Below are 109,092 nucleotides of genomic sequence, written 5' to 3' on the forward strand. Positions count from 1 at the left end.
TGCTCGGCGTCATCGTCCAGTTCGGCGGGCAGACCCCGCTAAAGCTGGCGGGCGCGCTGGAGAAGGCCGGGATCCCGATCCTCGGCACAAGCCCCGACGCGATCGACCTCGCCGAAGACCGGGAGCGCTTCGCCAAGCTGGTCAACAAGCTCAAGCTCAAGCAGCCCGACAACGGCATCGCCTACAGCCGCGACGAGGCCGCCGCGGTGGCCCATCGTATCGGCTACCCCGTGCTGCTGCGCCCGAGCTACGTGCTCGGCGGGCGGGCCATGGAAATCGTCGATTCCGAAGCCCAGCTCGACGATTACATCGCCACCGCGGTCAACGTTTCGGGTGAAAGCCCGGTGCTGGTCGACCAGTACCTGCGCGACGCCATCGAGTGCGACGTCGACGCGCTGTGCGACGGCGAGCAGGTGGTGATCGCCGGGGTCATGCAGCACATCGAGGAAGCGGGCGTGCACTCGGGCGATTCCGCCTGCACGATCCCGCCCTACAGCCTGCCGCAGGAGATCATCGCCGAGATGGAGCGCCAGGCGACGGCGCTCGCCGAAGCGCTCGAAGTGCGGGGGCTGATGAACGTGCAGTTCGCGGTCAAGGACGGCGAAGTCTACCTGATCGAGGTGAATCCGCGCGCCAGCCGCACCGTGCCCTTCGTCGCAAAGGCGATCGGCCAGCCGGTCGCGAAGATCGCCAGCCGCGTCATGGCCGGGGAGAAACTCGCCGACCTCGAACAGATCAACCGGCACATTCCCTACATGGCGGTGAAGGAGGCGGTGTTCCCGTTCGCTCGCTTCCCCGGTTCGGACCCGGTGTTGACGCCGGAAATGAAGTCGACCGGCGAGGTGATGGGCATCGATCGCGATTTCCCCACGGCCTACATCAAGTCGCAACTGGGCGAGGGCACGCGCCTGCCGAAATCGGGCGTGCTGTTCGTTTCGGTCAAGGACAGCGACAAGCCGCAGATCGTAGAACCGGTGAAGTCGCTGATCGATCTCGGCTTCAAGGTCATTGCCACAGGCGGGACCGAGACGTACCTCGCCGAGCAGGGTATCCCGGTCGAGCGGGTCAACAAGGTGGCCGAAGGGCGCCCGCACATCGTCGACAAGATCATCGACGGCGAAGTGGGGCTGATCTTCAACACCACAGAGGGCTGGCAGAGCCACAAGGACAGCCAGTCGATCCGCGCCGGCGCGCTCAATGCCAAGGTTCCGTACTATACGACCGCGGCGGCATCGGCGGCGGTGGCGCAAGCAATTACCTCGGTCGAAGCGAGCGAACTTGAAGTACGTTCGTTGCAAGACTATTATAGCGGCAACTAATCACTCCTCCCGAAATTCCGCTGCAGGGTCCGCTCCATTCTGAGCGGTGAGGGCGGTTTTGACGGGTCACGTTGGGAAGACAGGGATGATAATGGAAAAAGTTCCAATGCTGGCGGAGGGCTACGAAAAGCTGACCGCCGATCTCAAGGTCCTCCGCGCAGAGCGGCCGAAGATCGTCGACGCGATCGAGGAAGCGCGCGCTCATGGCGATCTCTCGGAAAACGCCGAGTACCACGCCGCCAAGGAACGCCAGGGCCAGGTCGAAGCGCAAATCGCCGACCTCGAGGACAAGGTCAGCCGCGCGCAGATCATCGACCCCACCACGCTTTCCGGCAATCGCATCGTTTTCGGCGCCACCGTCACCGTGCTCGACGACGACGACAAGCCCAACCGCTACCAGATCGTCGGCCAGGCCGAGAGCGACGCCAAGAAGGGCCGGATCTCCTACGATTCCCCGCTTGGCCGCGCGCTGATCGGCAAGTCTGTGGGCGACGAAATCGAAGTCACGGTGCCGAGCGGCGACCGCTTCTACCTCGTCGAAAAGATCGAGTTTATCTGAATAGTGGCCCCCGCGAAGCCGCGGGAGGCGCGAGCCAACCAATCCGTTCGCCTAGAGCGTAGACGAGAGGCGCAGGCGCAGCATGTCTGGACGCAGTTTATCCAGAGCGCCTGCAAGGCAGCCGAAGGGCTCGACACGAACGGAAGTTGATACGAACTTTGCGTGATCAGGTGGCCGGCAACTCGGGTTCGAGCAGCCGATGCAAGTGAACAATAACGTATTTCATCTCCGCATCGTCGACTGTGCGCTGGGCCCAGCTTCGCCAGGCTTCCTCGGCCTGGGCATAGCTGGGGTAGAAGCCGACGACGTGGATGTCCTTCAGGTCCTGGAACTCGGTGCCCATGGGGTCGACCACGCGACCGCCCATGACGAGGTGGAGGAGCTGCTTGCCGGACATTTGCTGATTCCTTGGGGAGCGAGTTTCGAGTTACCCGCTCCTTAGGCGATCAGGCGATTGCTGCAAGTGCGAGATGGTCAGTTGAGGCGCTCGCGGATCGCCTCACCCACCGACTTGCCGCCCTCGATCACGGCGTCGCGCGCCTCGCCGGCATATTCGGCGGCTTCACCGCCGAGCTCGCGGGCATTGCGACCGACGAGGCGGCTGGCTTCGCTGAGCCAGTCGAGCCCATCCTTGCCGCCTTCCTCCGCCGCTTCGAGCGCTTTCACCGCATAGGCGAGGGCAAGTTCGGCACCGACCGTAGCGAGGCTGGCGATCTTGCCGCCGCCCTTGACTGCCGCCTGGCGCGGACCGCGGAACAGCCCGGCGATGAGAATACCAACGACAATGCCGCCGGCCACGGTGGCGACGGGGTGTTCCTTGGCGAAGGCCGTCACCTTGTCCTTGGCATCGATCGCGGCTTCGCCCGCGCGGTCGATGAAGTTGCCCGCGCGCTCCTCGTTGCGCGCCCAGGCGGCATCGACCCGTTCCTTCAGGCTCTGCGGATTGGCATCGGTCATGGAAATTCTCCGGAGAAGATCAATCGTCGTCCGAACGCTCGGAATCGTCCTCCAGTTCCGAGGTATCGTCGTCGAGCCCGAACAGGTGTGAGATGCCGTGGAGGATCGGGGTGCGCGCGATCCAGACGATCGCTGCCGCGACAGCCGCGGCAACCCGACCCTTGTTGTGTTCGGCGTAGTCGACGGCCTCGTCTACCATGTCGAGCGCGCTGTCGCCAAGACGGTCGGTAATTCGCCCGGCGACGCTGCGTGCGGAGAGGTCCTCGCGGATGAACCGCAGGTCGGCCTGGAAAACCGACAGCGCGGTATCGCGCAGCGCCTTGTCTTCGGCCAGTTTCTGCTCGGCGCTGTTCACCGCTATTCGGTCCTGTCCTTGTCGAGTGCATCCATGATGCGATTCCAGCGCTTCTCGGCCATGCGGCCAAAGGCGACGGCGAGGAAGAATTCCGCCCCGACCACCAGCGCGCTCGAACCCCACACCGTCAGGTGCGGCATGAGGGCGATGATCAATCCGACGGTGAGGCCGATCAGGGCAATGAAGCCAAAAGCTCCGGCGATGGCCCCGAAGATGACGGTCGAGCGGACCCCGTCGATGACGAAGATCGCACGGCTCTTCTGGAACCGCGCTTCCGCCTCGAGGTAGGTCTTGCCGTCCTCGACCAGCGTCTCGATGTCGTCGAGCAGCGAGCGCGCGGCGGCGCGCTCTTCCGCATCCGCTATTGCGTCATGCGACTCTGCTCCGCCGGGAAGCGGGCTGAGGCGATCGTCCTCCCCTGAATCCACCGGCGACTACTTGCCGCGGAACAGGCGGGCGATGATGAAGCCTGCGAGCGCAGCGAGACCGATAGCCTTGCCGGGATTGCGGCGGACCGCCTCGCGGGCATCCTCGCCGAGTTCTTCGACGCTCTTGGAGTCGAGCTTGGCGGCCGTTTCCTGCAAGGAACGCGACGCGCTGCGAGCATAATCGCCGTACTTCGCGCCGAATTTCTCGTCGATCGTCGCGGCATTGTCCGCAACGGCCTTGCCGAGCGTGGAAAGGGCGTCGCTGGTCTTGGCCTTGCCGTCGCGAGCCAACTCGCCGGCCTTGACCTTGGCCTGCTCGTAATAGTCCTCGCCCTTGGCCTGGATGTCGCCCTTGTAACCGACACCGCGTTCCTTCGCCTCGGCGGTCAGCGCGGCAGCGCCGGCCTTGGCTTCCTCGAGCGCGGCGTTGAAGCGCGATTTGGCGACTTCGGTGTTGCTCGTGGCGGCGACGGCTTTCTTGGCCGAGCGCGCCTTGGTCGTCTTGGGGGTGTTGGTAGCTGCTCCTGCCATGTGCTTGCCCTTTCCTTGTGCCCTCATCGGGCTCGATACTCTTGCTTTGCCGTCGGGAAAACCCCACGCGGCGCTCGTATTTTCGAACGCGGCTTGCACCGCATTGTTCCGCGGTATAGGCGGCGCCCGTCGCCCCCGACATGGGAAGTGTCGTACCCGAATACAACACCTGACCGGAGCCTGCCAGCCATGACCGCGATCATCGACATCCACGGCCGCGAAATCCTCGACAGCCGGGGCAACCCTACGGTGGAAGTCGACGTATTGCTCGAAGACGGCAGCTTCGGCCGCGCCGCGGTTCCCTCGGGCGCATCGACCGGCGCGCACGAAGCCGTGGAACTGCGAGACGGCGACAAGGGCCGCTACCTTGGCAAAGGCGTGCTCAAGGCGGTCGACGCGGTCAACGGCACAATTTCCGACACGCTGCTCGGTCTCGATGCCGAAGACCAGCGCGACATCGACGTGGCCATGCTCGCGCTCGACGGGACCGACAACAAGGGCAACCTCGGCGCCAATGCGATCCTCGGCACCAGCCTGGCGGTGGCTAAGGCGGCGGCGAATGCGCGCGGCCTTCCGCTCTACAGCTACATCGGCGGTGTCTCCGCCCATGTCCTGCCGGTGCCGATGATGAACATCATCAATGGCGGCGAACACGCCGACAACCCGATCGACGTGCAGGAATTCATGATCATGCCGGTCGGCGCGCCGACCCTGGCCGAAGCGGTGCGCTGGGGCGCGGAAGTGTTCCACACGCTCAAGAAGGGCCTGTCGGAGAAGGGCCTCGCAACCGCGGTTGGCGACGAGGGCGGTTTCGCCCCGAACCTCGCCAGCACCCGCGCCGCGCTCGACTTCGTCATGGCCTCGATCGAGAAAGCCGGGTTCAAGCCGGGCGAGGAAATCGCCCTCGCGCTCGACTGCGCCTCGACCGAATACTTCAAGGGCGGCAAGTACGAAATGGTGGGCGAGGGCATCTCGCTCAGTCCCGAAGAGAACGCCGCCTACCTCGCCGACCTCTGCGCCGCCTATCCGATCCGCTCGATCGAAGACGGCATGAGCGAGGACGACTTCGAAGGCTGGAAGGCGTTGACCGACAAGCTCGGCGGATCGGTCCAGCTGGTCGGCGACGATCTGTTCGTGACCAACCCGAAGCGCCTTGCGATGGGCATCGGCAAGGGCCTCGCCAACTCGCTGCTGGTGAAGGTCAACCAGATCGGCACGCTGTCGGAAACGCTCGAGGCGGTCAGCATGGCCAACCGCGCCGGCTACACCGCGGTGATGAGCCACCGCTCAGGCGAGACCGAGGATTCGACCATCGCCGACCTCGCCGTCGCCACCAACTGCGGGCAGATCAAGACCGGCTCACTCGCCCGTTCCGACCGGCTCGCCAAGTACAACCAGCTGATCCGCATCGAGGAAGAGCTGGGCGACGCGGCGGTCTATGCCGGCAAGGGCTGCTTCGGCCGCATTGGCGCCTGACCCTCTCGCCTTCGCCCCGCGCCATGCTATGCCGTGGCGCTGAGGAGAGGCTGGGAATGGTTCATCGACTGAGGTTTCTGACGCTGGCGGCGGCCGTCGTGGCAGCGCCACTTGCCGCGCATCATTCCTTCGCGATGTTCGACACCGCGAAGGAAGTGACGTTGAGCGGCACGGTGCGCGAGTTCCAGTGGACCAACCCGCATTCTTGGCTGCAGCTCGAAGCCGACGGCAAGGAATACTCGATCGAGCTCGGCAGCCCCAACACCATGGTGCGCAAGGGATGGCGCAAGACCACCTTCAAGCCGGGCGACAAGGTCACCGTGACGATCAACCCGATGCGCGACGGTTCGCCCGGCGGGGCCTTCGTCACCGGCATCGACGCCGGCGGGACCAAGCTGAGCGCGCGATGAGGGCGGCTTTCGCGATTGCCGCGGCGCTGTTCGCCGCTCCCGCCGCTGCGCAGGACCTGCCCGACTGGAGCGGAGTGTGGGAGTTGGTCGGTTCCACCGTCTGGGACACCGCAACCGTCGAACCCAAAGGGGGCAGGGCAGGCGTCCCGGGCACGCGCGAGCATCCGCCTTACAACGCGGAATGGGAAGCCAAGTACCTCGCCAACATCGAGAAGGTGAAGCGCGACCAGTTTCCCGATCCCGTCACCACTTGCGGCACCCCGGCCGGCTTCCCGCGTGTGATGCAGGTGCCCGACGGCTACGAGTTCGTCGTCACCGCGAAGCAGACCTGGATCCTGACCGAGAACGGCCCGAACATCGTGCGCATCTACACCGATGGGCGCGGGCACATGGACGAGGACGTCAGCTGGCCGACCTACACCGGCGATTCCGTCGGCCGCTGGGAAGGCGACACGCTGGTCTTCGAGACCGTGAACCTGCGCGGCGAGGATGGCACCATCATCGACCGCACCGGCATCGTCGTCTCGGGCCAGGCACACGGCACCACCCGCATGCGCAAGCGCGAGGACGGGATGATCGAGGCGACGATCACGCTGGAAGACCCGGTCGCCTTCACCGCGCCGTGGACGGTGGCCAAGACCTACCGCAGGATCGAGGGCGACGCCCGGATCATGGATTACGCCTGCGCCGAGAACAACCGCAACCCGGTCGATCCGGACACCGGCAGGACGCTCACGCTCGACGCCGTGGGCAAGCCGATCGACCGCGAATACTCGGGCGAGTAGATCACCCCGGAAACACGACCTCCCAATCATCCTTCATGCTGACGAGCGTCAGGCCGTAATTGTCCGCGTTATCGAGCGCATCGGCGAGCGGGCTGAGAATGAATTCGCGGTCGTAGGCGAACTCCCGCTCGGCATCGTCGTGGTGCAGCAGCAAGCCCAATGCGGGTCCGCCCCCCGTCAGGGTGTAGCGCAGCATGGCAAGATCGCCGTCGGAGTTGCCGAAGGCGAGGATCGGCCGGCGTCCGATGTGCAGGTAGATGTTCTGTGGTTTCACTTCCCGGTCGTCGAACGATCCGAGCTGGGCCTGCTTGACGATCTCGAACCGCCCGTACCGTTCCTCCAAGGTGGTCTTTCCGCTCGATCCGATCACGTTTTCCCGCGGGATTCCGTAAGCTTCCTCGCTGAACCCACGGATTACGTCCATCCCGCCCCCGGAAACGATGAAGCAGCGAAATTCGTTGTCGCGCAGCAGGTCGAGCAGTTCGAGCTGGGGCTTGTAGACCAGATCGACGAAGCGCTTGCCCAGCTTCGGGTTGGTCGCCTCGCGCAGCCATTTCCCGGCAATGGCATCGAACTTGTCGGCGGTGACCCCGGCATGGACGGCGACCACGACCTCGAGCACGCCCTGCTTGCCGAGTTCCTTTATCTTGTCGATGTCATGGTCGAAGAAGGCCTTGAACGGATAGCGCGCCTGCAACGCGGGGTCGGCGTGTCCGAACGCTTCAAGTCGCTGCTTGGCGAAATAGAACTGGGGCTGCAGCGGCCGTTCGCACCACAGCGTCCCGTCATTGTCGAATGTCGCGATCCTGTCCTCCGGCGGCACGAAATCCGGTCCGCGTTTCCTGGTCACTCGATCCACGAAATCGAGGATCGCCGATTTTGCATTGCTTGCTCGCCAGGACGGTAACCTCTCGTCCACGCCAGCCTCCGTTGCTGCCTGAGTAGGCAGTGACGATGGACGGCGTTCGCCGGTCACACCATCAGGTGAAGTCCCGGTTTCCGCTTGCGACCGGCGTCACTTTCCGGGGGCAACAGCGTCCATGATCGTCAGGCGTTCGAGCGGGCCTTCCGTGACCCTGCTGTTGGTGGTGAGGATGGTATCGCCCGGCTTCAATTCCGTGCGCAGCAGTTCGAGGAACTGCCGCGGCATCTGCACCCGCTTCATGATCGAGTCCTCGAGCAGCCGGCCCTCTTCCTCCTCGTGACCGGGAAGGCCGACGTAGTACCAGCGGTTCTGGCCGCCTTCCTGCGACAGGGTCATCACGTGCGAACCGTCGTCGATCGGATCGATGGCCGCGACCGAGCGCCCGATCTCCACCCCGGCGCGCAGGACCACGATGCGCTGGTCGAGCTTGGCGACGATGATCGTCATCGGCCCTTCGGTCGCAAGCTCGGGCTGCCAGCGAAATTCCTCTCCGCTTTCGAGCCGCGTGTGCTCGACCTTGTTGCCCTCGTCGTCGAACGGCGAAAGCAGGCTGTTCTCGCTGGTCTCGGGCTTGCGTTGGGCATCGCCTTCAACAACCACCGTCACGCCCAGTTTGGTGATCTCGAACAGCTCGCGGGCGAATTCGTAGGGCAGGTGCACGCAGCCGTGGCTCTCGGGGTAGCCGGGCAGGCCGCCAGCATGGAGCGCGACGCCGTCCCAGGTCAGCCGCTGCTGATACGGCATCGGCGCGTTGTTGTAGGTGCTGGATCTGTGGTCGGCATCCTTCTGCAGGATCGTGAACACGCCGGTCGGAGTCGAATGCCCCGCCTTGCCGGTCGAGACCGTCGTCGCGGCGATACGCACGCCGTTGCGGTAGACCACCCCGATCTGCTTGGTGAGATCGACGTAGACCATCACCGGGCCCGAAGGAGCGACTTGCGGCGCCCACACCCATTCGCCGGGCTTCAACGCATCGATCTTGCGGGCAAATTCCGGCGGGGAGCTGGACTTGAAACCCTGCGCGGAACTCGCCGTGGGGATCGAGAGAAGGCAGGCAGCAACAATAGGGGCGAACAACTTTCGCATAACGATCTCCGGCCCTGTCCCTGCCCGCGGGCTAGCACCCGCTGCCGAATGCCAGTAGCGCAATCGGGTGCAATTCGTTCGAATATCGGAATTCGATGCGCGCGAACTATTGGCGCAGGATCTTCTCCATCGCCTTGCCCTTGGCCATTTTGCCGACGAACTATTGGAGCTGGCGAACCTTCCCGTCGCCTTCCCCCGGGAGTTCGGGGCCTAGTCATTGAGCCAGTCGAAGTCCACGAGCAGACCGACTGGTTACGACCCAATTGCAGTGATTGGTTTGTCACGCGATTATCTCAAAATCGTCCTCGCCCATGGGCCGTGCAAAATCGCCCCATTTGCCGGTGGTTCGCCAGTATTTGTTGATGCCGAGGTCGCGGATTAGTTGCTTGAACCTATCGGTCTTGCGAACTTCGGCTAAAAGGGGGTGCCAAAGGTAACTCAGTGCAACGCTTCCCAGCTCGACGAACGCGGCGTGCATGCAATCGACGGCCAATTCGAAATCTTCGGCATAGGCCGCCAACAGCCCAAGATTGGCCATGTGGCTGGTGTTGCGGAATTTGGGATCGACGACGATGGACGAGAGCATCGACCTGAGTCCGGGCTTGTCCGCCAAGACGGCACGCAAGTCTTTGGCAAAAGGAAGGAGCTGGTCGTCGGTTTCCATGTAGCTTTCAAGGCGTCGCCTCGCTTCCTCTAGGTCGTCGCCCGACAGAGCCTTGAAGAAGCGCAGCATCCTGACAACCGGGGGATGACTCTGCAGATTTGCCTGGCGGTCGTATTCGGCCTGCGCCTCTTCGTTGCTCCGCGTCGAATCTAACAGGACGAGGACGAACTGCGCCGCCATGAGCGGATCGAGGCGCAGCGCGCTCCTGGCCGTTTCGATCGCCTCTTCGAGTTGACCGGTGTGAGTAAGGAACGCGGCTTTGCGCATGATCGAGTCGGCATCTGATTTGGCCGAGAGTTCGAGAGCTTGCACAAATTCCTGTTCGGCCCCGAGCCAATCGTGCTCGATCGTCGTCAGCCGGTGTGCCCTCATCGTGTGCTGGCGAACCCGGTCTTTCGTCAGCTTGGCCGCCCTGTCGAAGGCCTTCCTGCTGAGCTCGACCGCGTCGCCGGCGATTTCGGGACTTGCAAAACTTGAATCCATGTAGGCGTAGGCAAGGAACTCCCATGCGCGGGAGTATGCCGGGTCCAGTTCGACGGCTCTCTTGGCAAGTTTGATGGCTTCGACGAATGCCGCTCTGGTATGAAAGGTGGTCGTTGCCTGCAAGTAGTAGTCGAACGCCTCGATGTTACTCGTGCCGCGATCCTCGATCGCCTTCTTTTCGCGCGGCAGGAGGGTGAGCTTGAGCGCCGATACGATTTCCTCGGTCAGCTTGTCCTGCAATTCGAAGATATCGTCGAGTTCGCCATCGTAGCGCTCGGCCCACACATGCCCGCCGGTCGAGCCGTCGATCAGTTGGGCGTTGACCCGAACCTTGTTGCCGGCCTTGCGAATACTGCCCTCTAGGACGTGCGTGACGTTGAGCTGGCGCGCGAGATCCACCACATCGACGTTCTTGCCCTTGAACTTGAATGCAGTGTTGCGCGCGATGACCATCAGCGCCGAGACTTTGCTGAGATCGGTGATAATGTCGTCGGTGATTCCATCGGCGAAGTAGTCCTGGTCCTCGTCGCGACTCATGTTGGCGAAGGGAAGGACCACGACCGATATCTCGTCGAGGCTGGGAAGGAATTTCTGTTTTCTCGTGCCCGACGCTTGAGGCTTCGCATCCTTGCCGACGAATTCGAGCACCTGCAGGGCAAATTCGCGCCATGCCTTGTCCGAAGGATCGCCCTCCCAATCCGACAATTCGGCGGTCTGCACGAGCTCGAACATGATCGGGCGCTCGCAAGGCTCGATCATAGCCGGCATCAGGGTTTTGTTACGGTCGGCTAACGTTGCTTCGGCGCGACACCAGCGGCTCTCGACCGAACGCGGCGACCATAACACGACGACGGCCTTCGCATTGCGCAACGCCGTCTCGGTGACCTTATCATAAGCCTCGCCAGAGCGAAGGGCCACATCCCACCAGACATCAAGCCCTTCCGCCGAAAATGCGTCAGCGAATTGCTTCGCCCGGTTCGCATCTTCGCGATTATAGGACAGGAAGATGTCAGGCGCGGACACGCAGCTACCCCATGCATGCCATTCATTCGGAATGGGTGTGGCTATATTCAGCAGCCCCGGGCCAATGACAAGGTGAGTCTGGCGAATGACCGTTAACCACCCAGGAGCAGACCTTCACTTCAGGCGTCGATCAAATCCCGGTCCAACTCCCCGGCGCGGTTTTGGATGAAGTTGAAGCGGTGTTCCGGGTTGCGGCCCATCAACTGGTCAACCAGTTCGGCGATGGCGAAGCGCTGTTCGTGCTCGGCGGGCAGGGTGATGCGGATCAGGCTGCGGCTCTTCGGGTCCATCGTCGTCTCGCGCAGCTGCCCCGGGTTCATTTCGCCGAGGCCCTTGAAGCGTGAGACCTCGACCTTCTTGCCCTTGAACACCGTCTCTTCCAGTTCGCGGCGGTGTTCCTCGTCCTTGGCGTAGTGGCTCTCCTTGCCATTGGTCAGGCGGTAGAGCGGGGGCTGGGCGAGGAACAGGTGCCCGCGGCGCACCAGTTCGGGCATTTCTTGGAAGAAGAACGTCATCAGCAGCGTGGCGATGTGCGCTCCGTCGACGTCGGCGTCGGTCATGATGACGACGCGGTCGTAGCGCAGGTTCTCCGGGTCACAGTCCTTGCGGGTGCCGCAGCCGAGGGCGAGGCCTAGATCGGCGATTTCGCTATTGGCGCGAATCTTGTCGGCGGTGGCACTGGCGACGTTGAGGATCTTGCCGCGGATCGGCAGGATCGCCTGCGTCTTGCGGTCGCGCGCCTGCTTGGCGCTGCCGCCGGCGCTGTCGCCTTCGACGATGAACAGCTCAGTTTCGCCGTCGCCTTCGCCCGAACAGTCGGTGAGCTTGCCGGGGAGGCGCAGCTTCTTGGCGTTGGTCGCGGTCTTGCGCTTGACCTCGCGCTCGGCCTTGCGGCGTAAGCGCTCGTCCATCTTCTCCATGACCGCGCCGAGCAGCGCGCGGCCGCGCTCCATGTTGTCGGAGAGGAAGTGGTCGAAGTGGTCGCGCACCGCGTTTTCGACGAGGCGAGCGGCCTCTGGCGAGGTCAGGCGGTCCTTGGTCTGGCTCTGAAACTGCGGGTCGCGGATGAAGACAGAGAGCATGATTTCGGCGCCGGTGACGATGTCGTCGGCGGAAATGTCCTTGGCTTTCTTCTGCCCGACGAGCTCGCCGAAGGCGCGGATGCCCTTGGTCAGCGCGGCGCGTACGCCCTGCTCATGTGTCCCGCCGTCGGGCGTCGGCACGGTGTTGCAGTACCAGGAGTAAGACCCGTCGGACCATAGCGGCCAGGCGATTGCCCATTCGACGCGGCCCTGTTCTTCCGGGAAATCCTGCCGCCCGGCGAAGAACTGGCTGGTGACGCATTCGCGTCCCTCGACCTGCTCGGCGAGATGGTCGGCGAGGCCGCCGGGGAACTGGAACACCCCCTCCTGAGGCACATCGTTCGAAGCGAGCGAGGGCGCGCACTTCCAGCGAATTTCGACCCCGGCGTAGAGATAGGCCTTCGAGCGGGCGAGCTTGAACAGCCGCTTGGGGCTGAACTGGCGGTCGCCGAAAATCTCGGTGTCGGGCGTGAAGCTGACGGTGGTGCCGCGGCGGTTGGGGGTATCGCCGACCTTGACCAGCTTGCCCTGCGGAACGCCGCGCGAGAAGGTCTGGGCGAAGACTTCCTTGTTCTTCGCCACCTCGACCCGAGTGTCTGAGGACAGCGCGTTGACCACCGAGACGCCGACGCCGTGCAGGCCGCCGCTCGTGGCGTAGGCCTTGCCCGAAAACTTCCCGCCCGAGTGCAGCGTGGTCATTATGACCTCGAGCGCCGACTTGCCGGGGAACTTGGGGTGCTCGTCGATCGGCATGCCGCGGCCGTTGTCGCTGATGGTCAGGCGATTGCCTTCCTCCAGCGTGACCTCGATGCGGCTCGCATGGCCGGCGACCGCCTCGTCCATCGAGTTGTCGAGCACTTCGGCGGCGAGGTGGTGCAGGGCGCGCTCGTCGGTTCCGCCGATGTACATGCCGGGGCGCCGCCGGACCGGCTCGAGCCCTTCCAGCACCTCGATGGAGGATGCGTCGTAATCGCCGCCGCCCGCGGGCAGCTTGTCGAACAGGTCATCGGACATGGCGATGCTATAGGGGCCGGATTCTCGCCCGTTCAAGCGGTGTCAGAAGAATATCCTCAAACGCATTGTCATTGCGAGCGCAGCGAAGCAATCTAGGGCGGTTCAGCGCCACTCCGGATTGCCGCGCGACCTTCGGTTGCTCGCAATGACGAAATGCCTTGGGCTAGAACCGCGTCGGCGCCGGATCGACCACCGAGACGCTGCCGTTGCCGACCTGCCGGACCTCCATTGCCCGCTCAGCTACCCCGCCACGGCGGAACCGGAACGGACCGTCGATGCCGAGGAAACCGCCGTCGTCGAGCAGTTGCGAGGTCGGGAAGGCGCGTCCCGGCTGCCAGTCGCGGGCGATGCGCAGCGTGAGCAGGACCGAATCGTAGCCGAGCGTGGCGATGCGATAGGGCTTGTTGCCGAAGCGGGCCTCGTAGCTGGTCACGAACTGGCGATAGCGTCCGTCCGATACAGCCGAGTACCACGAGCCGCGCAACGACGCGGCGCGCGCGAGGTCGTCGTCGCCGCTCCACAGTTCGGTGCCGACCAGCCGCGGCAGGGCAGTGCCGGCATCCTTGAGCGCCCCGGCTGCCATTGCCGAGAGACGCACGCCGTCGGCTATCAGCACGGTGTCGAACCCGCCGCGCGCCTTGAGCCGTTCGGCGGCGCTGATGATCGAGGTGTTGCCGCGGTCATAGCGTTCGGTTGCGACGAGCGTGCCTCCCATCGCCGAAATCCTGCCGGACAGGGCGATTTCGGCGCGGCGGCCGTATTCGCCGTTCGGGACGATGGCGGCGAACCGCTTCGAGCCGTGGCCCATGGCGTAGTCGACGGTACGGGTGATCGACTGTTCGGGCATCACGCCCATCACGAACACGTCCTGCGCGGCGACCGAGGTGTCGTTCGAGAAGCTGATCAGCGGCACCGAGGCCGGGCGCGCCTGGGCCAGCACGGCGGTGACGTCGGTGCCGAGCAGCGGCCCGAGGATCAGCTTGTTGCCGTCACGGATCGCCTGCGCCGCGGCGGTGCCGGCGCCGGTCGCGGTGTCGTAGGTGGTGATGCGCAGGTTCGATGCATTGGTATCGAGCAGCGCCATGGTGGTGGCGTTGGCGATCGACTGCCCGGCTTCGCCATTGCTGCCCGAGAGCGGCACCAGCAGCGCCACGCGGTGGCGGCCGTCGTCGGTCGGCAGGACATTTTCCTCGGGACCCTGCGATGGCCCCGGCGTCACGACCGGGGGCTGGCCTCCGCCCGGGATGATCTTGCACCCCGCAAGGGCCAGCGAGAGCAAGCCCACCGTAAGAAGGCGTTTCCAGTTACCGAACATGCTTGCCGCTCCTGCTGCGGATAGTCCACAAGGCTCGTCGTGAGCGAAGAATGCGACCCTCCTCCCGAACCTCTCAATGCCGGTCTCTATATTGTCGCTACGCCTATTGGCAATCTCGGCGACGTGACTCGTCGCGCCGCCGATGTGCTCCGCCGCTGCGATGCAATCGCCTGCGAGGATACGCGTGTCACCGCCAAGTTGCTGAGACACCTCGGGCTTTCGAAGCCACTGTGGCGTTATGACGACCATGCCGGGGAAAAGGACCGCGCGCGCTTGATCGATTCGATGCGCGAGCGAGCGGTGGTGCTGGTCAGCGACGCCGGGACGCCGCTTGTCTCGGATCCCGGATACCGCCTCGTCCGCGATGCCCGCGCGGCAGGTGTCCCGGTGACCAGCCTGCCGGGGCCGAGCGCGCCGGTCATGGCACTGACGTTGTCTGGCCTGCCCAACGACCGCTTCCTCTTCGCCGGGTTCCTGCCAGCGAAGGACAAGGCGCGGCACGAGGTTCTCGCCGAGCTGGCAGGTGTGCGCGCGACGCTGGTGTTCTTCGAAACCGCGCCGCGTCTGGCGAAGTCGCTCGCCGCCATCGGCGAGATCCTGCCGGGCCGCGAGGTCGCCGTCGCGCGGGAACTGACCAAGCTCTACGAGGAATGCCGCACGGGCAGCGCGTCAGAACTGGCCGAACATTACGAGGCGAATCCGCCGCGGGGCGAAATCGTCCTGCTGGTCGGTCCGCCGGAAGAGCAGGCGGCCAGCGCCGAGGATGCCGATACGCTGCTGCGCGAGGCGCTGCAGACCCAGAAGGCGTCACAGGCGGCGGCGGCGGTGGCCAGGGCCACCGGGCTCGACCGCAAGACCCTTTACGCCCGCGCGCTCAAACTCAAGTGAACCGCCAGGTTGCCGAAGCGCGCGGCCGCAAGGGCGAGGGGCTGGCCGCCTGGTGGCTGCGGTTGCAGGGTTGGAGGATCGTCGCCCAGAGGGTGAAGACCCCGCCGCGGCGAGATCGACCTTATCGCCCGGCGCGGCCGCACCGTCGCCTTCGTCGAGGTGAAATGGCGTGCTACCTCCGCCGAGCTCGATCTCGCCATAGACGAATACCGCCTGCGCCGCGTCGCGGCAGCGGTCGAGGCGGCGGCGCACAGGTACCTGAAAGACGCCGATTCCCCGCGCATCGACGTGCTGCTCCTTGCGCCCGGGCGCTGGCCGCGCCACATCGTCAACGCCTGGCAGCCGTGAGGTTGCATTCGTCATTGCGAGAAGCGAAGCGACGAAGCAATCCAGGGCGATTGAGCAGTCCGCCCTGGATTGCTTCGCTACGCTCGCAATGACGAAGGGAGAAACGGTTTGGCATTGCAGGTAGCCGTCCAGATGGACCCCATCGAGACCATCGGCATTGCCGGCGACAGCTCGTTCGCGCTGATGCTCGCCGCGCAGGAGCGGGCGCACACCGTGTTCCACTACGACGTGCGCACCCTGAGCTGGGAGAACGGCCGGATCACCGCCTGGGCCCGCCCGCTCCACGTTCGCCGGGTCGAGGGTGACCATTTCGAGTGGCAGGGCGAGGCACGGCGCATCGATCTCGGCAAGGACATCGACGTTGTCCTGATGCGGCAGGATCCGCCGTTCCACCTCGGCTACATCAGCGCCGCCATGCTGCTCGACCGGCTCAAGGGCGAAACGCTGGTGGTCAACGATCCGCACTGGGTCATCAATTCGCCCGAAAAGATGTTCGTGCTCGATTTCGCGCGCTTCATGCCGCCGACGCTGGTGACGCGGAACATCGCCGACGTACGGCCCTTCATGGAGCAGCATGGCGCGGTGGTGGTGAAGCCGCTGCACGGCAACGGCGGCAAGGCGATCTTCAAGATCGAGGCCGACGGCACCAACCTCTCGGCGCTGTTCGAGGTCTTCAACCAGACCTGGCCCGAACCGCACATGGTCCAGCCTTTCCTTCCCGAGGTGGCCGAGGGCGACAAGCGCATCGTGCTGGTCGACGGCGTTGTCACCGGGGCGATCAACCGCAAGCCGGGCAAGGGCGAATTCCGCTCCAACCTCGCGCAGGGCGGTTTTGCCGAAAAGGCCGACCTGACCCCTCGCGAGGAGGAAATCTGCGCCGCGCTGGGCCCGGAGCTCAAGAAGCGCGGCCTCGTCTTCGTCGGCATCGACGTGATCGGCGGCAAGTGGCTGACCGAAATCAACGTCACCAGCCCGACCGGCATCGTCGCCATCGACACGTTCAACGGCACCGATACTCCGGCGCTGATCTGGGATGCCATCGAGGCGAAGCTGTGAGTCTTCCCTCACAGTCACCCCGGACTTGTTCCGGGGCAGTGCTTTCTCCTTTGTCTCGATTCGACTAATAGCCCGACCCCGGAACAAGTCCGGGGTGACAAAATGAGGCAATGACGCGCCGGAACGAACCCGCGCCATTGAACACATCGTACTCCTGCCCGTTGCCATTACGACTATGCATGACCTCATCATCACTGCCATCGCGAAAGGGGGATACCTCGGCATCTTCCTGCTGATGGCGATCGAAAACATTATTCCGCCGATCCCGTCCGAAGTGATCATGGGGCTGGGCGGGGTGCTGGTCGCGCGCGGGCAGATGGATTTCGTCACGCTGCTCGTCGTCGGCACCGCCGGGTCCACGGCAGGCAACTACTTCTGGTTCTGGATCGGCGACAAATACGGCTACCGGCGGCTCGGCGAGTTCGTCGAGAAACGCGGGCGCTGGTTCACGATCGATTTCGAAGATGTCGAAAAGGCAGCGCGCTTCTTCAAGCGGCACGGCCAGTGGGTCGTCTTCGTGCTGCGCTTTTCGCCCTTCCTGCGAACCATTGTCTCGCTGCCGGCGGGCCTTGCGCACATGAGCCTGTGGCGGTTCATGCTCTTCACCTTTGCCGGATCGGCGATCTGGAACGCCCTGCTGATCGAAGGCGGCCGGCGGATCGCGCCGCTGTACGAACGCTACCAGGCGCTGGCGGGCTGGTTGATCGCGGGTCTCGTTGCGGCGATTGTGGCGTGGTACGTCTATCGCGTGATCACGTGGAAACCGCGAGAGACGCCTCCGGACGCTTCCGAGGATTGAGACGGCTCAATCCTGCTCGCGCGGGTGGGCCTTGCGGTAAGTGTCGAGCAGCACGGCGGCATCGACCTTGGTGTAGATTTGGGTCGAGCCAAGGCTGGCGTGGCCGAGAAGTTCCTGCAGGCTCCTGAGGTCCGCTCCGGCGCCGAGCAGGTGGGTGGCGAAGCTGTGCCGCAAGGCGTGCGGGGTGGCGGTGGCGGGCAGGCCAAGAGCGATCCGCGCCTTGGCCATCGCCTTCTGCACCATTCCTTGCCCGAGCGGGCCGCCCTTGGCGCCGCGGAATAGCGCCTCGCCCGGCGCGAGCGGCCAGGGGCAACGCCGGGCGTAGTCGGCCACGGCCTCACGCACAATGGGCAGGACCGGTACGACGCGCTGCTTGCCGCCCTTGCCGGTGACAGTCAGCGTTTCGCCCAGCGGCAGGGCGGCGGCGGTCAGCGAGAGCGCCTCGGCGATGCGCAGCCCGCTGCCGTACATCAGCAGCAGCACCGCGCGATCGCGGGCGCCAATCCAGTCGTCGGCGGCGAGCGAGCGGACGCCGTCGGCGAGGTTCTCGGCATCGTCGGGCGTGACCGGGCGGGGCAGGCCCTTCTTGATGCGCGGACCGCGCAGGCGGGGGGCGCTTGAGTCGGCTTCGCCGGTCCGTTCGCGAGCGAAGGCGACGAAGCCCTTGAGCGCGGAGAGCTCGCGCGCGGTCGAGGCGTTGCCGATGCCTTCAGCGCGGCGGGCGGCGAGCTGGCCGCGCAGCGCGCGCCCGTCGAGTCTGGCGACGTCGCGCCATTCCTCGGCCCCGATGGCGGTGACGAGCCGGGCAGCGGCGGCGGAGTAGGCGCGCACCGTGTGCGGCGAGCGGCGGCGTCCCTTGGCGAGGTGCTCGTGCCAGGCTTCGAGCAGGTCGGCCCCGCTCATTCCGCGACCAGCGCCGCCGGGACAAGTTCGCCGAGCAGGGCATCGAGCAGCGGCATGCCCTGTGGGGTGACGCCGACGCGCGAACCCTCGCTCCACGCGAGGCCGAGACTTTGGTGGAGCGCGAGCCGGTTTCGGTCGATGAGGTCGGCTTCGGGAATGGCGAAGCGTTGCGAGAGGTCGGAAAGGTCCACGCCCTCGGCCAACCGTAGCCCCATCAGCAGGGCCTCGCTCGCCTGTTCGCGCGTTGCGAGGTTGCGCTCTTCCTTGATGCCCTCGCCGCGTTCGGCGGCCGCGGCGAGCCAGTTTTCCGGTTTCTTGTGCCGCAGGGTCGCGACACCGCCGCGACGCCCATGCGCTCCCGGTCCGATCCCGACGTAATCGCGATACCGCCAGTAGGTGAGGTTGTGGCGGCTCTCCTCACCCGACCGGGCGTGGTTGCTGACTTCGTAGGCGGGAAGGCCCGCAGCCCCGGCAATTTCGCACGTCAGAGCGAAGAGATCGGCGGCAGGATCGTCGTCGAGCGGAGTGAAGGCGCCCTGCCGGACATCGGTGGCAAACCGCGTGCCCGGCTCAATCGTCAGCTGATAGAGCGAGAGGTGCCCGGTGCCGAAACCGAGCGCACGCTGGAGTTCCGCTTCCCATTGCTCGGCAGTCTGGCCGGGGCGGGCGTAGATCAGGTCGAAACTGACGCGGTTGAACCATTCCTGCGCCGTTCCCAGCGCCTCGATGCCCTCCTGCGCGCCGTGCAGGCGGCCGAGGAAACGCAGTGTCTCGTCGTCGAGCGCCTGCAGGCCGAGCGAAACGCGGTTCACCCCGGCCGCGGCGAGATCGCGGAAATTGGCGGCCTCGACCGACGAGGGGTTGGCTTCCAGCGTGATTTCGACGCCCGGAGCGAAGCCCCACAGCCGTTCCGCCTTGGTCAGAAGGTCCGAAACAAGCGCTGGAGGCATGAGCGAAGGTGTTCCGCCCCCGAAAAACACCGAATCAAGCGGTTCATTCGCAGCTTTTTCGGCCTCGTGGCGCAGGTCCGCGAGCATCGCCTCGCGCCATGCGGACACGTCGATCCCGTCCCGGACATGCGAATTGAAGTCGCAATACGGGCACTTCGACAGGCAGAACGGCCAGTGAATGTAGAGCGCGCGGGCCATGGCCCGAACCTACCCTTCGAACTGGTCCGCGACCAGCTTGGCGAACGCATCGGCACGATGGCTGATGGCGTGTTTCTCCGCCGGGTCGAGCTCTGCGAACGTCAATTCACGCCCAGCGGGCACGAAGACCGGGTCGTATCCGAAACCCATCGTGCCCCGCGGCGGCCATGTCAGCGTGCCGTCGACGCGACCCTCGTAAATTGCATATTCGCCGTCGGGCCAGGCGAGGGCGAGAACGCTGGTGAACCAGGCATCGCGCGGCGTGTCCGCACCCTTGGCCTGGAGCATGCCCTCGACCTTGCCCATTGCCATGTACCAATCACGGCCCGGATCGCCCTCGAACCACTGCCGCTCGGCCCAGTCCGCTGTGTAGACCCCGGGCCGATTGTCGAGCGCAGCCACCGACAACCCGCTATCGTCGGCCAGCGCGACCATGCCCGAAGCCTCGGCGGCGGCGCGGGCCTTGATGAGGGCGTTCTCGACGAAGGTCCGGCCGGTTTCCGCCGGCTCGGGCAGGCCAAGCGAACCGGCGGATATGCAATCGACCCCGTGCGGCGCCATCAGCGCAGCGATTTCCTTCAGCTTGCCCGCGTTGTGCGTGGCAATGACCACCTTTCCGGAGCCGATGCGGCGGGTCACTTGGCGACCGCCTCCCCCTGCGCCTTGTAGATCTGCGCGCACCCGATCTGGGCGAGGCGAAGCAGGCGCAGCAGGCCTTCCTCGTCGTAGGTCGCGCCCTCGGCGGTGGCCTGCGCCTCGGCGATCTGGCCCCCTTCGATCAGCACGAAGTTGGCGTCGGCGTCGGCGTTCGAATCCTCGGCGTAGTCGAGATCGAGCACCGGGGTGCCCTGGTGGATGCCGCAAGAAATCGCCGCCACCTTGGCGGTAATCGGGTCCTCGCTGAGCTTGCCGTCCTTGAGCAGCTTGTCCACCGCGATACGCAGTGCGACCCAGGCGCCGGTGATCGAGGCGGTGCGAGTGCCGCCGTCGGCCTGGATCACGTCGCAATCGAGCGTGATCTGGCGTTCGCCAAGCTTTTCCAGATCTGTCACAGCACGCAAGGAGCGCCCGATAAGGCGCTGGATTTCCTGCGTTCGTCCGCTTTGCTTGCCCTTCGCCGCTTCACGCTGTCCACGCGTGTGCGTGGCGCGGGGCAGCATCGAGTATTCGGCGGTGACCCAGCCCGAGCCCTTGCCGCGCAACCACGGCGGAACCCGTTCCTCGACGCTGGCGGTCACGAGGACCTTGGTCTCTCCGAAGCTGATCAGGCACGAACCCTCGGCATGCTTGGTGAAGCCGGTTTCGATGGTGATGACGCGCATTTCGTCGGGCGCGCGACCGGATGGACGCATGGGGTTCTCCTTTTCGCGTGCCCGCCTAGCGACTAGATAGGCCTCTGTCATGTCGTCGCCACCCGTTTCCGAACTAAACGAACGAACCCGAGAGATTTTCCGCCTCGTGGTGGAGAACTACATCGCCAGTGGGCAGCCGGTGGGCTCGAAGACGCTGTCGGGGGAGGAGGCGCTCAACCTTTCGCCGGCATCGATCCGTTCGGTGTTGGCCGAGCTCGAATCGCTGGGCCTGCTCGCCGCGCCGCATACCAGCGCAGGGCGTATGCCGACCGAGACGGGGCTGCGGCTTTTCGTTGACGGGATGATGCAGGTCGCCGAGCCGAGTGCGGAGGAGCGTGCGGCCATCGAACGCCGCCTTTCCGCGCCCGGACCAATCGAACAGGCGCTCGAGCAGGTCAGCGCGATGCTCTCCGACCTCTCGGGCGCTGCGGGGATGGTCATGGTTCCGCGCCGCGAGCCGCGGCTGATGCAGATGACTTTGGTGCCGCTTTCTCCCGTGCGGGCGCTCGCGATTCTCGTGGCCGAGGACGGGCAAGTCGAGAACCGCGTCGTCCCGCTCGATGCGCCGCTCTCACCTTCGTCGCTTGAAATGGCCAGCAACTACCTTTCCTCGCGCCTGTCGGGTCGGACGCTGGCAGAGGCGGCCAGCCTGATGGGAGAGGAAATCGCCTCGGGCCGCAGCCAGCTCGACGAGGCTAGTCGCACGCTGGTCGAACGCGGGCTAGCGGTGTGGAGCGAGGACGCGGCGCGGCGCCCGGTGCTGATCGTGCGCGGTCAGGCCAACCTCCTCGACGAGACGGCACTGGGCGATATCGAACGCGTCCGTTCGCTGATCGACGACCTCGAAAACAAGCAGTCGATCGCCGGTCTGCTCGATTCGGCGCGCGAGGCGCAGGCGACTCGGATATTCATTGGCAGCGAGAACCGGTTGTTTGCGCTTTCCGGCTCGTCGGTCATCGCGTCTCCCTATCGCGATCGCGAGGGGAACGTGGTCGGCGTACTCGGTGTAATAGGTCCTACGCGGTTGAATTACGCGCGAGTCGTTCCCATGGTGGATTTCACAGCCCGCTCACTGGGCAAATTGATCGGATAACAGGACTTCGATGAGCAACGACAAGAAGCCGCGCGACGCTGCGGTCGAGGAGGAATTGAAGGGCGTTCCCGAGGAGCTGGTCGATACGGCCATGCTCGACGAGGAGGATGCGCCTTCGGAAAGCGATGCGCTGGCGCTGTTGCGCGACGATCTCGCCGCCGCCAAGCAGGAGGTTCTCTACGCCAAGGCCGAGGCGCAGAACGTGCGCCGCCGGGCGGAGAAGGACATTTCCGATGCGCGCGCCTATGCCGCGACCGGGTTCGCGCGCGACATTCTCTCGGTCTATGACAACCTCGTCCGCGCGATCGACGCGATCCCGGCCGACCTGCACGACGATCCGCGTCTCAAGGCGCTCGTCACCGGCGTCGAGGCGACCCAGCGCGAGGTGGAGAAGGTCTTCGCCCAGCATGGCATCAGCCGCATCGCCGCGGTGGGCCTGCCGCTCGATCCGAACCAGCACCAGGCGATGATGGAAATCCCCTCCGCCGAGGCCGAACCGGGCACCGTCGTGAACGAGATGCAATCGGGCTGGATGATCAAGGACCGCCTGCTGCGCCCGGCGATGGTCGGGGTGGCCAAGAAGCCGGACTAGGCGGGCTCCGCCTCGGCTGCGGCCGTCGCCAGCATTGCCTCCAACTCCTCCACCGAACGCAAGTCGGCGAAGATCAGCGCCATCGAATCCAGCGTCCCGGCGTGGGCCTCGTCGGTCAGCGCGGCGCAGGCGTCGGTGGCCATGATGACCTTGTAGTTGAGTTGCATCGCGTCGCGGGCGGTGCTCTCGCAGCAGCAGTTGGTCAGGGTGCCGGAGATGATCAGCGTGTCGATCCCGCGCGCCTCGAGGTGAGCGTCGAGTTCGCTGGTGCCCGGGGTAAAGCCGCTGAAGCGGTGCTTGTCGACCACCGCGTCCTCGGCCGCGACGTCGAGGCCGTCCCACAGCTGCCAGTATTGCGCGCCGGGCTGGAAGGCGTCGCGGTGCGCGCCGATCCCGGCGCCCATGCGCTCGTTGAATACCGGCCAGGCCATCGGTCCGGCCGCCGGGGTGGTGAAGCGGAGGAAGACGTTGTGCCCGCCCGCCGCTCGAATGGCCCGGCTCAGGCGGTTGATCTCGTCGACGACATTGCGCGCTTCCGGCACCTCGACCGGCGCGCCGATCTCCATGAAGCCGTTCTGCATGTCGACCACGACATGCGCGGTGCGCGCCGGGTCGATGCTGTCCCAGATGTTGCGGTCGCGCCCCCGTGCATCGAGGTATCGCGCGAGGATGGCGTGGTGATCGACGGCATGGGGCATCGGCGGCTCTCCTTGGGCGGGATTATCCGCCGCAAGAGCCGCCGATGCAATCCCGCTCAGGCGATGACCTGGGCGCGGTTTTCGTCGCGGTGCTTCTTCAGGTACTTCATGAAGGGCGTGCCGCCGGTGCCGACGTCGGGATCGTTGCCGGCGATCGAGCCCATCTGCTTGTTGATGTAGCTCGCTGCGTATTCGAGGTGCCGGGTGCGGAAGCGCGCGGCCTGCTCGACGCAGGCGTTGAACGCCGCTGTCAGGCTCGGCGAATTGATCGAAGCGACGAAGTCGCGCAGCGTCGATTTCGCCGCGAGATCCTCGATGAAGCGGCGATGCGGCACCGGGCGGTATTGGTGCAGTTCGGTCAGGAAGTGCTTCAGCGGGTCGTCGCTGTGGCCGACCTGGAACAGCGCATCCATCGCCGGGACGATGCTCGACTGTGAACCGGTCTGGCCGCGGAACGCCTGCGGCTGCCCGCCGAACTTCTCGACGCCCTGGTAGACCAGGCCGCCGTCCAGCGCCGGGTTGTTGGCCCATCCGTGGATGTAGGGGCGCACGCGGTGGAAATACATGTACGGGTCGCAGCGCTCGGGCATGCGGGCGAAGTGGCCGTAGATCCGCTCCCACGCGGCGTCCATTTCTACCAGCAGTCGTTCGGCCTCGGCAGCGTCTCCCTGCTTGGCGATTTCGACCAGCTTGGTAGCGTTGTCGAGCAGCACGCCGGCTTCGGCTTCGATGGCGACGTGGACGAGCACGAACCAGTTCTCGTCCTCACCGCCGAGGAAGTTCTGGTGCATGATGATGTTCGACAGGTCGATCGGGCCGCTCTTGTCGGCGCGGTACCAGTTGTCGAGCACGTAGCCCGAGTAGGGCAGCAGCGGGGCCTGGCCGAGCCGGTCGGCGACTGCGACCATTGGGCGGGCGAGGTTGGCGGGAAGGAACTCGGGTGCGGCGGGTTCGCCCCAGACATAGGCTTGGACCAGGAACGAGTAGTGCACCATCGCGGTGCGAACTTCTTCTTCGGCTGCTTCGCGCGCCCATTGCTCGAGACCGGGATCGGCGAGCTGGCCGAGCCAGTGGCGCACGCGTCCGGTGGTGAGGAGGCCGGACAGGGTTCCGGCGGCCTGTACAACGCCGTCGAACAGCGAGGGCAGGGTGACTTCGTCGATTTCGTAATGCGACAGGTAGCCGCGCTCGCGCGACATACCGTAATCGGAGAGATGCATGTGAGAACCATCGCGCCGGGCGCGGGTTGGGCCGCCCGGATCAACGACAGCCCCGGTAACAATTGAAACCGGTTAACTCAAGTCCCGAGCGTCAGCTTGCCCCCGGAAAGTTCACCAGCAGGTCGTAAGCGGCTCCGTCCGCGGCTCCTGCCAATTTGACCCCGTTGCGCAGCAAGAACGCATGCCGAACTATTTCGGCCTGCTGCTCGATGCCGTACTTCTCCAGCCGCCATCCCGGCTTGAGGCTGTAGTCGTAGCGGCAGAACGGATGGCGATGCAGCAAGAGGTACCATTCGCCGAGCGTCTGCGTTTGCCAGACGTGGGTCATTTCGTGAATGAACAGCCCCTGCCGGAGGAGCGGCACCTGCGCGAAATCGTCGCAATAGGCCTCGCCGAGCGGGTGGAAGTGCAGGTGGCCACGCGGGGCCAACGTCACGCGCCGTGGCTGGAACGGAAAGAACTTCCGCCGTCGGATGGTCACGCTGGCATAGTCGATCGCGCTGCCGAACACGCGGCGCGCCAGCGCGACCTCGCCATCGGTCAGGCGGCGCTCCCCGCCGGCGGGGCAGGAGGCGCCGCTATCGCCTATCGCTCCGAACCCGCAGCCTTGACCTCGGCCGGGAAGGTCGCGGTGCGACCGCCGACGAAGGTGAGCGTGACGTTTGTCGTGCCGCCAGCGGCAAGGCTGTCATCAAGCTTGAACGCCATGACGTGATTGCCACCCGGCGCGAAGGCGGTTTCAGTGCCCTTGGGTACCGGGATCGATGTCGCCTCGCCCATCTCGTTGACGCCATTGGCCATGGTCATCTGGTGCAGTTGGGTGCTTTCCGCGCCCTCGACAGATGCCGCGCGGATGAAAACGTCGCGGTCGCCGTCGTTTTGCGCCGTGAAGTACACCGCCGCCGGATTGCCCTTTACTGCGGGTAGCACCAGGCTGGCGCCTGTCACCGAAATCCCCGCCTGCGATCCGTCATCGACCTTGGCTTCGGTCGAGTCTCCGCCGCCGCATGCCGTCAGGCCCAGTGTGCCGACCGCCAGCGCGAAACTGGCCAAAAGTGCAGATTTCATTGTCATTCCTCCCCCATATCCATGGCGATTTTCTAGGCGTCTGCATCCCTTGTGCCAAGGGAAACCGCACCTATATCCGCCGCGTAATCGAAGTTCTCAACGAGCTGCCGAGTGGTCTTGCCAGGGACGGGGGACCGACCGAGCGGCGTCCAACTTGAAGAGGAATTGGGGAAACCATGGCCAAAGTTATCGGTATCGACCTCGGCACCACCAACTCGTGCGTCGCCGTGATGGATGGGGGCAAACCCAAAGTCATCGAAAACTCCGAAGGCGCGCGCACCACGCCTTCGATCGTCGCCTTCACCAAGGACGGCGAACGCCTGATTGGCCAGCCGGCCAAGCGCCAGGCGGTCACCAACGGCGACAACACCATCTTCGCGGTAAAGCGCCTGATCGGCCGCCGCTTCGACGACCCGGTGACCAAGAAGGACACCGAGCTGGTCCCGTACCACATCGTCAAGGGCAAGAATGGCGACGCCTGGGTCCAGGCCGGCGGCGAGGACTATTCGCCCAGTCAGATTTCCGCCTTCATCCTGCAGAAGATGAAGGAAACCGCCGAGAGCTATCTTGGTGAGACCGTCACGCAGGCCGTCATCACGGTTCCGGCCTACTTCAACGACGCGCAGCGCCAGGCGACCAAGGACGCCGGCCAGATCGCGGGCCTCGAAGTGCTGCGCATCATCAACGAACCGACCGCGGCCGCTCTCGCTTACGGGCTCGAGAAGGACGACGGCAAGACGATCGCGGTCTACGACCTCGGCGGCGGCACCTTCGACGTTTCGATCCTCGAGATCGGCGACGGCGTGTTCGAAGTAAAGTCGACCAACGGCGACACCTTCCTCGGCGGTGAAGACTTCGACAGCGCAATCGTCGAGTATCTCGCCGACCAGTTCAAGAAGAAGGAGAACATGGATCTCCGCACCGACAAGCTTGCCCTGCAGCGGCTCAAGGAAGCAGCGGAGAAGGCCAAGATCGAGCTGTCGAGCGCACAGACCACCGAGGTCAACCTCCCCTTCATCACCGCGCGCATGGAAGGCGGCAACACCACGCCGCTTCACCTGGTCGAAACGATCACACGCTCGGATCTCGAAAAGATGGTCGCCAAGCTGATCGAGCGCACCAAGGAACCGATGAAGAAGGCGCTGGCCGACGCCGGCATCTCCGCCAAGGACATCGACGAGGTGGTCCTGGTCGGCGGCATGACCCGCATGCCCAAGGTGCGCGAGGCCGTGAAGGAATTCTTCGGCAAGGAACCGCACACCGGCGTGAACCCGGACGAAGTCGTCGCCATGGGCGCGGCGATCCAGGCCGGCGTCCTGCAGGGTGACGTCAAGGACGTGCTGCTGCTCGACGTGACCCCGCTGTCGCTCGGCATCGAGACGCTCGGCGGTGTGTTCACCCGCATGATCGACCGCAACACCACGATCCCGACCAAGAAGAGCCAGGTCTACTCGACCGCCGAGGACAACCAGCAGGCGGTGACGATCCGCGTGTTCCAGGGCGAGCGCGAAATGGCAGCGGACAACAAGCTGCTCGGCCAGTTCGACCTCGTCGGCATCCCCCCGGCGCCGCGCGGCGTGCCGCAGATCGAGGTCGTGTTCGACATCGACGCGAACGGCATCGTCAACGTCAGCGCCAAGGACAAGGGCACCGGCAAGGAACAGCAGATCCGCATTCAGGCCTCGGGCGGCTTGTCCGACGCCGACATCGACCAGATGGTGCAGGACGCCGAGAAGTTCGCCGAAGAGGACAAGAAGCGCCGTGAAGGTGCCGAGGCGAAGAACAACGCCGACAGCCTCGTCCACGCGACCGAGAAGCAGCTCGAAGAGCACGGCGACAAGATCGACGCCGGCCTCAAGGGCGAGATCGAAAGCGCGATCGCAGAGGCCAAGACCGCCATTGAAGGTGGCGAGGTCGAGCTGATCAAGGCCAAGAGCCAGGCGTTGACCGACCTTGCCATGAAGATGGGCCAGCAGATCTACCAGCAGGAACAGGCCTCCGCGGCCGAGGCACCTGCGGGCGAGGGCGGTTCGGAGCAGGGTGCCGACGACGAGGAAGTCGTCGACGCCGAATTCTCCGAAGTCGACGAAGACAACAAGGGCTGAAACGCCTCATGGAAACCTCGACCGCCATCGGTGCTCTCGCGCCGGTGGCGGTAAGAGGTTCAGGGCGGGGTCGTTACCATGTCAGTTGAAATAGACTTTTACGAATTGCTCGGCGTTTCGCGCACCGCCGACGACAAGGAAATCAAGGCTGCCTATCGCAAGCTTGCGATGGAGCACCACCCGGACCGCAATCCGGGCTGCGGCGATAGCGAGGCCAAGTTCAAGGCGATCAGCGTCGCATACGATTGCCTCAAGGATCCGCAGAAACGCGCTGCCTACGACCGCTTCGGCCATGCCGCGTTCCAGAACGGCGGACCGGGCGGCGGCCAAGGCTTCGGCGGGGCCGACTTCGGCGATCTCGGCGATATCTTCGAGACCATCTTCGGCGGCGCTTTCGGCGGCGGCGGCAGTGCCCGCCAGCGCCCGCGCCGCGGCGCCGACCTGCGCTACGACATGCACGTCAGCCTCGAAGAGGCGTTTCATGGCAAGGACACCGAGATCGAGGTCGAGGTGTCCGTGGCCTGCGAGCCGTGCGGCGGCAGCGGGGCCAGCGCTGGCACCAGCAAGCGAACCTGCAACCTGTGTCGCGGCCAAGGCAAGATCCGTGCACAGCAAGGCTTCTTCGTCATCGAAAAGGCGTGCCACAACTGCAACGGCACCGGCGAGATCATCGAGAGCCCGTGCCGCGAATGCCGCGGCGAGGGCCGGGTCGACAAGCTCCAGCGGCTGACCGTCGAAGTTCCGCCGGGCGTCGATACCGGAACGCGCATTCGCCTCGCCGGCAAGGGCGAGGCAGGGCCGCAGGGCGCGCCGGCCGGGGACCTCTACATCTTCATGCACGTCAAACCGCACGCCGTTTTCGAGCGTGAGGGCACGACGCTGTTCACCCGTGTACCGGTCAGCTTCACCATGGCCGCGCTCGGCGACACTATCGACATCCCCGGGCTCGACGGCGAAGTCAGCGAAATCGACATCCCCGCCGGAATCCAGTCGGGCAAGCAGCTGCGCAAGCGCGGCGTCGGCATGCCGGTGCTGCAGGGCCGCGGCCGCGGCGACCTTGTGATCGAAATCGTGGTCGAGACGCCGACCAAGCTCAGCAAGGAGCAGAAGGCGATCCTCGAACAATTCCGCGAAACCGAGACCGGCGAGGAATGCCCGGAGAACCGAAGCTTCTTCGATAAGATTCGCAACACCTTCGGCGGGTGATGCGGTGAGAAGGCGGCCGGCAGTCCTGTTCGTCTGCCTCGGCAACATCTGCCGGTCCCCGCTGGCCGAAGCGGCGCTTCGCAGCGCGGCGAGCAGGGCCGGGCTCGACATCGCCGTCGATTCCGCCGGGACCGGCAACTGGCACGTCGGCAACCCGCCCGACCGCCGCGCGCAGGCTACCGCCTTGCGGCACGGCATCGACATCTCGCGCCTGCGGGCGCGGCAGGTCGAGTCCGCGGACTACACCCGCTTCAGCCACATCTTCGCGCTCGATCATGACAACCTGCGCACCTTGCGCATGCGCGCGCCCCCCAATGCGACCGCAGAAGTTGCCCTGCTGCTCGACTGGGTCGCGGGCCGCGTCGGCATGTCCGTGGCCGATCCCTATCACGGCGGCAGCGCGGATTTCGAGAAGACCTGGCAGGACGTGTCGGCCGCCGCCGAGGCGCTGGTTGCGCGGTTCAGCTCGCGGGCCTGATCGCCAGCACTTCCTTGCGCACTTGCGTTACGAGGCCGGGATCGGCGATGAGCCGGCCTTCTTCCTCATCGAGGATGGCGAGGAAGGCTCGCCGCTTGAACTCGCCGCACCGGGCGTGGTCGAATTCGGGGACCGTCGAACAGATCAGGTCGATCATCCGTTCGGCCCCGTGCAAGCGGCCCCACAGGTAATCGTTCTCGCGATAGCCGCGGCTGAAGAAGGCGCCGAAGTTGTAGAACTCTGTGCCGCGCAGCGTCGCTCGGGTTCCGCCTTCACGAATGGCGCGGGCATCGTCGGGGCTGATACGGTCGACCTTCACTCCCTCGAACTCGGTAAAGCCCTCGTTCTGGAGCAGCGGCAGGGTGGCGACGTCGTAGAAGGGGAAGCCGAGATAGGTCAGCAGCGTCTTGCGGCGCAGGTCCTTGGGCATCGCTTCCAGCGCCGCGGTCAGCAGGACTTCGGCTTCGACATCGGCAGAGGTGAGCGAGCGGTGCCCGGCAAGCGCATCGATCACCGCGCCGGGGTTCGAAAGCACGTCGGCGGCGAGAGCGGGGAATTCGTCGCCCAGCGGGTCGAGCCCGTCGCGGGCGAAATAGATCGCGAGAACCTTGTAGATCTGCTCGCGAGCCGCATCGAGCGCGTTGTCGGGGATCTCCGGATCGCTTTCCCAGTCGAGCGACAGGCGCCGGGCGATGAGACGCAGGCGGCGCACGCGGAAGGTCAGGTCGTGGGCGCGCAGGAAGGCGATGGTCTCAGGCGTCGCACCGCCACCCGGCGCCCCGGTGCGCTCCAGCCCGCGCTCGGCCAGTTCGCGCCGCAGGACCGCGATCACCGGGTCGGGCGAGGTGAGGCCGAGCTTGGGCGCCGCCCGCATAACGGTGCGAGCCATTCGCTCGACGATCCCGGCGAGCTTGGCCTGGGCATAGGCCCCGAAGGCATAGCCGGCTTGCTCGGCGGCGGCCTGCTGCGCCCGTGAGCGCCACCCCGACAGGCGCTTGGGCGTCGGCCGGTCGAGGAACAGGACCCGCCCGAACAGACGGTCGACCGCGGCTTCGACCTCGGGCCGCAGTCCGTTGATGATCTGCCGCGTACGTTCCGCCTCGCGGCTGCGCTGTTCGAGCAGTTCGAGGTTGTCGCGGATCGGCTGTTCGCGCGGGATGGTCGAGAGCGATCCGAAAATCGCCCCGAAGAAGCTCACCGGCTCGTTCTGCCGTCCGGCGAGCATGTCGAAGCGGTCGGGCCGCGGATCGATGTAGACGAAGCGCCGGTCGACCTCGCGCTGTGCCGGGCGGGCGGGCAGGGCGGCGATGGCCGCGGCGAATGGGGCGTTGACCAGCACCGACCCGTCGATCAGCGAGACGTTGGCCTCGTTGCCGTTGCGCAGGTGCACCGGCATCACGCGTTCGAGGAAGGCAGCGCGGCCCGGCCATTTGCTGCCGCTGTTTTTCGCCAGGTCGTCGATTTCGCCTAGCTGGAGCGCCGGGAAGGCGCCGGGGAAGCTTGCAGTGGCGCGTCCGGCAAATGTCAGCTCGAGCAGGTCGGCAAGGTTGTTTCCGCCCGTCAGCGGTGTGCGGGCCGAGAACTGAATCTGCAGCCGATGCTCGCTTTCCTCCACCACCGGCGGGCTGTGCAGGTGCAGGGGTTCGAGGAAGCCGCGGAAGTCGGTCGTGGTGACCATCAGGTCGAGCGGGTGGCCCGGCGGCAGCAGCGGCGATCCGTTGCCGCCCTCGGCCATGGCCTGCAGCGCGTTGTGGATCAGCCGCGAGAAGCCTTCGCCGGAGAAGGGCGGTTCGAACCAGCGCCCTCGCATGAAGTGCGAGACCTTGCGCCGCACCTCGGCCTGCGTTTCCGGCGAGACGCTTTCGGAAACCGCGTTGCCGGGGCGGCTCAACACCCATTCCACCAGCGGCTGCGCCCAGTACTTGGAGAACTTCCATCCCGGTTTCGCCGCCGGATCGATCAGCGCATCGACGTCCGCCGACCTGAGCCACAAGTCGGTCAGCGGTTCGAGGCTGTGTCCCGAATGGATTGCCTGGGCGAGAAAGATCGCGTTGATGCCTCCGGCGCTCGCCCCGGCAAGGATGTCGGTGAAGACTCGCAGCCGGATCCCGTCGTGCGCCTCGATCTCGCCGAGCAGTTCCTGGTAGACCGCTTCGGTCCCTCCGGTGTGCACTTCGGTCGCATGCAGCCCGCGGCTCGCCCGCGCGGACTTCCACACCTCCTTGGTGACGCCGTGCATGTAGACGGCGAGGCTGACCCCCCCGTAACAAATGAGCGCAATCCGCAGTTCTTTTTGCCGCATGTAACGCGACCTAGCCGCATCGGCGGCGGCAAGGCAATTGCAGCATCGAATGGACAGCCCACGGCGCGCGGGATAGCTTGGCCTCGAGGGGGAACGCCATGAAATCGCACAACGCCATCGCCGCCACCATCCTGTTGCTCACTTCCGGCTCGGCCGCCGCGCAATCGGCACCCGACGGTACCGAAATTCGCGCGGTCGAGGTCAAGCCGGGTATTGCGGTGCTGTACGGTTTCGGCGGCAACATCGGCGTCAGTTACGGGCCGGACGGGACCATACTGATCGACGACCAGGTCGGCGACCTGACCCCCAAGATCCAGGCCGCCGTGGCCAGCTTAGGAGCCAGTCCCGCACGGTTCGTCGTCAACACCCACTGGCACTGGGACCACGCCATGGGGAACGAGAATTTCGGCAAAGCCGGGGCGACGATCGTCGCACACAACAATGTCCGCCCACGATTGATCAAGGGCGGGACCGTTACCGGGATCGTCTCCGAGCCCGCCCCGCACGTCGCCCTGCCGGTGGTGACCTACGATCACGGCATGACGCTCCACGTGAACGGCGACACGCTCGACATCCGTTTCCTAGGTGGCGGGCATACCGATGGCGACAGCGTGGTCTTCTGGCGCGACGCAAACGTCGTTCACATGGGCGACCTGTTCATGCACAATCTGGGCTGGCCCTTCATTGACATCGAGTCCGGGGGCAATGTCGAGCACCACCTGGCGACGCTGGCGCAGGTCATCTCGCAGACCGATGGCGCAACGGTGGTGATTCCGGGGCATGGCGAACTTGCCACGCGGTCCGACCTGATTGCCTTCCGGTCAATGGTCGAGACCGGCGTCGGCAGGGTGAGGGTACTCAAGGACGCGGGCAAGACGCTGCAAGCGGCAATTGCGGCCAAGCCGCTGGCCGGCCTGTCCAACGCGGAGGGCGGCTTTGTTACCGACGACCAGTTCGTCGAAGCGGTATGGAAGAGCCTCGACGCCCACGGTCATTAGTCCGGCAAAGGGGCTTGTGTTCTATATCTGTTCTGGTTAGTTCCGGAACATGTCAAAGACAAAGCGACGCTACATCTGCCAAGCCTGCGGGGGCGTTTCGCACCGCTGGCAGGGCCAGTGCCCCGACTGTGCGGAGTGGAATTCGCTGGTCGAGGATACCCCGGCGAGCGTCTTTTCCGCCAAGCACGACCTGTCCAACGGCGGGCGGGCGATCGAGTTCGTTCCGCTCGATGCGCCGGGCGAGAAGCTGGAGCGGCGTTCGACCGGGCTGCCCGAATTCGACCGGGCGCTGGGCGGCGGACTGGTGCCGGGCGCGGCGATCCTGATGGGCGGCGATCCTGGTATCGGGAAATCGACTCTGTTGCTGCAGGCTTCTGCGAAACTCGCCCAGACTGGTGCCGACGTGGTCTATGTCAGCGGCGAGGAAGCGGCCGGGCAGGTGCGGCTGCGGGCCGAGCGGCTCGGCCATGCCAAGGCGCCGATCCGGCTCGCCTCGGCCACGTCGGTGCGCGACATCCTCACCACGCTGGGGCGGGGACCCGCGCCGACGCTGCTGGTGATCGATTCGATCCAGACTATGCACTCCGACACCATCGAGGGTGCGCCGGGCACGGTCAGCCAGGTGCGCGGCTGCGCCTTCGAGCTGATCCGCTACGCCAAGGAGAACGGCACCGTCCTGGTTCTTGTCGGGCATGTCACCAAGGACGGGAATATCGCCGGGCCGCGCGTGCTCGAGCACATGGTCGACGTGGTCATGAGCTTCGAGGGCGAGCGCAGCCACCAGTACCGGATCCTCCGCGCACTCAAGAACCGCTTCGGCGCGGTCGACGAGATCGGCGTCTTCGCCATGGCCGGGCAGGGGCTGGAGGAAGTGCCCAACCCGTCCTCGCTGTTCCTCACCGGGCGAGAGACGCCGATTGCCGGGAGCGCGGTCTTCCCGGCGCTCGAGGGAACCCGTCCGGTGCTGGTCGAGGTCCAGGCGCTGATCGTGCGGCTGCAATCGGGCGCGACCCCGCGCCGCGCGGTGGTGGGGTGGGATTCGAGCCGCCTTGCCATGCTGCTGGCGGTGCTGGAATCGCGCTGTGGTCTCAATTTCTCCTCCGCCGAGGTCTACCTCAACGTCTCGGGTGGCTACCGGCTTTCCGACCCGGCGGCCGATCTAGCGGTGGCCGCGGCGCTGGTCTCGGCGCTGGCCAACAGGCCGCTGCCGTTGCGCAGTACATGGTTCGGCGAGGTTTCGCTCGCTGGCGAGGTGCGCCCAGTCGCCCATGCCGGGCTTCGGCTACGCGAGGCCGCCAAGCTCGGCTTCGATGCGGCCAGCGGGCCGGCAGAAGTCGGCGAAGTGCCCAAAGCCATGCGCTACGATGCGGTTGATCGCTTGCCCAAGCTCGTTGACCGGATAATCGGCGCCTCTTAAATCAGGACCGATGACCGGTTTCGATATTATCGTCCTGGTGATCGTGGGTGTCGCAGCAATCGGCGGTTTCACGCGCGGTTTCCTCCAGGAAGTCCTTTCCCTGCTAGCCTGGGTGCTGGCGGTATTCGCTATTCGCTACCTGCATACGGACATGACGGCGTTCCTGTTCGATTACCTCGGTTCGCCGACGAGCGCGGCCGTGCTCGCATTCGCGTTGCTGCTGCTCATTCCCTACGCGGCGATGAAGGTTATCGCCGGCAATATCGGCAAGGCTTCGCGCGGCTCGGTGATCGGGCCGATCGACCGCGTGCTCGGCTTCGGCTTCGGTGCAATCAAGGGCGTGATCATCGTCATCATCGCCTTTTCGCTGGTGGTGCTCGGCTACGACACGGTCTGGGGCCCGACCGGGCGACCGCTGTGGATCAAGGAAGCGCGCACCTACACCTTCGTCAACGCCGCCTCGGAAGCGATGGTTCAGCTGATCCAGGAGCGGCGCGAGGAGCTCCGTGAAGAGAGCGATTCGATCGACGGCGACGCCTGATGGCCGGCGCGGAGCGCCTTTACACGCCCGAATTGCTCGGTTTGGCGGTTGAACTGGCCGAATGGCCGCTCGATGAAGCGCTTCATCTGCAAGGTTCCGCACGCTCGAAGAGCTGCGGCAGCACGCTCGATATCGGGCTCGACCTCGACGATGCAGGGCGGATTGCAGACTTGGGAATGCGAGTGCGCGCCTGCGCCATCGGTCAGGCCGCGGCGGCACTGTTCGCACGTGCGGCCAAGGGTAGGACCTCGGACGAGATAGCGGACGCAGGCGACGCGATTGCCCGCTGGCTGGCAGATGGCGGCGACGTGCCTGCCTGGCCGGACCTGGCGCTGCTCTCCGCCGCGCGCGGCTATCCCGCCCGGCATGGCGCGATCATGCTGCCGTGGACGGCGGCCCGCGACGCCCTTTGCAGTGTCTCGCCCGCCCGCTAATCGGGAAGGAAGACTAGGGGACGAGGTAACGAATATGGCCAGTGCAGCGGCAGTCGTGCACCAACCGAGCGCCAGCGAGATCCGCCTCGTGATCGCCGCCAGTTCGGCCGGCACGATCTTCGAGTGGTACGACTTCTTTATCTACGGCACGCTCGCCAGCTTCATCGGCGCGGCCTTCGTCCCCTCGGACAACGACCTCGTACGCCAGTTGACGGTGTGGGCCGGGTTCGCGGTCGGCTTCGGTTTTCGCCCGCTCGGCGCGGTGCTGTTCGGCTATCTCGGCGACAAACTGGGGCGAAAGTACACCTTCCTGGTGACGGTGACACTGATGGGCATCGCCACCGCGGGAGTAGGACTGGTGCCTTCGGTCGCTTCGATCGGCCTTCTTGCGCCCGTCGTCGTCATCCTGCTGCGCATCATGCAGGGCCTTGCGCTCGGCGGGGAATACGGCGGTGCGGCGATCTACGTTTCCGAGCACAGCCCGCCGGGGAGGCGCGGATTCTATACCGGCTTCATCCAGGCGAGCGTGGTCGGCGGCTTCGTGCTGAGCCTGATCGTGGTGCTGGCCTGCAAGCTGCTGATGGACGACGCGACGTGGGCCGCATGGGGCTGGCGCGTGCCATTCGTGCTCAGCCTCGCGCTGCTCGCGATCAGCCTGTGGATGCGCTTCAAGCTGTCGGAAAGCCCGGTATTCAAGGCGATGAAGGCCGAGGGGCAGATGAGCAGCAATCCGTTCAAGGAGAGCTTCACCTACCCCGGCAACGGCAAGCGCATCGTCGTCGCCCTGTTCGGCGTGGCCGCCGGGCTGACGGTGATCTGGTACACCGCGATGTTCTCGGGCCTCAACTTCCTCAAGGGCCCGATGCGGATCGAGGAAACCGCGGCCGAAATCATCGTCGGAATCGCGGCGCTGATCGGCATGAGCTTCTTCGTCTATTTCGGCGCACTGTCCGACCGCATCGGCCGCAAGCCGCCGATCGTCTGGGGTTATGCCTTGACGCTGGTGCTGCTGTTCCCGTGCTTCTGGCTGATCGGTTGGGTTATGGAGCCCTCGCTGGCGATCTCGGGCGAAAACGTTCGTATCACGCCGAGCGGTTTTCAGATCATGGTGATCATCTTCGCGCTGCTCGTCCTCTCGGCGCTGTCGGGCGCAACCTACGGTTCGGTGGCGGCTCTGCTCTCGGAGATGTTCCCGCCGAAGATACGCTACAGCTCGATGTCGATCCCTTACCACATCGGCACCGGCTATTTCGGCGGCTTCCTGCCGCTCATCGCCACCGCCATCGTTGCCGAGACGGGCAATCCCTATTCGGGACTCTGGTACACCTGGGCGGTGGTGCTGATGGCGCTCGTCTTCGCCTGGTGGGGCCTGCGCGACGGCCCACCGCGCGACTTCGCCGACGAATGACCGGCGTCCTTCCGCGCACCCTGCGCCTGCGCTTTGACGAAGCCGCGCTGGCCGGCAACTGGCGCGCGCTCGATGCCATGTCGGGAACGGCGACCGCCGGCGCAGCGATCAAGGCCGATGGCTACGGCCTCGGCGCGGCGCGCGTCGTGCCGGTGCTGCGCGAGGCCGGGTGCCGCAATTTCTTCGTCGCCCACTGGAGCGAGGTCGAGCCGATGCTCGCCCACGTCGGGCCGGGCGAGCTCGCCGTCCTGCACGGACCGCACGTTGCCGAGCATGTCGCACTCGCCCGCTCCAAGGGAGTGCGCCCGGTGATCAACAGCGTGCGGCAGGCGCGGCTCTGGCTCGAGGGCGGCGGTGGCCCTTGCGACCTGATGCTTGATACGGGGATCAACCGCCTCGGCCTGCCGCCAACCGAGATCGGCGACGAGGCGATCGCCCGGCTCGAAGTCGAGACCCTGATGTCGCATCTCGCCTCGGCCGACGAGGACAGCGCGCAGAACGAGGAGCAACGCTCGCTGTTCTGTCAGCTCGCAGGTCATGTTGCGCACAAAAGGCGCAGCCTCGCCAACAGTTCCGGCATCGCGCTGGGTTCGGAATACGCCTTCGATCTCACCCGGCCGGGCATAGCGCTCTACGGCGGCGTGCCGCGGCCCGAACTGGCACCAGCGATCCGCCAGGTCGCTTATCCGCAGGCGGCAGTCATCCAGTTGCGTGACCTGAAGGCGGGCGATCGCGTCGGCTACAACGCGGCATGGACAGCAGACGGCCCGACCAGAGCGGCAACGGTTTCGATTGGCTATGCGGACGGTTTCCTGCGCTGCCGGGCGGGGCAGGGCGCGCTGCAGTTCGGCGGTGCCGTGTTACCCCTTCTGGGGAAGATTTCGATGGATATGGTCGTGGTTGACTGCGGCGTTGCACAAAATATCGCGGAGGGAGACTGGCTCGACATCCCGTTCGATCTGCCAACTGTCTCAAAACAAACGGGAATCTCACAATACGAATTGCTTACCACTCTTGGGCGTAGATTTTCGACGATAAATTAGCCCGTTCATGTTGCGCTGCACTTGCTGCAAGTGCTAAGAAATGGGGGGCACACTGTACACGGGGATGAAGAGGTCGTGGCAACTGCACAACCAGCAGCAGAAGAACCGGTCATCGTAAAGAAGTACGCCAACCGGCGTCTCTACAATACGCGCAGCTCCAGTTACATCACGCTCGACGATCTGGCACGGATGACGCGGCAAGGTACTGAATTCGTCGTGCTCGACGCCAAGACCGGCAACGATATCACCCACACGATCCTGACTCAGATCATCATGGAAGAGGAATCGAGCGGCGAGCAGATGCTGCCGATCGGCTTCCTCCGCCAGCTCATCGCCATGTACGGCGACTCGATGCAGGCGGTGATGCCGCAGTATCTCGAAGCCTCGATGAACAACTTCCGCGCCAACCAGCAGAAGCTTCAGGACGCCTGGAAGTCGAGCGTCGGGCCCGAAGCCTTCAGCAAGATGGCCGAGACCAACATGGCCATGTTCAAGGCCGCGACCAGCGCCTTCATGCCCAAGACCACTGCCGCTCCGCCCCCGGCCGCCGGGACCGAAAGCGAACTCGATCTGCTCAAGAAGCAAATGGCGGCGATGCAGAAGAAGCTCGACGAGCTTGGCAAATAGTCCGCGGCGGGCCACTGCCTGCCGCGTAGACTGAAACAGATTCGGAAAATTCAATCGTGACGGCAATTCGCCACGCTCTTTCCATCACGCGCGACGCCGATTTCGCGCAGTGGTACCAGGAAGTTATCGCCAGCGCCGACATGGCCGAGGAATCGGGCGTGCGGGGGTGCATGGTCATCAAGCCGTGGGGCTGGGGCATCTGGGAACGCATGCAGGCGCTGCTCGACCGGCGGATCAAGGCCGCGGGCGTGCAGAACGCCTACTTCCCGCTCTTCATCCCGCTCGGCAACTTCGTCCGCGAGGCGGAGCACGTCGAAGGCTTCGCCAAGGAAATGGCGGTCGTCACGCATCACCGCCTGATCGCCGATGGCAAGGGCGGACTGGTCCCCGATCCCGAGGCCAAGCTGGAAGAGCCGTTGATCGTGCGTCCGACATCGGAAACTATCATCGGCGATGCGATGAGCCGCTGGACCCAGTCGTGGCGCGACCTGCCGTTGATGCTCAACCAGTGGGCCAACGTGGTGCGCTGGGAAATGCGCACGCGCATGTTCCTGCGCACCAGCGAGTTCCTCTGGCAGGAAGGCCATACCGCGCACGAAAGCCGCGACGACGCCATGGCCGAGACGCTGCGTGCGCTCGAAATGTACCAGGCCTTTGCCGAGGAGGACGTGGCGCTGCCGGTCATCGTCGGCGAGAAGCCAGCAAACGAGCGCTTTCCCGGCGCGGTCGGTACCTGGTCGATCGAGGCGATGATGCAGGACGGAAAGGCGCTGCAGGCCGGCACAAGCCACTATCTCGGCACCAGCTTCGCCGATGCGGCGAACATCCGCTTCCAAGATCGGGAAGGCAGCCAGCAACTGTGCCACACCACGAGCTGGGGCGTTTCGACGCGCATGGTGGGGGCGATGATTATGGCCCATGGCGACGACGACGGCCTGCGCGTGCCGCCGGCGCTGGCGCCGTTCCAGGTGGTCATCGTGCCGATGCTGCGCGAAGACGACGGCGACGCGGCGATCCTCGAATATTGCGCCGGATTGCGCGCAGCATTGCTGCAGCAATCGGCGTTCGGGGAACCCCTGCGTGTCCTGCTCGACGCCAAGCCGGGCAAGGCCGCGGCCAAGCGATGGGATTGGGTCCGCAAGGGCGCGCCGCTGATCGTCGAAGTCGGCCCGCGGGACATGGAGAACGGCAAGGTCGCCGTCCTGCGCCGCGATGCGCTGTGGAACCTCGACAACGGCAAGCCCGCCTTCGACTTCGCCGCGAAAGACGAATTCGTGACGAATGCTGCGGCCGTGCTGCAGCAGATCCAGCAGTTCCTGTTCGACGAGGCCCATGCGCGTCGCGAAGCAAACATCGTCCGCGATATCGACACCATCGAGGCGCTCGACGCCTTCTTCGCGGCCGACAAGCGCTATCCGGGCTGGGCTGAGGTGCAGTGGTCGCGGCCCGAGGGCGGGGCGCTCGACAAGGTCGTCGAGCAGCTCAAGGCCCGCAAGCTGACCTTCCGCAACGTGCCGCTCGACGCGGAACCGGCAAACGGCGCCTGCCTGTTCACCGGAGAGCCCGCGGTCGAGCGGATCTACGTCGCCCGCGCTTACTGACCCTTTGCCAGTTCGGCCTTGTAGGCTTCGAGGCTGATATCGCGGCCGAGGAAGTCGCGCACAAGTTCGGCAGCCGGTTCGGTCCCACCCTTGGCGAGGACCTTGGCGCGGTATTCGGCGGCTGTCGTCGCGTTACGCAGGCCGTCGGCCTTGAACCGGGTGAACAGGTCGTCGGCAATGACCTTCGACCAGCGATAGGTGTAGTAGATCGCCGAATAGCCGTTGAGGTGGCCGAATGCGTCCTGCATTTCGACCCACTCGGGCGACGGAACAATGGCGTACTGGTCCCGCCACTGTCGCGTTGCCGCGCCGAGGTTGTCCGGTACCGGGTTCTGGTGGAACTGAAGCGAGATGTTGGCGTAGCCGAGCTGCGTCATGTCACCGAGCCCGAGGTTGAAGTACCGCGCGTGGTTCATCCTTTCGACCAGGTCGCGCGGGATTGTGTTGCCGTCTTTGTCGACCGCGAATTTCGCCAGCGTGTCGAAGTCGTAGACCCAATTCTCGAGCATCTGGCTCGGGGCTTCGACGAAGTCCCATTCGGTGGCCACGCCCGACTGTCCGAGCCAGCGGGTGTGACCGCCGAACATGCCGTGGATCATGTGACCGAACTCGTGGAGGAAGGTTGTAACCTGGCTGTGCTCCATCAGACCGGTGCTGTGGTCGCCGTCGGGTAAGTTCTGCACCAGCGCGGCGACCGGCGGCTCACCATTAAGTCCGGGACGGACCGGCACCATGTTGGCGTGGCTGTACTTGCCCGGACGCGGATGGTTGTCGAAGTAGAACCGGCCAATGACATTGCCGTTTTCGACCATCTCGTAAGTTTCCACTTCGGGATCCCAAACCGGAGTGTCCCATTCACGGATCTCGACGCCGAACAGGTCCTCGGTAAGCCTGAGAATACCGTCGCGCACGTTGTCGTAGGCGAAGTACTGGCGGGCTTCCTGCGGGTCGTAGGCATAGAACTTTTGCTGCACCTTCGGGCTCAACCAGCCGGTCTGCCAGAACTCGATCTTTTCTGCGCCGGGACGCAGCTCGCGCAGGACCTCGAGGTTCTTGGCGTAGTCGGCCATAGCTGCGGGCCGGGCGGCCGCGGCCATATCGGTCAACAGGGTCTGCACCTTCTCCGGCGTGTTGACCATCTTGTCCTCGAGCACGAGCGCCGCGTAGTTCGGGCGGCCGAGGATCGTCGCCAGTTCCTGCCGCAGGGTGAAGATCTGTGTGAGGACCTCGTCGTTGGCTGGATAGGCGCGGCGGTTATAGACTTCAGACAGACGGCGGCGCAGGTCGTCGCTTTCCGCATAGGTCATGACGGGCTGGTAATCCGGCGTGTCGGTCGAAATCTCGATCAGGCCATCGGCACCCGGCTTGCGCGCGGCGATGAAGTCCGCCGGCAGGCCCGCGAGTTCCTCCGGCCTGACCTTGATGACGCCGCGCCCATTGGCGATGTTGTTCTGGAAGGTCGTGCCCAGTTCGGCGAGCTTTTCGTTGAGCTCCTGCACCCGCGCGCGCGGTCCGTCAGGGAGGGCGACGCCCGAAGCCTCGAACGCCTGCAGCGTGCGCGACAGGTACCACTGGGTCGCCGCGTCGGCACCGCCGACGTCGATCGCCTTGAGTCGGTCGTAGATCGGGCGAGACAGGCCAATGGAACTGCCCAGGGTGGCGAGGCGGACCTGGCAGGCGGCTCCGGCGTCTCGGCGTTCCTGGTCGGCCATGACCTCCTGGTAGAGAGTGAACTCGCCCGAACCCGCACCGAGCAGGGCGTTGAGCTCGTCGTATCGGGTCAGCGTGCCATCGACGGTTGCCGGTCCGCTCTCGCTTTCCAGAGCGGTCTTGCGCTCGGTAATCGCCGCCACATAGGCGTCGCACTTGGCATCGATCGTCGCGCCATCGGGCGCTGTAGCGAGGATCGGTCCCATCGTGTCCAGCACGCTGACCTCAGAAGCCATGGCGGGGGTCGCGGAGAGCGCGGTGGTGGCGAGCAGGACGCCGGAGAACATGGATTTCATGTGGCAAGGGGACTTTCCTGATGGGCGAATGCGGTTTCAATAGAAATTTCAAGCTGACTTGCAAATGAAGCCTGTCGAAGCAGGTGTGCTTCCAGTCGGCTTGCGCCGTGGGCGTGCGCTCGCCATATCCGGACCATGCCACCCCACAAGAAAGTTCACGGCCTGCCCAGCAAGGAGCAGGTGCTCGAATTCATCCGCACGAGCGACGGGCCGGCGGGCAAGCGCGAGATAGCGCGCGCCTTCGGGCTCAAGGGGCAGGAGAAGATCGGCCTCAAGAAACTGCTTGGCGACATGGCCGACGAAGGGCTGATCGACGGCAGGAAGAGCGCCTATCACCGCATGGGCGGCCTTCCGAAAGTCACGGTCCTGCGCGTGGTCGATGTCGAGGACGGCTATCCGGTGGCGATTCCCGACACCTGGCAGCCCGACGACGCCGTCCCGCCGCCGCGCGTGCGGATCGTCGAGAGCAAGAAGGGTGGGGCGCTGCGGAAAGGCGACCGCGTGCTCGCCCGCACCGAGGAAGCCGGCAAGGGCTGGCGCGCACACCCGATCAAGAAGCTTCCGGCCGCCGAACAGGCGATGCTCGGGGTGATCGAAACCGATGCCGCGGGCCACCACTGGCTCGCCCCGGTCGACAAGCGCATCCGCAACTCCAGCCCGGTCAAGGACATCGGGTCGGCAGAGACCGGCAACCTCGTGCTGGCCGAACCCATCGGGCGCGGCGCCAAGGCGGGCGTGAAGGTTCTCGAAGTACTCGGAGACCCGCTCGCCCCGCGCGCCTTCAGCCTCATCGCGATCCACAAGTACGGCATCCCGCATATCTTCTCGCCCGAAGTGCTGGCCGAGGCCGATGCGGCGGCGAAACTGCCGCTCAGCGAGGACAAGCGCGAAGACCTGCGCGGCGTCCCGATCATCGCCATCGACCCGGCAGACGCCCGCGACCACGACGATGCGATCTGGGCCGAACCCGACGGGGAGGGCGGCTACCGCGCCATCGTCGCCATCGCCGATGTCAGCTTCTACGTCCGTCCCGGCAGCAAGCTCGACCGCGAAGCGAGGAAGCGCGGCAACTCGGTCTATTTCCCCGACCGCGTCGTGCCGATGCTGCCCGAGGTGCTGAGCGCCGACGTCTGCTCGCTCGGCGAGGGTCAGGACCGCGCCGCCATGGCCTGCCACCTCACGATCGACAAGCACGGCCACGTCACGGCCTTCCGCTTCACCCGTGCGCTGGTCCGCATCGCCGAAGTCGTCGCCTACGAGGATGCGCAGGCGCGCTTCGACGGGGAGGGTCCCGAGGACAACCTTCGCAACCTTTGGGGCGCTTGGAAGCTACTCAATGCCGCCCGCGAGAACCGCGATCCGCTCGATCTCGACCTCCCCGAACGCCGTGTCGTGCTCGACGAGGAAGGCCGGATCGCCGAAATCGCAATCCGCGAGCGGCTCGATGCGCATCGCGTTGTCGAGGACTTCATGATCGCCGCCAACGTTGCCGCGGCCAAGGCGCTCGAAAGCAAGTCCAGTCCGGTGGTCTACCGCATCCACGAGCCGCCGACGCGCGAGAAGCTGTTGGCGCTCAAGGACTACTTCAAGTCGATCGGCAAGAACCTCGCGCTTGGCCAGGTCATCACGCCCGGCCTGTTCAACCGCATGATCAAGGACATCGCCGATCCGGCGGAGAAGGCGCTGGTCATGGAGGCCGTGTTGCGCAGCCAGACGCAGGCCTACTACGGACCGCAGAACGCCGGCCACTTCGGGCTCGCGCTCGGCAGCTACGCGCACTTCACTTCGCCGATCCGGCGCTATTCGGACCTGCTGGTACACCGCGCGCTGGTCGACAGCTTCCACCTCGAACAACCCAGGCCGAAGGGCGGTATCCCCGAGCACAGCGGACTTTCGGACCAGGACCGCGCCGATCTCGCCAAGGTTACCGACGCCATCAGCCTGACCGAACGCCGGGCGATGGAAGCCGAGCGCGACACCATCGACCGCTATGTGGCAGCATGGCTGGCCGGTAAGGTAGGCGAGGTGTTCGAGACGCGTATCACCGGGGTGCAGAGTTTCGGCTTCTTCGCGACGATCCTCGGCTTCGGCGGCGACGGGCTGGTCCCGGTTTCGACGCTCGGCCAGGACTACTTCCGTTACGAGGAGGGCGCGCAGGCGCTGGTCGGCGAGAAGACCGGCGAGCGCTACACCGTCGGCCAGCGGCTACAGTTGCGGTTAGGGGAAGCCAACCCGCTGACCGGTGCGCTCAAGTTCGACTTGCCCGAGGGAAGCGGGGCAAGGGTCGAGCCACGCGGTGCGCGTCCGACGGAAAAGAAGAGCAAACCCAGTCCCAAGCACATGCAGGGCAAGCGCGGCCGCCCGGGCAACATCCGCCACCAGGGCAAGGAAAGGCGGAAGAAGTAGCCTTCAGCTAAGCTCGTCGATCCGTTCTGCGGACAGGCCGCCGGGCACGATGAACAACGGGCACTTGAGCGAGCTCGAATGCGCCGAAAAGTGGCTGATCAACGGCCCCGGATTTCCTTCCTTGGCCGAACCCAGCACGAGGGCCGCAACTTCGGGATGCTGGTCGAGGTATTCGTTGATCACCGCAACGCCTTCACCCACGCGCACGGCAATCTGCGGCATGCGCCCGCTTTCCGAAAACAGTTCGCCAGCGGCGGAATGCGCCATGACCTCGGCACGGTCGCGCGCCTCTTCCTCGATCGTCGCCTGGACGCCGCCGAAAGCGTTGAATTGCTGGCGCGGGACTAGCGCAAGAATGTGGACCGAGCCCCCGGTATCGGCCGCCCGCCGCGCGGCAAATCGCAGCGCCAAGTGGGCTTCCTCGGTCTCGTCGATGATCGCAAGATAAACCCGCATCAGTTCTCGTCCCCCGGGGCGCGTTGGTATCTGCCGAAACCGCCAGTAGCAAGGTCCTTGCCCATGGGCCACGAATTCGCCAGAGACGGGCCAAACGAGACACCGACCGACAGGATCGACGCACACCCATGCCGATTGCCATCAAGATGCCCGCACTTTCGCCGACCATGGAAGAGGGCACGCTCGCCCGCTGGCTGGTCAAGGTGGGCGACAAGGTCAGTTCCGGCGACGTCATGGCCGAGATCGAAACCGACAAGGCGACGATGGAATTCGAAGCGGTCGACGAGGGCACGATCGCCGACATCGCCGTGCCCGAAGGAACCGAAGGAGTCGCCGTCGGCACCGTGATCGCCACGTTGGCCGAGGACGGCGAGGATGTGGGCAGTGTGAAGCCCGCGAAGGCAGAGGCGGCTCCTGAACCAGCAGCGAAAGAAGCGCCCCAAGAAACCAAACCCGCTCGTGCTGAGCCCGTCGAAGCACCTGCCGCGACGCCAGCACCTGGCCCTTCGACAGACTCAGGGCGAGCGGATGGTGTAACCGGTAGCCGGATCATCGCCTCGCCGCTGGCCAAGCGGATTGCGGAGGACAAGGGCATCGATCTTTCGACCGTCACCGGCAGCGGCCCCAACGGGCGCATCGTGAAGGCTGACGTCGAGGGCGCGAAGCCCGGTACTGCAGCTCCGGCTGCCGCTGCAGCGCCTGCAATCGCACCCGCCGAAGCGCAGGACTTCGGCATCCCGCACGAGGTCGAGAAGCTCTCCTCGATGCGCAAGACGATCGCGCGCCGCCTCACCGAGTCGAAGCAGCAGATCCCGCACATCTACCTCACGGTGGACATCCGGCTCGACGCGCTGCTCAAGCTGCGCGGCGAGATCAACGCTGCGCTCGAAGGCGATGGCATCAAGGTCTCGGTCAACGACATGCTGATCAAGGCGCTGGCCAAGGCGCTGAACCGCGTGCCGGTGTGCAACGTGCAGTTCGCCGGCGACAGCCTGCTCAAGTTCAGTCGCGCGGATATCTCGGTGGCAGTGTCGATCCCGGGCGGGCTCATCACCCCGATCATCGTCGATGCCGGCAGCAAGTCGGTGTCGCAGATATCGGCCGAGATGAAGGACCTCGCCGCCCGCGCCCGCGACGGGAAGCTGCAACCGCACGAGTACCAGGGCGGCACCGCCAGTATCTCCAACATGGGCATGTACGGCATCAAGCAGTTCGAGGCGGTGATCAATCCCCCGCAGGCGATGATCATGGCCATCGGCGCGGGCGAGAAGCGCCCCTACGTGGTCGACGACAGCCTGCAAATTGCTACCGTAATGAGTGCCACCGGCAGCTTCGACCACCGCGCCATCGACGGCGCCGACGGGGCCGAGCTGATGAAGGTCTTCAAGGAGCTGTGCGAAAAGCCGCTGGGACTGGTGGCTTGAGCGCCGGGAGCGCGAAGTGACCGAGTTCCGCGACCCCGCCATTCGCGTCACTGCGATGCCGGCGGACACCAATGCCTACGGCGACATCTTCGGTGGCTGGCTGGTCAGCCTGATGGACGCCGCTGCAGGTCTAATCGCCGCGCGGCGGGCCAAGGGCAGGGCGGTGACCGTGGCCATGGACGGGATGCAGTTCCTTCACCCGGTCAAGGTGGGCGACGAGGTCTCGGTTTACGGGGAAATCACCAGGGTCGGTCGCACCAGCATGACCATCCAGGTCGAGGCATGGCGGCGCCTGCGTGAGAGCGAGGATACCTGTAAGGTGACCGAGGCGGTGTTCACGTTCGTCGCCATCGACGAGAACGGACGACCCCGGCCGGTAGGGGGATGAGGTGTCAATGAAGCGCTTGATTGCCGTCACTGCAGCGCTTTTCCTGCCCGTTTCGGCAGTGTTGGCGTTGGACACCGACAAGGCTGAAAGCCACTACTATCCGCGCGAGACCAGCGCACCGGGTGCGGCGCATCCCTGGCTTGTCATGCTGCCCGGTGGCGGTGGGATCGATGTCTTCGGCGACTACGATTTCTACTTCGACGTGGCGAAGGAATGGAATGAGGCGGGATATGACGTCCTCGTCATTCACTACCAGGCCGCCGCTCCGCTCGTGCCGGGCGCCGAACAGGCGAATCCCGCGAAGATGGAGCAGGCGGTTGTCACCGATGCCCTCGCCACGGCGAAGGCGAAAGGCTGGCTTGACTTGGAATGCCCGGGCTTCGTCATGGGATTCTCGTTCGGCGGCAACGGAACCATGCAGCTCGCGAAAGAACCGCCGGCCAACCTCGCTGGAGCGATCGGTTTCTATCCGGCGATCCTCGGCCAATCGGATGGCTTCGACGCCAAGGTCCCGGTGCTGGTGCTGCAAGGGGACAAGGACCAACTCGTTTCGCCCCAGAAGCTCGATGCCTTCGTTGCCGCTTCGGCCGATCCCGCCAAGTTCACCGTAAAGCACTATCCCGGCGCGCATCACGGGTTCGACATACCTTCGCTCGAAAAGCCGGTGCTCTACAATGGCGAGCGGTTCGAGTTCGATCCGGAGGCCGAGATCGCCTCGCACCTGGCAGTGACGAAATTCCGCTCGGCGCGGGTTAAGGCGGCAGGCGCCCCCGCAGAATGCACGATTCCACAGGACAACTGATACCCATGGCTACTCAATACGACGTCATTGTTCTCGGCTCCGGACCCGGCGGATACGTCGCAGCGATCCGCTGTGCGCAGCTGGGTCTGAACACGGCCATCGTCGAGAGAGAACTCCTCGGCGGCATCTGCCTCAACTGGGGCTGCATCCCGACCAAGGCGCTGCTGCGCTCTGCGGAGATCTTCCACTACATGCAGCACGCCGGGGACTACGGGCTAAAGGCCAAGGAGATCGAGGCCGATCTCGAAGCGGTGGTGAAGCGCAGCCGCGGCGTCGCCAAGCAGCTCAACGCCGGCGTCACCCACCTGATGAAGAAGAACAAGATCGCGGTGCACATGGGCACGGGCACGATGACCGGCCCGACCAGCATGACCGTGAAGGGTGAGAAGGGCGAGGAAAAGCTCACCGCCAAGCACGTCATCCTAGCCACCGGCGCGCGGGCGCGCGACCTGCCGTTCGCCCCGGCCGACGGCAAACGCGTGTGGACCTATCGCCACGCCATGACCCCGCCGGAAATGCCCAAGAAGCTTCTCGTTATCGGCTCGGGCGCGATCGGCATCGAGTTCGCCAGCTTCTACAACGACATGGGCGCCGAGGTGACCGTGGTCGAAATGCTCGACCGCGTGGTACCGGTCGAGGACAAGGACGTTTCCGCCTTCCTCGAAAAGTCGCTCACCAAGCAGGGCATGACGATCATGACCGGGGCTGGGGTCGAGGACATCAAGGTCACGGCCAGCGGCGTGAAGGCGAAGATCAAGGCCAAGGACGGCAAAGTCGCCGAGAGCGAGTTCAGCCACTGCATCGTCGCCATCGGCATCGTGCCCAACACCGAGAACATCGGGCTGGAAAAGCTCGTCGAGATGGATCGCGGGTTCATCCAGATCGACCCCTACGGCCGCACCAAGTCGAAGGGCATGTGGGCAATCGGCGACTGCGTTCCCGGTCCGTGGCTGGCGCACAAGGCGAGCCACGAGGGCGTCACCGCGGCGGAAAGCATCGCCAAGGAGCTCGGCAACAAGGACGTCCACCCGCACCCCCTCGACCGCAACAACATCCCTGGCTGCACCTACTGCCACCCGCAGATCGCCAGCGTCGGCATGACCGAGGCCAAGGCCAGGGAAGCGGGCTACGAGGTCAAGGTCGGCACATTCCCGTTCATCGGCAACGGCAAGGCCATCGCTCTGGGCGAGGCGGAGGGCTTCACCAAGACCGTGTTCGACGCGAAGACCGGCGAACTGCTCGGCGCGCATATGGTCGGGGCGGAAGTCACCGAGATGATCCAGGGCTACGTTGTCGGCAAGACGCTCGAGACGACCGAAGCGGAACTGATGAACACCATCTTCCCGCACCCGACCATTTCGGAATCGATGCACGAAAGCGTGCTCGGCGCGTACGGACGCGCGCTGCACATCTGATACCCGTCACTGGGGAGAGGCGCATGACGGTTCGAACGGTAAAGGCCGGCCTCGCGCTGCTGCTGGCGGTGGGGCTGGCGGCGGCGTCTCCGGGCGCTGCGCAGCAGGGGTCGGGCCCGCTGGTCGTGCGGCTTTGGCCCGATGGCGCACCGGGTGCCGGCGAACGGCGCAACCAGCCCGAGGTGGCGCGCGACTGGTGGATCAAGAACGTCAACGATCCCACGCTCACGGCCTTTCCGGCCGATCCGCGTCACGCCAACGGAGCAGCGATAAACGTGGTGCCGGGCGGAGGACATCGCGAGATCGTCTGGACCAGCGAGGGGCCGAACGTTGCCCGCGTCCTCAATCGGATGGGCATCGCCGCCTACGTGCTCAAGTACCGCCTCGCGAACGAAGAGGGTTCGACCTACAGCGTCGAGGATGCCGCCGCCGACACGCGCCGCGCTATCCGCTGGCTGCGCGCCAATGCCGAGGCGCAGCACGTCGATCCCGATCGCATCGGTGTGATGGGCTTTTCCGCCGGTGGCGAACTGGTGACGATGGTCGCCGACAACCCCGACCCCCCCGCTTCGCGCGCCGCCGATCCGCAGAAGGACGTGAGCGCCCGGCCGGACTTCCAGGTGCTGGTCTTCCCCGGTCCGGGCGGACAGCCGGCCAGCGCGGTTTCGTCCGCGCCCCCGGCCTTCCTCGTCGCCGGATCGCTCGACCAGTGCTGCGGCGCACCGACCGTCGCGCTCTACGAACAGCTCCGCAAGGCCGGAATATCGGCGGAACTGCACATGTACGCGGGCGCCGACCATGCCTTCAACATCGACGAAACCGACCTCGTCGGCGTGCTGCACTGGCCTGACCGTCTCGCTGACTGGATGGCCGATTCGGGGCTGATGGACGAACGCAGCGCGCAGGGCACTGGCCCGGCAGGAGACAAGCGACAGTAAACCCAGCGTGCTGCACGCTCGACTTGCGGTAAACCGTTCGTCGCAATTGCCATTCCCGTCGCGGAACCGCCGCATTGCCGCGGTAGTTTTGCGGTTGAGGAGAGCGGCAATGGAATACGAAACTCGTGAAGACGGGCTGCTGTTCGACCATTCGACCAGCAACCCCAGTCTCGATCGTCGCCCGGTGAAACCGCTCCGCAAGCCGGTTGTGCGTGGGCTCGAGCGGACACTTCAAAAGGGTGAACTGATCCCTGAAGAGGATGACCAGCTCGCTTAGGTAGAAGTTGGCGGACAGGGTGGGATTCGAACCCACGGTGGACTTGCGCCCACGGCGGTTTTCAAGACCGCTGCCTTAAACCACTCGGCCACCTGTCCGCGCCGGTTGCGGCTATCGCCGAAATGCGGGCTTGTCACCCGTGACTCTCGACCTACGATCATTTAGACAAAATCAACTGGGTGGCCGCAAGCCAATCGGCGCGGCGGGGAGATAGGGGTGAGGACATGAAACTGCGGGCTGTCAGGGCAACAATTGCAACGACTTTCGCGGTGGCGTCGATCGCCATGAGTTCGGCCGCTGCGGCGCAGAGCCAATGCTCGCGCGAGACACTGGACGACATTGCCGCCAAGTACGCCGAGGGCCAGAAGCAGGGGTCGATCTTCACCTTGCCGGTGGGCGAATGGGTCGACTATCGCGAGAACGGAGAGCTGGTCTCAACCGCGGTCGGGGTGATCGCGCAGCCGTCGGAATTCGCTTGGCAACTCGACGTCATCGATCCCGGCAGCTGCCATGTGATCGTCCAGGGCGTGATCCTCGAACCGACGCCTTATGTCGTGACGACCCAACTGGCCTGGACCTTCAACGGTCTCGGCCAGATTCGCTCGACGGTCATCCGCGAGGGCGACCCCAAGTTCGACGCCAAGAAGACCTTCGAATACGCTAGCAAGGAAGACTGGGGGGAAATCCCGGAGGGCCAGCGCAACACGCGTGACGAGCTAATCGCCGTCGCCAACGCATATCTCGACAGGATGGGGGGCGGGGACGGCACCGTCGCGCTCGCCTCGAACTGCGACCGGATCGACAATGGCGCCTATGTGGCGAATTGCGAGCCCGGCACCGGTCCGGCCTTCCTCAAGCGCGAACTGTCTGTCGACGTGGCCAAGGGAACCGTGGCGGTGGTGTCCAACCGGGGTGAGGACGAAGGCCCCCAGGATGCGCGTATTTTCCGAATCGAAGGCGGCAAGATCCGCCACGTCCATGCGGTTGCCCCGTCGCTCTGAGGGGGTGCCGGGCTAATTCAGGTGCAGACTCTGCCAAGGAGAGGGAAGTGAAGGTTTCGAAAATTGCTGCACTCGTGGTCGCGGCGGCAACGATGGCGACGGCAAGCCCCGCGGCGGCGCAGTTCTTCGGGGGAACGTGCACCCGGGCCGAGCTTCAGGAAATGGCCGACAAGTACATCAAGGGACAAACGGAGGGCCTGCCGCTCTATGTCCCGATGGGCAACTGGGTCACCTATCACGAGAACGGCGAGCTCTCGACGATGTCGCAGGGCACGTTCTCGATCCCGCTCAAGGTCGCCCATCACCGGGCGGCGCTCGATACCGACCAGTGCAAGGTCTTCCTCGAAATCGTGAGCTACGAAAGCGAGAAGCCTTATGTCATCGCCGTCCAGTTCGGGGCGCGTGGGGGCAACGCCAGCAATTTCGAAGTCATCTCGACCACCAAGGGCGACTGGCTGTTCGACGCCAAGTACACATATGAATATGCCCGGCGCGAAGACTGGTCGGAAATCCCCGACGACAAGCGCAACACGCCGGCCGAGCTCAAGGCGGCGGCCGATGCCTACCTCGACCTGTTCAAGGACAAGTCGGTGCAGGTGCCGTGGGGCACGCCGTGCAACCGGCTCGAAGGTTCGGTCTACACCAATGCCGATACCTGCAACGTCGGCGTTCCGGACAACATCGACATGATCGACCGTGAATACGTAATCGACCCGGTAATCGGGGCGGTCGACGTGTTCCTAAAGATGGGCCCGAACAAGCGGCCGGACAGCCACCTGTTCCGCATCGAGAACGGCAAGATTCGCTTCGTCCACACCGTGACCAACTGCCTCGGCGACGACAACTGCGGCTTCGGATCGTTCGACGAGATGCTGAAAAAGAATCCGCAAATGCGTCCACCTTTCAAGGACTAGGCGCAGCGGGAAATCGGTTCGGCGCATTTGCGCGCTGAGGGGATTCACAGTTCAGGCGATGCGTGCGAGGATGGCTTCCATGAAGTTACCCGTGCGTCTCGCTCCCCTCCTTGCCATTCTCGCATTCGGCACGGCAGCCAGTGCGCAGGACATGCCGTTCGATTCCTATCTCCAGCTCGTTGCTGCCAAGGCGCGGGCGCAGGGCGCCAGCGAATCCTCGATCCGCGCGGTCCTGGACGGGCTCCAGCCAAACCAGCGGGTGATCTCGCTCGACCGCGGTAATCTCTCTTCGGGCGGCAGTGTGAGCGGGTTCCCGCCGCTCGCCCCCTATATCGCCAGCCACAACACTACGGCGCGGATCGAACAGGGGCGGCGCATGTATGCGCAGCTCGGCTCTCTCGCGCGGCGTGTGGAGAGCCAGTACGGCGTTCCTGCTTCGATCCTGCTGGCGATCTGGGGGCACGAAACGAGCTACGGTGCGGTCAAGGGCGGCTTTGACCTGCCGGCCGCGCTGGCCACGCTGGCGTGGGAAGGGCGCCGCCGCGACCTCTTCGAAGCCGAGTTAATCGACACCATCAAGATGGTCGACCGCGGCGTGCCGCGCAGCCGTCTCGTCGGCAGCTGGGCCGGCGCCTTCGGCAATCCGCAGTTCCTGCCCAGCGTCTACCTGCGGCTTGCGCAGGATGGAGACGGGGACGGGAAGGCCGACATCTGGAACAACGAAGCCGACACGCTTGCCTCGATCGCCAACTATTTTCGCGATGCGGGCTGGCGCAACGGGCAACCGTGGGGTGTGCGGGCCTTCGTGCCCGACAGCGTCGACCGTGAGGCCGTCAGGAGCAACCTAGTCGCGCCGGTCTGCCGGCGCGTCCATGTGCGCCACAGCAAGTGGATGACGGTGCGGGAATGGCGCGCGCTGGGGGTCGTTCCGCAGAATTACATCCCCGAGGACGCCATCGCCTCGCTGTTCGAACCCGATGGGCCGGCCGCGCCGGGCTACCTCTTAACCCAGAATTATAGGGTTATCCTCGAATATAACTGCTCGAACTACTACGCGATGAGTGTGGGGTTGCTTGCAGATGAGATTGCCCGTTGAGGATTTCCGCCGCCGTGCGCTGCGCATCGGCCTGATTGCCCTCGGCCCGACCGCACTTAGCGGTTGCGCCGTGTTTGGCAGCGACAGCGACTTTGCCGACCTTGGTCCGGCCCCGACCGGCCCGGCCTACCAGAACGCCGGCACCGGCCCGGCTGCGGACTATCCGGTCGTTGTCGGCGATCCTTACCGTATCGGTTCGACCGTATTCACTCCCGCCGACACGCTCAATTACGACGAAGTCGGCTATGCCGTCGCCGACAGCGGCAACGGCGTTTCGGGCTCGCACCACACGCTGCCCCTGCCGAGCTATATCGAGGTGACTGCGCTCGACACTGGCAAGACCATCCTCGTCCGGCTCGAACGGCGCGGTCCGATGAACGGCGATTCGCTCGTGGCGCTTTCGCCTGCCGCCTTCGCGCAAATCGGCGCGGCCCCCGGGGTCCCGGTGCGTGTTCGCCGAGTCAATCCGCAAGAGGAAGAGCGCGCGATGCTGCGGCTCGGCCAGACGGCCCCGTCGCGCATGGATACGCCCGAATCGCTGCTCGCCGTGCTCAAGCGCAAGCTCCCGGCGAGCGGGTCGGTGCAACTGGCGCGGAGCGAGCCGCCGAGGCCGATTGCCGGCGTTGCCGTCGCGCCGAGCAACGTTGGCCAGTCCGCTGCACCTGCCTACGCGCCTCCGGCTCAGGCTCGCCCCACATCGGCTCCTGCGCTTCCTCCGCTCGGTCAGTCGCAGGCCCAGCAGGCCTACAGCGCTCCCCCGCCTGCCTACAGCCCGCCGCAGCGTGTGGCACAGCCAGCGCCGGTCCAGCCGCAGGTTGCGAGCGCCAGCAATGGCGCCTTCATCGTCCAGGTCGCGGCGCTCAGCTCGTACGACAGTGCCCAGCGCGTCGCCAACGTGATCGGCGGCCGGGTCACACAGACCGGTTCGCTCTTCCGCATCCGGACCGGCCCATTCGCAACCCGGGGACAGGCCGAGGCGAGCCTCGCAAAGGTCCGGGCCGCGGGTTATAGCGACGCACGAATCTTCACCAACGGCTGACGCGCCGGGCTCCACCGCCCGGCGGTGGGAGCAGGCTTGAAACACTTTGTTGCGACGTTCCTGGGTGCTGCGCTGCTGGCCACGACGGCCTATTCTGCAGTGCCTGCAGTAGCGCCCGTCGACACTGCTGCCAAAGAGCAGCCAGAAGAGCAGAGCCCGGTGGATCCGGAAATTCCCGTTGCCCTGCTGGTCGACCAGTCGGCCGGGCAGACCCTTTTCTCGCGCGAGGTGGATCGACGTTTCATTCCAGCCTCCGTCACCAAGGTCATGACCGTCTACACCGCCTTCGACCTGATCGATCGCGGCAAGCTGGACCTCAACCGCAAGGTGGTGATCGACAAGGACCTGGCCGACGAATGGGGTGGGGAGGGATCGACCCTTTTCCTCGAGGCGGGCGACGAACTGACGGTCGGACAGCTATTGCTTGGCGTCACAACCGTTTCGGCCAATGACGGCGCCGTGGCCATAGGTCGCATCGCGGCCGGCAGCGATGAAGCATGGTTGGCCTTGATGAACGAGAATGCCCTCGAGCTGGGCATGAGCAACAGTCATTTCGGCAGCCCCAACGGCTATCCCGACGAGGGCAGGACCTGGACCAGTGCCCGCGACCTCGCCGTCCTGGCCGAAGCACTGACAACCCGCTTTCCCGACCTCTACAAGCGGTTCTTCGGTCATCGGGGCATGCGTTTTCACGACATTACGCAGACCAACCACGACCCGATTACCGGGGTCGTTGACGGGGCGGACGGTATCAAGACTGGCTACACCCGGCAGGCCGGGTACAATTTCGTCGGCTCTGCGGTGCGCGACGGCCGGCGCCTGACGCTGGTCATTGCAGGCGCGCCCACAGCGATGATACGCAATCGGGACGCCCGGCGGTTGATGGAATGGGGTTTCGAAAACTTTACCAGCGAGCGCCTGCTCCCCGCTGGTGCCGCAATCGGCGACGTCGAAGTGCAGGAGGGCGCGGCACTGTCCGTACCGGTGCATACCGAGGCCGAAGTCTTTGCCAACCTGCCGCGCGAAGCTGGGGCAAGGGCCGGATTCTCGTTGCGCTATCGTGGCCCGGTCGAAGCACCGATCCGGAAGGGCGACCGCATTGCTACGCTGCGGGTGACCGTGCCCGGGCAGGAGCCGCACGACGTGCCGCTCGTCGCGGCGGTTTCCGTCGAGCGGGCGAACGCCTGGCAGCGCCTGCGTAACGGCATTGTAAGGCTGCTGTGATGGCGCAGGGCCGGTTCATTGCACTTGAAGGCGGCGAGGGCACCGGCAAGTCGACGCAGTCCAGGCTGCTCGCGAACTACCTACAGGAGCAAGGTCTCGAGGTAGCAACCACCCGCGAGCCGGGCGGCACGCCAGGGGCCGAGGCGATCCGCCACCTGCTGCTCGATCCATCGGGCGACGGATGGGAAGCAGAGGCCGAAGCGCTGCTGTTCGCGGCGGCCCGGTCAGACCACGTTGCACGGCTGATCCGTCCGGCGCTGGAACGCGGCGCTTGGGTGGTGAGCGACCGCTTTCTCGATTCGAGCCGCGCCTACCAAGGCGGTGGAGGCGGTCTCACAGACGATGCGATCATGGACCTGCATCGCTTCGGTTCGCGCGGCCTGCTCCCGGATCTGACGATCCTGATCGACGTGCCCGATGATGCAATCGCCGAGCGCCTCGCCCGGCGTGACGGAGGTGAAAGCGACCGCATTGGCGGCCGCGATGCCGCGTTCCATCGCCGCGTGAAGGACGCGTTTGTCCGTTTCGCGGATCGGGAGCTGGGCCGGTTTGCGACGATCGATGGTAGCGGAGACGTCGAAGCTACCCATGCCGCGATCGTGACAGCGATCGAACCGCTCCTGGCGATCCGCTGATGCGATACATCGGGCACGACGAACCCTGGCGAATCTGGCGCGCCGCGCTAACTGGTGAGCGCATGCATCACGCCTGGCTGCTGTCCGGCCGCAAGGGAGTGGGGAAGGGACCCTTCGCCCTAGCCGCCGCCCGCGAACTGGTCGGCGGGCCTGCTACCGGCGAGCATCCCGACATCATCGTGCTCTCGCACCTGCCGAAGGACGACAAGGAGGCAGCGAAGCGAGACGAGGGCAAGCCTTTCGAGACCAAGCGCAACATCACCATCGACCAGATCCGCGCGATGCAGCGGCGGCTGACGACCCGTCCCACGCTGGGTGAGCGACGGGTCATTATCATCGATCCGGCCGACGACATGGAGGCCAATGCCTCGAACGCCCTGCTCAAGAGCCTCGAGGAACCGCCAGTGGGCACGTTCTTCCTGCTCATTGCACACCGCATCGGCCGCCTGCTGCCGACAATCAGGTCGCGCTGCTGTGTCCTGCGTTTTCCGCTCGTCGAGGCGGCGGAGATCGACAAGATCCTCCAGCGAGAAATGCCGAAAGTGGACCCGAAGACCCGCGCGGCGGCGATTGCCGCTGCTGCGGGATCGCCCGGAGCCGCCCTCGACTTTGTCGGACTCGGGCTCGGCGACTTGCACGATTTGATGGAGCGGCTCGTGCGCCATGGCGACGACGACTTCATCATCCGCGGCGAACTGGCGGAGGCGATGGGGGCGCGCCCTGACCGCCAGCGCCAGCTTGCGGCCATTGAACTCGCCCGTGCCGTTGTCGCCGAGGCAATGAACCAGACCGACGTACCAGCTATTCCCGCACTGGCCGAGGCCCACAACGAACTCTGCGTCCTTTCGGTGCAGGCCCCGACATACAATTTCGACCCCGGCCTGCTGGTGATGGAAATCGGCAGCTTGCTCGCCGCGCTCGGCACCCGTAGGGAGCCGGCCCATGGCTGAGCCCTATTACATCACAACGGCTATCAACTACCCCAACGGAAAGCCACACATCGGTCACGCTTATGAGGCGATCGCGGCCGACACGGAGGCTCGCTTCCAGCGCCTGCGCGGCCGGAAGGTACGTTTTCAGACCGGAACCGACGAGCACGGCCTGAAGATGGCGCAGAAGGCGCGCGAACTCGGCATCACGCCGCGCGAACTTTCCGACGAGATGTCGAGCCACTTTCGCATCCTGGCCGATCGCCTGAACATCTCCTACGACCGCTTCTTCCGTACTACTGAAGACGAACATCATCGTGCGAGCCAGGCGCTCTGGCTATCGATGGAGAAGAATGGCGACCTCTATCTCGACCGCTACGAAGGCTGGTACTCGGTGCGCGACGAGGCCTACTACGACGAGAGCGAATTGGTTGCCGACGCGGACGGCGAAAAGCTTTCGCCGCAGGGCACGCCGGTCGAATGGACCGTCGAGGAAAGCTGGTTCTTCCGTTTGTCCAAATACCAGGAGCCGCTGCTCCAGCTCTATCGCGACAACCCCGAATTCGTGCGTCCTGCCTCCCGCATGAACGAGGTACGCAGCTTCGTCGAGGGTGGCCTGCGGGATCTTTCGGTCAGCCGGACGAGCTTCGACTGGGGCGTTCGCGTGCCCGGGGCGGACGATCACGTCATGTACGTCTGGGTCGACGCCCTGACCAACTACCTGACCGGTCTGGGCTATCCCGACGAGACAGAAAACTTTGCCACGTTCTGGCCCGCCGACCTGCACCTGATCGGCAAGGATATCGTCCGCTTCCATGCAGTTTACTGGCCCGCCTTCCTGATGAGCGCGGGCCTGCCGCTGCCGAAGGAAATCTTTGCTCACGGATTTATCCTGAATCGCGGCCAGAAGGAATCCAAGTCGCTCGGCAACGTCACCGATCCTCTGGACCTTGCCGAGCGGTTCGGTGTCGACCATTTGCGCTATTTCCTGCTGCGCGAATTCACTTTCGGACAGGATGGCAGCTATTCGGTTGAAGCAATTGTAAACCGGTCGAATTCGGAACTTGCAAACAGCTTCGGCAACCTTGCGCAGAGGACACTGTCGCAGGTCTTCAAGAACTGCGACGGTTCGCCTCCGCAAATCTTCGGCCATACCGATGCGGACAACGCTCTGTTCGAGCATGTCGACCGGGTCATCGCGCAGGAAATGCCGGCCAGCTATGACAAGCTCGCTTTCGCCCAGGCACTCGAAGCGTGGATGGGTGCCGTGTACGCCTGCAACGCCTACATCGACGAGCAGGCGCCCTGGGCGCTGCGCAAGACCGATTTCGAGCGGATGAAGACGGTGCTGGCGACGCTTTACATCGTCATCGCGCAGCTCACCGTGGCGGTGCGGCCGGTCATGCCGGACACCGCCGACAAGTTGCTCGATTCCATGGGCATCGCGCCGGAACTGCGCGACTTCGAAGGCATCCGCTCGCACTGGTATTCGCCGCTGGCCGAGAGTGACTTCCGCCTCGACAAACCCGAGGGCATGTTCCCGCGGATCGAATTGCCCGAGGGGGAGGAGGCTTGATGCTGATCGACAGCCATTGCCACCTCGAATACGAAGGTCTCGTCGACGACCAGCAAGGGGTGCTCGACCGCGCCCGCGCTGCCGGGATCGGCGGCTTCCTCAACATCTCGACCCGGCAGAGCGAATGGGGCCGCGTGGTCGGTACGGCGGAGCGCGAAAGCGATGTCTGGGCGACAGTCGGCATCCACCCGCATGAAGCGGACCAGCACGCCGATCTTGGCGCCGCGGCGCTGCGCGAGGCGGCGAACAATCCGCGCGTCATCGGCCTCGGAGAGACGGGGCTAGACTACTATTACGACAAGTCCGACCGTGCGGTTCAGCAGGCGCTGTTCCGCACCCACATTGCCGTGGGGCGCGAGACCGGTCTGCCGCTGATCATCCACACGCGTGACGCCGAAGAAGACACCTACGAGATCCTGCGCGAAGAGTTGGGGAAGGGGGCTTTCCCCGCGCTGATACACTGCTTCACCGGCACGGCACCGTTCGGCCGGCAGATACTGGACCTGGGCCTGACAATCTCGTTGTCGGGTATAGTGACTTTCAAGAATGCCCGTGAACTGCAGGGATTCGCGAAGGAAATTCCCTCGGACAGGATCCTGGTCGAAACCGACAGCCCGTTCCTTGCGCCCGTGCCGCATCGCGGGAAGACCTGCGAGCCGGCCTATGTTCGCAACACCGCCGAATTCGTTGCCGACTTGCGCGGCGAGACGGTCGACGAACTGGCTGCCGCAACGACCGAGAACTTCCACCGCTTGTTCAAGAAGACGCGCCCGTGAAGCTTATCATGCTCGGTTCCGGCACCTCAACCGGGGTGCCGCGGATCGGCAATGACTGGGGTCTTTGCGATCCCACGGAACCGAAAAACCGTCGCACACGAGTATCTATCATCGTCGAGAGCGCCGCTGGCTCTCGGATCTTGGTCGATACGTCCCCGGACCTGCGCCAGCAGCTGCTTACCGCCGGGATACGCACGGTCGATGCCGTCGTCTGGACTCACGATCATGCCGATCACTGCCATGGAATAGACGACCTGAGGCCGATGCGTTTCGGGCGCGATGGGGCGATACCGGGCTATGCTTCGACCGAAACCGTTCGGCGGTTGCGCCAGCGCTTCAGCTACGTCTTTGCCGGCAAGTACGGCTATCCCTCGATCGTGCAGCTTGAGACGCTCGAACGGGTCAAGATCGTCGCGGGATTCGGGATTGCGAGCTGCGAAATGCCTCACGGGCCGATGGAAACGACCGGGTTTCGGTTCGATTGCGATGGCAAGTCCATTGGCTACACCACTGATTTTTGTGAAATCACGGATGAGATGGTGGATCTGTTCTCGGGCATCGATATCCTTGTGACCGACTGCCTGCGTCGTGAAAACCATCCGACCCACGCGAGTCTCGACATGGCATTGGAGTTTGCGGTGCGAACGCGCGCGCGTCAGACCGTCCTGACGCACCTCGACAAGAGCATGGATTATGCCACGTTGTCGGCTGAGACGCCGGACGATGTTATTCCCGGTTACGACGGATTGGAGATCGATCTCGGATGAAGCCAGACGCCTTGTCGATCATCGTGCTGGTTGGCTGGCTGATCCTGGTGGTTGCGGGTTTCAGATCGTATCGGGTTTCCGGGCGCAAGGTGCTGCTTTACGGTGTTATTTGGGCATCGATTTTCATCGCCGTCGCATTGGTATTTTACACGATGGGGGCGTGATACTGCATTCCGCCGTACTCTTTCATTTAACATAATATATATTATCGTCCCAACATGTCGAACCAGCTAGACCGCCTCCTCTCGATCATGGCCCGCCTTCGCGATCCGCAAGACGGATGCGAATGGGATCGTGCGCAGGATTTTTCCACGATCGCGCCGTACACCATCGAGGAAGCCTACGAAGTGTCCGACGCGATCGAACGCGGCGACATGCGGGCCTTGCGTGACGAACTCGGCGACCTGCTGCTCCAGGTCGTCTTTCACTCTCGAATGGCTGAGGAAGCCGAGCACTTCGACTTCGCCGATGTGGCCCGAGCGATTTCAGACAAGATGGAAGCACGCCATCCGCACATCTTCGGAGAAGCCGAAGCGAGCCCCGGTTGGGAAGAGCTCAAGGCAAAGGAACGGGAGCGTTCCGGTGCTTCGAGTGCGCTAGACGGCGTAGCTCTGGCGTTGCCTGCATTGATGCGGGCGGAAAAGCTCCAGAAGCGAGCGGCTCGGGCTGGCTTTGATTGGCCTGACACTCACGGCCCGGCCGCAAAGGTGCGCGAAGAAATTGCCGAACTCGCCGAAGCCGCACCCGACGATCAGACCGAAGAGGCTGGCGACCTCCTGTTCGCGGCGGTCAACCTCGTCCGCGCCTATGGTCTCGCTGCGGAGGACGCGCTTCGCAACGCCAACGCCAAGTTCGATGCCCGATTTCGGCGAATGGAAGAGTTGGCCGGTGGCCCGGATGCGTTCGCGCGGCTCACGCTCGATGAGCAGGAAGCGCTCTGGCAGCAGGTCAAGCGTTCCGAGCTTTAGTCGCCTTGCCCACCGAGGGCGGCAAACCACAGGCTGGTCCCACTTTGCGATTGACGTTCGATTGCCGGCACAGCGACGCGCGCCCCTGAAACAAGGGTCACGCCGATATAGTCTGCCACCTGGACGACGGCCTCATCGGGTTTTTCGAGCACATCTTCGTACCACAGGATGAGCGGCTTCACGCGCAAGCCGGCATACATCTCGGTCCACGCCTGCTCCTGGCTATCTATCAAGCGGCAAGCGACATCGAAGGCCTCGCGGGAGAAATCCGGGGGCATCTGCCCCTCTCTCTCCTGTTCCTTGCGCCATACACCCGAAAGTAGTGCACGCGCGTAGGATACCGCGTGCGCCTGGCGATCCCGCCGGCGCAATTGCACCACCCGGGCCTGATCCGGCCCGGGTATCATCATCTTCATGACTTCGGTCAGGAGAGGCGGATTGGCGCGGTGCAGGTCCTCCATCAGCAGCGGAAAGGCCTTGAGGCCGAACACGCCGTTGGGCGACGTCCGGCGCGCGAGAACTTCGCTCCAGATGCGGTTTTGCTCCGCGGGAACGGCGGCTGCATGGCCGCTAGGGCCATTTGGATCGAAATTCAGGTATTCCAGTGGGGCGCCGAGGCAGCCGCTGGCCCAGAGAACATGGCTGACGTAGGTGCTGCCAGTGCGTGGGACCGTGGCGAGCAACCACGGGAACTTCGGCCGTCCGTTCCACCTTGGGAAATCGAACTTCTCCTCGTATCCTGTCTCGATCCCCTCCAGCATCGCTGCAACATTGGCGGGGCCTGCCACGGGGTCAAGAACTACAACGAAGCGTAGCGGCCGAATTCGCGCTCGGTTAGTCGGACTTCGAGCTTTCGAAGCGGACCGTCCGCGCCTTCTCCAGCGTCGGCCTCGTCGAGCACTACTCCGTGAGCGTGCAGCCAGGCGATGCGGGCGCCGTCACTGGCCGGCAGGGTGAAGCTATGAACCTTGGCACCTTCGGTCAGGACTGCGGCGATGCGCGCCAGAACAGCCTCGACCCCCTCCCCGGTTATTGCTGAGAGAGGCAAAATGTCCGGATCGCCATCGGCCAATGGATCAAGTTCGGCCTCCCGGTCGCCATCCAGCAGGTCCCACTTATTCCACAATTCGAGGATCGGGATCGACGATTCGCCCCCCTCCCCTTCGATAACGCCCAGATCCTCGAGCACGGCAAGGACCTGACGCTTCTGCATGGCACTGTCGGGATTGGCGATATCACGCACGTGGAGGATGAGATCGGCTTCGGTGACTTCCTCAAGGGTCGCTCGGAATGCCGCGACGAGCTGGGTCGGCAGGTCGGAAATGAACCCGACGGTGTCCGACAGGATCACCTTGTCGACGCCGGGCAGCGAGATTGCTCGCATAGTGGGATCGAGCGTGGCGAAGAGAAGGTCTTCGGCCATGACGCCCGCGCCGGTCAGGCGGTTGAAAAGTGTCGACTTGCCGGCGTTGGTGTAGCCGACCAGCGCCACAACTGGCCAGGGCGCTCGATCGCGCCGCTTGCGGTGAAGCGCGCGAGTGCGACGCACTTGTTCCAGTTCGCGGCGCAGGCGGGCCATCCGGTCGCGGATCATCCGCCGGTCGGCCTCGATCTGCGTCTCGCCTGGGCCGCCGAGGAAGCCAAAGCCGCCGCGCTGGCGTTCGAGGTGGGTCCAGCTCCGAACGAGGCGGCTCTGCTGGTAATCGAGATGGGCCAGCTCGACCTGCAATCGGCCTTCCGCCGTTGCCGCCCGCTCCCCGAAGATTTCGAGGATCAGGCCGGTGCGGTCGATGACCTTACGCTTGAGCTTTTCCTCGAGGTTGCGCTGCTGGATCGCAGACAGCGCACCGTCGACGATGACGAGATCGGCTTCCTCGAGCTCGCAATCAGCGGCGATACGTTCGATCTGACCCTGACCGAACAAGGTTGCCGGACGAACCTGACGGACAGGCACGACTTCCGCTCCCGCCACAACCAGCCCGATCGCCAGCGCCAGACCCTTCGCCTCCTCCAGACGCGACTCCGGGTCCTGTTCGTCGCGCGATCCGCGAATATCTGGGCACAGGACCAGCGCCCGGGCACCCCGGGCGACTTCACCAATATCGTCGTCGAAGCTCAGGCGTCGTTGTCCCCGTCTTCCTCGTCCCAGTCGGACGTGAGATCGACCGGGGCGGCGGGCTGGATGGTGGAGACCGCATGCTTGTAGGCCAGTTGGACGAAGCCTTCGCGCTCCAGCAGCACGCAGAAGAGGTCGTAGGCGGCGATACGGCCCTGAAGCATCACGCCGTTGACCAAGAACATCGTCACCTGCACCGCCGCCTCGCGTACGCGGCTGAGGAACACGTCCTGCAACAGCCGCTGCCTGCGCTGTGCGTCGGGGCCGGCGACGAACTGGCCGGCATCGACCGGCTGGCTCGGCATGATGGTCGAAATGGCGTGCTTGTAGACCAACTGGGACTGGCCGTCGCGCCGGAGAAGAATTGAAAAATTGTCGAACCAGGTGACGATTCCCTGCAACTTCACGCCCTTCACGAGGAACATCGTGACGGGCATTTTTTCGCGGCGCAGGTGATTGAGGAACACGTCCTGCAGGTTGGCGCCCTTGTTGCCGTTGGCAGGTGTCAGTTCCGGAGTGGAATCTTCACGGGGAGCGCGCGGTCGTGCAGTGAGGGTCGGCTTATTCATCGGCGAGTTTCCTTCTTCGTTATTGGCGATTGCCAACAGCAATCGCATTCTGGCCCGGATTCCCGGACCGGCCTTGGTCAACCTCTAGCGTCAGCTAAGCAGCCAGAATTGCCAATATGTGACAGTTGATGCGGTTCCTTTTTCGAAAGTCAACTCGAACCGTCGCGCTCGCCCATTCCCAGCAGCTTCAATTTCCGGTGTAAGGCCGAACGCTCCATACCGATGAATCCCGCCGTTTTCGAGATGTTGCCCGAGAAGCGGCGAATCTGGATGCGCAAGTATTCCCGCTCAAAACTTTCTCGCGCTTCACGAAGTGGAACACCCATAAGTGCCGAAATGCTTTGACCGCTCTCCGCAGACCGGCCCGTGATTTCATCGGGCAACATGTCGGGCTCAATGGTTTCGAGACGGTCCCGCGGCGCGAGGATAACGGTTCGCTCGACGACATTGCGCAACTGGCGCACATTGCCCGGCCAGTCGTAGGCTTGTAGTGCTGCGAGGGCATCGGGAGCGACGTCGGGGGCCGGCACGCCCTGTTCACCGGCGTACCGGGTGAAAAAATGCACGGCCAGCGCGGGAATATCGTCACGCCGATCGGCCAGTGGTGGGATCGCCACCGGCACGACGTTTAGGCGGTAGAAAAGGTCCTCGCGAAAGCGTTTTTCCTCGATCTCCTTCTCGAGATCGCGAGATGTCGAGGAAACGACCCTGACGTCGACACCGATCTGGCGATTGCCGCCGGCGCGAACGAAGCTCTGGTCGGTCAAAACACGCAGGATCCGCGCCTGGGTGCTCGGTGGCATGTCGGCGACTTCGTCGAGATAGAGGGTCCCGCCGTTGGCCAGTTCCAGCAGGCCGGCGCGAACAAGCCTGCCGTCTTCTTCTTCGCCGAACAACTCCTGCTCGAATCGCTCGGGCGTGATGCGCGCCGAATTGACAGTGACGAAGGCCTTGTCCGCTCGCGGACTCCACGAATGGAGCAGGCGTGCAGCGACTTCCTTCCCCGCCCCGGCAGGTCCGGTGATCATTACGCGGCTACCGGTGCTGGCGACGCGCTTGAGCGTTGCACGAACGGCATTGATCGCGCTCGAATTGCCGGTGAACTCGTCGTTCTGCACGAAGTCTTCACGCAGCCGCTCGTTTTCGCGGCGCAGGCGTTCGGTTTCGGTAGCGCGCGCGACGAGCAGCAATAGGCGCTCGGCCTCGAATGGCTTTTCGATAAAGTCCATGGCCCCACGGCTGACGGCCGAAACCGCCGTGTCGATGTTGCCGTGACCGGAAAAGATGATCACTGGAAGTGCCGGCTCGCGCTGCTTAATCTCGTCTAGCAGCTCGAGCCCATCCATAGGGCTGCCATGGAGCCAGACGTCAAGCAGGACGAGACTTGGGCGACGCTCGTCGATCATGCTCAGTGCGCTGCGGCTGTCGCCCGCCGTACGGCACTCGTAGCCTTCGTCGCTCAAGACTCCCGCAACTAGTTCGCGGATGTCCTGTTCGTCGTCGACCACAAGGATGTCGAGCGCCATTACCTGTTCTCCTGTATCGTCATTCAGCCGCCTCGGTTCTGCCGCTGGCGACCGGATCGCGCGCAAAGCGCAATGTTACTGTGGTTCCCCCTTCCCCGTTGCTCGCGAACGCCATGTCGCCGGCATGTTCCTCGACGATCTTTTTCACGATCGCGAGGCCAAGCCCCGTGCCCTTCTCTCGTGTCGTGACGTAGGGTTCGAGAATCCGGTCGCTGCCCTGGCTCGGCAGGCCGACGCCATTGTCCTTGACAGTCACGATGAAGAACCGGTCGGTCAGGCTGACCTCGACGCGGATCTTGCCACGATAGTCTGGCTCGGCATCCTTGCGTCTTGCCTCGATGGCCTCGGCGGCGTTCTTGAGGACGTTGGTCATCACCTGGCCGTATTGATGCCGGTCGCAGGCGAGCAGCGGCACGTCCTCTGGAGCCTTGAAGCGATAGTCGATTTCGGGCCTTGCGACTTCCTGGAGGAACATCGACTGGCGCAGTAAGTCGACCGCATCTTCTTGCCGGAAGACGGGCTTCGGAAGTCGCGCGAAGGAGGAGAATTCGTCGACCATCTTCCTGAGGTCGCCGACCTGGCGGATAATTGTTCCTGTCAGTTCCTCGAACAGCTCACCGTCCTGCTCGATCTGCTTGCGATACCGTCGCTTGAGCCGTTCCGTTGCAAGCTGGATTGGGGTGAGCGGGTTCTTGATCTCATGGGCTATTCGCCGCGCCACGTCGGACCATGCGGCCTGACGCTGGTCGAGCAGTTGGCGGGTGATGTCTTCAAAGGTGATGACCCAGCCGTTTGCCGCCGGAGCCAGTCTTACCGCTAACGTCAGCAGTTCGCCCTCGCGGCTCTTCTGGACGAGGCCATGGTCCGATCCGCTTCGCATGAGTGAATCGATCTCCGGCGATAGGTCGCCAAGTTTCAGTCCGACCGCCGAAGGACCAGCGCGGTCGAGCAGCAGTTCCTGTGCCGAGGTGTTCATCAGTTGCACCTCGCCGTTCCGGTCGACCGAGATAATGCCGGCGGTTATCGATTGCAGGACGGTCTCAATAAAGGCGCGGCGTTCCGCGAGCTGCTTGTTGGCCCCCAGCAGTGCGGCGGTCTGCTGTTCGATCTGACCCGTCATACGGTTAAACGCGCGGTTGAGCAGGCCGATTTCGTCGGGCCCGGTCCTCCCCTCGATGCGCAGGGCATAGTTGCCGCTGCCGACCTGCCGCGCGGCTGCAACGAGATCGGTCAGCGGGCGCACCTGCCGGTCGGCAAAGCGCAGGGCGAACCATACTGCGGCCGAAACGAGCAACAGTGAGGCCAGGAGCAAGGCAATGTTGAACTGCAGCTGCCGCTTTCGCGCTTGCCCGGTCAATTCGTCATATGCAGCGAGGACGCTCTGCGCCCTCTCCCATTGATCGCGTGCCAGCGTGTCCGAGTTTCTTGCGTTGTAGAGGTAAATTCCCGACTCACGGTCGATCGGCGTTACCGCTTCGATGCGGTCCTGCCGCGAAGCGACAACCACGCCTTCCCCTGCCCGCAGTTCGGGAAGCGCCGCTTCGACCGCATCTTTCACGATATCGCCATCGTCCGGATTGACGATCGCCGCGATGATCATGTCGCCGTTGCCGCCAACCTGCACGATGGCGCTTCGATTGAGCTCGCGCTGGTAAACCTGCAGGTAATACTGGTCGGAGAAATTCGGATCCGTCAGCGAAATTCGTTCGAGGACGTAACGCAGATCGCCGGCCATCGTGATGCTATTGTTGGCGACGGTGCGCTGGTTCTGATCGTAATACCCCCGCGCCAGGCGATTGGCATTTTCGAGAATTCCGCGGTTGTTGTCCGAAAACCAGAACTCGACGCCCGACTGGAACATCACCGAAGCGAACAGCGCGACCAGCAGCGTCGGCACGGCCGCAATCAGCGAGAAGAAGAACACCAGCCTCACATGGAGCCGGGCGCTGCTGTCGCCGGCTCGCTTGATCGCCAGCCGCCTGCCCCACAGGACGATGAGACCCAGAGCTGGAATTAGCGTTCCTACGAGTAGCGCTGCGGCCTGGAGCGATGGAATCGGTTCCGCCGATTCGCCGCCCCGAGTGAGCGCGATCCACCAGCTGGCCAGCATTACGATGAGTGTCCCGCCGGCAACTATCCCGAGCCAGAAGAACAGGTTCAAACGGCGCGAGGTTACAAGCGCGCGCCTCCACCAGCGGGGAGAATGTTTGGACCTTGCCGGAGTCGGAAGGGGGGCGACCTCAGCCACGTTGCAAGCTTACAACTTCACTGTTGCAGATTTGCAAGGGATTTTTCCGCGAACCGTCAATCCGCCGTGGAAAACCGCTCCGGTTCGATGCCAAGATCACTGAGGCGCTTGCGCAACGTATTGCGATTAATACCCAGCAATCGAGCCGCGCGAAGCTGGTTTCCACCGGTCCTGCGCAGGGCATGTTCGAACAGCGGGCGCTCGAAAGCGGATAGTGCGGAATGGTAGAGTTCACCCTCTCCGGGCCGCTCCGAGACTAGCCAGGTGCTCAGCGCTTCGTCGAAGTCTGCTCTACCGCCACTCTCGGCCGGTTTGGCGGTCTCGAGCAGGCTGGCGATCGCGTTTGCATCAATTGTGTCCTCGCGCGCCAGCAAGGCCGCCCGGAACACGAGATTCTTCAATTCGCGGACATTCCCTCGCCACATTTGCTGAGCCATAAGCGCGATCGCGTCGTCGGTCAGGCGGCGCAGTGGCAGGCCCTCTGCGGCGGCCTGACGCAGGAAATGTTGCGCCAGCGCCCCGACGTCGCCGCCCCGCTCACGCAAGGGAGGCAGCCGCAACGGCACGACGTTGAGCCGGTAGAAGAGGTCTTCGCGGAACGATCCGTCGGCGATCATCGGAGCGAGATCGCGGTTGGTGGCGGCAACGATGCGGACGTCGACGGCGATTTCCTCGCGGCCGCCGACACGGCGGATCTTTCCGGACTGGAGCGCTCGCAGCAGCCGGGTCTGGGCCTCGGCAGGCATGTCGCCGATTTCATCAAGGAAGAGTGTGCCGCCGCCGGCTTGTTCGAACTTGCCGATCGAGCGTGTGACCGCGCCGGTGAACGAGCCCTTCTCGTGCCCGAACAGTTCGCTTTCGATCAGCTCGCGCGGGATGGCGGCGGTGTTGACCGCAATGAACGGTCCGGCCTTGCGGTGGCCGAGATGGTGGATGGCTTCGGCGACGAGTTCCTTGCCGGTGCCCGATTCACCCAGGATCAGTACCGACAAGTCGTTGTTCAGGACCCGGGTGATCATCCGGTATACTTCCTGCATCGCCGGGCTGCGCCCGATCAGGGGCAGTCCCTCACCGGCATCGCCGTGGTCGATTCCCGCCTGCGGCCCACTCTCCGCGGCCTGCCGCGCCGTCCGGATCAGTTCGTCGAGATCGAACGGTTTGGGGAAGTATTCGAACGCCCCGGTGCCCGTGGCGCGGACCGCCGTGTCGAGCGTGTTCTGTGCCGACAGGATGATGATCGGCATGTCCGGATGATTTTCCTGGACGGTGCCGAGCGTCTCGATCCCGTCACCGTCGACCAGCATGACGTCGGTAAGCATCACGTCGAAATTGCGCGCGGAAAGGAGTTCGTCCCGGCCCGCGATGCTGTCGCAACGGGCGACGTCGAAGCCGTCGTCTTCCAGCGCGGTGACGATGACCTTGGCGATCGCCTCGTCGTCTTCGACAAGCAGTACGACTTTGTTCATTGGTGTAGTCTCTTCCTATCGAGCCATCGGCAGATGGACACGAAAATGCGTCAGTCCCGCCCTTTCGTCCCGCTCATGGCTGATGCGTCCATCCATGTCCTTGACGAGCTTGCGCACCAAGGCGAGGCCAAGACCCTGTCCGTTCGCCTTGCTGGAAACAAATGGTTCGAAGATGTAGTCGGCCAGGCCCGGATCGATGCCGGGTCCGTTGTCGCTAACCTGGATCTCGATCGGCAGCTTTACCGGGCGCCCAAGGCGAATGACGTTGAGCACCATGCCGCTGACGAAGCGGGTGCGAATGGTCACTTCGGGTTCGGCCGCACCGGAACAGGCATCCCGGGCGTTTGCGATCAGGTTGACGAGCACCTGCACCAGCGCCCCCTCGTTCGCGAGTACGGGCGGGAGCGAGGGGTCGAACTCCTCGCGAAGGGTCACTTTGGCTTCACCGACGGCAAACACGGTATCGCAGGCGCGGTGAATGGCGGAGTGCAGGTTGAGCGGCGCCACCGGCTCGGGCTGTTCTCTGCCGAGGCGCTGCATCCGGTCGATTAGCTGGGCGATGCGATCGACTTCGTCGGCGATCAGCGCCGTCATTGGCCGTTCGTTCTCGCCGACCTTTTTCGCCAGCAATTGCGCGGCCCCTCGAATAGCAGCGAGCGGGTTCTTGATCTCGTGCGCGAGGATTGCCGGGCCGCGAAGCGGCGCGGGACGTTCATCGTCGGCCATTCGCTCGCCGTGACCAGTGTCGGACAGCGTGAGCACGCACCAACCCGGATGGGTGGCGATTTCAGACACCGTCAGGTTTACGCGAAGCTCGCGCTCGCCGACATGGATAGCGACACCGCGCGCGGTCAGTTGCGCATCGGTTTGCGCCAACCGATCGAGCAAGCCTTCGGGACCGAAGTCGATGATCTGACCAAGCGGTTGCCCGATCATCCGGCGTGACGAAACGCCGAGTAAGTCCTCGGCTGCCGGGTTCGCGTCCTGCACCACAAGGTCCGCATCGAGGAGCAGGAGCGCGAAAATCAGGCCGGTAATCTGGGCCTCGGCGCTCGGTGCGCCCTCGAGCAGGTGTTTCACGCTGCTCGGCGCCGCAGGAACGGCTCGTAGAAGCGTTCGATTTCACCCAAGACCACGTCGGGATCATCTAAAAAGTTGGCCTTGTGGCGGAACTCCGCCGAGCCATGCAGGCCCTTGGTGTACCAGCCAAGGTGCTTGCGGGCGATCTTGGTCCCCGCATCGCGCCCATAGTGATCGAGCATCGCCCGATAGTGTTCAACCAGCGTCTCGTACTGTTCGTCGACACTCGGATTCTTTAGGGCCTCGCCGGTCCGCCACCAGTGCATAACCTGGCCCAAGAGCCATGGCCGGCCATAGGCGCCTCGCCCGATCATCAAGCCATCCGCATCTGATTGCTCGAGCGCCTTGCCGGCATCGTCGATGCTGCAGATGTCGCCGTTGACGATGACGGGAATTGAAACCGCGTCCTTCACCTTGCGGACAAAGCCCCAGTCGGCCGTGCCCTTGTACATCTGGTTGCGCGTGCGGCCGTGGACCGTGATCATCTTGACCCCGAGATCCTCGGCCATTCGCGCGAGCTCCGGCGCGTTGAGGCTCTGGTGGTCCCAACCCATGCGCATCTTGACGGTCACGGGCACTGATACTGCTTTGACGGTGGCTTCCATCAAACGGACGGCCAATGGCACTTCGCGCATCAGGGCCGAGCCGGCGTATTGACCGACCACCTTGCGCACCGGGCATCCGAAATTGATATCGATGATTGCCGCGCCGTTGCCTTCCTGCAGCTTCGCCGCCTCGGACATCGATGCCGGGTCGCAGCCGACCAACTGCATCGATACCGGTTCTTCAGTCGGATGCCATGCGGCTTTCTGGATCGACTGCCGTGTTTCGCGGATCGCCGCATCGCTGGCGATCATCTCCGTGACATTCAGGCCCGAGCCATAGCGCCGCACCAGCGTACGGAACGGCAAGTCCGTTACGCCGGTCATCGGTGCGAGCAGGACCGGGCAGTCGACCCGCACGTTGCCGACCATGATCGGCTTCAAGGGTGGAGGGGTTGGGAGCGCGTTCATCCGAAGGGTTGCCTAAAATATGGGCAGCCGCATAGTGGATTGCGAGGGGTGCTGCAAGGCGGTAGGCGCGCGGCTGATGGTCAGCCTCCCACCATTCGCCGCAGTCGTCGTTGCCGCCGGCAAGGGCCTGCGCGCCGGACAAGGCGTGCCGAAGCAGTTCGCCCGTTGGCGCGACAAGCCACTTGTGCGGCATTCGGTCGAGGCATTCGCGAAGATGGGCGCCAGGCCGATCGTGGTGGCGGTGCCCGCCGAACATTCGGACCTCGCCAGTGAAGTCCTGTCCGGGATCGCCAACGTTCGGCTCGTGGCAGGTGGTGCGACACGACAGGAATCGGTCGCCATCGCCCTTGAGGATATCGCAGGCTCCCCTTCCCCGGCCGTCCTCATCCACGACGCAGCGCGTCCGGACTTGCCTGAAGCCGTGGTCGGGCGCTTGCTGGCCGCATTGGACACGAGCGCCGGCGCAATACCCGTACTACCGGTCGTGGACAGCCTCGCGATCGATCGGGAAGGCATGATGGCCGGTGCGGCGAAGCGCGAGGACTTGCGGCGCGTGCAGACTCCGCAGGCGTTTCGTTTCGCCGAAATTCTTTCAGCCCATCGCAATTGGCGATCGGACCGTACGGCAGGTGACGACGCGCAAGTGGCGCAAATGGCCGGCCTCGAAGTCGCGCTCGTCGAGGGCGACGAGCGCCTCCACAAGTTGACCTATGCCGCAGATTTCCGCAGGGGCGCCGGCATGATCCGAACCGGAACCGGCTTCGACGTCCATCGCCTTGCGGAAGGCGAGGAGTTGTGGCTTTGCGGCCTTCCCATCGAACACGACAAGGGCCTGGCTGGGCACAGCGACGCCGACGTCGCGCTCCACGCCGTGGTCGACGCGATCCTTGGCGCGGCCGCGCTGGGTGATATCGGCGAGCATTTCCCGCCGAGCGATCCGCAATGGAAAGGTGCACCGTCTGCCCGCTTCGTCACGCATGCCGTGGAACTGGCTGAAAAGTCAGGCTACGCTATCGGCAATGTCGACCTGACGCTGGTTTGCGAAGCGCCCAAAATTGGCCCACATCGTGAGGCAATGCGCGACAAACTGGCTGAATTGCTGAGCGTCGACAGGTCGCAGGTCAGTATAAAAGCGACCACGACGGAACGACTGGGATTTACCGGGAGGGGCGAAGGGATTGCCGCGCAAGCGGTGGCTACGCTTGTTTCACGGGAGGACCAGGAGCGATGAAGACCAGATTATCGATCGGTGCCGGGATTGCATTCCTGGCACTTTCTTCTTCAGCGAGCGCTCAAACCGCTGCTGTGGCGCCTTGTATTACCGAGGCGGAAGTATCCGCGATGGTCCGTTATGCCATGCCGGAGGCCATTGCGGCGTCTCGGGTCAGTTGCGCTGCCATTCTGACGAACGATGGCTACTTTGCGACCGGCGGTGACGACCTGCAGACCCGCTATGCAGTGGGCAAGGACGCCGCCTGGCCGGAAGCAAAAACTGCGTTGCTCAAACTTGCCGGAGGTTCCGAGGACAAGGACGTTGCTTCGCTGGCCGAGTTGCCGGATGACGCTGTTCGACCGCTCGTCGACGCGCTGATTCAACAGAAACTCGTCGAGAGCATCAAACCCAAGTCGTGCTCAAGCATCGAACGCATGGTCAAGGCGCTCTCTCCGCTCGAACCTTCGGAACTGGGTGACCTCGCCGGTGTTATCGCATCGCTTGCCCTCACGGATGAAAAGCCGCGGGTTTGTGCAGCGGGCGAAGAATGACCCAGTCCATGCTTCCGGAAGAGATTATCAACCTGGCACGCCGGGTAATCGACGAAAACCGCGCAATCGGACGCAAAGTTGCGTTGGCCGAAAGTTGCACAGGCGGCCTTGTCGCCGCAGCCCTGACCGAAATCCCCGGTTCTTCCGCGGTGCTCGACCGTGGCTACGTGACCTATTCGAACGAGGCCAAGCGCGAGGCATTGGGGGTCTCCGGCGACGTGATCGAAGCTTTCGGCGCGGTCTCCATCGCTTGCGTCTACGCCATGGCTCAGGGTGCGCTGATGAACAGCGACGCGGACGTGGCCGTGGCGATCAGCGGGATCGCCGGCCCCGACGGCGGCAGTGAATTCAAGCCCGTCGGGACGGTCGTGTTCGCCCGGGCCATGCGCGACAGCGAGGAACGCGAGGCGGAATCGAAACTGTTCGAGAACGAGGACCGCGGTGGCGTACGCTATCAGGCGACGCTCTGCGCGCTCGAGCTTCTCTTGCCGTAAAGTTCCTCCGCACGCGTCTCGAAGGCGGTAACCATCTTGCGGAATGCTCGATCGAAGTACTGCCCGGCCAGCGCTTCGAACATCGCGTTCTTGAACTTGAAATCGACGCTGAAGTGGATCTCGCAGCCGCCGTCGGCGGTCGACTGAAAAAGCCACTTGTTGTCGAGATCCTTGAGCGGACCGTCGACGTAAACCACCTCGATCTCGTTCGGACGGGTCTTGAACACCTGTGAGGTGAATTTCTCGCGGAGCGCCTTGAAGCCTACGAGCATGTCAGCGACCATTTCGGTCTCGCTGTCTGATTTGACCCTTGTCGCCACGACCCACGGGAGGAATTCGCCGTAGCGGCCGACGTCGGCCACAAGGTCGAACATCTCCTCGCAGCTGTACGGCAGCCGCCGGGTTTCGCGAATTCCGGGCATCAGGCCTGCTGTTTCGCCAGTTTGGCTTCGCGTGCCGCCTTCATCTGGGTGAAATCGTCGCCTGCATGGTAGCTCGACCGGGTCAGCGGGCTCGATGCGACCTGCAGGAACCCTTTTGCGCGCGCGATCGAGCCATAGGCGTCGAACACCTGCGGGCTGACGAATTCCTCTACCTTGGCGTGCTTCGGCGTCGGCTGCAGGTACTGGCCCATGGTGAGGAAATCGACGTCTGCGCTGCGCATGTCGTCCATCACCTGGTGCACCTCCAACCGCGCCTCGCCCAGCCCGAGCATGATGCCCGACTTGGTGAAGATAGCAGGATCGTGCGCCTTGACCTCTTCGAGCAGCCGCAGCGAGGCATAGTAACGCGCGCCCGGCCGAATCGTGGGATAGAGTCGCGGGACGGTTTCGAGGTTGTGGTTGTAGACGTCCGGACCGGCTTCGCAAATCGCCTCGACCGCAGGACGCATCTTGCCGCGGAAGTCGGGGGTCAGGATTTCAATTGTCGTTGCGGGCGTCTCGCGGCGCAATGCCTGGATCACCTTGATGAACTGCCCCGCCCCGCCATCCGGAAGATCGTCGCGGTCGACGCTGGTGACGACGATGTGCTCTAGGCCCAGTTTGGCCGCTGCCGTCGCCACGTGTTCCGGCTCGCGCGGATCGACGATGCGCGGCATGCCGGTCTTGACGTTGCAGAATGCGCAGGCGCGGGTGCAGACGTCGCCCAAGATCATCACGGTGGCGTGCTTCTTGGTCCAGCACTCGCCGATGTTCGGGCAGGCAGCTTCCTCGCACACCGTATTGAGGTTGAGGTCGCGCATCAGCTGGCGCGTCTCGTGGTAGTCCTTGCTGACCGGCGCCTTGACGCGAATCCAGTCGGGTTTGCGCTGCCGCTCGGGACGGGGTGCGGTGGCGAGATCGTTCATAGGGCGCCACTTAGGGATGTGGCTTGCCTTGCGCAATGCCGCACGGCATGGGCACAGGCATGATCGTCCCCACTACAGAACTCACCGAACTCCTGCATGGCTATCGGCGTTTTCGCGAGCACGGCTGGAAGCCGGAGCGCGCGCGCTGGGAAGCGCTCAAGGATGGGCAGCAGCCGCGAGTGATGGTCATTGCTTGTTCGGACAGCCGCGTGGACCCGGCGCAGATTTTCGACGTCAATCCGGGTGAAATCTTCGTAGTGCGAAACGTTGCTGCACTGGTGCCGCCATTCGAGACCGCGCCGGGGCATCACGGCGTCTCGGCGGCGCTGGAATTCGCAGTGCAGTTTCTCAAGGTGCGCGAGATCGTGGTGCTGGGCCACGGCATGTGCGGCGGCTGCCAGGCAGCCCTGACCCAATCGATGCACGGTGAGGAACCAGGCCAAGGCGGCTTCATCGCCAACTGGATCGACATGCTCGATGAAGCACGCGAACCCATCGCCCGCGAACTCGGTACAACAGGCCGACCGGCTGAGCGGGCGATGGAGATGGCCGCGGTCAAGGTCAGCCTTGCCAACTTGCGCACCTTCCCTTGTGTGCAGGAGCTGGAGAAGCGCGCCACACTGACATTGCGTGGGGCCTACTTCGCGATTTCCGACGGGGTGCTGTACTTGCTCGACGAAAAGAGCGGAGAGTTCAAGGCGGCCTGAAACCTTACCAGAACTCAAAGCAGTCGTTGTTGACGGATCTCCCTCGTCCCATTGCCAACGTAATCGCCTGTGTTACGCAATCGTATCACGTGGGGGCGACGGATGGGTTTCAATTTTCCAGGTCCGCTGAAAGGCTGGCGCGTTTTTGCCGGGGAGGTCGGCGTCATCGTGCTCGGCGTCCTACTGGCGCTCGGCGCGCAGCAGCTTGCGGAAGCCCTCCAGCGTCAGTCCGAAGTGCGCGAATTCCGCCGGACGATCGACCATGAAATCGGACTCAACCTGTTCGTCTACGATGTTCGGAGCCGAGGCAGCGCCTGCAATATGCGGCGTATCCGTGACCTGCTGGCCTGGTTGCGGACTGCGGACGATCGCGAGAGCTTGCCGGATCTGGACATCTATGGACCTGCCGCCCTGTTTCCCTATCGCGCCGCCTGGGACTCGCGCGACGGCAACGTATTCGCATCCGTGCCACCGGACGCTCGCCTGAAATATGCCGAGTTCTACGATGAACTCGGTGGCAACAATGCGCGGCTGGAGGCGGAAATCGCGGCCTGGAGTGCGATGAAGGGTTTCGAGTTGGCCGGGCCCATCTCCCACCAAGAACGGCGTGAACTTTATCGCCATCTCGCGGAAGCCTTCGTGGCCGATGGTACCTTGGCCGCAAACCTACCGGTATCGAAGAAGATCGCCGAGGAGCTTGGAGTAACGGCGATCCGGCCGGACAATCTGACGAAGGAATTTCTGGCAAGCATCGATGCGTGCGCTCCGATAATCTTGCCTGAGAAGACCCCCAATTCGACAGGCGGCTCGGTCGCAAATTGAAAGTACCCGCTTGGTGCCTCGCTTGACCGTGTTAGAAAAGTTCCGCGCCATTCCTTGCACTCCCCTCCCCCCTCCGCCACGTAGGCCCTATGCCTGAAGCCGCCCTCATGGACATCGTCCTGCTGGTCGATGCCGACGATGCGAGCCATCACGAGCGCGGCGCGGCGTAGCGGTCCGATTGCCTAAGCAGCCGCTCCTTTTATATAGCTAAAGGAAGGCCCGCGCGTTGCGGCAAGGAGACAAGAACAAGTGCGTTGCCCAGAATGTTCTGCCGACGTTTCCGCGCTGCGTGAGTTCTGCCCCGTTTGCGGGGCGGCGATGGACCCAGGAGTTCGCAATAGCCTGCTGGGTGGACGTGGCGCCCGAACGGGCGAGGGCCGCAAGCGCTCCGGGAAAGCAGTGTTGGTCGGCGGCGCGGCCGCAATCCTCCTCGGGATCGGCCTCGCCGGCGAAGTCGCCGGCTTCTGGTCAGATCCTCCAGCCGTCAGCTCGGAACAGCCGCGCGGCCCGGTGACAATCGAAGCGGACGAGTTGTACAGGGCCTATGCAGATGATCCGCGCTCGGCAGCAGAGCAGTACGGCAACCGCGAGATGGTGGTCAGCGGAGAGTTTCTCCGGATTGTGCCTGACGGATACGGCAGTCTCGATCTGCGCCTGAAGACTTCCAATCCGGATGCGCAGCTCGGTATTGACGTCGCGCAGCTTGCGATCGAAGACGCCAAGAAGCTTCTCCCAGGCCAACGAGTTACCGTAAGCTGCCAGCACATGGGTTCGGGCGGCGACGAGATGTGGGTGCAGGATTGCGCAATTCAGCAGACGGCAGAGGACGCCTTGCCGTCACCGCCGTCACCGCCGTCACCGCCGTAGCCACCCGATGAACAGCAAGAATGAAGACTGCGTCCGGCAAAGCTACCCGTCGCAGCCATTCCTTGCACTCCACTCCCGGCACCGCCATCTAGCCGCCATGGTGGAAACGGAACTCAAGAATATCGCCCTGCTGATCGACGCGGACAACGCCAGCCATGCCGGGATCGACCCGGTGCTGACGGTCCTCGCCGAGCTTGGCCAGGTGAATATCCGCCGCGCCTACGGCAACTGGGCCAAGCCGGCGCTCAGCAACTGGAACAAGATCACCCATCGCTACGGCTTGCAGCCGATGCAGCAGTTCGACCTCACGAAGGGCAAGAACGCAACCGACATGGCCATGACAATCGATGCAATCGACCTGCTCTACGGCGGCAAAGTCGACGGCTTCGGGATCATGAGCAGCGACAGCGACTTCACGCCACTGGTTACCCGGCTGCGGCAGGATGGCATCATCGTCTACGGCTTCGGCAGCGCCAAGGCTCCCGAAGCGTTCAAGACCGCCTGCACGCGCTACATAGACGTCGATCAGCTCATCAAGACTTCGGCCAAGGAAGACGGAAAGCCGAGCACCGACCCGATCGATGTGGAAATCATCGATCTTCTCGGCGCCGCGTGGAAGGCTGCGAGCCGCGACGACGAAGGGTTCGCGAAGTTGCAGGAAGTCGGCCAGATCGCCGGCAACCGCTCGAGCTTCGATGTGCGCAACCACGGCTACAAGCGGCTGTCCGACCTCGTCCGGGCAGCGAGCGACAACTTCAAACTCGAACGGCGCAACGGCCAGCTTTACGTCAAGCGGATGCGCTAGACATCACTCCAGGTTCGTCGAAGGCATCGAGGATCGGGCACGGTCCCTTCACGCCGCCAGCGCATTCATTCGCCAATCTTGCCAGGGACTGCCGTGCCGATTGAAGCGCTGCAATGTGTTCATCGAGCGCTTCAATCCGCTCTTTGGCCATTTCCCGGGCGCGTGCCCGGTCGTCTGTTCGGTGGAGGTGGAGCAGCTCCTCGATCTCGGCGAGCGTGAAGCCGGCTGTCTGGGCCTGGCGAATGTAGCGCAGCCTTTGCAGGTCGCTGGAATCGTAGTGCCGCCCTGTCGGAGCATCGCCGCTCGGGACTGTTAGCAGGCCTTTGCGCTGGTAAAATCGAACGGTTTCAATGCCGACGCCGCCAGCGCGGGCGAGTTCTGAAATCCGCATAGCCATCACGCTTGACTCCGTACCATGGTACGGGGGTTATGAAGGGTCCTGCCATGACAGACAAGACCCCCAAATCCGCCCATTGCGAGTCGCACGATCACTCGCATCATGACGCCCACACCCAAGCCAAGGGAGTGTGTTCGCACGATCTATCGCCCGGCGAGAATGCCAGCGCGATTGATCCCGTTTGCGGCATGTCCGTGAACAAGGCGGAGGCGAAATACACCGCCGAATACAACGGCAGCCGGCACTTCTTCTGTTCTCCAGGTTGCAAGGACAAGTTCCAGGCCGATCCCGAACACTACGTCTCGGGCAAGCACCTCGATGCTGTCGAGGACCTGCCGGAAGGCACGATTTACACCTGCCCGATGCACCCCGAAATCCGCCAAGTCGGCCCCGGCAACTGCCCGATTTGCGGGATGGCCCTAGAGCCAGAGACCGTGTCGCTGGACGACGGTGTCGATCCCGAGCTGGTCGACATGAGCATGCGCTTCAGGTGTAGCGCGGTGCTGACGCTGCCCCTGTTCCTCTACACTATGGCTGAGATGGTGCCGTCGCTGGGTCTCGGGCACCTGGTTCCTCCGCATCTGGCGCAATGGCTGCAGGCCGCACTGGCGACTCCGGTCGTTCTGTGGGGCGGATGGCCGTTCTTCGTCCGCGCCTGGCATTCGCTGGTGACGCGGAACCTCAACATGTTCACGCTGATAGGGTTCGGCGTTGCGATCGCTTACGGCTTTAGCCTGGTCGCAACGATCGCTCCGGATCTCTTCCCCGCCTCGTTTCGCGACCATTCGGGCCGGGTCGGGGTCTATTACGAAGCCGCCGCCGTCATCACCACGCTGGTCCTGCTCGGCCAGGTCCTCGAACTCAAGGCGCGGGGCTCGACTTCGAGCGCACTGCGCGCCCTGCTCGAACTGGCTCCGCCGAGCGCGATGAAGATATTCGGTCCTGGCGACGAGCGCGAGGTGACGCTTGACCAAGTGACCGAAGGCGACCGGCTCCGCGTTCGGCCCGGCGACAAGATCCCAGTCGATGGCACGATCGAGGAAGGATCGAGCTACGTCGACGAATCGATGATCAGCGGCGAACCGCTCCCGGTCGAAAAGCGGTCAGGTGACCGGGTCATCGGCGGGACGGTCAACCAGGCCGGCGGCTTCGCGATGCGCGCCGAGTATGTCGGCAAGGACACGATGCTCGCCAAGATAGTGCAGATGGTCGCCGCCGCGCAGCGCAGCCGGGCCCCGATCCAGCGCCTCGCCGACAAGGTCGCGAGTTGGTTCGTCCCTACGGTGATAGTCGCATCAGCGATCACCTTTGTCGTATGGGCGATCTGGGGGCCGCCGCCCGCATTCGCCTACGCGCTGGTTAACGCCATCGCCGTGCTGATCATCGCCTGTCCATGCGCGCTCGGCCTCGCGACACCGATGTCGATCATGACCGGCACCGGCAAGGGGGCCCAGAACGGCATCCTGATCCGCAACGCCGAAGCGCTCGAAGCGCTTGAGACGATCGACACGCTTGTCATCGACAAGACCGGCACGCTGACCATGGGCAAGCCGGAGCTCGTCTCCTTGCTGCCGGCCGGAGGCATCGACGAATCCGACCTATTGGCTGCGGCGGCCGCTGTAGAACTTGGAAGCGAGCATCCCCTCGCGCATGCCATCGTCCAAGGTGCGAAAACTCGCGATCTTCCACTCGGGCAGGCGACCGATCTCAAATCGGTCACCGGGGAGGGAATCGAGGCAACGGTGGGCATCCGGCGGGTGGCGATCGGCAACGAAAAGATGATGCGCCGGGTCGGGGCGACGGACGAGGCCTGGCTGGCATCCGCGGAGGAAGGCAGGAAACGCGGGCAAACAGTGATGTTCGTCGCCATCGACGGCAAACCGGCCGGGCTGCTCGCCGTGGCCGACCCGATCAAACCGACCAGCAAAGCAGCCATCGAGGCACTGCAAGAGCGCGGCATCCATGTCGTGATGCTGACCGGGGACAGCCGCGCAACGGCCGAGGCGGTGGCGCGCGAGATGGGCATCGACGAGGTCGAAGCCAACGTGTCGCCCGAGGACAAGAGCCGCAAGGTGAGCGAGCTGAAGGCCGCCGGGCGACGCGTGGCCATGGCAGGTGACGGGATAAACGACGCCCCTGCCCTGGCCGCTTCGGATGTCGGTATCGCAATGGGCACCGGCACCGACGTCGCTATCGAAAGCGCGAGTGTGACGCTGGTGCGCGGTGACTTGACGGGCGTAGTCCAGTCGATTGCGCTGTCGAGGGCGACGATGCGGAACATCCGCCAGAACCTGTTCTTCGCGTTTGGGTACAACGCACTGGGAGTTCCGATCGCCGCCGGCGTCCTGTTCCCTGCGTTCGGCCTGCTGCTCAATCCGATGATCGCGGCAGCTGCGATGAGCCTCTCTTCGGTCTCGGTGATCGGAAACGCGCTGCGGCTGCGTCGGCTCGATCTCGCGAAGGCCGTTTGAATTCCTTTCCCAGAAACTCGACGTTCGAAAGACCAACTGAAATGAAGATGTACCTACTTGCCGGCGCGGCCCTGTTGGTGGTGCTTCCGCTTCCGGTGCTGGCGCAGAACCAGCCCGAAGCAGAGGATTCCATGGACCATTCGAAAATGTCCATGCCCGAGATGGATCATGAGCAGGTTGAACCGGAGGCGACCGACCACGGTGGAATGAAGCACGACACAAGGGACCATGGCTCGATGGATCAAGGGCAATCGGACGTATCGCATACGGACCACGGGGCGATGTCCATGGGTGAAGGGGGCCAGGGTTCAGGCACATCGCGTTTGCCGTCGAACGAATCGATGTCGCACGGCGCAATGATCGGGGTTGGCGGCGACGCGATGCTGATGCTCCACGGCTTCGTATGGCCTGTCTACACGCACCAGTCGGGTCCGCGCGGGGACGACAAGGCCTACGTCCAGTCGATGGCCATGGCGACGCTGTCAGCGCCGTTCGACGGTGGCAAGTTCACCATAACGACAATGATGAGTCTCGAGCCGCTGATGCGGCACGATGGCTATCCGAACCTCTTCGCGACCGGCGAAGTGGCCTACGGCGAGCCGCTGGTCGACCGTCAGCACCCGCACGACCTTTTCATGGAATTGTCCGGACGGCTCGATATCGACATCGTCGAAGATGCCGGTGTCTTCCTGTACGGCGGTCCGGTGGCCGAGCCCGCCCTCGGCCCGAGCGCGTTCATGCATCGCGCCAGCGCACGCTACAATCCGGAGGCGCCGATCACCCACCACTGGTTCGATTCCACGCACATCGCCTATGGCGTCGTGACTGTGGGCGTTGCGGCCAAGGGCTGGCAAATAGAAACCAGTGCCTTCCGCGGACGAGAGCCAGACGAGTACCGCTGGAACATCGAGAAACCCGATCTCGATAGCTGGAGCATCCGTGCAAGCTTCGCCCCATCTCCGTCATGGTTGCTCCAGGCCAGCTACGGCCAGATCAACGATCCGGAGGAATTGCATGCCGGAGAAGACGAGCATCGCACGACGGTTTCCGCCCAGTACAACGACGGCAAGGGCCTGTCGGCCTTGGCTGCCTATTCGGCCAAAGATCGCGTACCGGGCGAGACGCTGACAGCGTGGCTGGGCGAAGTGAATTGGGACATCGACGACCATCACACATTGTTTGGCCGGGTCGAAAACGTGAAGAATGACGAGCTCTTTCCCGATCACGACCACCCATTGCACGACGAGCCGTTCCGGGTGACGAAGTTCCAGGCCGGCTATGCCTATCGTCTACCGCTCGGCCCGGTGAACCTTGCGCTTGGCGGGACGGTTGCGGCCTTCGCGAAGCCCTCGGCGCTTGATGCCTACTATGGCAATTCGCCGGTCGGCTACACGCTGTTCGCCCGCTTCAGCCTTGGAAGCTAGGCCGCAAGCTCCGCACAGAGCCACAGCAGAGGCGCCTGCCCGTGCAGGTCGCCGGTGACGGTGGGGCGGTCGAAGTAGAACTGCGCGTTGTCGGCCTGACCGGTGCCGACGCAGACACCGCGCAGCTTGCCATCCGGCTCGACTCGATCGCACAGTCCTTCCCAGGCGTGCTGCGCAGCGGTGCGGTATGGTGCGGCGGACAGGAACCCGGCGTTCGATGCGCGTACGAAGGCATAGGCGAACATCGCGCTGCCGCTGCTTTCGGTCCAGGCTTCGGGGTGGTCGATCAGCTGGCCCCACAGGCCGTCTGCGCGCTGGGTGCGCAGCAGCGCCTCCATCGTGCGCTCGAAACCGGCTGAAATTGTTGGCCAATGTTGGTGCTCGCGGGGCAGGATCGAGAGGATTTCGGCCAGACCTGCGGCGACCCAGCCATTACCGCGTGCCCAGAAGAATGGCGCCGTCAGGCCGTGGTGGAAGAGCCAATTGGGCTGCTGCAATCGCTCGAGATAGCGCACCGCCATCAAGGCGGATCGGTCAATGAAGCGCTTCATTCCGGTCGAACGAAACGCCTGGGTCTGCAAAGCACCGATCATCCAGACGTCGTCGATCCAGTAACGCGCCTGTTTCGTCAGGCCGTCATCGCCGGTCTCGGCCCATTGCCCGTCGGCGAGCTCGATCCCGCGCTGCTCGTCGTCCGCCAGCATGGCCCAGGTGCCAATCACATTGGCGTCGACGTGGTTGGCGCTGTTGGGCATCAGTGCTGCCTTGGCCCATCGGGTGCGAACGATATCGAGCAGGCTGGGGTCGGAGAGGTTGGCTGAAAGCCTCGACACGCCCAGCGCCACACCCGCCTCGGCGTAATGTGGTGCGACGACATCGGGGATCTCGTAGAGCACGACGTCGGGACGTGAGCCCCATTCCAGAGCGGCGGTCTTGCCGACCGAGAGAACTGCCGGATCGGGCGATGCGGACGGCCGGACACCGGAAACGCAGCCGCCTAGTGCCAGCATTCCCATCGTGCCGAGAAGCGAGCGGCGGGAAAGCTCCGCGCTGCTCAATCGCCGCACTGAACCGCCCCGGAGGTCTCGTAGAGCACCTTGCCCGATCCGGTGCTCAATTTCACAGAGCCGTCGAAGGTCGGGCCCTCGCCTTCGACCGCGAGATCGAGCACGCGATCGTCGGCCAGATAGCGCGAACCGGTGCCGTTGCGGACTTCCTTGCACTGCGGATCGAGCGGGAAGCGGTGGATCTCGCCATCGATCTTCATCACCGCCTCGTCGCCGAACGCCATCACCACCGGAGCCATCGACTTGCCCGAGGCGTAGGAGCAATTCGGCCCATGCAGGTCGTTCGCCTCGATCTCGGGATAGCCGATGGGTTGCAGTACGAGCGCCCTGGCCGGTGCTTCCGCGTCCTCGACCGGATCGCCGCCGCAGGCAGCGAGCAACGGAAGTACGACGAGGGCCGCAATCCGCATCAGTGCCGCCCGAACAGCTTTTCCACGTCGCCCATAGACAGCTTCACCCAGGTCGGGCGGCCATGGTTGCATTGGCCCGAGCGTGGCGTCCGCTCCATTTCGCGCAGCAGGGCGTTCATCTCCGCTACGTTGAGCGTCCGACCCGCGCGAACCGAGCCGTGGCAGGCCATCGTGGCAAGAACGTGCTCGATCTTTTCTTCCAGCAGCAGGCCCTTGCCGTGCTGGGCGATATCGTCGGCGAGGTCGCTCAGCAGGCGTTCGGGATCGCCACCCTTGAGCGCCCCGGGCATGGCGCGGACCAGCATTGCTCCCGGACCGAACCGCTCCATCACGAGGCCGAACCGGGCGAACCGCTCCGCCTGATCCTCGAGCCGGTCGCAGGCCGGTTCATCCAGTTCGACGACCTCGGGGATCAGAAGCGCCTGGCTGGCGGCCACCTTGTCGCCCGCCCCCGCCGCGCGCAGCCGTTCCAGCACGAGCCTTTCGTGCGCCGCATGCTGGTCGACGATGACGAGACCGTCCGCCGCCTCGGCGACGATGTAGGTGTTGGCGATCTGCCCGCGCGCCACTCCGAGCGGGTACTCGGCGGCCTGCTCGGGATCAGGTTCGGCCTGCTCGGCACGGCCCAGCGGCGCGTCCATGACCTGCGCCTCGAAGCCGCGGAATGCCTCGCTGGTCGCCCGCACGTTGCTCGAAGGCGCGGTCCAGTCGCGGCCGCGGAAAATCGAGCCGAGCGCCGGAGCGATCGCCGGTTCGACCTGCCAGCGCCCCATCGCGCCCGCATCGGGAGCCTGCGCGCTGCGGCGGTCGCCGGTCGAGAGGGCCTGTCGCAGGCCGGAAACGATGAACCCGCGCACTGCCGCGGCGTCGCGAAAGCGCACCTCGGTCTTGGCCGGGTGCACGTTCACGTCCACCTCTTCGCTCGGCAAGTCGAGAAACAGCGCCAGGACCGCGTGGCGGTCGCGCGCCAGCATGTCGGCGTAAGCCCCGCGCACCGCGCCGACCAGCAGCCGGTCCTTTACCGGGCGGCCGTTGACGAACAGGTACTGGTGGTCGGCGACCCCGCGGTTGTAGGTCGGAAGGCCGGCGATGCCGGTCAGCCGCATCTCGCCGCGTTCGAGGTCGATGGCGACCGAGTTGTCGGCCAACTCGCGCGCCACGATCATCGCCACGCGCGGGGCCAGCCCTTCCCCGCCCTGCAGGTCGAAGATCGTCCGTCCGTTGTGTTCGAGCCGGATCGAGACATCGGGCCGCGCCATGGCCAATCGGCGCACGATGTCGAGACAGGCGGCGTATTCGCTGCGCTCGGTCCGCAGGAACTTGCGCCGGGCCGGGACCCTGGCGAACAGTTGCTCGACCCGCACCCGCGTTCCCGGCGGCAGGGCCGCAGGGCCCTCGTCGGTCACCGCGCTGTGGTCGGTCACCCGCCGCCAGCCCTGCTCGGAGCCGCGCACCCGGCTTTCCAGTGTCAGCCGCGCGACGCTGGCGATCGACGGCAGCGCCTCGCCGCGGAAACCGAGCGTGGCGACCTTCTCGATCGCATCGTCAGGCAGTTTCGACGTCGCATGCCTTTCGAGCGCGAGCGCCATTTCGTCGGCGGTCATGCCGCATCCGTCGTCGGTGACCTCGATCCGGCTGAGACCGCCCTCGCCCAGCGAGACCGCGATTCGGGTCGCGCCGGAATCGATGGCGTTCTCGACCAGTTCTTTGAGCGCTGACGCCGGACGTTCGACCACTTCTCCCGCGGCAATGCGGTTGACCAGGGTCTCCGGAAGGCGGCGAATTTGGGGCATGAATTGCAGGGTAACGGCGGGGCGCTCGAATTTCGAGCCAAGCGGGGTAAAAACCCGTCGATTGCGTTACAAATTTTTGGTGTTTGACGGGGCATTGCATTAAGGGGGCCCGACGCGCCGGACTCACCGGTACAGCCCCACACCACCTATCCGCGGCAAAGCCCGGAAAAATAATGGAATTCCGATGAGTTCTTTCTTCACCCGCCTCTTTTCGTTCGGCTCGCAGAACATGGCGATCGACCTCGGCACGGCGAACACGCTGGTCTATGTCCAGGATCAGGGGATCGTACTCAACGAACCGTCCGTGGTGGCAATCGAAACGATCAACGGGATCAAGCGGGTCAAGGCCGTCGGCGACGACGCCAAGCTCATGATGGGCAAGACACCCGACAGCATCGAGGCGATCCGCCCGCTGCGTGACGGTGTCATCGCCGACATCGAAATCGCCGAAGAAATGATCAAGCACTTCATCCGCAAGGTCCACGGCAAGCGCACCAGCATGTTCCGCCACCCGGAAATCGTGATCTGCGTGCCTTCGGGCTCGACCTCGGTCGAGCGCCGCGCGATCCGCGACGCGGCATCGAACGCCGGCGCCTCGGAAGTCTTCCTGATCCTCGAGCCGATGGCCGCGGCGATCGGCGCCGACATGCCGGTGACCGAGCCGGTCGGCTCGATGGTCGTCGACATAGGCGGCGGCACCACCGAAGTCGCGGTACTCTCGCTGCGCGGTCTCGCCTACACCACCTCGGTCCGCACCGGCGGCGACAAGATGGACGAAGCGATAGTTTCCTACGTCCGCCGACACCACAACCTGCTGATCGGCGATGCCACGGCCGAGCGGATCAAGAAGGATTACGGCGTCGCCACCGTGCCGGAAGACGGCGTCGGTGAAGCGGTGACCATCAAGGGTCGCGACCTCGTCAACGGCGTGCCCAAGGAAATCACCATCAATCAGGGCCACATCGCCGAAGCGCTCAGCGAACCGATCGGCGCCATCGTCGAAGGCGTGCGCATCGCGCTGGAAAACACCGCGCCGGAACTGGCCGCCGACATCGTCGACCAGGGCATTGTCCTGACCGGCGGCGGCGCGCTGATCCGCGGGCTCGACGATCACCTTAAGGAAGAAACCGGCCTACCGGTCAGCGTGGCGGAAGACCCGCTTTCGTGTGTCGCGCTGGGGACTGGACGGGCGATGGAGGATCCGGTCTATCGCGGCGTGCTGATGACCGCCTGATCCTCCGGCATTGTAGGGAGGTAAGGCGGCGATGGCTCCGCCCTCGAACAGGTCCGGGTCGAACCGCAAGGCGCAGCTTAGCGTCTTTACGGGTTATGTCCTGGCGAGTGTCGGCGCGCTGATCGGGGCAGCGTTGCTGATCATCTCGCTGTGGCAACCGCAGGCGATATCGGGACTGCGCTCGATGGCGGTCGACGCAACCTCGTCGGCCGGCGAAGCAGGCGCGTCCGCGCGGACCGGCGGCAGGAGCTTCTTCGAGGCCATCGCGGGTTACTACCGCGCCGGCAGCCGCAATGCGGAACTGCAGAACGAAAACGAGGTTGCGCGGGTCAAACTGGTCGAGGCGCAGGCCATCGAGCAGGAAAACAAACGCCTCAAGGCCGCACTCGGACTCAGGGACGGCGAGGTGAAGCCAGTGGCGCTCGGCCGCCTCATCGGCTCGACCTCCTCCAGCGCCCGGCGCTTCGCATACATTTCCGCTGGCAGTTCCGAAGGCGTGGGCCGGGAAATGCCGGTGGTCTCGCCGATGGGTCTTGTCGGACGCATCTTCGAAACAGGTTCGCACAGCGCGCGGGTCCTGTTGCTGACCGACAGCGAGAGCATGGTCCCGGTGCGCCGATCCACCGATGACGTGGTCGCCTTTGCCGAAGGCCGTCCGGACGGATCGCTCCGCATCAGGCTGATCAACCTCGGTATCAATCCGCTGAAGAAGGGCGACGTCTTCGTAACCTCCGGCGCGGGCGGGTTGTTCCGGCCGAACATCCCGGTCGCAGTTGTCGAGGAACTGACCAAGGACGGTGCGGTCGCCCGGCTCCTGAGCAACCCTGCTGCGACCGACTACGTCAGCGTCGAGCCGGTCTGGCAGCGGGACGCCGTCGAGATGTTAAGTTCTTCGCCCAGTGCACCGGCAACGGAGAGCGAATGATCGATCCGATCAACCCACGCTCCCGGCAGGATGCCTTCGGCAGCAAGATCAACCGCGACCATTCCCCTGCCCTCGTATACGGGGTGCCGTGGATCTCGATTCTCCTCGGGTCTCTTACACCGCTCCTGCCGATCATTGCGCCCGCACCGCTGCTTCCGCCGATCGCGTTCGTGTTCATGGTGGCGTGGCGGCAGTTGCGGCCGGGCTTGCTGCCGCTCTGGGCCGGCCTGCCGTTCGGTGCGTTCGACGACCTGTTCTCCGGACAGCCCTTCGGCAGTGGTATCCTGCTCTTTTCGCTCGCCTTGATCGGCCTCGACCTGCTCGACCTGCGGTTCCCATGGCGCGGTTTCTGGCAGGACTGGTTCATCGCTTCGGGCCTTCTGGCGGCCTATATCCTACTGGCTGCGGTGTTTTCCGGGTCGCAGGTCGGCGGCGAACATCTCGTGACCTTGATGCCGCAGTTCTTGCTCTCGCTGTTCTCCTACCCCATCATCGCGCGCATGGTGTCGCAGCTAGATCGTTTCCGCCTGTTCCGCGTCCGCCGCTTGGGATGAAGCCATGGCGCGTACGTATAATGCCAGCACCCTTCACCAGAGTTTCGATCGCCGCAGTTTCGTAGTTGGTGCGGTCCAAGGCGGAATCGGCCTGCTCCTCGCGGCGCGCATGGGCTACCTCTCGATCGCCGAGAACGAAAAGTACAAGACCGAGTCCGAGAGCAACCGCGTCAACCTCTCGCTGATCCCGCCGCGGCGTGGATGGATACTCGACCGGAACGACGCACCGCTTGCCTCCAATCGCGCCGACTTCCGCGTCGACGTCATTCCGGAATGGATGAACGAGCCGGAAAAGACCGTCGCGCAGCTGGGCGAGATCCTCGATCTCGACGCGGCGACGATTTCCGAGGTCCAGCAGCGCGTGAAGCAGGCCGTCGGCGCACAGCCGGTCGAAGTTGCCTCGGGGCTCAACTACGAGCAGTTCGCCGCGGTCAGCGTCCGCATCCCCGACCTGCACGGCGTCGTGCCGCAGCGGGGTTTCTCGCGCTATTATCCGACCGGGCCCTCGGTCGCGCACTTGCTCGGCTATGTCGGGCCAGCAAACGCCGAGGAATACAAGAAGGAGCCCAACCCGCTGCTGATCACGCCGGGCTTCAAGATCGGCAAGGACGGCATCGAGAAGGCCTTCGAAAAGGACCTGCGCGGTCTACCCGGTGCGCGGCGTGTCGAAGTCACTGCTTCCGGCCGGATCGTGAAGGAACTGGAGACGCGCGAGGACGTCCAGGGCCAGGCGATCAAACTGACGATCGACGGTCCATTGCAGGACTTCGCTTCGCGCCGTGTCGGCCTGGAATCCGGCTCGGTCGTGGTGCTTGACTGCCTGACGGGCGGCATTCTCGCCCTCGTCTCGATGCCGGCGTTCGATCCCAACAGCTTCGTCGGCGGCATCGGGCGGCTACGCTGGAAGATGCTCAACGAGGACGACCACATTCCGCTGCTCAACAAGGCGGTGCGCGGTCTCTATCCTCCCGGCTCGACAATGAAGCCGATGGAGACCCTTGCGCTTCAGATGCACGGTGTCTCGCCAGACGAGCGGGTCCATTGCCCGGGCGGATACCAGCTTGGCAGGCGATTCTTCCGCTGTGATGCGGTGCATGGCACGGTGGACATGCGGGCGGCGATCGAGCGGAGCTGCAACACCTACTTCTGGTCCATGGTCCACCGCGTCGGCTACGACACCTTCGCGTCGATGGCACGGACCTTGGGACTGGGCGACGAATTCGACCTGCCCGGCGTGAACCAGCGCTACGGGACCGTGCCCGATGCCGAATGGAAGATGCGCCGCTACAAGCAGGAGTGGACCGCATCGGACGGTCTCAACGCATCGATCGGCCAAGGATATGTGCTGACCAATCCGCTGCAACTGGCGGTGATGACCGCCCGCATCGCGACCGGCAAGAACCTTATCCCGTCGCTCTTGTTCGGCAACCAGCAGAAGCTTGGCCCTCCCCTGCCGTTTACGCCGGAGCAACTCCAGGTCACGCATGACGGGATGTTCCGAGTGGTCAACGGTGCAGGCACCGCGGGCGGCGCGAAGTTGCGGCTGGACGGCATCCAGATGGCCGGCAAGACCGGTACTGCGCAGGTGCAGAAGCTGGTCGCCCGCGGACATTTCGGCGACTGGAAATCGCGCGACCACTCGCTGTTCATCTGTTACGCGCCGGTCGACAACCCGCGCTACGCAATTTCCGTGGTGATCGAGCACGGCACCTTCGGCGCCCGCGCGGCGGCACCTATTGCGCGCGATGTCATGACCTACCTGTTCGATCCCGAGATGGGCCTGCAGACCCTGCACGAACTCGAAAAGCAGTGGGGCGGTACCGCACAGCAGCGGCTCGACGCCAAGTACAAGAGCTTCGCCGCTGCGGAGGGCATCATCATCCCGCCCACGCAAATCGATCAATTTTCGGAACGAAAGATGGTCGATGCCGAGGCGAAGGTGCCCGCACCCGCGCCTGCTGCCGTTGAAGCGGCGCGTGGCGGAGAAACACGATGAAATCGTCGATCCTGCCGCCCTTCATTGCCGACCAGCCTTGGCGCATCCTGCTGACGCTGACCGCGCTCGTCTGCTTTAGCGGGGCCGTGCTCTACTCGGCAGCCGGCGGCGAATTTTCCACCTATGCCGCTTCCCAGCTATGGCGTTATGCGATCTTCCTGGTCGCCGCCTTCGTGCTTTCGTACATGCGCCCCGAATTCGTGCGCATGGTCGCCTACCCTGTCTACGGAGGCGTCGTCCTGCTCTTGCTCGGCGTCGAATTGCTCGGGCAGATCGGCGGCGGCAGCCAGAGATGGCTAAACATCGGGCCGCTGGTCTTGCAGCCGTCGGAGCTGATGAAGCCGACCATCGTCCTGGTCCTTGCAACCTACTACCATTCGCTCCCGGCAGGGTACGTCAGCAGCTGGCGCTCGCTCATCCCGCCGGCTGGCCTGATCGGCGTGCCGATGGTGCTGGTGATGCTTCAGCCCGACCTCGGGACCGCGCTGGCCATCGCTTTTGGCGGCGCAGTCATCATGTTCCTCGCAGGTCTCCCGGCGCGCTGGTTCGTCGGCGCTGGGCTTGCCGGAGTAGTCGCTGCGCCGCTGGCCTATTTCTTCCTCCTGCACGACTACCAGCGAAACCGTGTGACGACCTTTCTCGACCCGGAGAGCGACCCGCTTGGAACCGGGTACCACATCACCCAGTCGAAGATCGCTATCGGTTCCGGCGGAATCGTTGGCAAGGGCTTCGGCAACGGTTCGCAGAGCCATCTCGACTACTTGCCCGAACCCCATACCGACTTCGTCTTCGCCACCATGGCAGAGGAATGGGGCCTCCTCGGCGGCCTGTTCGTCCTGCTTGTTTTCGGGATCGTCCTGCGCTGGGGGCTTAGCGTCGCCCGACGCGCACCCGACCGCTTCAGCCAGCTGCTCGCGGCCGGGATGACCGCGACCATCTTCTTCTACGTGGCGATCAACCTGATGATGGTCATGGGCCTTGCTCCGGTCGTCGGCATCCCCCTGCCTTTCATGAGTCACGGCGGATCATCGATGATGACCAACATGATCTGCATCGGCACATTGATGATGATCGACCGCAGCAGCAAAAGAAGGGGCACTACGGGCCTTGCCTGAATCGAAAGCCCCGCTATATGGGCCGCTCCCCGTGATTCGGGGGCCTGCCGAAACCGGCATGTGGACGCATAGCTCAGTTGGTAGAGCAGCTGACTCTTAATCAGCGGGTCCTAGGTTCGAGCCCTAGTGCGTCCACCATTTTCAAAGACTTAGCGATGGCGTGTGGCGCGTCTGCAACGCTGTCTAACATTCTGTCTAACGCGCGCGGCCGATTTCCAATTCACCGCCGATTGACAGCTCCGGCTCCCCTGCGCAGCTTCGCGGCTGAGGCTGGGGGACGCCATGGACGCTGACACGATTGAGTGGATCATCTTCGGGCCGCTGATTGTCGGCATGCTCATCTTTTCCTGGTGGGCGATGGAAGAAAGTCACCGGCGGCTGGACGATCCCAACGATGACCGGACCCTCTACCTGGACCAGCTCCCTGGCAAGCTCGCGCTCTTTCCCACCGGCACATACCGGGTCACGGTCATCCGCCAGAGCGGCAACGTCCATGCTGAGCACATCGTGACCGGCACTGCACAGGATGCCCTGGCGGCCGTCCTGGCCACGTTCCGCCGGGCGAAAATCCCGGCCGTCCACATCGGCACGAATACGGAAACGGAGCTGAGGATCGGGCGGCTCTACCATGACCATCGCGGCCGCAAAGAGGGCAAGAAAGTCGGGAGCGCCCATATCGCCTTGCTGGAGCGAGCCGAAGCTCCAGCCCTGGCTGAGCCGTCATTCACCATCCAGCCGCTCGGCTTCACGTGCGACTGCGGGGCGCGTGCCGAAGTGCCATTTGCCGAGATCGCGGAACCGCGCGCTTGCCCCGAATGCGGCGTGGACGCGACCCTTACGCCGGATGAGGTTGCTCAGATTGAGGCGGCGGCCGAGGAAGCGAGGGCCGAGGCGCTGGAGCGCTTTCGAGCCGGGGAGACCACCATCCACGTGGAGCGCAAGATCACCACTGAGGATTAGTCTGGAGGCGGCTGTGGCGGGCCGCTGACGAAGCCGATGCGTCAGGCGGTCCCTAACTCACCCTGGCCGCGAACGCGTATTCCGTCCTAGACGCTTTGCGCCGCCGGTTTGGTGAAGGGGCGGGTGCCGAAGAGCGAGCTGGAAGCGCTCCCTGCCCCGTCAGCTCTTGCTCAATCCGGCGGTCCCTTGAGGCCATAGTCGGCCATGCTCCTCGCTCTCCGGATGGATATCCAACTCCGCTCCGTTGCATCGCGGCAATTCTTCCAATCGCCCGGCGACAAGCTCTCAACCCGCTCGGCATGCCGCTCAGGAATGAGCATGCGGAACGGCCCGCCAGCCGCGCCCTCCTCTTGGAAAAGCCCCATCTCAGGATCGTGGTCGAGCAAGGTCCAGAGCTTGTCAAAGGCATCCTCGAACGCTGTCCGGGTGGCCAGGTCCATCGACTTGATACGGAACATGCGGGTCTCCTCATCGCCGGGTGCGGCCGCATCACCATAAAGTGGCGATCCGGACGGTCAAATCGGGCCTTGCGCGAGTCCTTCCCCTAGGTGCCGGTTCGCCGGACGCGCTCCGTTTCAACCATGTTGGGGCGGAGCATCGCGAACGTGGGTGCGGTCGCATCGCTGTAGGATTGGCCATGCATCCGCCGCACCGCTCCCCTCATTGTCCGGACGCCGGGCGCGAACATATACCGCATCGCGTTGGCGAGCCTAGGCAGCTCAAAGATGCGATGCTGTTCCAGATACGCCAGGGCGGGCACTCTCCCGCCAGGACGCCACCAATCGCCCTCGGTGTTGGCCGCGAACCAGCGATGCGACTTGATGCCATTGATCCAGAGCCATGGATCAAGCCTTTCCACACCCTCGGCCGAGATGCGCCACAGTGGGAGGTAGTCCCTGGCAAACACCACCTCGGAACCATCCTCCAGGGTCCAGATGCCGTAGGGCAACCAGAGCCGGGCGGGCAGGAAATCCGCGATGGGGGTTCGCGGCGTCACTGCCTCAAAGGTCGCACAGCAGCCTTCGCCGGAGTCATACAGCACATTCACGATGCTGTCGGTCCATAGGAGATAGCCGACACGCGGCCCGCCGATGGTTTTGACCTTCACGATTGTTCCCGGCTTGCCGCGCGCGGGCGCGCCCAAGTCTTGCTGTCGGATCGCCGCCATGTGGACGGCGAGCTGTTCATCAATGCCCCAGGGGGCCGCACCGAGAAGGCGGGCTTTCGAGAGTGCGTATTGCACGTCCCCGCATTCCAGGTTGAGCGAGAGCGCGAGGGCGAGCACCAGTTCCGTAGCCACCTGGGTGCTGAATGCGGTGGGATCGGGACCGGGCGCGTGAAATGAAGCGCTCAGCTCATGCCAGTCGCGGTAGCCGCTCGCGCACGCCAGAGCCTCATGGGCACTCGCGAGCGTCACCTCGGGAGACAGGCGGGCAAGGAATTTGGCGGCGGCCTTGGGCCGCTCGATATCGGGAAAATAGAGACGCATCGAACCACTCCGGCGGTGCTGATAGAGACGTGTCCACTTGGCCCACTGCGCACCTGGAAAGGTTCCGCTGGGTTGAATTCGCCTGCCCGGAAGCTTCGCCATTGTGGACGGCATGGCCGGTTGAGCCGCCGCCGTCATACCATCACGCGCTTGTGATGCGAAGCTAGGGCGGTCCAAATTCCACAGCCGCCCAGGCCGGGCCGAGCGCAGGATCGCGAGAGGCTAGCACGCGGTGGCCGTAGCGCTCCCAAGCCGCACGCGCTGCGGCCCGCCACAGCCGCTCGGCCTCGGCCCGCTCTGGCGATCCGGGAAGGCCAGCATTCACCGGCTCGACCAGGCCGGTCAGCTCGCACAGCTCGCCGAAATGGTCATGCCCGGTCTCAAGGCATTCCGCCCACACCTTGGCCAGCGTCTCGGGATCGCCCTTGCGCTTGCTGAAACGGCGACGGACCGGCACGCTACTGTCGAATGCCCGGCAAGGCTGGAGGGCGCGGCGTTTCGGGCAATAGGCCAGCGTCCAGGCCCAGCTCCCTCAGCGCACGGATGAACGCCACGCGGGCGTTGCGCTCCACCGCTTCGCACGGGTGAAGGCGGATTACGCCAGAGCCGTCCGTGAACACCAGGCCGCCATGCTTGGCCAGCTCCTCGCGGGCCTCCGTCATGCGGTCCAGCGCCCCGCACGCGCATTCCAGCAATTTCAGATGATGGCTCTCAAGCTGATAGTCCCGGAGCACTTGCCGCCAGAACTCGGCTGAGGCGGGAGACAGATGCGCGGGCGGCGAAGCATCGGAGGGATCGGCGGTCATGGCCGCACCCCTAGGGGGGTGGGTTGATGTTGAAAGCGCGATACCGGACACCGGCGGCGGGAGTTTAATTTTCGCGCGCACTGCCCCGGTTCATTCCGCGCGCGCGTGGGGGCCAGGCCGAGCTGGATATGGCCTGGCCCCGACCGCCTCAGCCGTGCGTCCCCGGCGGCGGTCATCACTGGAGCGTGCCCCGCTCGCGGAGCCGGGGAATGCGAACCTGGTTGAAATGCTCCGCCAGGGCCACGCCCAGCTTGCTGATTTCAACGTCCGTAGGATAGCGGTCCAGAGCTTCGATCATGACGGCCAGGCCCGCGCACAGTGCCCGATTGAATGCCGCGCTGATGACGGTGCAATCGCCATCGCTGAGGTCTCGGCAATCGAGCGTGAAGCGGCGGGCGGCTCCGCGCTCGAATTCGCTCAGCTCACGCCAGGGCGGGAGGTCAGCGGCCACCAGCTTTCAACCTCGCGAGCGCGCGCTCCAGCTCCGCGAGCCGGGCCTCGGTTTGAGCGAGGCGGCTTTCCAGTGAGGTGGCGCGCTCGGTCAGAGGGGCGAGCTGGCGCTCCACATGGTCGCGCACCAGGGCGGCCACCTCGGCACCGAATTGCTTGGCGTCCACGGTCAGACCGCCGGGCCGGTGGAGATGCCGGTAAGGATGGAGACCGCCGGACGGGCGGCGCGCCAGTTGGCCGGAAGCTCAACCCGGATGGCCGCGCAGTTCTTTTGCCAGAGCGAAACCGCCTCGGCCTCGGCTGGCGACTGGTCCGGATCGATCATCGCGATAGTGGCATGGGTCGCCACATCGATGAGCGGCGTTCCGTCGCCAAAGCTCACGCCGGCCGGATCGATCAGGACCAGGGAATGGGTATCGGGCGAGGCCTCGGCCGGGACGGACTTGGAAGCAATGGCCGGTATGCCCGCCAGCTCGCCGCCACGCGCGCCGATGAGCGGATACTGGACCCCGGCCAACTTGGCGAACAGGACCGGATCGCCCACCAGGAACGCGGTCGCGAGGTCGCCCTGAAAATCATCGATCAAGGCCGCGAGCGAGGCCGAGAAATCGCCTGGATCGGCCAACACGGGCGTGACCCCGTTCGTGATCGCGGCGGGCATAACTCCGGCGCTACCGGCGTTGCCGGGATCGATGAAAGCAAGGTCCAGCGCCTCCTGGACAGCGCGAATGAGGTCGCGCCGGATCGTCTCCTCGGCCATCGGATCGGCCAGACGGAGCAATTCTTGCGTGAGCACCGTGATGGCGCTGAGCTTCATCGGCTCCAGGCTGTCGGCCGCAAAGGTCGCATTCGTGATCGGCTTCGTCTGTCCCTCGCCCACCCAGCTCGCGGTTGCGCCACTCGCGACGGCAAGGGTCCGGACCGCGAGCGGGACACGCCTCAGTCCGGCCAGGCGTCCGATGATCGCCCCGGCATACACCACCTCGAGAAATTCGGCGGCGGCCTGGCGGTAGGTGGCCAGCTCGCTGCCCCAGGTCGCATCCGGGACCGTGCTCCCGGCGCTCGCCCTCAGGATGCGGGTCGCGGGATCGTCGCGGCCGAATTTGTCTCCGGCGTAGGCCAGCACATCGGCGGGATGATCGCCGCCCAGCGCGCGGGCGATGCAGAGCCGGACAAAGGTTTGACCGCGTAGGTTGTCGAAAAGCATGGGCTTCCCCTTTCGCGGCCTAGCATCCACGCGAAACGCTCATCGGCTAGCGGGTAAAACGCTCAAGACGCGCATCGGTCGCGCGCGCCGCGGAGACCCGACACCGTAGCACTCCAGCGGCCACCATCCTTTCGGACACCAGGGAGGCCCAGCTCCCTGCCCAGCTTGAGCACTTTCCGGACATGGCCCTCCGTGATGCCTTCGAGACCGGCGAGCTGCTGCGGCGTGAACCATTCCTCCGCTTGCGGCTGAGACGGAGCATCACGCGGAACGGCGGTGAGCTGGACCGCACCGCCGCAATGCGGGCAGGTCGCTGTCATTGCTCCGTCTCGCATTCAACCCGGTCGGCATTGTCGAGCTGGACCGCGACCGCGCGCTGGGCACCGGCGATGGCATCTCGGATGCCTTGGGCATGGCGGCTGTTACCGGCAAGAGCCTCGGCCTCGGACAGCAGCCGGGAGATTGCGAGGAGACGATCCCGGCTCATTCCTCTGCCCCACTGGCCTCATCGGCAGCTGCCCCACCTGCCACACCCCCTCCCCCCCTAAAGGGGGGTGGGGGGGAGTGTGGCGGGGGTGGTGCCACACCTGCCACACCGCGCCCCGCCTCACTGAAATTTGGTGTGGCAGAGCCTTCTATCACCCAGGCTCCGACCTCCACAAACTTGCGAGGCATCCGCTTGCCGTCCGGCCGTTCCACTACCTCCAGCGCCCCATTGGCGATCCAGGTGGAGAGGAGGTGGATGATCCGCCGCCGGTCCTGGACCGGATCAAGGTCCAGCGTTTCGGCAACGGCGTGCCCCACCCAGCTCGCGGCCTGGTGGTGCTCGCGCCACTCGCCCTCGCTCACGCGCCGCTGGACTGCGTAGAGGTGGCGGAGCGTCACGCCGTCGAAGGCATCGGGCGGTTGCCACGGCATCGCCACCCCGACCGTATCCCCATTGGGCAGGTCCACGGACTGGAGGCGAAACCAATCGGCCTTTTCGGGCGGAGCGCGATTGTGCTTGTCATCCAGGACGGTGAAATGCCGTCGTCGCTCATCGTCACCCTGGATGCCGAAAGCGTCCGCCTCCTCGGCCGTCATGCGGTTGAACACCAGCGCGATCCGGGCCGCGTTCACCAGCGCGACCGCGCCACGCGAGGCTTCCACGGTGACCCGCTGCCCGGCGAGCTTGTGAGCATGGTGCGGGAGCACGATCGCGCAATTGGCCGCCGCCGCGACCCGGCCCCATTCCTTCGCCACGGCATCAATGGCCCCGTTGCTGTTTTCGGAGACCCGGTGACTGGACACGAACGGGTCCACCACCAGCACGTCCACCTGGCGCGCCAGCAGCTCGCGCGTGAGGGCGTCGATTTCGGGCCTCAGCAGCCGGAAGCCATCGCGATCCTCCACGGCGGTGCAGAGCGGGCGGCCGCTGAGGCCGCTGTCCACGAACAGCCGATTGCCGCAATCGTCCGGGCCTATCCCGTGCGCGAGCGCCGCCGCCGCAAGGGCGCGGTCCAGTTCGTCCCGGTCATCCTCCAGGTTCCAGCTCCAGACACGTTGCGGCCCTTCCCACACCGGCTTGCCGAGGAGCGGCCGTCCGCTCGCGAGCGCCAGCGCCGCCGTGGCGATCCAGGTGGATTTGCCGTGCGCGCCTGGCGCAATCAGGACCGTGACGACGCGCCGGAGCAACCACCGGCCCATTACCCAGGGCCGTTGTGGGATCGTAGCCGGATCGGGCCAGCCGTATGGTGTGGCGCGCAATGCCCCGTGGCAGTTGGCCGAGACCTCCACCGCTTCGCTGGCCAGGGATGCCAGCTCATCGGCCGAGACGCTGAAATCGGCGCACGCCCGCATGGCATCGCCCAGGCGCTCGCGAAGCTGGCGGCGCTCGGCCAGGTCCACGATTTGCTGTGCCAGCTCGCGCGGCGCGAGGAGGCCCTGGCCATCGGCCGTGAGCCGCGCCAGGTAGCCGGTGCCGCCCAGCTCGGCCATGGCCGGATCGTGCTCGAAAAAGGGCTTGAGGGTCACGGGTGTGACCTGGTGACCGTCGCGGCGAAGCTCGGCCACGCGCTCGATTATTCGGGCGTGAAGCGGCTCCGCGAAATGCTCTGGCCGGACCTCGGCCGCGAGCACGTCCAGCAACTCGTTGTCGATCAAGACCGCACCCAGGAATGCCGCCTCGGCTTCCAGGTTCACCAGATCACTGGCCATTGACCTCGCCCCCACGCCGTTGCTGGGGTGCTGGCCGGATGCTATGGGCGCGCCTGTCGCCAGGAAAACGACACGCGCCCTCGGCCCTGCCGGGGGCGTTTCTCATGGCGGGCCTCAGGCGGCTTGGTCGGCAGGTTCGCGGGTCGCGGCGCGGGCGGCGATCCACTCATCCACTTCATGCTCCAGGTGGCCAACCGCGCGCCCTCCATTGGGGTTGAGCGGGAAGCGCCGAGGGAAGAGGCCCTCTCGCTCCAGGTCGCGCAATTCGCGGTCGCAGAGACCAACCTTGGCCTCAGTTTCTTTTGGTCTCAGGATGCGCATGAAATTGCTCCGTAGTTCCGGAGCACTCCACTTATGCGCGTCCTCTACCTCGATCATCCGGGACGAAAATCTTTAGCGTCCCGGACGCGCGCCCCAATATTCCTCAACAGTTCGCTCACTGAGATTGACCCCAAGCTCCGCGAGAGTTTCGGTCACAAGCGCACATGCGCTTACCCGCTGGGCGGCCGGGTTCCGGGTCGCATTCAATCCGATTTCGAGGTCAAGAACGCGTTGGACTGCTGCAACGATGTGGCGTGCACGGTCCTCATTTGGCTCGCTACCCCGGTTCAGTTTTGGCCCCCTACGGTGCCAATCGTCGCGTCCATATGCAGCGAGCACTGGCGGTAATGGGTGCTCTCCCAACCAGCCGTCCGCCAGCCGGATGAGGGCGCGATGAGCGGCGGGATCGCCATCCCGTGCCCTCGCCACTAGGGCCTCACCTCGTTCCTCATCCCATGCCGGGCGCACCACCGGAGTTCCGTCTGGCAGGGAGGTGAGCTTGAGCGCAAAGGCTTCGCGCTCAGCGGAGATGCGCCGCCATTCCTCGTTTGCATCTTTGCCGCGCTGAATGTCGGGTAGCGCCCATTGGAGATAGGCCCGAACCTCGGCCCTGGCGCGCTCGAATTCCCGCGTCACGATGCGGCGCTCTTGAAAGGGATGACGTTGTCGCCCTCACCTTTGAGGACGCGTTCCACCAGTGCCGCCAAGGCCTCCAGAGCGGCCGCCTTTTCCTCGAAATAGGCGTGCCGGTCATAGGTGCCCTCCACACCGGGAATGACATGGCCGAGCGCACGTTCGGAAATGTCGGGCCGGACCCCTGCCCTCGCCATGAGGGATTTGGCAGTGCGGCGTAGATCGTGGATGACCCATGGCGGGATGGGGGCCACGGCATGCAAATCCTCTTTGCCGTCCGAGAAACTGTGAAACGCTTTCTTGCCCCGCCCCGCGAACACGAACGGATTTTCCTTCGCCCTCGGCTGAGCGTTGATGATGTCGAGCGCGAGCTTGGGCAGTCTCAGCGCGCCAGCGTTCACTTTCTCGCGCGCCTCGGCCGGGATGGTCCAGACCCCATCCTCAATGTCGGCCCAGCGCATGGCCGCGACCTTGGCCCGGCGCTGGCCGGTCAAGAGCGCCACTTTCACGAACGCGCCAAAGGTGCCCACCTTGTCGCACGCGGCCCAAACCGACCGGATTTCATCGTCGTTCAGGATGCGCGTGCGGGCACGATCCCGGTGACTGCCAGAGCGCTTCATCTCCGGAATGACCGGGGAGACATAGTGCTCATCATATTGGCGATACCAGTTGAACAGCTTGGCCAGCGTGGCGAGCACGCGGTCCGCCTGGACCGGGCCATTGTTGTCCACCAGGTCATCCATGAGCGCGGTCACGACGCCGCGCCGGATCGACAGAAACGGCTTGGATTGCCAGCGAGGATAGACGTAGGTGGCGAGCTGGCGCTCAATCTCGCGCTTAGAGCGGAGCGGCACGCCGTCCTGTTTCTTGCCGCCCTTGTCCACCCAGCGCTTCACGAAGCGCTCCGCCACCACCTTGAAGGTCTCGGGAGCTGCCTTGGGAGCCTCATCCGGGAGAATGTCGGTCTCGCCCGCCTTCACCCGCGCGACCGCGACCGCCGCCAGCTCGCGGGCCTTGGCCACGGTCATTAGACTGGGTTGGCCGATTTGCTTCCACACCTGGCGTCCCACGGGATCGCGGGCCACGATGGAAAACGAGGATTTGCCCTTTGGCGTCACGATCAGCGCTAGGCCGGTGGTCGCCTCATCAAAGATGACTTGGCGCTTCGCGGTCGGTTTCGCCTTCGCGACCTCGCGCTCAAATCCCTTCAAGAGAGGGGTTGGTTTCGGCATTGCTCCGGCCCTTCTGTCTAACATCTGTCTAACTGGCGGCGTTCCTGTTGCGTTAGCCAGGTTCCACTCAGTTCCACTCAAATGCTAGGAGTTCTGCGGGTTTGCAATCCTTCCCCTCCTGATAACTCCCCTCTGTTCCGGCTATGGACACTCTCTCTTAATCAGCGGGTCCTAGGTTCGAGCCCTAGTGCGTCCACCACGTTTCAGAGACTTATCGCAAGCACTTTGATTCTTTGTTTGATTAGATAACCGGTTAGGGAACGATCGGGGGCATATCATACAGGCAGGCCAACGTAGTTCTCGGCGATGGCGGTTTGTGCCGCGCGGCTCGAGGCGATGTAGTCGAGTTCGGCGACCTGCATCGCCCGCTCGAACGGGCCGTCCTCGGGAAAGCGCTGCATGAGCCGCGTCAGCGACCAGATGGACCGTTTCGACTTCAACACCCGCGCCAGCGCCTTGTCCGAATAGCGGGCAACGGCATGGGCGTCGTTAAGCATCCAGGCACCGCGGTCGACAAGCGCGCGGTGCACGCAATGAATCTTCTCGGCTATCAGGTCGAAGCCGGGATCGAGTGGGGCGAGCAGGGCAAGCGCGGCATCGGCCGGGATAGCCTGCAGGGAAACTCGCTCCCCATGCTCCAACAGACACAGGGCGGCAGACCTGACAGGTTTGGTGGCGATCTTCACCTGCTGGAGTGTGACCACTCGCTTGGTCTGGCCATTGCGCAACCGCATGGGGCCATCACGGCAAGCGGCATCTTCCGGAAGCAGGTGCACAGGCCCTCGCCACCCCCAGACTTCAAGTCGCGGGCGCGTCTGGATATAGACAGTGTCTTCGGAAAGCACCGTCATTCCCGCCTAGTCGGCAGCCAGCGCGAGCGAGCTCTTGCCCGCGCCGCTGCGTTCGGCAAACAGTATCGCGGTCTCGCCGGCCCTGATTGCGGAGGCGTGGATGGGGATTCGGCGGTTGTGCGAAACCAGGAACAGCGCCAGCGGCTCAAGCACCCATTCCCAAAGTGCCGCGTCGTCTTGAAGAAAGGCTCTCGAAAGCGCGCACCGTGCGAGACTTAGGTCGGGCAAGGCAGCGGGCCACGGCGCACGAAGTGGAAACCTCGGGATGATTAGCCCACGTCTGTCCAGATCGGGACCCAGCTGGCAAGTTTGGACAACGGCCACTGGGAAAGGTCGTCGGTCCGATAGCCAAGCTGGGCCGATGCATCACCGGCGATGACGGACATCAGCTGTTGATCGAATCCGCCCATTCGTTCGGCTTTGCGCAGGGATTCGCTTGCGAAAGATGAATTGCTCGTTGAAGGGAGACCCGCCACGGTCGGTTGCAACAGGCACGCTTCGTTCGAGATGCCGAGAAAGTTCGCAATATCCGCCATCGTGCCGCGGGGCTCCGCGACAAGATCTTCGTATCGGACCAGTCGATATCGCCTAGCCGGCGCTTCCTTCCGCATGAACTCTTGCGTCCACAGGTTGAACAGTCCGATCTTCTCGTGATGATTTCGCGACATGACGCTGGGCCACTTGTTAGGTTGGAAGCGGCGATAGCCGGTGTGCCCACGATCGGCACGCGGGTTGACCATATCGCCGACTTTGCTCCGGATGCCGCCGTTGCGATATCGGTCGGCAATGACATGGAGTTGGCAGAGCAGATTGCTGCTCTAGCCGAAGATGAGGAAAGGCGACTGAATTTTGCCCGGGCTGCACAAGAGCGGACTGTCTCGACTCCGGCCCAATGGACCATGCAGCGCATCTGCGAATTCTTCTGACTTGAAGGCTGGGCGATGCAGACAGTCTAACGCTATATCTTCTGCACCCGACGACTTTGCGTCAAGAAAGGGACCGGCACACGGGTTTCGCGACTTTGCTCGCGACTTCTCTCCAAAAGATGCAACAATGTTAGAACCCTCCAGCCCTTGGGGCCGAAAGATATTGGCCGCTTCTGGGCCGAAAGCGGACTGCCCGCTTTGGAGTGAAGCTCGCGGTAGAGCTGCCTATCACCGAGTAACCCCGTATGCGTTCGATATCGACTTTGAGCCAAACTCAGACAGACCATTGGGGAGTTCTCCGATGTGTCGCCAAGCAAACACGCGCCAGCGCTGAAGCATCGACGTTGCGGTGGCGGGTTTCCCTGCCTGTGGTATGCATCGCTTCGTCCCGCGACCGAGTCGAACATGCTCGACGGACGATTTCCAACCGCGCCATCGGCCCAGCACGAGACAGCGGCGCCGGTCCTGTCGGCCGGCACTCCCCTGCAAGGGACCTTCCCTAATGACCCATATCACCACCCAAGACGGCACAAGCATCTTTTACAAGGACTGGGGGCCCCGAGACGCTCAGCCGATCGTCTTCCACCATGGCTGGCCGTTGAGCGCGGATGACTGGGACAACCAGATGATGTTCTTCCTCGGTGAAGGCTTCCGGGTGATCGCGCACGACCGCCGCGGTCATGGCCGTTCGAGCCAGACAAGTGAAGGCAATGACATGGACACCTATGCGTCTGATGTCGCTGAGCTGGTAGGGGCGCTCAACTTGCGCGATGCGATCCACATCGGCCATTCGACCGGCGGCGGCGAAGTCGCCCGCTACGTCGCCCGCGCCGAGCCTGGGCGGGTCGCGATGGCGGTGCTGATCGAGGCAGTGACACCGGTCATGGTCAAGAAGGGTTCCAACCCCGGCGGCACGCCGCTCGAGGTGTTCGACGGCTTTCGCGCCACACTCGCCGCCAACCGCTCCGAGTTCTACCTCGATATCCCGAGCGGCCCGTTTTACGGCTTCAACCGGCCGGAGGCGAAGGTGTCAGAAGGCCTGATCCGCAACTGGTGGCGGCAAGGCATGATGGGCAGCGTCAAGGCTGGTTACGAGTGCATCAAAGCCTTCTCTGAGTCTGATTTCACCGAGGATCTGAAGGCAATCGAGGTGCCTGTGCTGGTGATCCACAGCGAGGACGACCAGATCGTGCCTTATGCGGACGCGGGTCCACTAACGGCCAAGCTACTTAGGAACTGCACGTTCAAGTCCTACAAGGACCTACCCCACGGCTGCTGCCAGACGCATCCGGACCTGATCAATGCCGAGCTGCTCGCCTTCATTCGATTTCAAGGATCGCCAGAAGAGCAGTTGACGGTGACCATCGAGCCTACGCTCGCATGACCGAGATCTGCGGGCCCGGCCGCCGGCCGGGTTCGCAGCTTCGTTAAGGCCTGAATTTGGCCATTCGATTTGATATTATATCGTCGAGTCATCGTCGCGCTAGAATGTCTGCCAGGGGGTTATATCGACGCGAATGGTCGCTCGTCTTGCTCGCTCGCTCGCGGCTCTCGAGCCCTAGCTTTTGAACTCGCAAAGTCCTTTCGCGGAGCCAGGATCAAAGCCTGCCGCGCCGGCATCGTCTCAGATTGCGGCGAGAGCGGACTGGCAGGTTTCAATTCCAGTTCGGCGAAGGCTGCCCTTGCGCAGCTGCCTCAGGTCGCCGCCAAACTGCCGCTTGACAGGGCGCCGGCTATAGCTCCCAATCTCCGTCCATGGAAAGCATTGGCGGTGACCTGAGGGCGATGAGCCCGCGACCCTTTCAGCCCGAATACCTGGAGGCGATGCGCCACGTGGGATCGGAGCGACGCTACCGCGCAAGAGAAATCATCACGCCCGTTGGCGAGCGAATGGACCGCTTTCTGCTGCTGCTCGACGGGGAGGTCGACATCGTCGATCCCTTCACGGGCGAAATCGCCATTCCCAGCGCTATGCGGGCAGGTCAATTTCTGGGTGAACTGAATTTCCTCAACGGCGGCACCGTCACCTCGCCGACAAGAGCTGCCGGCGAAGTGCTGATGCTCGAAGTGCCGCGCGCGGCAATGCTCGACCTGATGGCCAAAATTCCGGAGCTCGGCGATCACATCATCACCGTCTTTGCCGCGCGCCGCCGGCTGCTGATCGAGGACGGGCGAAGCGCCGTGACCGTGATCGGGGCCGAACGCGACCCGGCGGTCCAGCGCGTGGCCAGCTTCCTGTCGCGCAACCGCGTCCCCTTCCGCAGCTTCGAACTGGGCGAAAAGTCAGAAGCGGCAATCGTCCTGTGCGAACTGGTCAGGCATCGCCCCTCGGTGGTGATGGACCATGACAAGGAGGTCGACGAGCCCACGCCGCGCAAGGTCGCGGCGCTGCTCGGAATGGACCTTGAGATTTCCGAAGACGAGGAATTCGACCTGCTAATCGTCGGCGGCGGGCCGGCAGGGGTGGCTGCTGCAGTCTATGCGGGGTCGGAGGGGTTAAGTGCGCTCGTGATCGAGGACACCGCGATCGGCGGGCAGGCCGGGACCAGCAGCCGAATCGAGAACTTCATGGGTTTCCCCACCGGCATCTCGGGTGCGGATCTGGTGTTCCGCGGGCAAATTCAGGCGATGAAGTTCGGCACCCGCTTCGCCATGCCCCGGCGGGTCGATCACCTCGCACAGACCGATGACGGTTTTTGCGCCACGCTGGAGGACGGCAGCACCTTGTGCGCGCGCTCGGTACTTGTGGCGACAGGAGTGCAGTACCAGCGTCTGCCGGTCGACCGGCTTGAATTGCTTGAAGGCTCCGGCGTCTACTATGCCGCGACCGAAATGGAAGCGCGCTTCTGCCGCAACACCGACGCCGTGGTGATTGGCGGGGGCAATTCGGCAGGCCAGGCGGCAATGTTCCTGTCGCGCCATGCGCGGCACGTGCACCTACTGGTGCGCGGCGGGAGCCTATCGGCCACGATGAGCGCGTACTTGCGTCAACGACTGGAAGCCGATCCGGCCATCACCATCCGCTACGGCTCACGGCTTTCTGCGCTTGAAGGCGACGAGACCCTAACTGCTATTGTCTGCGATGAACCGGGCGGCCCCTTGCGGATCGAGACGGGCGCGCTCTTCGTCATGATCGGCGCCGCTCCAAACACGCGCTGGCTCTCCGGCCTGGTTGACCTGGACGAAAAGGGTTTCGTGCTGACAGGGCCGGACGTTGGCGTGCAAAGTTCCTTCGCCACATCCCAGCCGGGCATCTACGCCGTAGGAGACGTCCGCGCAGGATCAGTGAAGCGCGTTGCATCCTCGGTCGGCGAAGGCTCCGTCGTGGTCAGTGCTATCTGGTCGTACCTCGAAGATTTGCGAGACTAGAAGTCTGTGCCCCTGCCCAAAGGAATTTCGTAGCGAGGCCGACAAAGAGGGGAAATCTGCGGCTGCTATTGGGCCGCTAGCTGACGGTCCGGTTTCGCTGCAAGACTTTGAGAAGCGGACACTAAGCCGCGTGATCCTCGAACGATCAGTGTGTATAGTAGTTCTCTATTCGTTCTGCTAGAATAGTAGAATATGGCCGACGACACCGACGAGGTAACTGACGAAGAGGAAGGAGCCGCGGAGGAGTCCGCGACTCCGGTTCTACTCGCGTCGGCGGACGACTTCGCAGCGATCGACTTGGTGAAGGCGCTGGAGGGAGTGGATCGCGCCGACGACCTCGCGCTCGAACAAGCATTCAACCGCGCCGCGGAGGCGGCCGACGAGGCGGGCGATGCAGCCGGGGCGCGCGGCTACCGGCTGCTGATGTTCCTCTGCACCCTCCACCTGCGAGTCGAAGACCCTGCCGAACCGTGGGGACCGAGGTTCGTTGGCCCGGAAGGGCGGTCCTACACGGCGAGCGACTTCCGCGGCGAGCAGAACGCCGTGCTCGCGGACGTCGTCGACGGGATTGCACATCCAGCCCTGAGAGCAAGGATCGCAGACGTCGTTTGGTACAATGACCGCAAGCAGGGCGGCGCCGCGACAGCATCTATCGCGGCCTACAGCGAGATCATCCAGCGCCGCCTGGGCGGGACCTACGCGCGCCCGTTCGAGGACTTCGACAGCATCCTCGACCTGGTCGCGTGGCTCGACAGGGCGCTCCAGATCGCCGCGATGTCCCGCAAGCGCGGTGTGATCCCAGATGAAGTGCGAACGGCATTCGAGGCGCTGTATGAGCAGGCTTGCGAGACCGGCCAATACGTCGCCTTCGAGAGGGTCGCAAACCTCGGCGTGGGCTACGGCCTGGCCGACTGGTGCAAGGTGGCGCCAGATGCGGAAAAGCTCGCCGAGGCGCGCGACGGAGGCGACTTTCCGATGGCAGTGCAGGCCGTGTGGAACTTGGCCGCCCAAGGATACGCCAAGATCGGCAATGAGGACGCCAAGTGCCGCTGCCAGGAACGGTCGGTCGACGAGACGCTTCGGATGCGCGAGCAGGTCGACTCGGCATCGGCGCAGGCATTCTGGACGCGCAAGGCCATCGGCGAGCTCCGAGCCGCTCGCGGATTCAAGGATCGCATCGACCAGCTTCGGAAGGAGTTGCGTGAGCTCCAGGAGGCGTCGCTCGACGAGTTCGGGCAGTTCAGCATCCCGCTGGACCTGACGCAGGAGCGGCAGGGGACCATAGAGATTTTCGAGGGACTGACCCTACCCGACGTGCTGCTCCAGTTCGCGCTGCTGGTACCGACGCCAAAGGTGGATGATCTCCGGCAGCAAGCCCTCGATGGCCGAAAAGACGGCTTCCTCTCGTCGCTCTTCGGCTCCAGCTATGCCGATCACGAGGGGAAGACGGTGGCTGAGACGCCGGCAGCGTCGTACGATGGCGAGCCCGACGAGGCTTGGCTCAAGGAGCGGTACCTCCGATCACTCGACATCTGGCGGCACCAAATAGTTGGCGGCTACATCGAACCCGCCCGTCGCACCGCCATGATTCGATTCCCGCTGGAGGTTAGGCACTTCGCAGCCATCGCGCAGATGAGCCCCTTCGTGCCTCCGGGGCACGAGCACGTGTTTGCACTAGGGTTTGCCCGGCTCATGCAGGGCGACGCTGCGTCGGCGGCCTATCTGCTGATCCCCCAGTTAGAGAACTCCCTCCGTCACGTGATGCTGAACGCGAGCCGGGAAACCTCAAAGATCAAGGCCGACCTCCTTCAAGAGGATCGATCGCTGTCTGGCATGCTGGAGTCCCTGCGGCCGGAGCTGGAGGAGATTTTCGGGCTCGACATCGTCAACGAGATCGACCTGCTGTTCCATCACAGTCCCGGCCCGCAGCTCCGGCACGAGATGGCGCACGGCAAGATGTCAGCGGGCGAGTGCTACCACCCGACGGGTGTCTACGCCTCCTGGATGATCTACCGACTCACTTGCCTGCCCTTGGTCAGTCACTGGAAGGAGCGAGTCGCCCTAGCGATCGAGCAGACTTCGCTCTGAGGTTCTTGAGGTCTATCTGGCATTCGATCTACTCGAACCAGCGAAGTACTGGTCAAGATGCAGCGGTTGATCGCGCGTCAAGCGGCCACTCACAACAGCTTCCATCGAGCTCAGGCACTAGCGTTATGCGCCTCGCATTGCTACTTAAGGGAAGGAGGTCAAGATCATGGCAAAGAAGGGGCAGCACGTTGTGCGGAGCTCGTCTGGCGCATGGGCGGTCAAGAAGGCAGGCTCATCCAAGGCCACTAGCACCCACGTCACCCAAGCTGATGCGATCAAGGCGGCAACCAAGATCGCTCAGAATCAGAAAACCGAAGTCTACATCCACGGCCGCGACGGCCGGATTAGGGAGCGAAACTCCTTCGGAAACGACCCGCATCCACCGAAGGGCTGAGCTTGCCGCGGCCCTTTGAGCGATCAGTCTTCGTCAACTGCCCCTTTGACGAAGAGTTTGCGCCAATCTTACAGGCTGTCGCATTCTGCATCGTCTATCTCGGCTTGTTTCCTAGGCTTGCTCCGGAGAACGCCGACAACGCCGCTGCGCGTCTCGACCGCATTGCTGACCTCATATGCGGCTCCAAGTACGGAATTCATGACCTGAGCCGATGTAAATCGACACAGGCGGACGAATACGCACGCATGAATATGCCTTTTGAACTCGGCCTGGACCACGCATGCCGTCGATTTGGACCCACTCCACAGACGGACAAGCGGATCCTGATCCTGGAACATACCCGCTATGATTATCAGCGCGCCCTTTCCGACATCTCAGGTTGGGATATCCAGGCTCACGGCGGCGACCACGAAAAGGCAGTCCGGCATGTACGCAGTTGGCTCATCGCTCAGGCTGGCGCTCCCGCCGTCGGAGCTGCCCTCATCCAGGGGAAGTATATCGCCTTTCAAGAGTGGTATTGGGAACGAGAATTAGCGGCGGGCTCCTCCGAGAAAGATATTCGCGAATACCCAACAACCGAGCTCATACAAGCGATGCACGAGTGGAAGGATGCGGGAGAGCCTGTCTGAACGATCTTTGGGCCGGTTGCAGACCGTCTGTTCCTGGACTTGGATAGCCTAGAGCAGACTTCAGCGATCGTCGTCGCAGCCGCGGATCGACCGGTACATTCTCCATTGCCAGCACGCAAAATGCGCAGTGATGCATACGTGTCAGCGGCGCGTGCTCGACGAAGCGATGGTGCGCCTCATGCCCCGACGCGAACTCGCGCAGCGGCGTGGAGCGCTTAGCCTGTCGGTGGCTCATCTAGCGCGCCTTCGCCTGCCCGACAGACGGTTTCCCGTTTGCGTCCATCGCTGCCTTGTACGAGCGCAGGCCGTCGGTGGTGATTATCTCAGGTGAGCCATGGCGCTTCAGCGCCTTCTTCATGAAGGTGAGCGCTGCTGCCTTGTCTCTCGTCTTCGTCACGTAGCTCTCGAGGATCTCGCCTTCCTGATCGACGGCGCGCCAGAGGTAGTGCATCTCGCCATTGATCTTCACATAGACCTCGTCGAGGTGCCACTTCCACTGTCGGAAACCCCGCATCCGGCTCACCCGCTGCCAACGGATATCGGCGGCGAACAGCGG

Annotated in this window: 112 protein-coding genes, 2 tRNA genes and 2 pseudogenes (1 of these 116 only partly in view); 63 read left to right on the top strand and 53 right to left on the bottom strand. The window is 64.3% G+C overall.

Annotated features, from left to right (window positions below):
• Both carB and greA read left to right on the top strand, forming a co-directional pair.
• A protein-coding gene (gene carB, locus GRI89_RS04505) for a carbamoyl-phosphate synthase large subunit (RefSeq protein ID WP_159792613.1) crosses the window boundary here: on the top strand, positions 1 to 1,319 show its 3' portion. 2,011 nt of this gene lie to the left of the window's left edge; 1,319 of the gene's 3,330 nt are visible here — the last part of the coding sequence; its start codon lies beyond the left edge, outside the window; its stop codon occupies positions 1,317 to 1,319.
• 91 nt (positions 1,320 to 1,410) lie between these two features.
• Positions 1,411 to 1,878 (top strand): transcription elongation factor GreA, encoded by a 468-nt coding sequence (gene greA, locus GRI89_RS04510; RefSeq protein WP_159792615.1) that lies wholly within the window; start codon positions 1,411 to 1,413, stop codon positions 1,876 to 1,878.
• Positions 1,879 to 2,044: 166 nt separating this feature from the next.
• Here the strand turns inward: greA and GRI89_RS04515 are convergent, their stop codons facing one another.
• From GRI89_RS04515 to GRI89_RS04535, 5 genes are all read right to left on the bottom strand, one after another.
• A complete protein-coding gene (locus tag GRI89_RS04515) occupies positions 2,045 to 2,275 on the bottom strand; it encodes a DUF4170 domain-containing protein (RefSeq protein WP_159792617.1) in 231 nt (76 codons plus the stop codon).
• Between the two features lie 77 nt (positions 2,276 to 2,352).
• Entirely contained in the window at positions 2,353 to 2,835 is a 483-nt protein-coding gene (locus GRI89_RS04520) for a hypothetical protein (protein WP_159792619.1), read from the bottom strand.
• 19 nt (positions 2,836 to 2,854) lie between these two features.
• Complete coding sequence (locus GRI89_RS04525; protein ID WP_159792621.1) at positions 2,855 to 3,190, bottom strand: hypothetical protein; 336 nt, start codon at positions 3,188 to 3,190, stop codon at positions 2,855 to 2,857.
• 2 nt (positions 3,191 to 3,192) lie between these two features.
• Positions 3,193 to 3,618 carry a phage holin family protein gene (locus tag GRI89_RS04530; protein ID WP_159792623.1) on the bottom strand — a complete coding sequence of 142 codons (426 nt, stop codon included), beginning with the start codon at positions 3,616 to 3,618 and terminating at the stop codon, positions 3,193 to 3,195.
• Between the two features lie 6 nt (positions 3,619 to 3,624).
• Positions 3,625 to 4,149: a hypothetical protein gene (locus tag GRI89_RS04535; protein WP_159792625.1), complete on the bottom strand. Its 525-nt coding sequence runs from the start codon at positions 4,147 to 4,149 to the stop codon at positions 3,625 to 3,627.
• A 189-nt stretch (positions 4,150 to 4,338) separates the two neighbouring features.
• Here GRI89_RS04535 and eno point away from each other — a divergent pair, with 189 nt between their 5' ends.
• From eno to GRI89_RS04550, 3 genes are read left to right on the top strand one after another with little or no spacing between them, the layout of a single operon-like run.
• The gene (eno, locus tag GRI89_RS04540; protein ID WP_159792627.1) at positions 4,339 to 5,625 is read left to right on the top strand and encodes a phosphopyruvate hydratase; all 1,287 of its coding nucleotides are present in this window, start codon (positions 4,339 to 4,341) and stop codon (positions 5,623 to 5,625) included.
• A 56-nt stretch (positions 5,626 to 5,681) separates the two neighbouring features.
• On the top strand, positions 5,682 to 6,035 hold the full coding sequence (locus GRI89_RS04545; RefSeq protein WP_159792629.1) for a DUF6152 family protein: 354 nt from the start codon (positions 5,682 to 5,684) through the stop codon (positions 6,033 to 6,035).
• Positions 6,032 to 6,820, top strand: a complete 789-nt coding sequence (locus GRI89_RS04550) for a hypothetical protein (RefSeq protein ID WP_159792631.1) — start codon at positions 6,032 to 6,034, stop codon at positions 6,818 to 6,820. Before GRI89_RS04545 ends, GRI89_RS04550 begins: the two co-directional genes overlap by 4 nt.
• A gap of 1 nt (position 6,821) precedes the next feature.
• On the opposite strand, the gene GRI89_RS04555 is transcribed toward GRI89_RS04550, so the two are convergent.
• The 5 genes from GRI89_RS04555 to GRI89_RS04575 form a co-directional block, all read right to left on the bottom strand.
• The gene (locus tag GRI89_RS04555; protein WP_328598085.1) at positions 6,822 to 7,670 is read right to left on the bottom strand and encodes an HAD family hydrolase; all 849 of its coding nucleotides are present in this window, start codon (positions 7,668 to 7,670) and stop codon (positions 6,822 to 6,824) included.
• Positions 7,671 to 7,835: 165 nt separating this feature from the next.
• Positions 7,836 to 8,831: a L,D-transpeptidase gene (locus GRI89_RS04560; protein WP_159792633.1), complete on the bottom strand. Its 996-nt coding sequence runs from the start codon at positions 8,829 to 8,831 to the stop codon at positions 7,836 to 7,838.
• A 280-nt stretch (positions 8,832 to 9,111) separates the two neighbouring features.
• Positions 9,112 to 11,001, bottom strand: a complete 1,890-nt coding sequence (locus tag GRI89_RS04565; RefSeq protein WP_159792635.1) for a TIR domain-containing protein — start codon at positions 10,999 to 11,001, stop codon at positions 9,112 to 9,114.
• Positions 11,002 to 11,120: 119 nt separating this feature from the next.
• Entirely contained in the window at positions 11,121 to 13,097 is a 1,977-nt protein-coding gene (gene parE, locus GRI89_RS04570; RefSeq protein ID WP_159792637.1) for a DNA topoisomerase IV subunit B, read from the bottom strand.
• A 163-nt stretch (positions 13,098 to 13,260) separates the two neighbouring features.
• On the bottom strand, positions 13,261 to 14,412 hold the full coding sequence (locus GRI89_RS04575; RefSeq protein WP_159792639.1) for a penicillin-binding protein activator: 1,152 nt from the start codon (positions 14,410 to 14,412) through the stop codon (positions 13,261 to 13,263).
• Positions 14,413 to 14,451: 39 nt separating this feature from the next.
• Between GRI89_RS04575 and rsmI the strand changes: the two genes are divergently transcribed.
• The 4 genes and pseudogenes from rsmI (at position 14,452) to GRI89_RS04595 (ending at position 17,503) form a co-directional block, all read left to right on the top strand.
• Positions 14,452 to 15,300, top strand: a complete 849-nt coding sequence (gene rsmI, locus GRI89_RS04580) for a 16S rRNA (cytidine(1402)-2'-O)-methyltransferase (protein ID WP_328598086.1) — start codon at positions 14,452 to 14,454, stop codon at positions 15,298 to 15,300.
• Positions 15,297 to 15,648 (top strand): annotated as a pseudogene (locus GRI89_RS04585) (YraN family protein). The gene rsmI and the pseudogene GRI89_RS04585 overlap by 4 nt, the downstream one beginning before the upstream one ends.
• A gap of 108 nt (positions 15,649 to 15,756) precedes the next feature.
• Positions 15,757 to 16,704, top strand: a complete 948-nt coding sequence (gshB, locus tag GRI89_RS04590) for a glutathione synthase (protein ID WP_159792641.1) — start codon at positions 15,757 to 15,759, stop codon at positions 16,702 to 16,704.
• Positions 16,705 to 16,879: 175 nt separating this feature from the next.
• Complete coding sequence (locus GRI89_RS04595; RefSeq protein ID WP_159792643.1) at positions 16,880 to 17,503, top strand: DedA family protein; 624 nt, start codon at positions 16,880 to 16,882, stop codon at positions 17,501 to 17,503.
• Positions 17,504 to 17,509: 6 nt separating this feature from the next.
• Here GRI89_RS04595 and GRI89_RS04600 read toward each other — a convergent pair whose 3' ends face one another.
• From GRI89_RS04600 to rph, 4 genes are read right to left on the bottom strand one after another with little or no spacing between them, the layout of a single operon-like run.
• Entirely contained in the window at positions 17,510 to 18,406 is an 897-nt protein-coding gene (locus tag GRI89_RS04600; protein ID WP_159792645.1) for a tyrosine recombinase XerC, read from the bottom strand.
• The gene (hemW, locus tag GRI89_RS04605; RefSeq protein ID WP_159792647.1) at positions 18,403 to 19,554 is read right to left on the bottom strand and encodes a radical SAM family heme chaperone HemW; all 1,152 of its coding nucleotides are present in this window, start codon (positions 19,552 to 19,554) and stop codon (positions 18,403 to 18,405) included. Before hemW ends, GRI89_RS04600 begins: the two co-directional genes overlap by 4 nt.
• A 9-nt stretch (positions 19,555 to 19,563) precedes the next feature.
• The gene (gene rdgB, locus GRI89_RS04610) at positions 19,564 to 20,193 is read right to left on the bottom strand and encodes an RdgB/HAM1 family non-canonical purine NTP pyrophosphatase (RefSeq protein WP_328598087.1); all 630 of its coding nucleotides are present in this window, start codon (positions 20,191 to 20,193) and stop codon (positions 19,564 to 19,566) included.
• A complete protein-coding gene (rph, locus tag GRI89_RS04615) occupies positions 20,190 to 20,906 on the bottom strand; it encodes a ribonuclease PH (RefSeq protein ID WP_159792649.1) in 717 nt (238 codons plus the stop codon). The genes rdgB and rph overlap by 4 nt, the downstream gene beginning before the upstream one ends.
• A gap of 49 nt (positions 20,907 to 20,955) precedes the next feature.
• Here rph and hrcA point away from each other — a divergent pair, with 49 nt between their 5' ends.
• Together hrcA and GRI89_RS04625 are read left to right on the top strand one after the other, a co-directional pair.
• The gene (gene hrcA / locus GRI89_RS04620) at positions 20,956 to 21,999 is read left to right on the top strand and encodes a heat-inducible transcriptional repressor HrcA (protein WP_159792651.1); all 1,044 of its coding nucleotides are present in this window, start codon (positions 20,956 to 20,958) and stop codon (positions 21,997 to 21,999) included.
• 10 nt (positions 22,000 to 22,009) lie between these two features.
• Positions 22,010 to 22,591 carry a nucleotide exchange factor GrpE gene (locus tag GRI89_RS04625; protein WP_159792653.1) on the top strand — a complete coding sequence of 194 codons (582 nt, stop codon included), beginning with the start codon at positions 22,010 to 22,012 and terminating at the stop codon, positions 22,589 to 22,591.
• On the opposite strand, the gene GRI89_RS04630 is transcribed toward GRI89_RS04625, so the two are convergent.
• The 4 genes from GRI89_RS04630 to GRI89_RS04645 form a co-directional block, all read right to left on the bottom strand.
• A complete protein-coding gene (locus GRI89_RS04630; protein ID WP_159792655.1) occupies positions 22,588 to 23,289 on the bottom strand; it encodes a cysteine hydrolase family protein in 702 nt (233 codons plus the stop codon). The two genes, GRI89_RS04625 and GRI89_RS04630, sit on opposite strands and share 4 nt — an antisense overlap.
• A 56-nt stretch (positions 23,290 to 23,345) precedes the next feature.
• A complete protein-coding gene (locus GRI89_RS04635; RefSeq protein WP_159792657.1) occupies positions 23,346 to 24,509 on the bottom strand; it encodes a PrnB family protein in 1,164 nt (387 codons plus the stop codon).
• A gap of 91 nt (positions 24,510 to 24,600) precedes the next feature.
• Positions 24,601 to 25,098 (bottom strand): vgr related protein, encoded by a 498-nt coding sequence (locus tag GRI89_RS04640; protein WP_328598094.1) that lies wholly within the window; start codon positions 25,096 to 25,098, stop codon positions 24,601 to 24,603.
• Positions 25,095 to 25,577, bottom strand: coding sequence for a copper chaperone PCu(A)C (locus tag GRI89_RS04645; protein ID WP_159792659.1), 483 nt, complete (start codon positions 25,575 to 25,577; stop codon positions 25,095 to 25,097). The genes GRI89_RS04640 and GRI89_RS04645 overlap by 4 nt, the downstream gene beginning before the upstream one ends.
• Before the next feature lie 176 nt (positions 25,578 to 25,753).
• On the opposite strand from GRI89_RS04645, the gene dnaK reads away from it, so the two are divergent.
• The 3 genes from dnaK to GRI89_RS04660 all read left to right on the top strand — a co-directional run bounded on the left by dnaK (position 25,754) and on the right by GRI89_RS04660 (position 29,366).
• A complete protein-coding gene (gene dnaK, locus GRI89_RS04650; RefSeq protein ID WP_159792661.1) occupies positions 25,754 to 27,682 on the top strand; it encodes a molecular chaperone DnaK in 1,929 nt (642 codons plus the stop codon).
• Positions 27,683 to 27,760: 78 nt separating this feature from the next.
• Complete coding sequence (gene dnaJ / locus GRI89_RS04655; RefSeq protein WP_159792663.1) at positions 27,761 to 28,888, top strand: molecular chaperone DnaJ; 1,128 nt, start codon at positions 27,761 to 27,763, stop codon at positions 28,886 to 28,888.
• A gap of 4 nt (positions 28,889 to 28,892) precedes the next feature.
• Complete coding sequence (locus tag GRI89_RS04660) at positions 28,893 to 29,366, top strand: low molecular weight protein-tyrosine-phosphatase (protein WP_328598088.1); 474 nt, start codon at positions 28,893 to 28,895, stop codon at positions 29,364 to 29,366.
• Here GRI89_RS04660 and GRI89_RS04665 read toward each other — a convergent pair.
• Positions 29,350 to 31,668: a patatin-like protein gene (locus GRI89_RS04665; protein ID WP_159792665.1), complete on the bottom strand. Its 2,319-nt coding sequence runs from the start codon at positions 31,666 to 31,668 to the stop codon at positions 29,350 to 29,352. The genes GRI89_RS04660 and GRI89_RS04665 overlap by 17 nt on opposite strands.
• A 98-nt stretch (positions 31,669 to 31,766) precedes the next feature.
• On the opposite strand from GRI89_RS04665, the gene GRI89_RS04670 reads away from it, so the two are divergent.
• From GRI89_RS04670 to GRI89_RS04705, 8 genes are all read left to right on the top strand, one after another.
• Complete coding sequence (locus GRI89_RS04670; protein WP_159792667.1) at positions 31,767 to 32,666, top strand: MBL fold metallo-hydrolase; 900 nt, start codon at positions 31,767 to 31,769, stop codon at positions 32,664 to 32,666.
• 49 nt (positions 32,667 to 32,715) lie between these two features.
• Entirely contained in the window at positions 32,716 to 34,083 is a 1,368-nt protein-coding gene (gene radA / locus GRI89_RS04675) for a DNA repair protein RadA (protein WP_159792669.1), read from the top strand.
• A 10-nt stretch (positions 34,084 to 34,093) separates the two neighbouring features.
• Positions 34,094 to 34,624, top strand: coding sequence for a CvpA family protein (locus GRI89_RS04680; RefSeq protein WP_159792671.1), 531 nt, complete (start codon positions 34,094 to 34,096; stop codon positions 34,622 to 34,624).
• On the top strand, positions 34,624 to 35,058 hold the full coding sequence (locus GRI89_RS04685; protein WP_159792673.1) for an iron-sulfur cluster assembly scaffold protein: 435 nt from the start codon (positions 34,624 to 34,626) through the stop codon (positions 35,056 to 35,058). Before GRI89_RS04680 ends, GRI89_RS04685 begins: the two co-directional genes overlap by 1 nt.
• 34 nt (positions 35,059 to 35,092) lie before the next feature.
• On the top strand, positions 35,093 to 36,466 hold the full coding sequence (locus GRI89_RS04690; RefSeq protein ID WP_159792675.1) for an MFS transporter: 1,374 nt from the start codon (positions 35,093 to 35,095) through the stop codon (positions 36,464 to 36,466).
• Positions 36,463 to 37,509 carry an alanine racemase gene (locus GRI89_RS04695; RefSeq protein ID WP_159792677.1) on the top strand — a complete coding sequence of 349 codons (1,047 nt, stop codon included), beginning with the start codon at positions 36,463 to 36,465 and terminating at the stop codon, positions 37,507 to 37,509. The genes GRI89_RS04690 and GRI89_RS04695 overlap by 4 nt, the downstream gene beginning before the upstream one ends.
• A 75-nt stretch (positions 37,510 to 37,584) precedes the next feature.
• Positions 37,585 to 38,136 carry a polyhydroxyalkanoate synthesis repressor PhaR gene (gene phaR / locus GRI89_RS04700; RefSeq protein ID WP_328598089.1) on the top strand — a complete coding sequence of 184 codons (552 nt, stop codon included), beginning with the start codon at positions 37,585 to 37,587 and terminating at the stop codon, positions 38,134 to 38,136.
• 56 nt (positions 38,137 to 38,192) lie between these two features.
• Complete coding sequence (locus GRI89_RS04705; protein ID WP_328598090.1) at positions 38,193 to 39,737, top strand: aminoacyl--tRNA ligase-related protein; 1,545 nt, start codon at positions 38,193 to 38,195, stop codon at positions 39,735 to 39,737.
• Here the strand turns inward: GRI89_RS04705 and GRI89_RS04710 are convergent.
• On the bottom strand, positions 39,731 to 41,743 hold the full coding sequence (locus tag GRI89_RS04710; protein ID WP_159792679.1) for a M3 family metallopeptidase: 2,013 nt from the start codon (positions 41,741 to 41,743) through the stop codon (positions 39,731 to 39,733). The two genes, GRI89_RS04705 and GRI89_RS04710, sit on opposite strands and share 7 nt — an antisense overlap.
• 135 nt (positions 41,744 to 41,878) lie before the next feature.
• Here GRI89_RS04710 and rnr point away from each other — a divergent pair, with 135 nt between their 5' ends.
• Positions 41,879 to 44,149 (top strand): ribonuclease R, encoded by a 2,271-nt coding sequence (gene rnr, locus GRI89_RS04715; RefSeq protein ID WP_159792681.1) that lies wholly within the window; start codon positions 41,879 to 41,881, stop codon positions 44,147 to 44,149.
• A gap of 3 nt (positions 44,150 to 44,152) precedes the next feature.
• On the opposite strand, the gene GRI89_RS04720 is transcribed toward rnr, so the two are convergent.
• Entirely contained in the window at positions 44,153 to 44,605 is a 453-nt protein-coding gene (locus tag GRI89_RS04720) for a universal stress protein (RefSeq protein ID WP_159792683.1), read from the bottom strand.
• Between the two features lie 128 nt (positions 44,606 to 44,733).
• Between GRI89_RS04720 and GRI89_RS04725 the strand changes: the two genes are divergently transcribed.
• From GRI89_RS04725 to GRI89_RS04750, 6 genes are all read left to right on the top strand, one after another.
• Positions 44,734 to 46,029: a pyruvate dehydrogenase complex dihydrolipoamide acetyltransferase gene (locus GRI89_RS04725; protein WP_159792685.1), complete on the top strand. Its 1,296-nt coding sequence runs from the start codon at positions 44,734 to 44,736 to the stop codon at positions 46,027 to 46,029.
• A 55-nt stretch (positions 46,030 to 46,084) separates the two neighbouring features.
• Positions 46,085 to 46,417, top strand: coding sequence for an acyl-CoA thioesterase (locus GRI89_RS04730; protein ID WP_159792841.1), 333 nt, complete (start codon positions 46,085 to 46,087; stop codon positions 46,415 to 46,417).
• 7 nt (positions 46,418 to 46,424) lie between these two features.
• Positions 46,425 to 47,219 carry a dienelactone hydrolase family protein gene (locus GRI89_RS04735; RefSeq protein WP_159792687.1) on the top strand — a complete coding sequence of 265 codons (795 nt, stop codon included), beginning with the start codon at positions 46,425 to 46,427 and terminating at the stop codon, positions 47,217 to 47,219.
• Between the two features lie 5 nt (positions 47,220 to 47,224).
• Positions 47,225 to 48,634 carry a dihydrolipoyl dehydrogenase gene (gene lpdA / locus GRI89_RS04740; protein ID WP_159792689.1) on the top strand — a complete coding sequence of 470 codons (1,410 nt, stop codon included), beginning with the start codon at positions 47,225 to 47,227 and terminating at the stop codon, positions 48,632 to 48,634.
• A 23-nt stretch (positions 48,635 to 48,657) separates the two neighbouring features.
• The gene (locus tag GRI89_RS04745; RefSeq protein WP_159792691.1) at positions 48,658 to 49,572 is read left to right on the top strand and encodes an alpha/beta hydrolase; all 915 of its coding nucleotides are present in this window, start codon (positions 48,658 to 48,660) and stop codon (positions 49,570 to 49,572) included.
• Positions 49,573 to 49,681: 109 nt separating this feature from the next.
• A complete protein-coding gene (locus tag GRI89_RS04750) occupies positions 49,682 to 49,849 on the top strand; it encodes a hypothetical protein (protein WP_159792693.1) in 168 nt (55 codons plus the stop codon).
• Positions 49,850 to 49,857: 8 nt separating this feature from the next.
• Here the strand turns inward: GRI89_RS04750 and GRI89_RS04755 are convergent.
• Positions 49,858 to 49,947: transfer RNA gene (locus tag GRI89_RS04755), tRNA-Ser, on the bottom strand.
• Positions 49,948 to 50,006: 59 nt separating this feature from the next.
• On the bottom strand, positions 50,007 to 50,135 hold the full coding sequence (locus GRI89_RS18155; protein WP_268891729.1) for a hypothetical protein: 129 nt from the start codon (positions 50,133 to 50,135) through the stop codon (positions 50,007 to 50,009).
• On the opposite strand from GRI89_RS18155, the gene GRI89_RS04760 reads away from it, so the two are divergent.
• The 12 genes from GRI89_RS04760 (at position 50,134) to mazG (ending at position 60,774) form a co-directional block, all read left to right on the top strand.
• The gene (locus GRI89_RS04760; RefSeq protein WP_235912782.1) at positions 50,134 to 50,850 is read left to right on the top strand and encodes a hypothetical protein; all 717 of its coding nucleotides are present in this window, start codon (positions 50,134 to 50,136) and stop codon (positions 50,848 to 50,850) included. The genes GRI89_RS18155 and GRI89_RS04760 overlap by 2 nt on opposite strands.
• Before the next feature lie 47 nt (positions 50,851 to 50,897).
• Positions 50,898 to 51,764, top strand: a complete 867-nt coding sequence (locus tag GRI89_RS04765) for a hypothetical protein (protein WP_159792697.1) — start codon at positions 50,898 to 50,900, stop codon at positions 51,762 to 51,764.
• Positions 51,765 to 51,843: 79 nt separating this feature from the next.
• A complete protein-coding gene (locus GRI89_RS04770) occupies positions 51,844 to 52,860 on the top strand; it encodes a lytic murein transglycosylase (RefSeq protein ID WP_235912783.1) in 1,017 nt (338 codons plus the stop codon).
• The gene (locus GRI89_RS04775) at positions 52,844 to 53,899 is read left to right on the top strand and encodes an SPOR domain-containing protein (protein ID WP_159792701.1); all 1,056 of its coding nucleotides are present in this window, start codon (positions 52,844 to 52,846) and stop codon (positions 53,897 to 53,899) included. The genes GRI89_RS04770 and GRI89_RS04775 overlap by 17 nt, the downstream gene beginning before the upstream one ends.
• 36 nt (positions 53,900 to 53,935) lie before the next feature.
• Entirely contained in the window at positions 53,936 to 55,123 is a 1,188-nt protein-coding gene (locus tag GRI89_RS04780) for a D-alanyl-D-alanine carboxypeptidase family protein (protein WP_235912784.1), read from the top strand.
• Positions 55,123 to 55,758, top strand: a complete 636-nt coding sequence (gene tmk / locus GRI89_RS04785; protein WP_159792703.1) for a dTMP kinase — start codon at positions 55,123 to 55,125, stop codon at positions 55,756 to 55,758. The genes GRI89_RS04780 and tmk overlap by 1 nt, the downstream gene beginning before the upstream one ends.
• Positions 55,758 to 56,708, top strand: a complete 951-nt coding sequence (locus tag GRI89_RS04790) for a DNA polymerase III subunit delta' (protein WP_159792705.1) — start codon at positions 55,758 to 55,760, stop codon at positions 56,706 to 56,708. Before tmk ends, GRI89_RS04790 begins: the two co-directional genes overlap by 1 nt.
• Complete coding sequence (gene metG, locus GRI89_RS04795) at positions 56,701 to 58,263, top strand: methionine--tRNA ligase (protein WP_159792707.1); 1,563 nt, start codon at positions 56,701 to 56,703, stop codon at positions 58,261 to 58,263. Before GRI89_RS04790 ends, metG begins: the two co-directional genes overlap by 8 nt.
• Positions 58,263 to 59,039, top strand: a complete 777-nt coding sequence (locus GRI89_RS04800; RefSeq protein ID WP_159792709.1) for a TatD family hydrolase — start codon at positions 58,263 to 58,265, stop codon at positions 59,037 to 59,039. Before metG ends, GRI89_RS04800 begins: the two co-directional genes overlap by 1 nt.
• Entirely contained in the window at positions 59,036 to 59,806 is a 771-nt protein-coding gene (locus GRI89_RS04805) for an MBL fold metallo-hydrolase (RefSeq protein ID WP_328598091.1), read from the top strand. Before GRI89_RS04800 ends, GRI89_RS04805 begins: the two co-directional genes overlap by 4 nt.
• Positions 59,803 to 59,970: a hypothetical protein gene (locus tag GRI89_RS04810; RefSeq protein ID WP_159792711.1), complete on the top strand. Its 168-nt coding sequence runs from the start codon at positions 59,803 to 59,805 to the stop codon at positions 59,968 to 59,970. The genes GRI89_RS04805 and GRI89_RS04810 overlap by 4 nt, the downstream gene beginning before the upstream one ends.
• A 54-nt stretch (positions 59,971 to 60,024) precedes the next feature.
• On the top strand, positions 60,025 to 60,774 hold the full coding sequence (mazG, locus tag GRI89_RS04815; RefSeq protein WP_159792713.1) for a nucleoside triphosphate pyrophosphohydrolase: 750 nt from the start codon (positions 60,025 to 60,027) through the stop codon (positions 60,772 to 60,774).
• Here mazG and GRI89_RS04820 read toward each other — a convergent pair.
• The 8 genes from GRI89_RS04820 to dusB all read right to left on the bottom strand — a co-directional run bounded on the left by GRI89_RS04820 (position 60,771) and on the right by dusB (position 70,792).
• A complete protein-coding gene (locus tag GRI89_RS04820; RefSeq protein ID WP_159792715.1) occupies positions 60,771 to 61,535 on the bottom strand; it encodes a Stf0 family sulfotransferase in 765 nt (254 codons plus the stop codon). The two genes, mazG and GRI89_RS04820, sit on opposite strands and share 4 nt — an antisense overlap.
• A gap of 38 nt (positions 61,536 to 61,573) precedes the next feature.
• Positions 61,574 to 62,875: a GTPase HflX gene (hflX, locus tag GRI89_RS04825; RefSeq protein WP_328598095.1), complete on the bottom strand. Its 1,302-nt coding sequence runs from the start codon at positions 62,873 to 62,875 to the stop codon at positions 61,574 to 61,576.
• Positions 62,876 to 62,889: 14 nt separating this feature from the next.
• Positions 62,890 to 63,459, bottom strand: coding sequence for an RNA chaperone Hfq (gene hfq / locus GRI89_RS04830; RefSeq protein ID WP_159792717.1), 570 nt, complete (start codon positions 63,457 to 63,459; stop codon positions 62,890 to 62,892).
• A 149-nt stretch (positions 63,460 to 63,608) separates the two neighbouring features.
• A complete protein-coding gene (ntrX, locus tag GRI89_RS04835) occupies positions 63,609 to 64,985 on the bottom strand; it encodes a nitrogen assimilation response regulator NtrX (protein WP_159792849.1) in 1,377 nt (458 codons plus the stop codon).
• 19 nt (positions 64,986 to 65,004) lie between these two features.
• The gene (locus GRI89_RS04840) at positions 65,005 to 67,146 is read right to left on the bottom strand and encodes a sensor histidine kinase (RefSeq protein ID WP_235912785.1); all 2,142 of its coding nucleotides are present in this window, start codon (positions 67,144 to 67,146) and stop codon (positions 65,005 to 65,007) included.
• A gap of 143 nt (positions 67,147 to 67,289) precedes the next feature.
• The gene (locus GRI89_RS04845) at positions 67,290 to 68,699 is read right to left on the bottom strand and encodes a sigma-54-dependent transcriptional regulator (RefSeq protein WP_159792719.1); all 1,410 of its coding nucleotides are present in this window, start codon (positions 68,697 to 68,699) and stop codon (positions 67,290 to 67,292) included.
• 15 nt (positions 68,700 to 68,714) lie between these two features.
• Positions 68,715 to 69,779: a two-component system sensor histidine kinase NtrB gene (locus GRI89_RS04850; protein ID WP_328598092.1), complete on the bottom strand. Its 1,065-nt coding sequence runs from the start codon at positions 69,777 to 69,779 to the stop codon at positions 68,715 to 68,717.
• A complete protein-coding gene (dusB, locus tag GRI89_RS04855; RefSeq protein WP_159792721.1) occupies positions 69,776 to 70,792 on the bottom strand; it encodes a tRNA dihydrouridine synthase DusB in 1,017 nt (338 codons plus the stop codon). The genes GRI89_RS04850 and dusB overlap by 4 nt, the downstream gene beginning before the upstream one ends.
• A 76-nt stretch (positions 70,793 to 70,868) precedes the next feature.
• Here dusB and GRI89_RS04860 point away from each other — a divergent pair, with 76 nt between their 5' ends.
• The 3 genes from GRI89_RS04860 to GRI89_RS04870 are packed head-to-tail and all read left to right on the top strand — an operon-like array spanning position 70,869 to position 73,050.
• Positions 70,869 to 72,023: a bifunctional 2-C-methyl-D-erythritol 4-phosphate cytidylyltransferase/2-C-methyl-D-erythritol 2,4-cyclodiphosphate synthase gene (locus GRI89_RS04860; RefSeq protein ID WP_159792723.1), complete on the top strand. Its 1,155-nt coding sequence runs from the start codon at positions 70,869 to 70,871 to the stop codon at positions 72,021 to 72,023.
• Positions 72,020 to 72,556, top strand: coding sequence for a hypothetical protein (locus tag GRI89_RS04865; RefSeq protein ID WP_159792725.1), 537 nt, complete (start codon positions 72,020 to 72,022; stop codon positions 72,554 to 72,556). The genes GRI89_RS04860 and GRI89_RS04865 overlap by 4 nt, the downstream gene beginning before the upstream one ends.
• Positions 72,553 to 73,050, top strand: coding sequence for a CinA family protein (locus GRI89_RS04870; RefSeq protein WP_159792727.1), 498 nt, complete (start codon positions 72,553 to 72,555; stop codon positions 73,048 to 73,050). The genes GRI89_RS04865 and GRI89_RS04870 overlap by 4 nt, the downstream gene beginning before the upstream one ends.
• Here GRI89_RS04870 and GRI89_RS04875 read toward each other — a convergent pair.
• Both GRI89_RS04875 and lipA read right to left on the bottom strand, forming a co-directional pair.
• Positions 73,011 to 73,472 (bottom strand): type II toxin-antitoxin system RatA family toxin, encoded by a 462-nt coding sequence (locus GRI89_RS04875; protein ID WP_159792729.1) that lies wholly within the window; start codon positions 73,470 to 73,472, stop codon positions 73,011 to 73,013. The genes GRI89_RS04870 and GRI89_RS04875 overlap by 40 nt on opposite strands.
• Positions 73,472 to 74,398 carry a lipoyl synthase gene (gene lipA, locus GRI89_RS04880; RefSeq protein WP_159792731.1) on the bottom strand — a complete coding sequence of 309 codons (927 nt, stop codon included), beginning with the start codon at positions 74,396 to 74,398 and terminating at the stop codon, positions 73,472 to 73,474. Before lipA ends, GRI89_RS04875 begins: the two co-directional genes overlap by 1 nt.
• Before the next feature lie 59 nt (positions 74,399 to 74,457).
• Here lipA and GRI89_RS04885 point away from each other — a divergent pair, with 59 nt between their 5' ends.
• The 4 genes from GRI89_RS04885 (at position 74,458) to GRI89_RS04900 (ending at position 77,599) form a co-directional block, all read left to right on the top strand.
• The gene (locus GRI89_RS04885) at positions 74,458 to 75,105 is read left to right on the top strand and encodes a carbonic anhydrase (RefSeq protein ID WP_159792733.1); all 648 of its coding nucleotides are present in this window, start codon (positions 74,458 to 74,460) and stop codon (positions 75,103 to 75,105) included.
• 102 nt (positions 75,106 to 75,207) lie between these two features.
• A complete protein-coding gene (locus tag GRI89_RS04890; RefSeq protein ID WP_159792735.1) occupies positions 75,208 to 75,927 on the top strand; it encodes a hypothetical protein in 720 nt (239 codons plus the stop codon).
• A 402-nt stretch (positions 75,928 to 76,329) separates the two neighbouring features.
• Positions 76,330 to 76,794, top strand: a complete 465-nt coding sequence (locus GRI89_RS04895) for a hypothetical protein (RefSeq protein WP_159792737.1) — start codon at positions 76,330 to 76,332, stop codon at positions 76,792 to 76,794.
• 97 nt (positions 76,795 to 76,891) lie between these two features.
• Positions 76,892 to 77,599 carry an NYN domain-containing protein gene (locus tag GRI89_RS04900; protein WP_159792739.1) on the top strand — a complete coding sequence of 236 codons (708 nt, stop codon included), beginning with the start codon at positions 76,892 to 76,894 and terminating at the stop codon, positions 77,597 to 77,599.
• On the opposite strand, the gene GRI89_RS04905 is transcribed toward GRI89_RS04900, so the two are convergent.
• A complete protein-coding gene (locus tag GRI89_RS04905) occupies positions 77,583 to 77,996 on the bottom strand; it encodes a MerR family transcriptional regulator (RefSeq protein WP_159792741.1) in 414 nt (137 codons plus the stop codon). The two genes, GRI89_RS04900 and GRI89_RS04905, sit on opposite strands and share 17 nt — an antisense overlap.
• 47 nt (positions 77,997 to 78,043) lie before the next feature.
• Here GRI89_RS04905 and GRI89_RS04910 point away from each other — a divergent pair, with 47 nt between their 5' ends.
• Complete coding sequence (locus tag GRI89_RS04910; RefSeq protein ID WP_159792743.1) at positions 78,044 to 80,467, top strand: heavy metal translocating P-type ATPase; 2,424 nt, start codon at positions 78,044 to 78,046, stop codon at positions 80,465 to 80,467.
• Positions 80,468 to 80,508: 41 nt separating this feature from the next.
• Positions 80,509 to 81,891 carry a hypothetical protein gene (locus GRI89_RS04915; protein ID WP_235912788.1) on the top strand — a complete coding sequence of 461 codons (1,383 nt, stop codon included), beginning with the start codon at positions 80,509 to 80,511 and terminating at the stop codon, positions 81,889 to 81,891.
• On the opposite strand, the gene GRI89_RS04920 is transcribed toward GRI89_RS04915, so the two are convergent.
• The 3 genes from GRI89_RS04920 to mutL are packed head-to-tail and all read right to left on the bottom strand — an operon-like array spanning position 81,888 to position 85,161.
• On the bottom strand, positions 81,888 to 82,958 hold the full coding sequence (locus GRI89_RS04920) for a glycoside hydrolase family 88 protein (RefSeq protein ID WP_159792745.1): 1,071 nt from the start codon (positions 82,956 to 82,958) through the stop codon (positions 81,888 to 81,890). The genes GRI89_RS04915 and GRI89_RS04920 overlap by 4 nt on opposite strands.
• Positions 82,946 to 83,368, bottom strand: coding sequence for a hypothetical protein (locus GRI89_RS04925; protein ID WP_159792747.1), 423 nt, complete (start codon positions 83,366 to 83,368; stop codon positions 82,946 to 82,948). The genes GRI89_RS04920 and GRI89_RS04925 overlap by 13 nt, the downstream gene beginning before the upstream one ends.
• On the bottom strand, positions 83,368 to 85,161 hold the full coding sequence (gene mutL, locus GRI89_RS04930; RefSeq protein WP_159792749.1) for a DNA mismatch repair endonuclease MutL: 1,794 nt from the start codon (positions 85,159 to 85,161) through the stop codon (positions 83,368 to 83,370). Before mutL ends, GRI89_RS04925 begins: the two co-directional genes overlap by 1 nt.
• A gap of 184 nt (positions 85,162 to 85,345) precedes the next feature.
• Here mutL and GRI89_RS04935 point away from each other — a divergent pair, with 184 nt between their 5' ends.
• From GRI89_RS04935 to GRI89_RS04965, 7 genes are all read left to right on the top strand, one after another.
• Positions 85,346 to 86,395: a rod shape-determining protein gene (locus GRI89_RS04935; protein WP_159792751.1), complete on the top strand. Its 1,050-nt coding sequence runs from the start codon at positions 85,346 to 85,348 to the stop codon at positions 86,393 to 86,395.
• Between the two features lie 31 nt (positions 86,396 to 86,426).
• A complete protein-coding gene (gene mreC, locus GRI89_RS04940; RefSeq protein ID WP_159792753.1) occupies positions 86,427 to 87,320 on the top strand; it encodes a rod shape-determining protein MreC in 894 nt (297 codons plus the stop codon).
• The gene (locus GRI89_RS04945) at positions 87,317 to 87,874 is read left to right on the top strand and encodes a rod shape-determining protein MreD (protein WP_159792755.1); all 558 of its coding nucleotides are present in this window, start codon (positions 87,317 to 87,319) and stop codon (positions 87,872 to 87,874) included. Before mreC ends, GRI89_RS04945 begins: the two co-directional genes overlap by 4 nt.
• 4 nt (positions 87,875 to 87,878) lie before the next feature.
• On the top strand, positions 87,879 to 89,870 hold the full coding sequence (gene mrdA / locus GRI89_RS04950; RefSeq protein WP_159792757.1) for a penicillin-binding protein 2: 1,992 nt from the start codon (positions 87,879 to 87,881) through the stop codon (positions 89,868 to 89,870).
• Positions 89,867 to 90,985, top strand: coding sequence for a rod shape-determining protein RodA (gene rodA / locus GRI89_RS04955; protein WP_159792759.1), 1,119 nt, complete (start codon positions 89,867 to 89,869; stop codon positions 90,983 to 90,985). Before mrdA ends, rodA begins: the two co-directional genes overlap by 4 nt.
• A gap of 62 nt (positions 90,986 to 91,047) precedes the next feature.
• Positions 91,048 to 91,123, top strand: a tRNA-Lys gene (locus GRI89_RS04960).
• A gap of 144 nt (positions 91,124 to 91,267) precedes the next feature.
• On the top strand, positions 91,268 to 91,945 hold the full coding sequence (locus GRI89_RS04965) for a hypothetical protein (protein ID WP_159792761.1): 678 nt from the start codon (positions 91,268 to 91,270) through the stop codon (positions 91,943 to 91,945).
• A 170-nt stretch (positions 91,946 to 92,115) separates the two neighbouring features.
• Here the strand turns inward: GRI89_RS04965 and GRI89_RS04970 are convergent, their stop codons facing one another.
• The 14 genes from GRI89_RS04970 to GRI89_RS05035 all read right to left on the bottom strand — a co-directional run bounded on the left by GRI89_RS04970 (position 92,116) and on the right by GRI89_RS05035 (position 101,798).
• Positions 92,116 to 92,403, bottom strand: a complete 288-nt coding sequence (locus GRI89_RS04970; RefSeq protein ID WP_159792763.1) for a hypothetical protein — start codon at positions 92,401 to 92,403, stop codon at positions 92,116 to 92,118.
• An 86-nt stretch (positions 92,404 to 92,489) separates the two neighbouring features.
• A complete protein-coding gene (locus tag GRI89_RS04975) occupies positions 92,490 to 93,536 on the bottom strand; it encodes a hypothetical protein (RefSeq protein ID WP_159792765.1) in 1,047 nt (348 codons plus the stop codon).
• 61 nt (positions 93,537 to 93,597) lie between these two features.
• The gene (locus GRI89_RS04980; RefSeq protein ID WP_159792767.1) at positions 93,598 to 93,891 is read right to left on the bottom strand and encodes a hypothetical protein; all 294 of its coding nucleotides are present in this window, start codon (positions 93,889 to 93,891) and stop codon (positions 93,598 to 93,600) included.
• 1 nt (position 93,892) lies between these two features.
• Positions 93,893 to 94,240, bottom strand: coding sequence for a P27 family phage terminase small subunit (locus GRI89_RS04985; RefSeq protein ID WP_159792769.1), 348 nt, complete (start codon positions 94,238 to 94,240; stop codon positions 93,893 to 93,895).
• A gap of 175 nt (positions 94,241 to 94,415) precedes the next feature.
• Positions 94,416 to 94,691 (bottom strand): hypothetical protein, encoded by a 276-nt coding sequence (locus GRI89_RS04990; protein WP_159792771.1) that lies wholly within the window; start codon positions 94,689 to 94,691, stop codon positions 94,416 to 94,418.
• Positions 94,681 to 94,857 carry a hypothetical protein gene (locus GRI89_RS04995; RefSeq protein ID WP_159792773.1) on the bottom strand — a complete coding sequence of 59 codons (177 nt, stop codon included), beginning with the start codon at positions 94,855 to 94,857 and terminating at the stop codon, positions 94,681 to 94,683. Before GRI89_RS04995 ends, GRI89_RS04990 begins: the two co-directional genes overlap by 11 nt.
• Positions 94,858 to 94,859: 2 nt before the next feature.
• Positions 94,860 to 95,897, bottom strand: coding sequence for a phage major capsid protein (locus tag GRI89_RS05000; protein ID WP_159792775.1), 1,038 nt, complete (start codon positions 95,895 to 95,897; stop codon positions 94,860 to 94,862).
• A 316-nt stretch (positions 95,898 to 96,213) separates the two neighbouring features.
• The gene (locus GRI89_RS05005; protein ID WP_159792777.1) at positions 96,214 to 96,384 is read right to left on the bottom strand and encodes a hypothetical protein; all 171 of its coding nucleotides are present in this window, start codon (positions 96,382 to 96,384) and stop codon (positions 96,214 to 96,216) included.
• The gene (locus GRI89_RS05010) at positions 96,381 to 98,093 is read right to left on the bottom strand and encodes an AAA family ATPase (protein ID WP_159792779.1); all 1,713 of its coding nucleotides are present in this window, start codon (positions 98,091 to 98,093) and stop codon (positions 96,381 to 96,383) included. The genes GRI89_RS05005 and GRI89_RS05010 overlap by 4 nt, the downstream gene beginning before the upstream one ends.
• Positions 98,094 to 98,207: 114 nt before the next feature.
• Entirely contained in the window at positions 98,208 to 98,414 is a 207-nt protein-coding gene (locus tag GRI89_RS05015; protein WP_159792781.1) for a helix-turn-helix transcriptional regulator, read from the bottom strand.
• 632 nt (positions 98,415 to 99,046) lie between these two features.
• On the bottom strand, positions 99,047 to 100,279 hold the full coding sequence (locus tag GRI89_RS05020) for a tyrosine-type recombinase/integrase (protein ID WP_159792783.1): 1,233 nt from the start codon (positions 100,277 to 100,279) through the stop codon (positions 99,047 to 99,049).
• A gap of 275 nt (positions 100,280 to 100,554) precedes the next feature.
• Complete coding sequence (locus tag GRI89_RS18365) at positions 100,555 to 101,013, bottom strand: hypothetical protein (RefSeq protein WP_407924965.1); 459 nt, start codon at positions 101,011 to 101,013, stop codon at positions 100,555 to 100,557.
• A gap of 123 nt (positions 101,014 to 101,136) precedes the next feature.
• The gene (locus tag GRI89_RS05030) at positions 101,137 to 101,283 is read right to left on the bottom strand and encodes a phosphoenolpyruvate carboxykinase (ATP) (RefSeq protein ID WP_159792785.1); all 147 of its coding nucleotides are present in this window, start codon (positions 101,281 to 101,283) and stop codon (positions 101,137 to 101,139) included.
• 116 nt (positions 101,284 to 101,399) lie between these two features.
• A complete protein-coding gene (locus GRI89_RS05035; RefSeq protein ID WP_268891734.1) occupies positions 101,400 to 101,798 on the bottom strand; it encodes a sulfotransferase in 399 nt (132 codons plus the stop codon).
• Here GRI89_RS05035 and GRI89_RS05040 point away from each other — a divergent pair.
• From GRI89_RS05040 to GRI89_RS17775, 6 genes are all read left to right on the top strand, one after another.
• Positions 101,712 to 102,056: a glycosyltransferase gene (locus GRI89_RS05040; protein ID WP_328598097.1), complete on the top strand. Its 345-nt coding sequence runs from the start codon at positions 101,712 to 101,714 to the stop codon at positions 102,054 to 102,056. The genes GRI89_RS05035 and GRI89_RS05040 overlap by 87 nt on opposite strands.
• Before the next feature lie 502 nt (positions 102,057 to 102,558).
• On the top strand, positions 102,559 to 103,440 hold the full coding sequence (locus GRI89_RS05045) for an alpha/beta fold hydrolase (protein ID WP_159792791.1): 882 nt from the start codon (positions 102,559 to 102,561) through the stop codon (positions 103,438 to 103,440).
• A gap of 371 nt (positions 103,441 to 103,811) precedes the next feature.
• Positions 103,812 to 105,425 (top strand): FAD-dependent oxidoreductase, encoded by a 1,614-nt coding sequence (locus tag GRI89_RS05050; protein ID WP_159792793.1) that lies wholly within the window; start codon positions 103,812 to 103,814, stop codon positions 105,423 to 105,425.
• Between the two features lie 192 nt (positions 105,426 to 105,617).
• Positions 105,618 to 107,513, top strand: coding sequence for a DUF4209 domain-containing protein (locus GRI89_RS05055; protein WP_159792795.1), 1,896 nt, complete (start codon positions 105,618 to 105,620; stop codon positions 107,511 to 107,513).
• 166 nt (positions 107,514 to 107,679) lie between these two features.
• Positions 107,680 to 107,907, top strand: coding sequence for a DUF2188 domain-containing protein (locus GRI89_RS05060; RefSeq protein WP_159792797.1), 228 nt, complete (start codon positions 107,680 to 107,682; stop codon positions 107,905 to 107,907).
• Between the two features lie 2 nt (positions 107,908 to 107,909).
• A complete protein-coding gene (locus tag GRI89_RS17775) occupies positions 107,910 to 108,536 on the top strand; it encodes a hypothetical protein (protein WP_201290866.1) in 627 nt (208 codons plus the stop codon).
• On the opposite strand, the gene GRI89_RS18370 is transcribed toward GRI89_RS17775, so the two are convergent.
• Positions 108,490 to 108,771, bottom strand: coding sequence for a hypothetical protein (locus GRI89_RS18370; RefSeq protein WP_159792799.1), 282 nt, complete (start codon positions 108,769 to 108,771; stop codon positions 108,490 to 108,492). The two genes, GRI89_RS17775 and GRI89_RS18370, sit on opposite strands and share 47 nt — an antisense overlap.
• A gap of 45 nt (positions 108,772 to 108,816) precedes the next feature.
• Positions 108,817 to 109,092 (bottom strand): annotated as a pseudogene (locus tag GRI89_RS05075) (DDE-type integrase/transposase/recombinase); the annotation flags it as partial.

This window comes from Croceibacterium salegens (genome assembly GCF_009827435.1).
Taxonomy (GTDB): Bacteria; Pseudomonadota; Alphaproteobacteria; order Sphingomonadales; family Sphingomonadaceae; genus Croceibacterium_B; species Croceibacterium_B salegens.

Bases quoted from the DNA above. Each gene is read 5' to 3' on its own strand.
- greA (WP_159792615.1), top strand. From the start codon at position 1,411: ATGGAAAAAGTTCCAATGCTGGCGGAGGGCTACGAAAAGCTGACCGCC.
- GRI89_RS04515 (WP_159792617.1), bottom strand. From the start codon at position 2,275: ATGTCCGGCAAGCAGCTCCTCCACCTCGTCATGGGCGGTCGCGTGGTC.
- GRI89_RS04520 (WP_159792619.1), bottom strand. From the start codon at position 2,835: ATGACCGATGCCAATCCGCAGAGCCTGAAGGAACGGGTCGATGCCGCC.
- GRI89_RS04535 (WP_159792625.1), bottom strand. From the start codon at position 4,149: ATGGCAGGAGCAGCTACCAACACCCCCAAGACGACCAAGGCGCGCTCG.
- eno (WP_159792627.1), top strand. From the start codon at position 4,339: ATGACCGCGATCATCGACATCCACGGCCGCGAAATCCTCGACAGCCGG.
- GRI89_RS04545 (WP_159792629.1), top strand. From the start codon at position 5,682: ATGGTTCATCGACTGAGGTTTCTGACGCTGGCGGCGGCCGTCGTGGCA.
- GRI89_RS04550 (WP_159792631.1), top strand. From the start codon at position 6,032: ATGAGGGCGGCTTTCGCGATTGCCGCGGCGCTGTTCGCCGCTCCCGCC.
- GRI89_RS04560 (WP_159792633.1), bottom strand. From the start codon at position 8,831: ATGCGAAAGTTGTTCGCCCCTATTGTTGCTGCCTGCCTTCTCTCGATC.
- parE (WP_159792637.1), bottom strand. From the start codon at position 13,097: ATGTCCGATGACCTGTTCGACAAGCTGCCCGCGGGCGGCGGCGATTAC.
- GRI89_RS04575 (WP_159792639.1), bottom strand. From the start codon at position 14,412: ATGTTCGGTAACTGGAAACGCCTTCTTACGGTGGGCTTGCTCTCGCTG.
- GRI89_RS04595 (WP_159792643.1), top strand. From the start codon at position 16,880: ATGCATGACCTCATCATCACTGCCATCGCGAAAGGGGGATACCTCGGC.
- GRI89_RS04600 (WP_159792645.1), bottom strand. From the start codon at position 18,406: ATGAGCGGGGCCGACCTGCTCGAAGCCTGGCACGAGCACCTCGCCAAG.
- hemW (WP_159792647.1), bottom strand. From the start codon at position 19,554: ATGGCCCGCGCGCTCTACATTCACTGGCCGTTCTGCCTGTCGAAGTGC.
- rph (WP_159792649.1), bottom strand. From the start codon at position 20,906: ATGCGTCCATCCGGTCGCGCGCCCGACGAAATGCGCGTCATCACCATC.
- hrcA (WP_159792651.1), top strand. From the start codon at position 20,956: ATGTCGTCGCCACCCGTTTCCGAACTAAACGAACGAACCCGAGAGATT.
- GRI89_RS04625 (WP_159792653.1), top strand. From the start codon at position 22,010: ATGAGCAACGACAAGAAGCCGCGCGACGCTGCGGTCGAGGAGGAATTG.
- GRI89_RS04630 (WP_159792655.1), bottom strand. From the start codon at position 23,289: ATGCCCCATGCCGTCGATCACCACGCCATCCTCGCGCGATACCTCGAT.
- GRI89_RS04635 (WP_159792657.1), bottom strand. From the start codon at position 24,509: ATGCATCTCTCCGATTACGGTATGTCGCGCGAGCGCGGCTACCTGTCG.
- GRI89_RS04645 (WP_159792659.1), bottom strand. From the start codon at position 25,577: ATGAAATCTGCACTTTTGGCCAGTTTCGCGCTGGCGGTCGGCACACTG.
- dnaK (WP_159792661.1), top strand. From the start codon at position 25,754: ATGGCCAAAGTTATCGGTATCGACCTCGGCACCACCAACTCGTGCGTC.
- dnaJ (WP_159792663.1), top strand. From the start codon at position 27,761: ATGTCAGTTGAAATAGACTTTTACGAATTGCTCGGCGTTTCGCGCACC.
- GRI89_RS04665 (WP_159792665.1), bottom strand. From the start codon at position 31,668: ATGCGGCAAAAAGAACTGCGGATTGCGCTCATTTGTTACGGGGGGGTC.
- GRI89_RS04670 (WP_159792667.1), top strand. From the start codon at position 31,767: ATGAAATCGCACAACGCCATCGCCGCCACCATCCTGTTGCTCACTTCC.
- radA (WP_159792669.1), top strand. From the start codon at position 32,716: ATGTCAAAGACAAAGCGACGCTACATCTGCCAAGCCTGCGGGGGCGTT.
- GRI89_RS04680 (WP_159792671.1), top strand. From the start codon at position 34,094: ATGACCGGTTTCGATATTATCGTCCTGGTGATCGTGGGTGTCGCAGCA.
- GRI89_RS04685 (WP_159792673.1), top strand. From the start codon at position 34,624: ATGGCCGGCGCGGAGCGCCTTTACACGCCCGAATTGCTCGGTTTGGCG.
- GRI89_RS04690 (WP_159792675.1), top strand. From the start codon at position 35,093: ATGGCCAGTGCAGCGGCAGTCGTGCACCAACCGAGCGCCAGCGAGATC.
- GRI89_RS04695 (WP_159792677.1), top strand. From the start codon at position 36,463: ATGACCGGCGTCCTTCCGCGCACCCTGCGCCTGCGCTTTGACGAAGCC.
- GRI89_RS04710 (WP_159792679.1), bottom strand. From the start codon at position 41,743: ATGAAATCCATGTTCTCCGGCGTCCTGCTCGCCACCACCGCGCTCTCC.
- rnr (WP_159792681.1), top strand. From the start codon at position 41,879: ATGCCACCCCACAAGAAAGTTCACGGCCTGCCCAGCAAGGAGCAGGTG.
- GRI89_RS04720 (WP_159792683.1), bottom strand. From the start codon at position 44,605: ATGCGGGTTTATCTTGCGATCATCGACGAGACCGAGGAAGCCCACTTG.
- GRI89_RS04725 (WP_159792685.1), top strand. From the start codon at position 44,734: ATGCCGATTGCCATCAAGATGCCCGCACTTTCGCCGACCATGGAAGAG.
- GRI89_RS04730 (WP_159792841.1), top strand. From the start codon at position 46,085: ATGCCGGCGGACACCAATGCCTACGGCGACATCTTCGGTGGCTGGCTG.
- GRI89_RS04735 (WP_159792687.1), top strand. From the start codon at position 46,425: ATGAAGCGCTTGATTGCCGTCACTGCAGCGCTTTTCCTGCCCGTTTCG.
- lpdA (WP_159792689.1), top strand. From the start codon at position 47,225: ATGGCTACTCAATACGACGTCATTGTTCTCGGCTCCGGACCCGGCGGA.
- GRI89_RS04745 (WP_159792691.1), top strand. From the start codon at position 48,658: ATGACGGTTCGAACGGTAAAGGCCGGCCTCGCGCTGCTGCTGGCGGTG.
- GRI89_RS04750 (WP_159792693.1), top strand. From the start codon at position 49,682: ATGGAATACGAAACTCGTGAAGACGGGCTGCTGTTCGACCATTCGACC.
- GRI89_RS04760 (WP_235912782.1), top strand. From the start codon at position 50,134: ATGAGTTCGGCCGCTGCGGCGCAGAGCCAATGCTCGCGCGAGACACTG.
- GRI89_RS18155 (WP_268891729.1), bottom strand. From the start codon at position 50,135: ATGGCGATCGACGCCACCGCGAAAGTCGTTGCAATTGTTGCCCTGACA.
- GRI89_RS04770 (WP_235912783.1), top strand. From the start codon at position 51,844: ATGAAGTTACCCGTGCGTCTCGCTCCCCTCCTTGCCATTCTCGCATTC.
- GRI89_RS04775 (WP_159792701.1), top strand. From the start codon at position 52,844: ATGAGATTGCCCGTTGAGGATTTCCGCCGCCGTGCGCTGCGCATCGGC.
- tmk (WP_159792703.1), top strand. From the start codon at position 55,123: ATGGCGCAGGGCCGGTTCATTGCACTTGAAGGCGGCGAGGGCACCGGC.
- GRI89_RS04790 (WP_159792705.1), top strand. From the start codon at position 55,758: ATGCGATACATCGGGCACGACGAACCCTGGCGAATCTGGCGCGCCGCG.
- metG (WP_159792707.1), top strand. From the start codon at position 56,701: ATGGCTGAGCCCTATTACATCACAACGGCTATCAACTACCCCAACGGA.
- GRI89_RS04800 (WP_159792709.1), top strand. From the start codon at position 58,263: ATGCTGATCGACAGCCATTGCCACCTCGAATACGAAGGTCTCGTCGAC.
- GRI89_RS04810 (WP_159792711.1), top strand. From the start codon at position 59,803: ATGAAGCCAGACGCCTTGTCGATCATCGTGCTGGTTGGCTGGCTGATC.
- mazG (WP_159792713.1), top strand. From the start codon at position 60,025: ATGTCGAACCAGCTAGACCGCCTCCTCTCGATCATGGCCCGCCTTCGC.
- GRI89_RS04820 (WP_159792715.1), bottom strand. From the start codon at position 61,535: ATGCTGGAGGGGATCGAGACAGGATACGAGGAGAAGTTCGATTTCCCA.
- hfq (WP_159792717.1), bottom strand. From the start codon at position 63,459: ATGAATAAGCCGACCCTCACTGCACGACCGCGCGCTCCCCGTGAAGAT.
- ntrX (WP_159792849.1), bottom strand. From the start codon at position 64,985: ATGGCGCTCGACATCCTTGTGGTCGACGACGAACAGGACATCCGCGAA.
- GRI89_RS04845 (WP_159792719.1), bottom strand. From the start codon at position 68,699: ATGAACAAAGTCGTACTGCTTGTCGAAGACGACGAGGCGATCGCCAAG.
- dusB (WP_159792721.1), bottom strand. From the start codon at position 70,792: ATGAACGCGCTCCCAACCCCTCCACCCTTGAAGCCGATCATGGTCGGC.
- GRI89_RS04860 (WP_159792723.1), top strand. From the start codon at position 70,869: ATGGTCAGCCTCCCACCATTCGCCGCAGTCGTCGTTGCCGCCGGCAAG.
- GRI89_RS04865 (WP_159792725.1), top strand. From the start codon at position 72,020: ATGAAGACCAGATTATCGATCGGTGCCGGGATTGCATTCCTGGCACTT.
- GRI89_RS04870 (WP_159792727.1), top strand. From the start codon at position 72,553: ATGACCCAGTCCATGCTTCCGGAAGAGATTATCAACCTGGCACGCCGG.
- GRI89_RS04875 (WP_159792729.1), bottom strand. From the start codon at position 73,472: ATGCCCGGAATTCGCGAAACCCGGCGGCTGCCGTACAGCTGCGAGGAG.
- lipA (WP_159792731.1), bottom strand. From the start codon at position 74,398: ATGAACGATCTCGCCACCGCACCCCGTCCCGAGCGGCAGCGCAAACCC.
- GRI89_RS04885 (WP_159792733.1), top strand. From the start codon at position 74,458: ATGATCGTCCCCACTACAGAACTCACCGAACTCCTGCATGGCTATCGG.
- GRI89_RS04890 (WP_159792735.1), top strand. From the start codon at position 75,208: ATGGGTTTCAATTTTCCAGGTCCGCTGAAAGGCTGGCGCGTTTTTGCC.
- GRI89_RS04900 (WP_159792739.1), top strand. From the start codon at position 76,892: ATGGTGGAAACGGAACTCAAGAATATCGCCCTGCTGATCGACGCGGAC.
- GRI89_RS04905 (WP_159792741.1), bottom strand. From the start codon at position 77,996: ATGGCTATGCGGATTTCAGAACTCGCCCGCGCTGGCGGCGTCGGCATT.
- GRI89_RS04910 (WP_159792743.1), top strand. From the start codon at position 78,044: ATGACAGACAAGACCCCCAAATCCGCCCATTGCGAGTCGCACGATCAC.
- GRI89_RS04915 (WP_235912788.1), top strand. From the start codon at position 80,509: ATGAAGATGTACCTACTTGCCGGCGCGGCCCTGTTGGTGGTGCTTCCG.
- GRI89_RS04925 (WP_159792747.1), bottom strand. From the start codon at position 83,368: ATGCGGATTGCGGCCCTCGTCGTACTTCCGTTGCTCGCTGCCTGCGGC.
- mutL (WP_159792749.1), bottom strand. From the start codon at position 85,161: ATGCCCCAAATTCGCCGCCTTCCGGAGACCCTGGTCAACCGCATTGCC.
- GRI89_RS04935 (WP_159792751.1), top strand. From the start codon at position 85,346: ATGAGTTCTTTCTTCACCCGCCTCTTTTCGTTCGGCTCGCAGAACATG.
- mreC (WP_159792753.1), top strand. From the start codon at position 86,427: ATGGCTCCGCCCTCGAACAGGTCCGGGTCGAACCGCAAGGCGCAGCTT.
- GRI89_RS04945 (WP_159792755.1), top strand. From the start codon at position 87,317: ATGATCGATCCGATCAACCCACGCTCCCGGCAGGATGCCTTCGGCAGC.
- mrdA (WP_159792757.1), top strand. From the start codon at position 87,879: ATGGCGCGTACGTATAATGCCAGCACCCTTCACCAGAGTTTCGATCGC.
- rodA (WP_159792759.1), top strand. From the start codon at position 89,867: ATGAAATCGTCGATCCTGCCGCCCTTCATTGCCGACCAGCCTTGGCGC.
- GRI89_RS04965 (WP_159792761.1), top strand. From the start codon at position 91,268: ATGGACGCTGACACGATTGAGTGGATCATCTTCGGGCCGCTGATTGTC.
- GRI89_RS04970 (WP_159792763.1), bottom strand. From the start codon at position 92,403: ATGTTCCGTATCAAGTCGATGGACCTGGCCACCCGGACAGCGTTCGAG.
- GRI89_RS04975 (WP_159792765.1), bottom strand. From the start codon at position 93,536: ATGGCGAAGCTTCCGGGCAGGCGAATTCAACCCAGCGGAACCTTTCCA.
- GRI89_RS04985 (WP_159792769.1), bottom strand. From the start codon at position 94,240: ATGACCGCCGATCCCTCCGATGCTTCGCCGCCCGCGCATCTGTCTCCC.
- GRI89_RS05000 (WP_159792775.1), bottom strand. From the start codon at position 95,897: ATGCTTTTCGACAACCTACGCGGTCAAACCTTTGTCCGGCTCTGCATC.
- GRI89_RS05005 (WP_159792777.1), bottom strand. From the start codon at position 96,384: ATGAGCCGGGATCGTCTCCTCGCAATCTCCCGGCTGCTGTCCGAGGCC.
- GRI89_RS05010 (WP_159792779.1), bottom strand. From the start codon at position 98,093: ATGGCCAGTGATCTGGTGAACCTGGAAGCCGAGGCGGCATTCCTGGGT.
- GRI89_RS05015 (WP_159792781.1), bottom strand. From the start codon at position 98,414: ATGCGCATCCTGAGACCAAAAGAAACTGAGGCCAAGGTTGGTCTCTGC.
- GRI89_RS05020 (WP_159792783.1), bottom strand. From the start codon at position 100,279: ATGCCGAAACCAACCCCTCTCTTGAAGGGATTTGAGCGCGAGGTCGCG.
- GRI89_RS18365 (WP_407924965.1), bottom strand. From the start codon at position 101,013: ATGCGGTTGCGCAATGGCCAGACCAAGCGAGTGGTCACACTCCAGCAG.
- GRI89_RS05035 (WP_268891734.1), bottom strand. From the start codon at position 101,798: ATGTCGCGAAATCATCACGAGAAGATCGGACTGTTCAACCTGTGGACG.
- GRI89_RS05045 (WP_159792791.1), top strand. From the start codon at position 102,559: ATGACCCATATCACCACCCAAGACGGCACAAGCATCTTTTACAAGGAC.
- GRI89_RS05050 (WP_159792793.1), top strand. From the start codon at position 103,812: ATGGAAAGCATTGGCGGTGACCTGAGGGCGATGAGCCCGCGACCCTTT.
- GRI89_RS05055 (WP_159792795.1), top strand. From the start codon at position 105,618: ATGGCCGACGACACCGACGAGGTAACTGACGAAGAGGAAGGAGCCGCG.
- GRI89_RS05060 (WP_159792797.1), top strand. From the start codon at position 107,680: ATGGCAAAGAAGGGGCAGCACGTTGTGCGGAGCTCGTCTGGCGCATGG.
- GRI89_RS18370 (WP_159792799.1), bottom strand. From the start codon at position 108,771: ATGAGCCACCGACAGGCTAAGCGCTCCACGCCGCTGCGCGAGTTCGCG.